At 61.4% G+C, this 112,588-nt stretch carries 106 protein-coding genes and 2 tRNA genes (2 of these 108 cut by a window edge); 62 read left to right on the top strand and 46 right to left on the bottom strand.

The features are described from left to right. Positions 1-34, top strand: partial view of a peptidoglycan-binding protein LysM gene (gene lysM / locus ACIPOO_RS08940; RefSeq protein ID WP_274133245.1) — the final stretch only. Its footprint begins 407 nt before the window's first position; the window shows 34 of its 441 coding nt (coding positions 408-441); its start codon lies beyond the left edge, outside the window; its stop codon occupies positions 32-34. Between the two features lie 94 nt (positions 35-128). On the opposite strand, the gene yrfG is transcribed toward lysM, so the two are convergent. Beyond that, positions 129-791 carry a GMP/IMP nucleotidase gene (yrfG, locus tag ACIPOO_RS08935; protein ID WP_400605980.1) on the bottom strand — a complete coding sequence of 221 codons (663 nt, stop codon included), beginning with the start codon at positions 789-791 and terminating at the stop codon, positions 129-131. A 97-nt stretch (positions 792-888) separates the two neighbouring features. Between yrfG and nudE the strand changes: the two genes are divergently transcribed. Beyond that, a complete protein-coding gene (gene nudE / locus ACIPOO_RS08930; protein ID WP_274133243.1) occupies positions 889-1,455 on the top strand; it encodes an ADP compounds hydrolase NudE in 567 nt (188 codons plus the stop codon). Next, positions 1,452-2,309 carry a 3'(2'),5'-bisphosphate nucleotidase CysQ gene (cysQ, locus tag ACIPOO_RS08925; RefSeq protein WP_400605977.1) on the top strand — a complete coding sequence of 286 codons (858 nt, stop codon included), beginning with the start codon at positions 1,452-1,454 and terminating at the stop codon, positions 2,307-2,309. Before nudE ends, cysQ begins: the two co-directional genes overlap by 4 nt. A gap of 8 nt (positions 2,310-2,317) precedes the next feature. Here the strand turns inward: cysQ and ACIPOO_RS08920 are convergent, their stop codons facing one another. The 8 genes from ACIPOO_RS08920 to rfbB form a co-directional block, all read right to left on the bottom strand. Beyond that, entirely contained in the window at positions 2,318-2,755 is a 438-nt protein-coding gene (locus ACIPOO_RS08920) for a DUF2599 domain-containing protein (protein ID WP_400605974.1), read from the bottom strand. A gap of 108 nt (positions 2,756-2,863) precedes the next feature. Next, positions 2,864-3,328 carry a YiiD C-terminal domain-containing protein gene (locus ACIPOO_RS08915; RefSeq protein ID WP_400605972.1) on the bottom strand — a complete coding sequence of 155 codons (465 nt, stop codon included), beginning with the start codon at positions 3,326-3,328 and terminating at the stop codon, positions 2,864-2,866. Continuing rightward, positions 3,315-4,694, bottom strand: a complete 1,380-nt coding sequence (locus ACIPOO_RS08910; RefSeq protein ID WP_274133239.1) for a sigma-54 dependent transcriptional regulator — start codon at positions 4,692-4,694, stop codon at positions 3,315-3,317. Before ACIPOO_RS08910 ends, ACIPOO_RS08915 begins: the two co-directional genes overlap by 14 nt. Next, positions 4,691-6,502 (bottom strand): ATP-binding protein, encoded by a 1,812-nt coding sequence (locus ACIPOO_RS08905; RefSeq protein ID WP_400605968.1) that lies wholly within the window; start codon positions 6,500-6,502, stop codon positions 4,691-4,693. The genes ACIPOO_RS08910 and ACIPOO_RS08905 overlap by 4 nt, the downstream gene beginning before the upstream one ends. Positions 6,503-6,672: 170 nt before the next feature. Beyond that, complete coding sequence (rfbD, locus tag ACIPOO_RS08900) at positions 6,673-7,554, bottom strand: dTDP-4-dehydrorhamnose reductase (RefSeq protein ID WP_400605965.1); 882 nt, start codon at positions 7,552-7,554, stop codon at positions 6,673-6,675. Then, positions 7,551-8,096 (bottom strand): dTDP-4-dehydrorhamnose 3,5-epimerase, encoded by a 546-nt coding sequence (rfbC, locus tag ACIPOO_RS08895; protein WP_274133236.1) that lies wholly within the window; start codon positions 8,094-8,096, stop codon positions 7,551-7,553. Before rfbC ends, rfbD begins: the two co-directional genes overlap by 4 nt. After that, the gene (gene rfbA, locus ACIPOO_RS08890; protein WP_274133235.1) at positions 8,093-8,968 is read right to left on the bottom strand and encodes a glucose-1-phosphate thymidylyltransferase RfbA; all 876 of its coding nucleotides are present in this window, start codon (positions 8,966-8,968) and stop codon (positions 8,093-8,095) included. The genes rfbC and rfbA overlap by 4 nt, the downstream gene beginning before the upstream one ends. Beyond that, complete coding sequence (gene rfbB / locus ACIPOO_RS08885; protein WP_274133234.1) at positions 8,965-10,044, bottom strand: dTDP-glucose 4,6-dehydratase; 1,080 nt, start codon at positions 10,042-10,044, stop codon at positions 8,965-8,967. The genes rfbA and rfbB overlap by 4 nt, the downstream gene beginning before the upstream one ends. A 279-nt stretch (positions 10,045-10,323) precedes the next feature. Between rfbB and ACIPOO_RS08880 the strand changes: the two genes are divergently transcribed. The 14 genes from ACIPOO_RS08880 (at position 10,324) to madM (ending at position 25,419) form a co-directional block, all read left to right on the top strand. After that, complete coding sequence (locus tag ACIPOO_RS08880) at positions 10,324-13,242, top strand: aminotransferase (protein ID WP_400605961.1); 2,919 nt, start codon at positions 10,324-10,326, stop codon at positions 13,240-13,242. A gap of 284 nt (positions 13,243-13,526) precedes the next feature. Continuing rightward, positions 13,527-14,633, top strand: a complete 1,107-nt coding sequence (aguA, locus tag ACIPOO_RS08875; RefSeq protein WP_274133232.1) for an agmatine deiminase — start codon at positions 13,527-13,529, stop codon at positions 14,631-14,633. A gap of 177 nt (positions 14,634-14,810) precedes the next feature. Next, complete coding sequence (locus ACIPOO_RS08870; RefSeq protein WP_400605959.1) at positions 14,811-15,020, top strand: hypothetical protein; 210 nt, start codon at positions 14,811-14,813, stop codon at positions 15,018-15,020. A gap of 252 nt (positions 15,021-15,272) precedes the next feature. Continuing rightward, positions 15,273-16,559, top strand: coding sequence for an OprD family porin (locus ACIPOO_RS08865; RefSeq protein ID WP_274133230.1), 1,287 nt, complete (start codon positions 15,273-15,275; stop codon positions 16,557-16,559). Between the two features lie 269 nt (positions 16,560-16,828). Next, the gene (locus ACIPOO_RS08860; protein WP_274133229.1) at positions 16,829-17,980 is read left to right on the top strand and encodes a Fic family protein; all 1,152 of its coding nucleotides are present in this window, start codon (positions 16,829-16,831) and stop codon (positions 17,978-17,980) included. A 108-nt stretch (positions 17,981-18,088) separates the two neighbouring features. Next, positions 18,089-19,759, top strand: coding sequence for a malonate decarboxylase subunit alpha (mdcA, locus tag ACIPOO_RS08855; RefSeq protein WP_400605956.1), 1,671 nt, complete (start codon positions 18,089-18,091; stop codon positions 19,757-19,759). After that, positions 19,759-20,646 carry a triphosphoribosyl-dephospho-CoA synthase gene (locus ACIPOO_RS08850; RefSeq protein WP_400605953.1) on the top strand — a complete coding sequence of 296 codons (888 nt, stop codon included), beginning with the start codon at positions 19,759-19,761 and terminating at the stop codon, positions 20,644-20,646. The genes mdcA and ACIPOO_RS08850 overlap by 1 nt, the downstream gene beginning before the upstream one ends. 2 nt (positions 20,647-20,648) lie before the next feature. Further along, on the top strand, positions 20,649-20,948 hold the full coding sequence (locus tag ACIPOO_RS08845; RefSeq protein WP_274133225.1) for a malonate decarboxylase subunit delta: 300 nt from the start codon (positions 20,649-20,651) through the stop codon (positions 20,946-20,948). Next, positions 20,941-21,792, top strand: a complete 852-nt coding sequence (locus tag ACIPOO_RS08840) for a biotin-independent malonate decarboxylase subunit beta (protein ID WP_400605950.1) — start codon at positions 20,941-20,943, stop codon at positions 21,790-21,792. Before ACIPOO_RS08845 ends, ACIPOO_RS08840 begins: the two co-directional genes overlap by 8 nt. Continuing rightward, complete coding sequence (mdcE, locus tag ACIPOO_RS08835) at positions 21,789-22,592, top strand: biotin-independent malonate decarboxylase subunit gamma (RefSeq protein WP_400605948.1); 804 nt, start codon at positions 21,789-21,791, stop codon at positions 22,590-22,592. The genes ACIPOO_RS08840 and mdcE overlap by 4 nt, the downstream gene beginning before the upstream one ends. Continuing rightward, on the top strand, positions 22,592-23,218 hold the full coding sequence (locus tag ACIPOO_RS08830; RefSeq protein WP_400605946.1) for a malonate decarboxylase holo-ACP synthase: 627 nt from the start codon (positions 22,592-22,594) through the stop codon (positions 23,216-23,218). The genes mdcE and ACIPOO_RS08830 overlap by 1 nt, the downstream gene beginning before the upstream one ends. Then, positions 23,215-24,150 carry a malonate decarboxylase subunit epsilon gene (mdcH, locus tag ACIPOO_RS08825; protein ID WP_400605944.1) on the top strand — a complete coding sequence of 312 codons (936 nt, stop codon included), beginning with the start codon at positions 23,215-23,217 and terminating at the stop codon, positions 24,148-24,150. The genes ACIPOO_RS08830 and mdcH overlap by 4 nt, the downstream gene beginning before the upstream one ends. A 65-nt stretch (positions 24,151-24,215) precedes the next feature. Then, positions 24,216-24,653 (top strand): malonate transporter subunit MadL, encoded by a 438-nt coding sequence (gene madL, locus ACIPOO_RS08820; protein ID WP_400605942.1) that lies wholly within the window; start codon positions 24,216-24,218, stop codon positions 24,651-24,653. A 1-nt stretch (position 24,654) separates the two neighbouring features. Beyond that, positions 24,655-25,419 carry a malonate transporter subunit MadM gene (gene madM / locus ACIPOO_RS08815; RefSeq protein WP_400605940.1) on the top strand — a complete coding sequence of 255 codons (765 nt, stop codon included), beginning with the start codon at positions 24,655-24,657 and terminating at the stop codon, positions 25,417-25,419. 119 nt (positions 25,420-25,538) lie between these two features. On the opposite strand, the gene ACIPOO_RS08810 is transcribed toward madM, so the two are convergent. The 8 genes from ACIPOO_RS08810 to ACIPOO_RS08775 form a co-directional block, all read right to left on the bottom strand. Next, a complete protein-coding gene (locus ACIPOO_RS08810; protein WP_274133218.1) occupies positions 25,539-25,847 on the bottom strand; it encodes a DUF6124 family protein in 309 nt (102 codons plus the stop codon). A gap of 1,400 nt (positions 25,848-27,247) precedes the next feature. Next, positions 27,248-28,141: a hypothetical protein gene (locus tag ACIPOO_RS08805; protein WP_400605938.1), complete on the bottom strand. Its 894-nt coding sequence runs from the start codon at positions 28,139-28,141 to the stop codon at positions 27,248-27,250. An 888-nt stretch (positions 28,142-29,029) separates the two neighbouring features. Continuing rightward, positions 29,030-29,105 (bottom strand) — tRNA-Thr (locus tag ACIPOO_RS08800). Positions 29,106-29,401: 296 nt separating this feature from the next. Then, a complete protein-coding gene (locus ACIPOO_RS08795) occupies positions 29,402-30,601 on the bottom strand; it encodes a methyltransferase (protein WP_400605935.1) in 1,200 nt (399 codons plus the stop codon). A 223-nt stretch (positions 30,602-30,824) separates the two neighbouring features. Further along, entirely contained in the window at positions 30,825-31,514 is a 690-nt protein-coding gene (locus ACIPOO_RS08790) for an ABC transporter permease (protein WP_400605933.1), read from the bottom strand. Continuing rightward, complete coding sequence (locus ACIPOO_RS08785) at positions 31,511-32,206, bottom strand: ABC transporter permease (protein WP_400605931.1); 696 nt, start codon at positions 32,204-32,206, stop codon at positions 31,511-31,513. The genes ACIPOO_RS08790 and ACIPOO_RS08785 overlap by 4 nt, the downstream gene beginning before the upstream one ends. A 65-nt stretch (positions 32,207-32,271) precedes the next feature. Beyond that, positions 32,272-33,036 (bottom strand): ABC transporter substrate-binding protein, encoded by a 765-nt coding sequence (locus ACIPOO_RS08780; RefSeq protein WP_274133195.1) that lies wholly within the window; start codon positions 33,034-33,036, stop codon positions 32,272-32,274. 13 nt (positions 33,037-33,049) lie between these two features. Then, the gene (locus ACIPOO_RS08775) at positions 33,050-33,823 is read right to left on the bottom strand and encodes an ABC transporter ATP-binding protein (protein WP_400605929.1); all 774 of its coding nucleotides are present in this window, start codon (positions 33,821-33,823) and stop codon (positions 33,050-33,052) included. 422 nt (positions 33,824-34,245) lie between these two features. On the opposite strand from ACIPOO_RS08775, the gene gabP reads away from it, so the two are divergent. Next, positions 34,246-35,637: a GABA permease gene (gene gabP / locus ACIPOO_RS08770; protein ID WP_400605926.1), complete on the top strand. Its 1,392-nt coding sequence runs from the start codon at positions 34,246-34,248 to the stop codon at positions 35,635-35,637. A 140-nt stretch (positions 35,638-35,777) separates the two neighbouring features. Here gabP and ACIPOO_RS08765 read toward each other — a convergent pair whose 3' ends face one another. The 7 genes from ACIPOO_RS08765 to ACIPOO_RS08735 all read right to left on the bottom strand — a co-directional run bounded on the left by ACIPOO_RS08765 (position 35,778) and on the right by ACIPOO_RS08735 (position 41,878). Further along, the gene (locus tag ACIPOO_RS08765; RefSeq protein WP_400605924.1) at positions 35,778-36,320 is read right to left on the bottom strand and encodes a cytochrome b; all 543 of its coding nucleotides are present in this window, start codon (positions 36,318-36,320) and stop codon (positions 35,778-35,780) included. Positions 36,321-36,406: 86 nt separating this feature from the next. Next, positions 36,407-36,901 carry a hypothetical protein gene (locus tag ACIPOO_RS08760; protein ID WP_400605922.1) on the bottom strand — a complete coding sequence of 165 codons (495 nt, stop codon included), beginning with the start codon at positions 36,899-36,901 and terminating at the stop codon, positions 36,407-36,409. A gap of 280 nt (positions 36,902-37,181) precedes the next feature. Further along, positions 37,182-37,646 (bottom strand): Panacea domain-containing protein, encoded by a 465-nt coding sequence (locus ACIPOO_RS08755; protein WP_400605920.1) that lies wholly within the window; start codon positions 37,644-37,646, stop codon positions 37,182-37,184. Between the two features lie 324 nt (positions 37,647-37,970). Further along, positions 37,971-38,046: transfer RNA gene (locus ACIPOO_RS08750), tRNA-Phe, on the bottom strand. Positions 38,047-38,148: 102 nt separating this feature from the next. Continuing rightward, the gene (locus tag ACIPOO_RS08745) at positions 38,149-38,421 is read right to left on the bottom strand and encodes an oxidative damage protection protein (RefSeq protein WP_166594215.1); all 273 of its coding nucleotides are present in this window, start codon (positions 38,419-38,421) and stop codon (positions 38,149-38,151) included. Next, positions 38,418-39,485 (bottom strand): A/G-specific adenine glycosylase, encoded by a 1,068-nt coding sequence (mutY, locus tag ACIPOO_RS08740; RefSeq protein WP_400605918.1) that lies wholly within the window; start codon positions 39,483-39,485, stop codon positions 38,418-38,420. The genes ACIPOO_RS08745 and mutY overlap by 4 nt, the downstream gene beginning before the upstream one ends. Positions 39,486-39,649: 164 nt before the next feature. After that, positions 39,650-41,878, bottom strand: a complete 2,229-nt coding sequence (locus ACIPOO_RS08735; RefSeq protein ID WP_400605916.1) for an AsmA family protein — start codon at positions 41,876-41,878, stop codon at positions 39,650-39,652. A 480-nt stretch (positions 41,879-42,358) separates the two neighbouring features. Here ACIPOO_RS08735 and ACIPOO_RS08730 point away from each other — a divergent pair, with 480 nt between their 5' ends. The 7 genes from ACIPOO_RS08730 to ACIPOO_RS08700 all read left to right on the top strand — a co-directional run bounded on the left by ACIPOO_RS08730 (position 42,359) and on the right by ACIPOO_RS08700 (position 48,523). Then, entirely contained in the window at positions 42,359-44,020 is a 1,662-nt protein-coding gene (locus ACIPOO_RS08730) for an OFA family MFS transporter (protein ID WP_400605914.1), read from the top strand. A 312-nt stretch (positions 44,021-44,332) separates the two neighbouring features. Beyond that, positions 44,333-44,926, top strand: coding sequence for an imidazoleglycerol-phosphate dehydratase HisB (hisB, locus tag ACIPOO_RS08725; protein WP_081563617.1), 594 nt, complete (start codon positions 44,333-44,335; stop codon positions 44,924-44,926). Next, positions 44,926-45,564: an imidazole glycerol phosphate synthase subunit HisH gene (hisH, locus tag ACIPOO_RS08720; RefSeq protein ID WP_274133184.1), complete on the top strand. Its 639-nt coding sequence runs from the start codon at positions 44,926-44,928 to the stop codon at positions 45,562-45,564. The genes hisB and hisH overlap by 1 nt, the downstream gene beginning before the upstream one ends. Beyond that, positions 45,564-45,821, top strand: coding sequence for a DUF2164 domain-containing protein (locus ACIPOO_RS08715; protein WP_400605911.1), 258 nt, complete (start codon positions 45,564-45,566; stop codon positions 45,819-45,821). Before hisH ends, ACIPOO_RS08715 begins: the two co-directional genes overlap by 1 nt. A gap of 103 nt (positions 45,822-45,924) precedes the next feature. Next, the gene (gene hisA / locus ACIPOO_RS08710; RefSeq protein WP_400605908.1) at positions 45,925-46,662 is read left to right on the top strand and encodes a 1-(5-phosphoribosyl)-5-[(5-phosphoribosylamino)methylideneamino]imidazole-4-carboxamide isomerase; all 738 of its coding nucleotides are present in this window, start codon (positions 45,925-45,927) and stop codon (positions 46,660-46,662) included. Positions 46,663-46,782: 120 nt separating this feature from the next. Next, positions 46,783-47,553 carry an imidazole glycerol phosphate synthase subunit HisF gene (gene hisF, locus ACIPOO_RS08705; protein WP_274133182.1) on the top strand — a complete coding sequence of 257 codons (771 nt, stop codon included), beginning with the start codon at positions 46,783-46,785 and terminating at the stop codon, positions 47,551-47,553. A gap of 214 nt (positions 47,554-47,767) precedes the next feature. Then, the gene (locus ACIPOO_RS08700; protein ID WP_400605905.1) at positions 47,768-48,523 is read left to right on the top strand and encodes a substrate-binding periplasmic protein; all 756 of its coding nucleotides are present in this window, start codon (positions 47,768-47,770) and stop codon (positions 48,521-48,523) included. A 110-nt stretch (positions 48,524-48,633) separates the two neighbouring features. Here ACIPOO_RS08700 and ACIPOO_RS08695 read toward each other — a convergent pair whose 3' ends face one another. The 4 genes from ACIPOO_RS08695 to gpmI all read right to left on the bottom strand — a co-directional run bounded on the left by ACIPOO_RS08695 (position 48,634) and on the right by gpmI (position 53,789). Beyond that, on the bottom strand, positions 48,634-49,431 hold the full coding sequence (locus tag ACIPOO_RS08695; protein WP_274133180.1) for a divergent polysaccharide deacetylase family protein: 798 nt from the start codon (positions 49,429-49,431) through the stop codon (positions 48,634-48,636). Position 49,432: 1 nt separating this feature from the next. After that, positions 49,433-50,770, bottom strand: coding sequence for a S41 family peptidase (locus ACIPOO_RS08690; RefSeq protein WP_274133179.1), 1,338 nt, complete (start codon positions 50,768-50,770; stop codon positions 49,433-49,435). 30 nt (positions 50,771-50,800) lie between these two features. Beyond that, positions 50,801-52,114, bottom strand: coding sequence for a murein hydrolase activator EnvC family protein (locus ACIPOO_RS08685; RefSeq protein WP_400605901.1), 1,314 nt, complete (start codon positions 52,112-52,114; stop codon positions 50,801-50,803). Between the two features lie 139 nt (positions 52,115-52,253). Beyond that, positions 52,254-53,789, bottom strand: a complete 1,536-nt coding sequence (gpmI, locus tag ACIPOO_RS08680; protein WP_400605899.1) for a 2,3-bisphosphoglycerate-independent phosphoglycerate mutase — start codon at positions 53,787-53,789, stop codon at positions 52,254-52,256. Positions 53,790-53,988: 199 nt separating this feature from the next. On the opposite strand from gpmI, the gene ACIPOO_RS08675 reads away from it, so the two are divergent. From ACIPOO_RS08675 to secB, 3 genes are read left to right on the top strand one after another with little or no spacing between them, the layout of a single operon-like run. Next, a complete protein-coding gene (locus tag ACIPOO_RS08675) occupies positions 53,989-54,402 on the top strand; it encodes a rhodanese-like domain-containing protein (protein WP_274133175.1) in 414 nt (137 codons plus the stop codon). Between the two features lies 1 nt (position 54,403). Then, the gene (grxC, locus tag ACIPOO_RS08670; RefSeq protein WP_274133174.1) at positions 54,404-54,658 is read left to right on the top strand and encodes a glutaredoxin 3; all 255 of its coding nucleotides are present in this window, start codon (positions 54,404-54,406) and stop codon (positions 54,656-54,658) included. Positions 54,659-54,697: 39 nt separating this feature from the next. Then, positions 54,698-55,189: a protein-export chaperone SecB gene (secB, locus tag ACIPOO_RS08665; RefSeq protein WP_274133173.1), complete on the top strand. Its 492-nt coding sequence runs from the start codon at positions 54,698-54,700 to the stop codon at positions 55,187-55,189. Positions 55,190-55,471: 282 nt separating this feature from the next. Here the strand turns inward: secB and trmL are convergent, their stop codons facing one another. Further along, positions 55,472-55,927, bottom strand: a complete 456-nt coding sequence (gene trmL / locus ACIPOO_RS08660) for a tRNA (uridine(34)/cytosine(34)/5-carboxymethylaminomethyluridine(34)-2'-O)-methyltransferase TrmL (protein ID WP_274133172.1) — start codon at positions 55,925-55,927, stop codon at positions 55,472-55,474. Between trmL and ACIPOO_RS08655 the strand changes: the two genes are divergently transcribed. Beyond that, positions 55,926-56,366 carry a hypothetical protein gene (locus tag ACIPOO_RS08655; protein ID WP_274133171.1) on the top strand — a complete coding sequence of 147 codons (441 nt, stop codon included), beginning with the start codon at positions 55,926-55,928 and terminating at the stop codon, positions 56,364-56,366. The genes trmL and ACIPOO_RS08655 overlap by 2 nt on opposite strands. Positions 56,367-56,753: 387 nt before the next feature. On the opposite strand, the gene tauD is transcribed toward ACIPOO_RS08655, so the two are convergent. The 4 genes from tauD to tauA form a co-directional block, all read right to left on the bottom strand. Further along, a complete protein-coding gene (tauD, locus tag ACIPOO_RS08650; RefSeq protein ID WP_274133170.1) occupies positions 56,754-57,587 on the bottom strand; it encodes a taurine dioxygenase in 834 nt (277 codons plus the stop codon). Positions 57,588-57,647: 60 nt separating this feature from the next. After that, a complete protein-coding gene (gene tauC / locus ACIPOO_RS08645) occupies positions 57,648-58,493 on the bottom strand; it encodes a taurine ABC transporter permease TauC (RefSeq protein ID WP_274133169.1) in 846 nt (281 codons plus the stop codon). After that, the gene (tauB, locus tag ACIPOO_RS08640) at positions 58,490-59,281 is read right to left on the bottom strand and encodes a taurine ABC transporter ATP-binding subunit (protein WP_400605895.1); all 792 of its coding nucleotides are present in this window, start codon (positions 59,279-59,281) and stop codon (positions 58,490-58,492) included. Before tauB ends, tauC begins: the two co-directional genes overlap by 4 nt. 223 nt (positions 59,282-59,504) lie before the next feature. Then, on the bottom strand, positions 59,505-60,482 hold the full coding sequence (gene tauA / locus ACIPOO_RS08635) for a taurine ABC transporter substrate-binding protein (RefSeq protein WP_274133167.1): 978 nt from the start codon (positions 60,480-60,482) through the stop codon (positions 59,505-59,507). Positions 60,483-61,259: 777 nt separating this feature from the next. On the opposite strand from tauA, the gene ACIPOO_RS08630 reads away from it, so the two are divergent. The 6 genes from ACIPOO_RS08630 (at position 61,260) to ACIPOO_RS08605 (ending at position 66,629) form a co-directional block, all read left to right on the top strand. Continuing rightward, positions 61,260-62,639 carry an OprD family porin gene (locus ACIPOO_RS08630; RefSeq protein WP_274133166.1) on the top strand — a complete coding sequence of 460 codons (1,380 nt, stop codon included), beginning with the start codon at positions 61,260-61,262 and terminating at the stop codon, positions 62,637-62,639. Positions 62,640-62,783: 144 nt separating this feature from the next. Next, complete coding sequence (locus ACIPOO_RS08625; RefSeq protein ID WP_400605891.1) at positions 62,784-63,422, top strand: peroxiredoxin; 639 nt, start codon at positions 62,784-62,786, stop codon at positions 63,420-63,422. A 352-nt stretch (positions 63,423-63,774) separates the two neighbouring features. After that, positions 63,775-64,740 carry a sulfonate ABC transporter substrate-binding protein gene (locus tag ACIPOO_RS08620; protein ID WP_400605889.1) on the top strand — a complete coding sequence of 322 codons (966 nt, stop codon included), beginning with the start codon at positions 63,775-63,777 and terminating at the stop codon, positions 64,738-64,740. 27 nt (positions 64,741-64,767) lie between these two features. Further along, on the top strand, positions 64,768-65,556 hold the full coding sequence (gene ssuC, locus ACIPOO_RS08615) for an aliphatic sulfonate ABC transporter permease SsuC (protein WP_400605887.1): 789 nt from the start codon (positions 64,768-64,770) through the stop codon (positions 65,554-65,556). Continuing rightward, a complete protein-coding gene (gene ssuB / locus ACIPOO_RS08610; protein WP_274133158.1) occupies positions 65,553-66,362 on the top strand; it encodes an aliphatic sulfonates ABC transporter ATP-binding protein in 810 nt (269 codons plus the stop codon). The genes ssuC and ssuB overlap by 4 nt, the downstream gene beginning before the upstream one ends. Before the next feature lie 51 nt (positions 66,363-66,413). Beyond that, the gene (locus tag ACIPOO_RS08605; protein WP_062379390.1) at positions 66,414-66,629 is read left to right on the top strand and encodes a molybdopterin-binding protein; all 216 of its coding nucleotides are present in this window, start codon (positions 66,414-66,416) and stop codon (positions 66,627-66,629) included. Positions 66,630-66,689: 60 nt separating this feature from the next. Here the strand turns inward: ACIPOO_RS08605 and ACIPOO_RS08600 are convergent, their stop codons facing one another. Both ACIPOO_RS08600 and ACIPOO_RS08595 read right to left on the bottom strand, forming a co-directional pair. Then, a complete protein-coding gene (locus ACIPOO_RS08600) occupies positions 66,690-67,328 on the bottom strand; it encodes a TetR/AcrR family transcriptional regulator (RefSeq protein WP_400605885.1) in 639 nt (212 codons plus the stop codon). Between the two features lie 231 nt (positions 67,329-67,559). Then, positions 67,560-68,936, bottom strand: a complete 1,377-nt coding sequence (locus ACIPOO_RS08595) for a glutamine synthetase family protein (protein ID WP_400605883.1) — start codon at positions 68,934-68,936, stop codon at positions 67,560-67,562. A gap of 277 nt (positions 68,937-69,213) precedes the next feature. On the opposite strand from ACIPOO_RS08595, the gene ACIPOO_RS08590 reads away from it, so the two are divergent. From ACIPOO_RS08590 to ACIPOO_RS08555, 8 genes are all read left to right on the top strand, one after another. Further along, entirely contained in the window at positions 69,214-70,008 is a 795-nt protein-coding gene (locus ACIPOO_RS08590) for a gamma-glutamyl-gamma-aminobutyrate hydrolase family protein (RefSeq protein ID WP_400605881.1), read from the top strand. A gap of 42 nt (positions 70,009-70,050) precedes the next feature. Further along, positions 70,051-71,409, top strand: coding sequence for a glutamine synthetase family protein (locus ACIPOO_RS08585; RefSeq protein ID WP_274133150.1), 1,359 nt, complete (start codon positions 70,051-70,053; stop codon positions 71,407-71,409). Positions 71,410-71,481: 72 nt separating this feature from the next. Beyond that, complete coding sequence (locus ACIPOO_RS08580; RefSeq protein ID WP_400605879.1) at positions 71,482-72,846, top strand: aspartate aminotransferase family protein; 1,365 nt, start codon at positions 71,482-71,484, stop codon at positions 72,844-72,846. Positions 72,847-73,098: 252 nt separating this feature from the next. Next, positions 73,099-74,196: a polyamine ABC transporter substrate-binding protein gene (locus tag ACIPOO_RS08575; protein WP_274133148.1), complete on the top strand. Its 1,098-nt coding sequence runs from the start codon at positions 73,099-73,101 to the stop codon at positions 74,194-74,196. Between the two features lie 278 nt (positions 74,197-74,474). Beyond that, complete coding sequence (locus ACIPOO_RS08570) at positions 74,475-75,569, top strand: polyamine ABC transporter substrate-binding protein (protein WP_400605876.1); 1,095 nt, start codon at positions 74,475-74,477, stop codon at positions 75,567-75,569. Between the two features lie 54 nt (positions 75,570-75,623). Beyond that, positions 75,624-76,766 (top strand): polyamine ABC transporter ATP-binding protein, encoded by a 1,143-nt coding sequence (gene potA / locus ACIPOO_RS08565; RefSeq protein ID WP_400605874.1) that lies wholly within the window; start codon positions 75,624-75,626, stop codon positions 76,764-76,766. Continuing rightward, positions 76,763-77,683, top strand: a complete 921-nt coding sequence (locus ACIPOO_RS08560; protein ID WP_400605872.1) for an ABC transporter permease subunit — start codon at positions 76,763-76,765, stop codon at positions 77,681-77,683. The genes potA and ACIPOO_RS08560 overlap by 4 nt, the downstream gene beginning before the upstream one ends. Continuing rightward, positions 77,680-78,570 carry an ABC transporter permease subunit gene (locus ACIPOO_RS08555; RefSeq protein ID WP_274133144.1) on the top strand — a complete coding sequence of 297 codons (891 nt, stop codon included), beginning with the start codon at positions 77,680-77,682 and terminating at the stop codon, positions 78,568-78,570. Before ACIPOO_RS08560 ends, ACIPOO_RS08555 begins: the two co-directional genes overlap by 4 nt. A 279-nt stretch (positions 78,571-78,849) precedes the next feature. Here the strand turns inward: ACIPOO_RS08555 and ACIPOO_RS08550 are convergent, their stop codons facing one another. Beyond that, complete coding sequence (locus ACIPOO_RS08550) at positions 78,850-81,249, bottom strand: penicillin acylase family protein (protein ID WP_400605870.1); 2,400 nt, start codon at positions 81,247-81,249, stop codon at positions 78,850-78,852. A 236-nt stretch (positions 81,250-81,485) separates the two neighbouring features. Between ACIPOO_RS08550 and ACIPOO_RS08545 the strand changes: the two genes are divergently transcribed. Beyond that, positions 81,486-82,400, top strand: coding sequence for a ParB/Srx family N-terminal domain-containing protein (locus ACIPOO_RS08545; RefSeq protein ID WP_400605868.1), 915 nt, complete (start codon positions 81,486-81,488; stop codon positions 82,398-82,400). Positions 82,401-82,491: 91 nt separating this feature from the next. Here the strand turns inward: ACIPOO_RS08545 and ACIPOO_RS08540 are convergent, their stop codons facing one another. Continuing rightward, positions 82,492-83,082, bottom strand: coding sequence for a DUF6436 domain-containing protein (locus ACIPOO_RS08540; protein WP_400605866.1), 591 nt, complete (start codon positions 83,080-83,082; stop codon positions 82,492-82,494). 106 nt (positions 83,083-83,188) lie between these two features. Here ACIPOO_RS08540 and ACIPOO_RS08535 point away from each other — a divergent pair, with 106 nt between their 5' ends. Next, complete coding sequence (locus ACIPOO_RS08535; RefSeq protein WP_400605864.1) at positions 83,189-84,130, top strand: alpha/beta hydrolase; 942 nt, start codon at positions 83,189-83,191, stop codon at positions 84,128-84,130. A 129-nt stretch (positions 84,131-84,259) separates the two neighbouring features. On the opposite strand, the gene ACIPOO_RS08530 is transcribed toward ACIPOO_RS08535, so the two are convergent. Then, positions 84,260-85,000 (bottom strand): DUF2059 domain-containing protein, encoded by a 741-nt coding sequence (locus ACIPOO_RS08530; RefSeq protein WP_274133139.1) that lies wholly within the window; start codon positions 84,998-85,000, stop codon positions 84,260-84,262. A gap of 195 nt (positions 85,001-85,195) precedes the next feature. Here ACIPOO_RS08530 and ACIPOO_RS08525 point away from each other — a divergent pair, with 195 nt between their 5' ends. After that, positions 85,196-85,834, top strand: coding sequence for a 2OG-Fe(II) oxygenase (locus ACIPOO_RS08525; protein WP_400606357.1), 639 nt, complete (start codon positions 85,196-85,198; stop codon positions 85,832-85,834). A 186-nt stretch (positions 85,835-86,020) separates the two neighbouring features. Beyond that, positions 86,021-86,401 (top strand): DUF4399 domain-containing protein, encoded by a 381-nt coding sequence (locus ACIPOO_RS08520; protein WP_400606355.1) that lies wholly within the window; start codon positions 86,021-86,023, stop codon positions 86,399-86,401. A gap of 165 nt (positions 86,402-86,566) precedes the next feature. On the opposite strand, the gene serA is transcribed toward ACIPOO_RS08520, so the two are convergent. After that, a complete protein-coding gene (gene serA, locus ACIPOO_RS08515; RefSeq protein ID WP_400605861.1) occupies positions 86,567-87,796 on the bottom strand; it encodes a phosphoglycerate dehydrogenase in 1,230 nt (409 codons plus the stop codon). Between the two features lie 199 nt (positions 87,797-87,995). Between serA and ACIPOO_RS08510 the strand changes: the two genes are divergently transcribed. The 4 genes from ACIPOO_RS08510 (at position 87,996) to ACIPOO_RS08495 (ending at position 92,306) form a co-directional block, all read left to right on the top strand. Further along, the gene (locus ACIPOO_RS08510) at positions 87,996-89,390 is read left to right on the top strand and encodes an FAD-binding oxidoreductase (protein ID WP_400606353.1); all 1,395 of its coding nucleotides are present in this window, start codon (positions 87,996-87,998) and stop codon (positions 89,388-89,390) included. 36 nt (positions 89,391-89,426) lie between these two features. Beyond that, complete coding sequence (locus ACIPOO_RS08505; RefSeq protein ID WP_274133136.1) at positions 89,427-90,092, top strand: fumarylacetoacetate hydrolase family protein; 666 nt, start codon at positions 89,427-89,429, stop codon at positions 90,090-90,092. Between the two features lie 177 nt (positions 90,093-90,269). Beyond that, positions 90,270-91,193 (top strand): SdiA-regulated domain-containing protein, encoded by a 924-nt coding sequence (locus ACIPOO_RS08500; protein WP_400605858.1) that lies wholly within the window; start codon positions 90,270-90,272, stop codon positions 91,191-91,193. Positions 91,194-91,394: 201 nt separating this feature from the next. Continuing rightward, the gene (locus tag ACIPOO_RS08495; protein ID WP_400605855.1) at positions 91,395-92,306 is read left to right on the top strand and encodes an SdiA-regulated domain-containing protein; all 912 of its coding nucleotides are present in this window, start codon (positions 91,395-91,397) and stop codon (positions 92,304-92,306) included. Positions 92,307-92,453: 147 nt separating this feature from the next. On the opposite strand, the gene rpiA is transcribed toward ACIPOO_RS08495, so the two are convergent. Continuing rightward, positions 92,454-93,125, bottom strand: a complete 672-nt coding sequence (gene rpiA / locus ACIPOO_RS08490; RefSeq protein ID WP_400605853.1) for a ribose-5-phosphate isomerase RpiA — start codon at positions 93,123-93,125, stop codon at positions 92,454-92,456. 245 nt (positions 93,126-93,370) lie between these two features. Between rpiA and ilvA the strand changes: the two genes are divergently transcribed. The 3 genes from ilvA (at position 93,371) to ACIPOO_RS08475 (ending at position 95,993) form a co-directional block, all read left to right on the top strand. After that, positions 93,371-94,885 carry a threonine ammonia-lyase, biosynthetic gene (gene ilvA, locus ACIPOO_RS08485; protein WP_400606350.1) on the top strand — a complete coding sequence of 505 codons (1,515 nt, stop codon included), beginning with the start codon at positions 93,371-93,373 and terminating at the stop codon, positions 94,883-94,885. A 176-nt stretch (positions 94,886-95,061) separates the two neighbouring features. Next, positions 95,062-95,490 carry a DUF2269 family protein gene (locus tag ACIPOO_RS08480; protein ID WP_400605850.1) on the top strand — a complete coding sequence of 143 codons (429 nt, stop codon included), beginning with the start codon at positions 95,062-95,064 and terminating at the stop codon, positions 95,488-95,490. A 35-nt stretch (positions 95,491-95,525) separates the two neighbouring features. Next, the gene (locus ACIPOO_RS08475) at positions 95,526-95,993 is read left to right on the top strand and encodes a DUF2269 family protein (protein ID WP_400605847.1); all 468 of its coding nucleotides are present in this window, start codon (positions 95,526-95,528) and stop codon (positions 95,991-95,993) included. Positions 95,994-96,102: 109 nt separating this feature from the next. Here the strand turns inward: ACIPOO_RS08475 and ACIPOO_RS08470 are convergent, their stop codons facing one another. After that, positions 96,103-96,759: an HAD family hydrolase gene (locus ACIPOO_RS08470; RefSeq protein ID WP_400605844.1), complete on the bottom strand. Its 657-nt coding sequence runs from the start codon at positions 96,757-96,759 to the stop codon at positions 96,103-96,105. A 164-nt stretch (positions 96,760-96,923) separates the two neighbouring features. On the opposite strand from ACIPOO_RS08470, the gene ACIPOO_RS08465 reads away from it, so the two are divergent. Next, positions 96,924-97,403: an RNA pyrophosphohydrolase gene (locus tag ACIPOO_RS08465; RefSeq protein ID WP_062379340.1), complete on the top strand. Its 480-nt coding sequence runs from the start codon at positions 96,924-96,926 to the stop codon at positions 97,401-97,403. A gap of 21 nt (positions 97,404-97,424) precedes the next feature. Continuing rightward, on the top strand, positions 97,425-99,704 hold the full coding sequence (ptsP, locus tag ACIPOO_RS08460; RefSeq protein ID WP_400605842.1) for a phosphoenolpyruvate--protein phosphotransferase: 2,280 nt from the start codon (positions 97,425-97,427) through the stop codon (positions 99,702-99,704). Between the two features lie 201 nt (positions 99,705-99,905). On the opposite strand, the gene ACIPOO_RS08455 is transcribed toward ptsP, so the two are convergent. Beyond that, on the bottom strand, positions 99,906-100,652 hold the full coding sequence (locus ACIPOO_RS08455) for an NRDE family protein (protein ID WP_400605840.1): 747 nt from the start codon (positions 100,650-100,652) through the stop codon (positions 99,906-99,908). A gap of 114 nt (positions 100,653-100,766) precedes the next feature. Between ACIPOO_RS08455 and ACIPOO_RS08450 the strand changes: the two genes are divergently transcribed. The 5 genes from ACIPOO_RS08450 to ACIPOO_RS08430 all read left to right on the top strand — a co-directional run bounded on the left by ACIPOO_RS08450 (position 100,767) and on the right by ACIPOO_RS08430 (position 106,518). After that, the gene (locus ACIPOO_RS08450) at positions 100,767-101,549 is read left to right on the top strand and encodes a sulfite exporter TauE/SafE family protein (RefSeq protein WP_400605837.1); all 783 of its coding nucleotides are present in this window, start codon (positions 100,767-100,769) and stop codon (positions 101,547-101,549) included. A 38-nt stretch (positions 101,550-101,587) separates the two neighbouring features. After that, entirely contained in the window at positions 101,588-102,400 is an 813-nt protein-coding gene (lgt, locus tag ACIPOO_RS08445) for a prolipoprotein diacylglyceryl transferase (RefSeq protein WP_400605834.1), read from the top strand. 58 nt (positions 102,401-102,458) lie between these two features. Beyond that, positions 102,459-103,292 carry a thymidylate synthase gene (locus tag ACIPOO_RS08440; protein WP_400605832.1) on the top strand — a complete coding sequence of 278 codons (834 nt, stop codon included), beginning with the start codon at positions 102,459-102,461 and terminating at the stop codon, positions 103,290-103,292. Positions 103,293-103,653: 361 nt separating this feature from the next. Further along, entirely contained in the window at positions 103,654-104,811 is a 1,158-nt protein-coding gene (gene cfa / locus ACIPOO_RS08435) for a cyclopropane fatty acyl phospholipid synthase (RefSeq protein WP_274134991.1), read from the top strand. Positions 104,812-105,069: 258 nt separating this feature from the next. Then, complete coding sequence (locus tag ACIPOO_RS08430) at positions 105,070-106,518, top strand: catalase (RefSeq protein WP_400605829.1); 1,449 nt, start codon at positions 105,070-105,072, stop codon at positions 106,516-106,518. A 180-nt stretch (positions 106,519-106,698) separates the two neighbouring features. Here ACIPOO_RS08430 and cadR read toward each other — a convergent pair whose 3' ends face one another. Beyond that, on the bottom strand, positions 106,699-107,157 hold the full coding sequence (cadR, locus tag ACIPOO_RS08425) for a Cd(II)/Pb(II)-responsive transcriptional regulator (protein WP_274134989.1): 459 nt from the start codon (positions 107,155-107,157) through the stop codon (positions 106,699-106,701). An 84-nt stretch (positions 107,158-107,241) separates the two neighbouring features. Between cadR and ACIPOO_RS08420 the strand changes: the two genes are divergently transcribed. Further along, on the top strand, positions 107,242-109,527 hold the full coding sequence (locus ACIPOO_RS08420; RefSeq protein WP_400605826.1) for a heavy metal translocating P-type ATPase: 2,286 nt from the start codon (positions 107,242-107,244) through the stop codon (positions 109,525-109,527). 111 nt (positions 109,528-109,638) lie between these two features. On the opposite strand, the gene hutG is transcribed toward ACIPOO_RS08420, so the two are convergent. The 3 genes from hutG to ACIPOO_RS08405 all read right to left on the bottom strand — a co-directional run. Then, on the bottom strand, positions 109,639-110,442 hold the full coding sequence (gene hutG / locus ACIPOO_RS08415; protein WP_400605824.1) for an N-formylglutamate deformylase: 804 nt from the start codon (positions 110,440-110,442) through the stop codon (positions 109,639-109,641). 13 nt (positions 110,443-110,455) lie between these two features. Then, positions 110,456-111,661, bottom strand: a complete 1,206-nt coding sequence (hutI, locus tag ACIPOO_RS08410; protein ID WP_400605821.1) for an imidazolonepropionase — start codon at positions 111,659-111,661, stop codon at positions 110,456-110,458. Positions 111,662-111,776: 115 nt separating this feature from the next. After that, on the bottom strand, positions 111,777-112,588 hold the 3' portion of the coding sequence (locus ACIPOO_RS08405; protein ID WP_400605819.1) for an amino acid permease. The gene runs 580 nt beyond the window's last position; 812 of the gene's 1,392 nt are visible here — the last part of the coding sequence; its start codon lies off the right edge, out of view — the gene reads right to left on this strand; the stop codon is at positions 111,777-111,779.

The raw sequence follows: 112,588 nt of genomic DNA, 5'->3' as shown, positions 1-112,588 counted from the left end.
TTATCCGGGGCAGGTTTTGCGGATTCCTGAGTAGATATTTTATCGACCGTGCCGACGTCATCGCGGGCAAGCGCGCTCCTACATTGATCGCGGTCCCATGTAGGAGCGCGCTTACCCGCGACGGCGTTTCACAACCCCCGCATCAACTCCCGGTAATCCTCCACCGCCGCAAACTCCTCCGTGTCCTTGGGCCCCTTGCGGCTGTCTGGCTCGCGCACCGCGAGCAGGTGCCGGATGCCATAACGCCCGGCGCTACGCAGGATCGGCAAGGTATCGTCGATGAACAGGCTGCGCGCCGGATCGAAGCCGATGTCAGCGTGCAGCGCGTCCCAGAACTGCGGGTTTTCCTTGGGAAAGCCGTAGTCGTGGGAGCTGATCAAGCGTTCGAAGTAGGGCGCCAGTTGCAGGCGCTCCATTTTCAGTGACAGCGAATCACGGTGGGCATTGGTAATCATGATTACGCGCTTGCCGGCCTTCTGGATCGCGGCCAGAAAGGTCTCCGCGTCCGGGCGCAGGGCGATCAGGTGCGCGACTTCGACCTTCAGGTCCTTGACCGACAGCTTCAGCTCGGCACTCCAGAAGTCGGTGCAGTACCAGTTGAGGGTCCCCGCATTCTTTTCGAACAGCGGCACCAGTTCCAGCATGGCCATGCTCAGGCTGATTCCGTGCAGATCGGCGTAGCGCTGGGGCAGGTATTCCAGCCAGAAGTGATTGTCGAAATGCAGGTCCAGCAAGGTCCCGTCCATATCCAGCAGGACGGTGTCGATATCGGGCCAGGGCAAGGAAGGCATTGGGGTACCTCGGTAATGAATGAATCACGCAGCCTTTGCGACACAGACATTCGCAAAAGCCGCTGTATAGTACCCCGTCTACACCAAGGAGCCCGCCATGCGCCAGAAACCCACCGTACTCGCTCGCGAAATCGTCGCCAGCAGCCGCCTGTTCCGCGTCGAGGAAGTGCAACTGCGTTTCTCCAACGGCGTCGAGCGCGTTTACGAGCGTCTGGTCGGGCGTGGCAACGGATACGGCGCAGTGATGATTGTGGCGATGCTCGATGCCGAACATGCGGTGCTGGTCGAGGAATACTGCGGCGGCACCGACGAGTACGAGCTGTCCTTGCCCAAGGGGCTGGTGGAGCCTGGCGAAGACGTGCTGGCAGCCGCCAACCGCGAACTCAAGGAAGAAGCCGGCTATGGCGCGCGGCAACTGGAACACCTCACCGAACTGTCGCTGTCGCCCGGCTACATGAGCCAGAAGATTCAGGTGGTGCTGGCCACCGATCTGTATGAAGAGCGCCTGCTGGGCGACGAGCCCGAGCCCATGCGTGTGGACAAGATCAACCTGCGCGAGCTGGCGAGCCTCGCTCAGCACCCGCAATTTTCCGAAGGCCGGGCGCTCGCGGCGCTGTACCTGGCCCGTGACCTGCTGACCCAGCGTGGAGCCTTCCAGCCATGACCGATGCCTTCGCCCAACTGCCCCATCCGCTGCTGGCGCCTGTCGTCGAGCTGTGTCGCCGCGCTGGCGAAGTCATCCTGCCGTTCTGGCGCTCGGGTGTGGAAGTGACGGCCAAGCCCGATGACTCACCCGTGACGGCGGCGGACCTGGCGGCCCATGAACTGCTGGTGGCGGGCTTGAAAGCGCTCGATCCGAGCATCCATATCCTTTCCGAAGAAGACGCCAATATCCCCTTGAGCGAGCGCAGCCAGTGGCAGCGCTGGTGGCTGGTCGATCCGCTGGACGGCACCAAGGAATTCATTTCCGGCAGCGAGGAGTTCACCGTCAACGTCGCGCTGATCGAGAACGGGCGCGTGGTGTTCGGCGTCGTTTCGATGCCCACCAACAACCGGTGCTACTTCGGTGGCGCCGGGCTGGGGGCGTGGCGCAGCGAAGATGCTGCGCACCTTGAGCCGATCTCTGTGCGCACCCGGCCTGGTGTTGGGGAGTCGTTCACGGTGGTCGCCAGTCGTCGCCATTCCAGCCCGGCGCAGGAAAAACTGTTGGCAGGTCTGTCAGCGGCGGTGGGCGAGCTTGCGCTGGCCAACATCGGCAGCTCGCTCAAGTTCTGCCTGCTGGCCGAAGGGTCAGCCGATTGTTATCCGCGCCTGGCACCCACCTCGCAGTGGGACACCGCAGCGGCGCAGGGCGTGCTGGAAGGCGCGGGCGGCGTGGTGCTGGATCTGGCGGGCGAGACGTTCGATTATCCGGCCCGTGAGTCCCTGCTCAACGGGTATTTCCTGGCGCTTCCGGCGCAGGCGCCTTGGCGCGATGCGTTGATCCGGCTCGCCAGTGCCGACGCAGGCGATCATTGATTGGCCGGTCAAGGATTGCAGTCGCGTCTCACGGTTTCCTCATAGCCGACGTCGGGCCGCCCTGGTTCGACGTTCCATTCCTCTTTTGTCGTCAATTTGTCCAGGTGGCAAATGATCTGATCGCGCATGCCGCGCGTATCATTGCCTTCCAGCCAATGGACATTGCCTGACTGGTCCCTGATGACCGCGTCGATGACCAGCCCTGTCGATGTTAGCTGGCCCCGCAAGCTTCGGGTGCAAGGGGTTGGAACCAGGCTCAGTGACCAGAGCTTGGGGCCTGCGTCGAATCGCCAGTTCGCCGACAGGAAATACCTGTCACAGGCAGGGGTAACGAAGTCGAAGCGTGGAGTTGCCGCAGCGTTGGCCTGTGACTGGTCATCGCTGGTGGCATTGGCGCTGACGAAAACAAGTGCTGAACAACACAGAATGGCTTTCCCGATCCCCATGGCGCAGACCTCTTCCCTGACAAATCCGACTCCAACTCCCGAATTCAAGGTTAATTGCAGGTCCCAGCGACATTAGATTGTGTCGCGATAGGGGTTATCGCGATTCGCTCACCTGTGCAGCACGTACTGCCCGACGAACTCCACCGCCGGCTCATCCGAACCCTCGGCAACGATCCGCGTCTTGAGCGCCAGCCGGGCCATGCCGCGCCGTTGGTACATCTTCAGGAATTTGTCCCAGCTGGCGTCATCGGGGGCGTCGCAGATGGCGACACCGTCGCGCTTGACCGGCAGCGGGTACTGAATCTGCCCGTCCTGAATCACGATGTGTCCGTCGTCGATCCCGGCTTCCTTGAGCCGCAGGTACAGCCAGCCCCAGCCCGCCAGCACCGCGCCGCAGTAAAGGCTTCCGCCGAACAGCGTGCTCTTGTGATTGATGTTCTGCGCCAGTGGCAAATGCAGACGCAGTTGGTGATCTTGCCAACTGATGACCTCCACGCCCATGTCGCGGGTCAGGGGAATGTCCTGATGGAGCACGCTCTGGAGCAATTGAGCGAGCGGATCATTCGTTGTCATCGGAGCCTCCGCCGCTGAAGTTCAGGCCGTGCTTGCGCAGCTTGTCGTGCAGGGTCTTGCGCGGCACGCCCAGGGCTTCGGCCAGACTGCGGACCGAGCTGTGGGGGCGGGCCAGTTCGGCGGCGATCAGGGCGCGTTCGAAACCTTCGACCTGCTCGCTCAGGCCGCCGCTCGACGACGGCAGCGCGGTAGCGGATGCACCTTCGAGTTCCAGCTCAAGGCCCAGGGCGAAGCGTTCGGCGGCGTTCTGCAGTTCGCGCACGTTGCCCGGCCAGTTGTGGCGCAGCAGCATCGAGCGGTGACCCGGTTGCAGTTCATGGCGCGGCATGCCGTGACGCAGGCTGGCGGCGTCGGCGAAGTGCTGGAACAGCACCAGCGGATCCTCGCCCCGTTCGCGCAGGGGCGGGATGCGCAGCGGCGCGACGTTGAGCCGGTAATACAAGTCGGCGCGGAAACGGCCCTGATCGGCCGCATGGCGCAGGTCTTCCTTGGTGGCGGCGATGACGCGGATGTCCAGCGGGATCTGCTGGTTGCCACCCAGGCGCTCGACCACGCGCTCCTGCAACAGACGCAACAGCTTGACCTGCACATCCATGCTCATGCTCTCGATCTCGTCGAGAAACAGCGTGCCGCCGTTGGCGAACTCGAACTTTCCGATGCGCCGCTTCTGCGCACCGGTGAACGCGCCGGGCTCGTGGCCGAACAATTCGCTCTCCACCACCGATTCCGCCAGGGCGCCTGCGTTGATCGCCACGAACGGCCCGGCGCGGCGGCTGGACAAGTCATGCAGGGCGCGGGCGACGACTTCCTTGCCGGCGCCGGTTTCACCCAGAATCAACACGTCGGCCTTGGTTGCCGCCAGGGCGCCGATCTGGTCGCGAAGACGTTGCATCGGTGCCGAAAGGCCCACCAGACGTGTGCTCAGTTGCTGGCGATCGCTCAGTTCCAGACGCAGGCTGCGGTTGTCCAGCACCAGTCGGCGCAACGCCAAGGCACGGCGCACGCTGTCGAGCAGGGCGTCGCTGGCGAAGGGTTTTTCCAGGAAGTCATAAGCACCGGCGCGCATCGCCTGCACGGCCAGCGGGACGTCACCGTGGCCGGTGATCAGCAGCACCGGAAGCTCCGGATCCTGAGCGTGCAACTGGTTGAGCAGTTCGAGCCCGTCGATGCCCGGCATGCGGATATCGCTGACGATGACCCCAGGCCAGTCGCGCTCGATGCGCCCCTGCAAACCCTTGGCGTCGCTCAGCGGCAGGATTTTCAAGCCAGCCAGGTCCAGCGTCTGGCTCAGGGCCTGGCGCAGGTGCGGGTCGTCGTCGATCAGCACGACCTGTATCCGGCTGTCGATGGCGGTGTCCGTGGTCATGCAGATAGATCCTCCGGCGGTTGAAGACTGACGCCCGATGCAGCCGTACGCATGCGCAGCGTCAACAGCGCGCCGCCTTCGGGGTGGTTGGCGAACAGCAACTCACCGCCCAGGGCGCGCATCAGCGTATCGCAGATCGCAAGGCCCAGGCCCAGCCCCTGGGTGCTGGTCTTGGTGGTGAAAAAAGGTTCGCGAGCGTGCTCCAGCGCTTCTCTGGAAAAGCCCGGCCCGTTGTCGCGAATGTACAGGTTGACGCCCTCGGCGCTGTGTTCGGCACTGATCCACAGTTTGCGCGGCGGACCTTTTTCGGTCAGCGCGTCCAGCGCATTGGCCAGCAGGTTGCCCAGCACCTGGCGCAGGCGCGTCTCGCCGGCCTGCACCCACAGGGTCGCATCGGGCAGGTCGCGGATCAGCTCGACGTCCATCGCCCGGCGACGTTTGGCGAGCAGCGACAGTGCATCGTCCAGCGCCGGCTGCAGGGCCACGCTTTCTGGCGCATGACGGTCGCGGCGGGCGAAGGCGCGCAGGTGGGCGATGATCGAGGCCATTCGCCCGGTGAGTTCGCTGATGAGCTTGAGGTTGCCACGGGCGTCGTCGGTGCGTTGATGATCGAGCAGCACCTCGGCGTTTTCCGCGTAACTGCGAATGGCCGCCAGTGGCTGGTTGAGTTCATGGCTGATGCTGGCCGACATGGTGCCCAGCGCCGAGAGCTTGCCGGCCTGCACCAGTTCATCCTGGGCGCGAAACAACTCCTGTTGCGCATGTTCGCGCTCCAGCACTTCCTGACGCAGGCGCCGATTGAGGCCTTCCAGGTCGGCGGTGCGTTCGGTCACCCGCACTTCCAGTTCGCGACGCGCCTTGCCTTCGATGTTGATGCGGTCCAGATAGTGGCGACGGCGCTGCATCATGATGCCCAGCAGCAACATCAGCACCAGCAACGTGCCGCCACCGATGGTCACCACCGTGCGTACCGGGCGTGATACCAGCACCTTGGGCGCGAGAATGTTCACGCTCCAGCCGGTTTCGTCGATCTGCTGGGTTTGCGTCAGCCAGCCATCCTCGTCCAGTTGCAACGGCCGGGGATCGCGGGTCGGGTAGGGCTGGATGGCGACGATGGCCTGCTTTTCTTCTTCGCTCAGGGGCCGGGTCGCGCGGAAGCGCCAGTTGGGGTTGGAGGTCAGGATCACCACGCCGTTGTGGTCGGTAACCAACAGTTGTTCCGGCGTCTTGCCCCAGAGTGTTTCGGTCAGGTCCAGATCGACCTTGACCACCAGCACGCCGATCACGGTATCGCCATCGCGCACGGCGGCGGCGAAGAAGTAACCGCGTTTGGCCGACGTGGTGCCCAGCCCGAAGAAGCGCCCCAGCTTGCCGGCCATGGCATTGCTGAAGTAGGGGCGGAACGCGAAGTTGCGGCCCACGAAGCTGTCGCGCTTGTCCCAGTTGGAGGCGGCCAGGGTGTCGCCATTGGGGGCCATCAGGTAGATGACCTCCGCGCCGGTCTGGCTGGCGGTGTTCATCAAGAGCTGATTTGCACGGGCCTGGGTCGCGGCGTCCTGCGGATTGGCGAGCATGGCGCGCAGGCCCGGCAGGTCACCGAGAATCTGCGGCAACACTTCGTAGCGATGCAGGGTGCCGAGCAGGTTGGCGACGTACAGATCCAGGGTCTGGCGATTCTGGCTCAGCAGTTCGTTGCGGTAGTAATGCTCGGCCAGACGCTCCAGCGGCCACAGCAGCGGAGCCAGCAACAGAGCCAGTAACGCCAGGCTGCGCCAGCGCGGGCGGGGCGGGAGAGAGGTGCGAGTCATTGTATGCGTACACTGCTGGTGTATGTGGTGCCTGCACTGATGTCTCGCGGATGAATCCGCTCCCACAGCGAATCGTGTCTTGCCTGTGGGAGCGGATTTATCCGCGAACGAGCGCGCAGCGGTCGCAATAGACTACTCGCGGTGTAGGCTCGATATCACTCGCATTATGCCTACGGCTGCTGTGCTAAGCACTCCAGCATTGCGTCATGCCAGTCGGGCTGGCTGACGCCCCACTCCCGTTGCAGCCGGGTGCAGTCCAGGCGCGAGTTGAGCGGGCGCACTGCCGGGGTCGGGTAGGCGCTGGAAGGAATGGGCTCAAGGGTCGCGCAGGGCTTGCCGGCCTTTACCAGTTGCTGGCCGATGGCCTGGGCAAAGCCGAACCAGGACGTTTCGCCACTGTTGGTCAGGTGATAGACACCCCAGGCGCCCGGCTTGCCATCGCGCCAGCGCTCGACCAGTTCGCGGGTGCTGTGGGCGATGGTGCCGGCCCAGGTCGGCGCGCCAATCTGGTCGGCGACGACGGTCAGCTTCTCGCGCTCCTGCAGCAACCGTTGCATGGTCAGCAGGAAGTTGCGCCCGGTCAGGGAATACACCCAACTGGTGCGCAGAATCAGGTACTGACCGCCTGCCTGTTCGACGGCCTGTTCGCCCGCCAGCTTGCTGAGGCCGTAGACGCCCAGTGGGTTGGGTACGTCGGACTCGGTCCAGGCACCGTCCTTGCTGCCATCGAACACGTAATCGGTGGAGTAGTGAATGAACGGAATGCCCAACGCGGCCGCTTCTTCGGCAAGCACGCCGGGTGAAGTGGCGTTGATCGCGAAGGCCAGTTCAGGCTCGCTCTCGGCCTGATCCACCGCCGTGTGCGCCGCTGCGTTGATGATCAGGTCCGGCTTGATGTCGCGCACCAGCGCACGAATCGATTCGGGCTGGCTCAGGTCCAGACGCTCACGCCCCGGCACGATCAGTTCGCCCAGGTCCTTGAGGCTGTGTTGCAACGCCTGGGACACCTGGCCGTGTTGCCCTACGATCAGGATTCGCAGGGCATGGCTCATGGGAACAGATCCGCGTCGGTCAGGCGCTTGCCCACCTGGTCCTTGGCTGACAGCTTGGGTGCGTCAGTCAGTTGCCAGTCGATGGCAAGGTCCGGATCGTCCCAGCGAATGCAGCGCTCGGCCGACGGGGTGTAGTAATCGGTGGTCTTGTAGAGAAATTCGGCATGCTCGCTCAGGACCACGAAGCCGTGGGCGAATCCTGGCGGAATCCACACCTGCCGGGCGTTCTGCGCCGACAGCTCAAGGGCGACCCACTTGCCGAAGTTCGGCGAGCTGCGCCGGATATCGACCGCGATATCCAGCACGCTGCCTGCCGTCACCCGGACCAGCTTGCCCTGCGCGTGCTCGATCTGATAATGCAGCCCGCGCAGGACGTTTTTTTGCGAGCGCGAATGGTTGTCTTGCACGAAATGGGCGCTGACGCCCGTTGCCTCGGCAAACGCCGCGGCATTGAAGCTTTCGTAGAAGAATCCACGCTCGTCACCGAACACCTTGGGTTCGATGATGAGGACATCTGGCAACTCACTCGCGATGACGTTCACTGACTTTCCCCTGCGATTTTGAACAGGTACTGGCCGTAGCCGGTTTTACCGAAATAATCCGCCCGCTTGAGCAGGTGGGCCCGGTCGATCCAGCCGTTCTGGTAGGCGATCTCTTCCAGGCACGCAACCTTGAGGCCCTGGCGATGCTCGACCACTTGCACGTATTGCGAGGCGTCGAGCAGGCTGTCGTGGGTGCCGGTGTCGAGCCAGGCGAAACCACGGCCAAAGCGCTCGACGCGCAAATTACCGCGCTTGAGGTAGGCGTTGTTGACGTCGGTGATTTCCAGTTCGCCACGAGGGGACGGTTTGACGTCCTTGGCGATCTGGATCACGTCGTTGTCGTAGAAATACAGGCCCGTCACTGCGTAGCTGGACTTGGGCGCCTTGGGCTTCTCTTCGATGGACAGCGCATGGCCTTGCTCGTCGAAGTCGATCACGCCGAAGCGCTCCGGGTCCTTGACCCAGTAGCCGAACACCGTGGCACCGGACTTGTGCTCCGCAGCACGCTTGAGCTGGTCGCTGAAGTGCTGGCCGTGGAAGATGTTGTCGCCCAGGATCAGGCAGACCGAATCGTCGCCGATGAACTCTTCGCCGATCAGGAACGCCTGGGCCAGGCCATCTGGCTTGGGCTGTTCGGCATAATGGAAATGCACGCCGAACTGGCTGCCGTCACCGAGCAGGGCGCGGTATTGCGGCAAGTCCTGCGGGGTGGAGATGACGAGGATCTCCTGGATGCCGGCCAGCATCAGGACCGAGATCGGGTAGTAGATCATCGGTTTGTCGTAGATCGGCAGCAACTGCTTGGAAACCCCGAGCGTGATGGGGTGCAGGCGCGTGCCGGAGCCACCGGCCAGTACGATTCCTTTGGTCATGCGATCAGATCCTTTACGTGAGTGCCGAGGCGTTCGCCCTGATAGCTGCCGTCCTGAACGTTGCGGCACCATTCCAGATTGTCCAGGTACCACTGCACGGTCTTGCGCAGGCCCGACTCGAAGGTTTCTTCGGGGGTCCAGCCAAGCTCGCGCTCGATCTTGCTGGCGTCGATGGCGTAACGCATATCGTGGCCGGGGCGGTCGGTGACGTAGGTAATCAGGTCGGCGTAGTTGGCCACCCCCTTGCGCTGTTCCGGGGCGAGCTCTTCGAGCAGGGCGCAGATACCGCGCACCACGTCGATGTTCTTCTGCTCGTTGTGCCCGCCAATGTTGTAGGTTTCGCCGACCTTGCCTTCGGTCACGACCTTGAACAATGCACGCGCATGGTCCTCGACGAACAGCCAGTCACGCACTTGCAACCCGTTGCCATACACCGGCAGCGGTTTGCCGGCCAAGGCGTTGAGGATCACCAGCGGAATGAGTTTTTCCGGGAAGTGGAACGGCCCGTAGTTGTTCGAGCAGTTGGTGACCACCACCGGCAGGCCGTAAGTGCGCTGCCAGGCGCGAACCAGATGGTCCGAAGCCGCCTTGCTGGCCGAGTAGGGCGAGCTGGGCGCATAGGGCGTGGTTTCGGTGAACAGGTCGTCCACGCCGTGCAGGTCGCCGTACACCTCATCGGTGGAGATGTGGTGGAAACGGAAAGCCGCGCGCTCGGCATCCCCAAGGCCCTGCCAATAGGCACGGGTGGCTTCCAGCAGGCTGTAGGTGCCGACGATGTTGGTCTGGATGAACGCCGACGGACCGTCGATGGAACGGTCTACGTGGGATTCAGCCGCCAGGTGCATGATCGCGTCCGGCTTGAAGCGCTCCAGAACGGCGCTCACGGCGGACTGGTCGACGATGTCCAGCTGCACGAACTCGTAACGTGTATTAGTGACGATACTTTGCAGCGATTCGAGGTTGCCTGCGTACGTCAGTTTGTCGAGATTCAGTACTTCATGGTCGGTGTTGTTGATCAAATGGCGGATCAGCGCCGAACCGATAAAACCGGCGCCACCGGTGACAAGTATTCGCATAGCCAAACCTTCTTCCCTGGATGGACGTCAAGATAACGAAGCATAGCTTGTGGTGCTGCGGTGACGCGCGCAAGGCACAATCGGCCCGCAGGCCATGAAATTAATTGATTGCCGAGCGCTGTAAGCGTCATAAAACCGCCGCAAGTGTTTCATCAGTGTAACGGATGCGCTATCTATCGATCGTTTCGGGATTTTCTTTATGACCGTTCGGCCGGGCTTGCCTATATACACGTCTACTGGCGATATTGCTCATCCCTTCCTGCCCAACGGATCCCTGCCATGCCGCTCGCCACTCTGATTCGTCGATCCAGCCTGCCTTGCCCGGACATCAGCACCGATCAGGCAGCCCGATTGCTCTCGACGCATTACGGGCTGACGGGCGCGCTCAAGGAGCTGGGCAGCCATCAGGATCGCAACTTTCGGGTTGATGGCGGTGAAGGCCGGCGCTTCGTATTGAAGATCTGCCATGGCGATTACTCGACCACCGAGCTTGCCGCACAACATGCAGCCCTGCGCCATCTGGCCGATGTGCCAGGCATTCGCGTACCGCAGGTGATCACCGCCCTCGACGGCCAGGACCTGCTGTCGACCGAGGTGGACGGCCACCCGGTGCATGTGCGCCTGCTGGAGTTCATCGAAGGGCAGTCGCTGGCTCACGTCGAGCATCTGAGCCAGCCAGTGGTGGCGGGGCTGGCGCAGTTGTGCGCGCGGGTCGATGTCGCGCTGGCCGACTTCCGGCATCCCGGGCTCGAGCGCATCCTTCAATGGGACCCGCGCCATGCCAGCGCGCTGGTCAGGCACCTGCTGCCGGTCATCGAGGACGCCGACAAGCGAGCCTGCATCGCCCAGGCCGCTGAACAGGCCCATGCCCGCCTGGTGCCGCTGGTTGCGGGGTTGCCGATACAGGCGATCCACATGGACATCACCGAATACAACGTGGTGTGGGAACGTGATGCCCATCATATGTGGCAACTGCAGGGCCTGATCGATTTTGGCGATCTGGTCAGCACCTGGCGCATCGCCGATCTGTCGGTGACCTGTGCCGCGCTGCTGCACCATGCCCAGGGCGATCCGCTCTACATCCTGTCGGCGATCCAGGCGTACCACGCGATAAACCCGTTGCAGCCCCAGGAGTTGCAGGCCCTGTGGCCGCTGATCGTCGCGCGCTCGGCGGTGCTGGTGCTCAGCAGCGAGCAGCAGGCCAGCATCGAGCCGGACAATGCCTATATCCAGGCGAACCTGGCCAGCGAGTGGAACATCTTCGACGTCGCGACCTCCGTGCCGATGGCGCTGATGGAGGCGGCGATTTTCAATGCAGTGGGCCAGTTGGACACTGCTGGCGAGGAGCATTCCTTCGCGCCGCTGTTGCCCGGTTTGAATGGCCAGGCCTTTACCTCTGTGGACCTGGGTGTGCTCAGCGAGCATTTCGAGGCGGGCAACTGGGAGCAGAGCGGGATCGACGAGCAACTGCTCAAGGACGCTGCCCGGGCCCACGGGCTGGCGGCCAGCCGCTACGGTGAATACCGGTTGTCCCGGACGTTGCCTGACAGCGCCCGCGAACCGGACACTTTCGCCCTGCATGTCGAACTGGTCATTCCCTATGGCATTGCAGTGCACGCACCTTTTCACGGGGCCTTGCGGCATACCGCCGATGGCGCGCTGGTGCTGGTCGGCAGCGACATGAACCTGCGCCTGTGGGGCGTGCGTTCGGACTTCGATTCAGGCGTGCAGTTTGCCGCTGGCGATGTGATCGGGCAGGGCGGCGGCTCGCTGATCGTGCAGCTGTGCAGCGAACCGGACGTCAGCCCGCCGTTGTTCACCACGCCTTCCCGGGCAGCGGCATGGCAGGCCTTGTGCCCGTCGCCCAAGGCGCTGCTGGGGTTCGATTGCGACGCCCCCGGCGCAGAAAACGCTGTCGAACTGCTGGCGCGCCGTGATGCCAGCTTCGCCCGTTCGCAGAAGCACTACTATCAGGCGCCGCCGCAGATCGAGCGTGGCTGGCGCAATCATCTGATCGACATGCAGGGCCGGTCCTATCTGGACATGCTCAACAACGTGGCCGTGCTCGGCCATGGTCACCCGCGCATGGTGCAGGTGGCGGCCAGACAATGGTCGCTGCTCAACACCAACTCGCGCTTTCACTACGCGGCCATTGCCGAGTTTTCCGAGCGCCTGCTCAAGCTTGCGCCTGAAGGCATGGACCGGGTGTTTCTGGTCAACAGCGGCACCGAGGCGAATGATCTGGCGATTCGCCTGGCCTGGGCCTACAGCGGCGGGCGCGATGTCCTGAGTGTGCTGGAGGCGTATCACGGCTGGTCGGTGGCCACCGACGCCATCTCGACCTCCATCGCCGATAACCCGCAAGCCCTCAGCACCCGGCCTGACTGGGTGCATCCGGTAGTCGCGCCGAATACGTATCGGGGCGAAGCGAGGGGCGCGGACAGTACGCCGTTCTACCTGCAAAGCGTGGATGCCCATCTGGCGCGCCTGGCCGAACAAGGTCGGCAACTGGCCGGGTTCATCTGCGAGCCGGTGTATGGCAACGCCGGCGGCATCTCCCTGCCGCCGGGCTACTTGCAGCAGGTCTACCAGAAGGTCCGGGACCAGGGCGGGGTGTGTATCGCCGACGAGGTGCAGGTCGGTTATGGCCGCCTGGGGCATTACTTCTGGGGCTTCGAAGAGCAGGGCGTGGTACCGGACATCATTACCATGGCCAAGGGCATGGGCAACGGCCATCCGCTGGGCGCAGTGATTACCCGCCGCGAGATCGCCGAGGCGCTGGAGGCGGAAGGCTATTTCTTCTCCTCGTCAGGCGGCAGCCCCGTGAGTTGCAGGATCGGCATGGCGGTGCTGGACGTCATGGAGGAAGAGAAGCTGTGGGAAAACGCCCAATTGGTTGGCGGCCATTTCAAAGAGCGGCTGCTCGCGCTGATCGATAAACACCCGTTGGTGGGCGCGGCCCATGGCTCGGGCTTCTACCTGGGGCTGGAGCTGGTGCGCAATCGCCAGACCCTGGAGCCTGCCACCGAAGAAACCGCCTACCTGTGCGACCGTCTGCGCGAGCTGGGCATTTTCATGCAGCCCACCGGGGATTACCTGAACATCCTCAAGATCAAGCCACCGATGGTCACCACCCGACGCAGCGTGGATTTCTTCATCGATAACGTTTCGAAGGTGCTGAGCGAGCTTGAGGGATAACCCGGGTTTTCTCGCCCGTAGCAGCACGGCTTGCCGGCGGGGCGTACTTGAGATCGCTCCCGCCGGCAAGCCGTGCTGCTACGGGGGGCATTTAATATCGATTTATATCGGTTTCTGGTCGGGATTATTTGCGGCATCCGTAAAGCCGGGCTTTTGTAACCGATTTTTATCGGCTATAAAGGCGTCCAGATTGTCATGGCGTGTCTGCTATGGTGATTGGCGATCAAACTGAAGCGGGCGTGCTGGTTCATAGCGCAGGCCCTGACGAACTGGAGTCCTGAAACATGACCACACTCAACAGCACCCCGCGCGCCGATGGTTTCTACATGCCCGCCGAATGGGCACCGCAGACCCAGACCTGGATGGTCTGGCCTGAGCGTCCGGACAACTGGCGCCTGGGCGGCAAGCCGGTGCAGTCCGCTCACGTCGCGGTGGCCAAGGCCATTGCCCGTTTCGAGCCTGTGACCGTGGCCGTCTCCGCTGCGCAATACGACAACGCTCGCGCCCGCCTGGACGTGCCGAACATTCGTGTGGTCGAAATCAGCAACGACGACGCCTGGGTGCGTGATACCGGCCCGACCTTCGTCATCAACGACCAGGGCGAAGTGCGTGGCGTGGATTGGGATTTCAACGCCTGGGGCGGTTTCAACGGTGGCCTGTATTCGCCATGGAACCTGGATTCGGCGCTGGCCAGCAAGGTGCTGGAAATCGAACGCTGCCCGCGTTACGTCACCGAAGGCTTCGTGCTGGAAGGCGGCTCGATCCATGTCGATGGCGAAGGCACGCTGATCACTACCGAAGAGTGCCTGCTCAACCGCAATCGCAACCCGCACCTGTCCCGCGAAGAGATCGAAGCGGTGCTGCGCGATCACCTGTCGGTGGACACCGTCATCTGGCTGCCGGATGGCCTGTTCAACGACGAAACCGATGGCCATGTGGATAACTTCTGCTGCTACGTGCGTCCGGGCGAAGTCCTGCTGGCCTGGACCGACGATCCGCAAGACCCCAACTACCCGCGCTGCCAGGCGGCCATGGCCGTGCTGGAAAACGCACGGGACGCCAAGGGGCGCCCGTTCATCGTGCACAAGATGCCGATCCCGGGGCCGCTGTTCGCCACCGAGGAAGAGTGTGCTGGCGTCGATCAGGTGCACGGCAGCCAGGAACGCGACCCGTCGGTGCGTCTGGCCGGCTCCTACGTGAACTTCCTGATCGTCAACGGCGGCATCATCGCCCCGAGCTTCGACGACCCGCTGGACGAAACCGCGCGCCAGATCCTGCAGCGCCTGTTCCCGGAACACGAAGTGGTCATGGTGCCAGGCCGTGAGTTGCTGCTCGGTGGCGGCAATATCCACTGCCTGACCCAGCAACAGCCGGCGCCTCATCGCCCCTGAGTTGGTTCACTTCTTGCTCGCAACGAAGCCTGTCGAACGACGGGCTTTTTTGTGGGTGGCGTTTTCTCGTTTACCCACACAAAAGTGTCCGAAGGTTACTTAAACGGTTACCTGATTCGTTCGTCTGTAACAAAAGTACCGTAGATTTCGCGGCTCAAGACACAAGAGGTTATCCCTATGAACGCAGGTCATGAGTCATCAGTGACTCGAGGTTTGTCTGCGAGCAGTGAAGCACGGCAGATGATGGCGGACTGGTTACGGATAACCCAGGTTCCAAAAACGCAGAGTCAGGCGCAGGAATACCGGACTATGCTGATCCAGCGTTACCCCTACGGGTTGATGAACGACGCGGAAATCGACGCGCTGGTAGGTATTCTCGACAGCTGATGGACACGCCTCTTCGGATGACGAAGAGGCGAACCCGTTTATCAGTTTGGGTTTCATCAAATTGACACCCTTCTATGCCGCGGATAGCATTCGCGCCTCCACCGCCTGTGGCCAAGCGCCATGTACGTGCATCAGTAGTCCACTGCGATGATTTCGTGCGGGCTTTCGGGACTGTCATCGGTCTCGAGAGACGCGATTACCTGTCCGGGTATTGCCACAGCGCGCGATTAATCTGCACACAAGGACAACAAGATGAAACAGCGTATCGGCCTGCTCACCCTGGGCATTCTGGCTGCCACCCACGCGATGGCAGACGGGCAAGCGGACTCCAAGGGCTTTGTCGAAGACAGCAGCCTGAAGGTCAACCTGCGTAACGCCTACATCAACCGTGACTACAAGAACCACGGCGGCCCGGGCGTAGACAACGCCGACCGCGCCGAGTGGGGCCAGGCATTCATGGCCAACTATTCGTCCGGTTTCACCCAGGGCACCGTAGGTGTGGGTGTCGATGCATTCGGCCTGTACGCTGTGCGTCTGGACGGCGGCAAGGGCAAGAGCGGCGCCGGTGGCATCGACTTCTTCAAGCAGGACAGCAGCGGCAACCCTGCCGATGACCTGTCGCGCTTCGGCGGCGCGGTCAAGTTCCGCATCTCCAACACCGAGCTGAAATACGGCGACATGATGCCGGAGCTGCCGGTGCTCAGTTACGACAACGTTCGCCTGCTGCCTGAGAGCTACACCGGTACCCTGATCACTTCCAAAGAGATCAAGGACCTGACCCTGGTCGCCGGCCGCTTCACCGCCCAGACCCGCAAGAGCGCCGAGGGCCGCGACAGTGGCGACCTGAAGAGCATCAACGTCTATGGTGCCAGCTACAAGTTCACCGACGCCTTCAGCGGCGCGTTCTATGCGTCCGACGACGAAGACACGCTCAAGAAGCAGTACCTGAACCTGAACTACGTCTTCGCCTTGCCACAGGATCAGTCCCTGACCCTGGACTTCAACGGCTACAAGACCAAGATGGACAAGGACATCGCTGCCGACGACGCACGCGACAACAAGATCTGGAGCCTGGCCGCTACCTGGGCCACTGGCATCCACTCCTTCACCATCGCGCACCAGCGCAGCACCGGCGAAACCGGCTACAACTACGGCGGCTATCGCAGCAACGGCGGCTACAGCGATGGCGGCAACACCATCTACCTGGCCAACTCCTACTGGTCCGACTTCAACGGCAAGGACGAGCGCTCCTGGCAGCTGGGTTACGGCGTGAACCTGTCCAGCGTCGTCACCCCGGGTCTGAGCTACAAGATCGCCTACGTACGCGGCGACAACATCGACGACGGCAGCGACCGTGGCCGTGGCGAAGAGCGCGAGTGGTTCAGCCAGCTGACCTACGTGGTACAGAGCGGCCCGGCCAAAGACCTGTCGGTGCGCCTGCGCAACTCCATCCTGCGCGTGTCGAACAACGCCGACCAGTACAACCGCCAGGGTAACGAAACCCGCATCTTCATCGACTACCCGATCAACGTTTTCTGATGTTGAACGGCTGTTAAGCTGAAGTTGTGCAAACGCCCCGGTCGAGAGATCGGGGCGTTTTTGTTTGGGGGTAGGGTTTGGTGCAGTTGGGGGCTGCGCGACCTTTTTCTTGTGCTGGCGCGAAGGGGCGCACGAAGCTCTGATGAATACATATGCACCACCACACAGGCGCATCTCTACTGGACTATGAGCCGAATAAATCGCATATTCGGCTCATAGTGTGAGCCGAATAAAGCCCCTATTCGGCTCATTTCTTCACGAGGCCCGCTGTGAATCAACCGCTCGAATGGATCTGGCAACACCGCAATTGGCCATCCTTCCACTGGGATGTCGAGCCGCTCGCGCCTTTATTGCGGGCGTGTACCCAGGCGCAGGGCCGTTTGTTGGGAATGATCGGCGCCTCGGGCGGCGATGCCACCGTGCATACCGAGCTCGATGCACTTCTGCAGAACGTCATTACCTCATCGGCCATCGAAGGTGAGCAACTGAATGTCGGCTCCGTCCGCTCCTCGCTGGCGAAAAGGCTGGGCCTCGCCGCTGATGACGGTGTAACTCCGCGCAGCGAAGGGCTGGCCGAGTTGATGCTCGATGCCACTCAGCAGTTTCAGGCGCCATTGACCTTCGAGCGGCTGATGTACTGGCACCGCCTGTTGTTTCCGGAAACCGAATCGTTGCTGGCCAAGCGGGTTCAGGTCGGGATGCTACGGGGCAACGAGCCCATGCAGGTGGTCTCGGGGCGGCTGGACCGGCCAGTGGTGCATTTCGAGGCGCCACCCCGGGAAGGGCTGGAAAAACAGCTTTATGACTTCTTCTCCTGGTTCAACGCCAGCGCCGTCGACGTGACGCTGGACCCTTTGCTTCGGGCGGGCATCGCGCATTTCTGGTTCGTCACGCTGCACCCGTTCGACGACGGCAATGGCCGCCTGACCCGCGCGATCACCGATCTGGCGCTGGCCCAGGGCGAAAGCCAGGCCATTCGCTTCTACGCGATGTCAGCCAGCATCCTCAGTAACCGTCAGGGTTACTACCAGATACTCGAAAATACCCAGCGCGGCGGCCTTGATCTGACGCCCTGGCTTGCGTGGTTTCTGCAGATCCTGCTGCGCACGCTGGAGCAGGCCATGCAGCGCATGGACCGGGTGCTCGCCAAGGCGCGGTTCTGGCAGGCCCACCGTGATGATGGCCTGTCTGCCGAGCAGATCAAGGTGCTCAACCGTCTGCTCAATGGCGATCTGCTGTCCGAAAAACCCGGCGCGGGATTCGAGGGCGGGATAAGTGCGGCTCAGTATCAGGCGGTGGCGAAGGTCAGTAAGGCCACGGCGACCCGGCATCTGTCCGATCTGCTGGAGAAGGGCTGTCTGGAGAGGCTTCCCGGAGGAGGGCGCAGCACACGCTACCAGATCGATTGGGGAGCGGCGTGAAGGGGCAACCATTACTCTGATAGTAACGATTGAACCCCAAGCTTGATTGATACCCCGCCCCCAGACCTTCTAATGTGACCCACGACAGCGAACCCCCGTGGAGTCAGCATGACTACAACAACACTTGACCCGCGCTGGTCGCGTCGTCGCAGCGAGAAGCAGCGGCGGCTCGAGCAAGTGCGTTCCCTCGCCGATGGCGTGGTACTGCCCACCGACAAGATCGTCGCGGCCCTGGAGGCGTTGATTGCGCCTGGTGATCGCGTGGTGCTTGAAGGCAACAACCAGAAACAGGCGGATTTCCTCTCCCGTTCGCTGGTCAAGGCCGATCCCGGCAAACTCCATGACCTGCACATGATCATGCCCAGCGTCGGCCGCGCCGAGCACCTGGACCTGTTCGAACGCGGCATCGCCCGCAAGCTCGATTTCTCTTTCGCCGGTACGCAAAGCCTGCGCATCAGCCAGTTGCTGGAAGACGGCCTGCTGGAAATCGGCGCGATTCACACCTACATCGAGCTGTATTCGCGGCTGCTGGTGGACCTGATTCCCAACGTCGTGCTGTCAGCCGGCTTCAAGGCTGACCGCGCCGGTAATATCTATACCGGCGCCAGCACCGAAGACACCCCCGCACTCATCGAACCTGCGGCCTTCAGCGACGGCATCGTCATCGTCCAGGTCAATGAACTGGTGGACGATGTCAGCGACCTCCCACGCGTAGACATCCCGGCGTCCTGGGTCGACTTCGTGGTGGTCGCCGACAAACCTTTCTACATCGAACCGCTGTTCACCCGCGACCCGCGCCACATCAAGCCGGTCCATGTGCTGATGGCGATGATGGCGATCCGCGGCATCTACGAGAAACACAACGTCCAGTCGCTGAACCACGGCATCGGCTTCAACACCGCCGCCATTGAGCTGATCCTGCCGACCTACGGCGAATCCCTCGGGCTCAAGGGCAAGATCTGCCGCAACTGGACCCTTAACCCGCACCCGACCCTCATCCCCGCCATCGAAAGCGGCTGGGTGGAAAGCGTGCATTGCTTCGGCACCGAACTGGGCATGGAGAACTACATCGCGGCGCGGCCCGACGTGTTCTTCACCGGGCGCGATGGCTCGATGCGCTCCAACCGCATGATGTGCCAGTTGGCCGGTCAGTACGCCGTGGACCTGTTCATCGGCGCCACGCTGCAAGTGGACGGCGACGGCCATTCGTCCACCGTCACCCGCGGGCGCCTGGCCGGTTTCGGCGGCGCGCCAAACATGGGTCACGATCCTCGCGGCCGCCGTCACAGCACGCCGGCTTGGCTCGACATGCGCCAGCAAAACCCGGACACCGACGCGTACCTGGAACGCGGCAAAAAGCTCGTGGTGCAGATGGTCGAAACCTTTCAGGAAGGCGGCAAGCCCACCTTCGTTGAGACCCTGGACGCCATCGACGTGGCGAAGAAAAGCGGCATGCCGCTGGCGCCGATCATGGTCTACGGCGACGACGTCACCCACCTGCTGACCGAAGAAGGCATCGCCTACCTCTACAAGGCGCGCAGCCTGGAAGAGCGCCAGGCCATGATCGCCGCCGTCGCCGGCGTGACCGCCATTGGCCTGCGCCACAACCCCAAAGACACCGCCCGCATGCGCCGCGACGGGCTGATCGCGCTGCCCGAAGATTTAGGCATTCGCCGCACCGACGCCAGCCGTGAATTGCTGGCCGCCAAGAGCATCGCCGAACTGGTGGAATGGTCCGGTGGCTTGTACAACCCGCCTGCCAAATTCAGGAGCTGGTGATGCGCGCACTCAATCTGGCTTTCAATGAAACGCCTCGGGCCCTGCCCCTGGCTGAACGGCTGGCGGACCTTGCCGTGGACGCGCTGATCGACGAGGCCGACCTCTCGCCCAAGCCCGCGCTGGTGGACCGTCGCAGCAGCGGCGCGCACAAGGACCTGCACCTGGGCCTGATGCACGCTTCGGCCCTGTCCCTGTGGCCTGCGTTCAAGGAAATGGCCGAGGTCGCCATCGACATCGGCGAAATCAACCAGCCACTGCGTGAAGCGATTGGCCGCATCGGTCGTGAAGGCGAAGCGGCGATGATGCGCACCACCGGCGGCGTGAACACCCATCGCGGCGCGATCTGGGCCCTTGGGCTGCTGGTGACGGCTGCTGCGCTGGACCCTGCGGACCTGTCGGCTGCCGGGCTCGGCCTACGCGCCGCCTGCCTGGCGCTGATCGAAGATCGTCAGCAGCCGGCCAGCAACAGCCATGGCGCGCAAGTCGCTCGCCAATACGGCGCGATGGGCGCCAAAGAGCAGGCGCAGATGGGCTTTCCCGCCGCCACCCAACAGGCTCTGCCGCAACTGCTGCGCAGCCGCAAGGCCGGCCACGGCGAACAGAACGCTCGGCTCGACGCGCTGTTGGCGATCATGACCACGCTGTCGGACACCTGCGTGCTGTACCGCGCAGGCGAACAAGGCCTGCACGCCATGCAAAGCGGCGCGCAGCGTGTGCTGAGTGCCGGTGGCAGCGCGACCCTCAGTGGCCGCCGCGCCCTGCACGAGCTGGATCAGCAACTGCTGGGCCTCAACGCATCTCCCGGTGGCGCGGCCGACCTGCTCGCCGCCACCCTGTTCATCGATTGCCTGGAGCCTGCGCTCGGCAATGACGCGAGGACTGTCTGACCATGGAAACCCTGTCATTTGAATTCCCCGCCGGCCAGCCTCCACTGGGCCGCGCACTGGTGGGCTGTGTCGGCTCGGGCGATCTGGAAGTGATGCTCGAACCCGGCCTGCCCGGCAAACTGACGATCAACGTCGTGACCTCGGTCAACGGCAGTTCGGCGCGCTGGCAGCACCTGTTCGAACGCATGTTCAGCGAGCAGACGCCGCCCGCCCTGAGCATCGACATTCATGATTTCGGCGCCACCCCCGGCGTGGTCCGGCTGCGGCTGGAACAGGGCTTCGAGGAGATCGGCCATGACTGACAGCGCACGCTTGCTGCAGCAGCACAGCTTCATCGAACTCGGCGCCCGGCAACGCGCCAAGGCACTGCTGGACGAAGGCACCTTTCGCGAACTGATCGATCCATTTGCGCGGATGACCTCTCCGTGGTTGCCGAAACAGGGCGTCGTGCCCCAGGCCGATGACGGTGTAGTCGTCGCCAAAGGTGCTATCGGCGGTCAGCCAGTGGTGGTGTGCGCCATCGAAGGCGCCTTTCAGGGCGGCAGCATGGGCGAAGTCGGCGGGGCGAAAATGGCCGGCGCGCTGGAGCTTGCCGCCGAAGACAACCGCAAGGGCATTCCGACCGCCGCCGTACTGCTGCTGGAAACCGGTGGCGTGCGTTTGCAGGAGGCCAACCTGGGCCTGGCCGCCATCGCTGAAATCCACGCGGCTATCGTCGATCTGCGCCGTTATCAGCCGGTGATCGGCGTGGTGGCGGGCAGCGTCGGTTGCTTTGGCGGCATGTCGATTGCGGCCGGGTTGTGCAGCTACCTGGTGGTCACCCAGGAAGCACGTCTGGGCCTCAACGGCCCGCAGGTGATCGAGCAGGAAGCGGGCATCGAAGAGTACGACTCCCGCGACCGGCCCTTCATCTGGAGCATCACCGGCGGCGAACAGCGCTTCGCCAGCGGACTGGTGGACGCCTACGTGCCCGACGACATCAAGGCCATCGCCCGGCAAGTGGAAGACCTGCTGAGCAAAGGCAAACCCGAGCAGGAGCGCAGCGGCCAGTACGCGCAGTTCCTCAAGCGCCTGGCGCAGGTGGACACCGCCACCCAGATCGACCCCGCCGCCGTGCGCAGCCTGTACCAAGGAGAACAGCCATGAGCTCGTATTCCACACGCGGTTTGAACTGGTTCAACGCCCTGGCCGCAGGCGCTGCCCAAGTGCCCGGCCTACCGGTTTCGGTGAAGGCGGCTGATGGCAAGCTGGGCGATCAGAACGTGCGCTTTCTCGCCGTCGTCGCCGACCCGGCCAACCGCTTCCCCCGTGCGCAAAACGGCGAAGTTGGCCTGCTGGAAGGCTGGGGCCTGGCGCAAGCCGTGGACAGCGCCATCGAACAGGATCGAAACAACGCCGAAAAACGCCCGCTGATCGCCATCATCGACGTACCCAGCCAGGCCTATGGCCGCCGCGAAGAAGCGCTGGGCATTCACCAGGCATTGGCCGGTGCGGTGGACGCTTACACCCGCGCTCGTCTGGCCGGGCATCCGGTGATCGGTCTGCTGGTCGGCAAGGCCATGTCCGGCGCCTTTCTCGCCCACGGCTACCAGGCCAACCGCCTGATCGCCCTGCGCGACCCCGGGGTGATGGTTCATGCGATGGGCAAGGCTTCGGCGGCGCGGGTGACACTGCGCAGCGTCGAAGAACTGGAAAAACTCGCCGCCACCATCCCGCCCATGGCCTACGACATCGACAGCTACGGCGGCCTCGGCCTGCTTTGGGAAACCCTCTCGGTTGACCAGATCGAACAGCCTGCCGACGCGGACCTGGCGCGTGTTCAAGATTGCCTGCTCGCTGCCATCAAAGACGTACGTGGCAGCACCACCGACCTCAGCTCACGCCTCGGCGCGCCGAATCGTTCGGCGTCGTCCAAAGTGCGTGAACTGCTGCGGGCGCAGTGGTAATGAACGCCTTCGCGCCGGTGCAGCCCCACGATCTGTTGTGGGGCCTGCCCGTGGCCGCCTTGCCTGCCGATGCGCCAGCATGGGTGGCCGAAGTGATTGGTCTGGGCCACCCGGTGGTGGTCCGACGGGCACAAGTCGCGGACGACTGCGTGGCGGTGGGCGTGCGTGGACGTACGCGCGATCAGCGTTTTGCCCTGGTAATGAAACGCGCCGACATCTGCCGGTGCGTGCAGCCCGAGCAATTGATTGATGGCGCGACGGACAGTGAGTGGCCCGCGCTTGAAGCCCTTCGCCAGATTCATCCAGCCATGCAAAAGCTCGGCTTGCCATGGGGCGTGGCCGGCAGTGCCGGTTTCGAACTGGCGACCGGCATCCCGGTGCTGCATCAGGCCAGCGACCTGGACCTGATCCTGCGCACCCCGCAGTTCTTCAGCCGCCAACAGGCCGCCGAACTCGTTACAGCACTGGACGGCGCCATCTGCCGCATCGACCTGCAACTGCAAACCCCGTTCGGCGCCGTGGCCCTGCGCGAGTGGGCGGGAGCGGCGCGGCAGGTGCTGCTCAAGGCCGACGACGGCGCACGGCTGGTCAGTAATCCGTGGCAACTTCAGGAGCGCGCAGCATGAGCAGCTTCTGGGTGTTTCCAGGGCAAGGCGCGCAGCAAGCGGGCATGTTGCATGCGCTGCCGAACGACCCCTTGATCGCCCAATGCCTGCGCGAAGCGAGCGATGCGCTCAACGAAGACGTCCTGACCCTCGACACCCAAGAGGCGCTGCAATCGACCCGCGCCGTGCAACTCTGCCTGTTGATCGCCGGTGTCGCCTGTTCGCGCCTGCTCATGGCCCAAGGCAACACCCCAGACTACGTCGCGGGCCTGTCCATCGGCGCTTATCCCGCCGCCGTCATCGCCGGTGCGCTGAGCTTCGCTGATGCCGTGCGGCTGGTGGCCCTGCGTGGCGAATTGATGCAAGAGGCTTATCCACAGGGTTACGGTATGACCGCGCTGATCGGCCTGGACCAGACCACCGTCGAACAGCTGATCGCCCAGATCCACAGCGCCGCCACCCCGGTGTACTTGGCCAACATCAACGCCGACAACCAGTTCGTCATCGCGGGCAGCGATCAGGCCATGGCCAGCGTCGCCGCACTGGCCCATGAGCAGGGCGCCGCAGCCGCCAAACGTCTGGCCGTCAGCGTGCCGTCCCACTGCGAGTTGCTCGACACGCCTGCGCAAAAACTCGCCGAGGCGTTCGCCCAAGTCAACCTGGCCGCGCCAACCCTGCGCTACCTCAGCGGCAGCACCGCACGGCCTATCTTCAACGCCGACAAACTACGCGACGACCTGGCCTTCAACATGAGCCGCGTCATCGACTGGCGCAGCACCGTGCAAACCGCCTACGAGCGCGGTGTGCGCCTGCAGATTGAAATGCCGCCTGGCACCGTCCTCACGGGGCTGGCGCGCAGAGTCTTCGAACAAGGATCCGCAGTCGCCTTCCAGGGTGCCCGGCTGGATACGCTGAGCGCACTGTCGCGAGAGGAGGGCACCGGCCACCCATAAACCGACTGCTGCTTTCGAAGGAACAAAAACAACAACTTCGACGATGCAATTTGAGGGCAATAACAATGATTATTTACGGTGTCGCGTTACTGGCTATCTGCACCCTTGCGGGGGTGATTCTCGGTGATCTGCTCGGCGTGCTGCTGGGCGTCAAATCCAACGTCGGCGGCGTCGGGATCGCCATGATCCTGCTGATCTGCGCCCGCCTGTTCATGCAAAAACGCGGCGGCATGAGCGAAGGCTGCGAAATGGGCGTCGGCTTCTGGGGCGCCATGTACATCCCGGTGGTGGTCGCCATGGCCGCCCAGCAAAACGTCGTGACCGCGCTCAAGGGCGGCCCGATTGCCGTCATCGCCGCCATCGGTTCCGTGGTGCTCTGCGGCCTGACCATCGCCATCATCAGCCGCACCAACAAGGGCGAACCGCTGCCCAAAGAGCAAGACGAAACCGCGCCCCACGCCAGCGTGATCGCCGCCACGCCAACCCCAGCAGGAGGCCGCTGATATGTGGGATCTCATCCAGAAAGACCTCATCAGCCAAGGCCTGGTCACCGCATTCGCCGTCGTCGGCGTGGTGATGTGGATCTCCGTGGTGCTCTCCAAACGCCTGACCTTCGGCCGCATCCACGGCTCGGCGATCGCCATCGTCATCGGCCTGGTACTGGCCTGGGTCGGCGGCGTCATGACCGGCGGTCAGAAAGGCCTCGCGGACATCGCCCTGTTCTCCGGCATTGGCCTGATGGGCGGCGCCATGCTGCGCGATTTCGCCATCGTCGCCACTGCCTTTGAAGTGCAGGCCACCGAAGCGAAAAAGGCCGGCCTGATCGGCGCCTTCTCCCTGTTCCTCGGCACCGTCCTGCCCTTCATCGTCGGCTCCTGCGTGGCCTACGCCTTCGGCTACCGCGACGCCGTCAGCATCACCACCATCGGCGCAGGCGCCGTCACCTACATCGTCGGCCCCGTCACCGGCGCCGCCCTGGGCGCCAGCTCCGACGTCATGGCCCTGTCCATCGCCACCGGCCTCATCAAAGCCATCCTCGTCATGGTCGGCACCCCCATGGCCGCCCGCTGGATGGGCCTGGACAACCCACGCTCCGCCATGGTCTTCGGCGGCCTGGCCGGCACCGTCAGCGGCGTCACCGCAGGCCTCGCCGCCACCGACCGCCGCCTAGTGCCCTACGGCGCACTCACCGCCACCTTCCACACAGGCCTGGGCTGCCTGCTCGGGCCATCGCTGCTGTACTTCATCGTGCGAGGCATCATGGGCTGATCCCCAACCCAGAGAACACCGCTCCCCGTAGGAGCGCGCTTGCCCGCGATTGCGGCCCACCACCCGCCGCAATCGCCCAGTCTTATCTTATTCTCAAGCGCGCCCCTCGCCGTTCATCTTCAACCCGACTTCTTATCCACACCCCGCACCTCACCCAACCCCGCAATAGAAGCCTCAACCAACGCCTTAGCCGCCTCGATCTGATGCACCACCGCCCGCGCCAAAGGCCGAAACTCAGGCGTAGAGTTATCCGCGGATTCATAAGCCGTCGCGGCGGCGCAGTTGAGGTATTCGGAAACCAGCACTAATGCATCCTCGACCAGGATGCCGGATTGCACGTTGAAGAGACTTCGACTGCCAAAGTTGACGCCGAAGGGGAGAGATTTGGTGACTGGGGTTTCGGGAGGGTGGGGTGTTGATCTGATCATTGTCCTTTCCTTGGTGAGATGAGCCAGCACCCCCTGCTGTCAATCAAAAGGGTGGCGGCTGTTCGCGGGTTGACAGACCAGTCACCGAGGAAACCTGGCGCACACGAATGTGCCCCACGTACAGCCGCCATAGAACAACATGCAGACGCGAAATCCGCATGCCATGTGGCGAGTGCTACTTTCTCAGTGAAATCGGCCTGTCAAAACCGGTCGCCGATTAGCGACGGAAAGGAGCCTATGCCTTGATCCAGAGCACTGCAACGCGCCGGAGAGCATATCCAGAATTTTCAGAAGCGTCCTACAGGATCTGGTTTGTTTTGTGGGGGGATGTGTCTGTTATTGCTCTTTTAAGGGCGAATAAAGCTCTCGTGGTCGCAGTGAATAAGCGTGCTGTGTCGCTGAGGTGAAACCTCCGTATGTATCCAGACGGTGCAAACCGTATCTACGGTTACCGCCGTCATCAATCTATGACTGATAACGGAAGCTAATATTCAGAATCGGCCTACAAACTGAGCACGTCTTCGGAAGAAGACAGCGCTTGTATCGCCTTGGCCCGAGACCTACCATCTAGCCGTTCCCGAAAGGGGCTTGCGAGACTCTATGGATCCTGGTTCGCCAGCAATCGTAGAGCCGAATAGGTGTAGGGCAATGAGAAACTGACCTGTTTCCGAACGAGGCGCCTAAAGGCGCCTTTTGTCTTTCTAGGCAAGCCGTTCGCACAGGCGGTTCTTGCACCAACTATTGCATTTGTACTGAGTCGTGATACGTCGCTGTGCCATCTGCCGGTTCCCAAACTCCAATCTTTGCGTCGCATTTTCCAACAGATCGTTGGAAGTTTTTTCACTAGCAAACTGCATGTCGAATTCTGAAAATTGGCTTAGCTTCGGCGAGACGCTCAATCAGAAAACTCATGCGATATGGATGGCTAATGTGATTTCTACCACTTTGGGGCATCAATCTTGCGTCGTGGCAGAGCACTGATTGACGGCGCCGTACGCTTTGTTGGCATCATTCGGCTCCGAGAATGGAACAGCTTGGAAAGGTGGTGATTTTGAAATTGTCAGCCGATTGCGTGAGAAAGGGTTTATCGATTAGCCGGTGACCAAGCATAAACTGGTATGGCTGACGTCTGAGGGGATGGAGCGAGGGAGTGAAAGTTGATTATCGGCTGCTTTCGGGAATTATCGGCTGAGGTATTGCTGCGTCGTCTCGCCCCGGCAGGTGGAAGACTCTACACACCGTAGCGCAAACACCCCTCAGGGTTACGCCCTTGTTTAAGGCGCAGAAAAACGAAAGGGCCGTGCTTCTGCGAGCCTTTTGATTTAGAACGATGGCACTAGATTCAGAGTTTTTAGGTGGTTTTGGTTCTAGGTGCTCCATGCTGTGAAAACATGGACAGTTTATATGGCCTCTATTCTCTGTGAGGGGATAGCGTTCAAAATCCAACACTCTTGATGAACATACAGTAACGATGCACTCATTGAATAATTTTTGTGTGCTGCCTGAAGCGCTAAATCATTCGATGGGGTCTGATTTGCATCGAAAGCTTGCTTGGCGGCGACAAATTTAGCTTGAAGATCTGATGAACTGATCAGTGCATTGGTTTTCATATTTTTGTTGGCGCCGTTGGAACAGACTCCGGCAAATTTGTAAGAGTCCATAATGGTAAATTTCCCATCCCCATCTATATCTACAGGCGACGACAACCACTTGAATGCGAACAGTAAAAATATATTTGCATGCCAAGACACTGGGCCGGATAAAAACGTTTCGGTCGTATGGAGGCTGAGGCTCTCATGAAGGTTTGTGGCGCCGATAAATACAATTTCGGGATCTGCCTCGCCGTCATCTTTTTTCTTGCTGCCAGCTCCAATGTAGTTGAATACCCCAGCGTAGCATTGTCCGAGGTATACTATGGCATGCTTCAAGTTAGGTGAAGATTTTAGACAGTTCAGAAGGGCGTGAGGGGTCACTGGCGACGCTGCATCTATTCCAAGTGGACCGCCATGGCCAGTCACAAACATTACAATGTTTTCATGCTTATTAGCGACTTGATCCACGAAAAAATCTTTAGATTCTTTAAGGTTGAACTGAGATGCTGTTCCGCTTTTAAGAAAATTTTCGATTGATGCGCGGTCGGGTCCATCAATATAGATTTCGATGTCGGAGATGCGAACGCCTGCCTTTTCTAAGCAAAGGATGCCAAAAGCAAGATCTGTAATATGACGGGTTTCCGCTTCATGTGCTGCGGATAAAAACAAGACCCATTTAGTGTTGCCGCCTATCAAACTCATTGATTGAAAAATCCTTTTAGCATCTGATGATTAGAATAGGCGGGTGTTACTGAGTGAAATGGGTCTATGAATGTCAGAAAAATAAAAAATCTCATCTATTTCGATTTTTTTTGACGACGGCTCTACTTGATGAAGTAGTCTGCCTCTGTCATCCAGTTTGTATATTGTTGAGTCGGTTTTAAGGTAGAAAGATGCCTTGCTGGAGGTTGAATCTTCTGACTTAAATAGTAACCACTCTCCCATGTTGACACATTCTTTAACAGAATCGTCAATGTCTGGGAGACTGCTAGACAATATATCATGAAGTTTCATTTCAGCCCTCGCCTGATTTTATAGAAGCATTTCGCAAAAATGCCTATGTAATGTCGCCGTATGCTAGTACACGCATGCATTTTTTGCACCCGGGTGAAACAATTTTTCGTCCTGGTAGCTCGGAATTTCTCCCATCCTCAGAGGCCAAGCTTGAGACCCGCAGCGCCACACTATCTCTCAGGTCGAGCTACATCGATTTAATAGACATAAGCTGCGGTCACAATCTGCAGCCCATGCGACGAATGGCAGCCGGAGAGGAATATTCACCTTCGCTGCGTCGACTCAAGTCAAAGCTTTGAGTCTGGCAAGGCAAGGCCTAGGGGGCAGCGCGGGTTTCGCATAGGCAAGCTTCGCAGGTTTGGGCGCCGTCCTGGCCATGGTCAAACTCCGGGCAAAAAAACTCGCCTTTTGCACGCCTGCTAGTAGCAGGACCCTACCCGTTGGGTAGGACGTGTGGCGAGTGTGTTGCGCTCGGGTTAATGAGGGTTGCTGGAACCGTCAACCAAAAATGCTGGGTGGTTACCTAAGAATAAACAAAAAAGGCCCACCTTTCGGTGAGCCTCTCTCGCTGAATCATGGTGCCGGCACCAGGAGTCGAACCCGGGACCTACTGATTACAAGTCAGTTGCTCTACCAACTGAGCTATACCGGCGTGTGGGCGCTGATTATAGGGATTTGAGCTGTCGAGTAAAGCCTTAATTTCGCTTTTTTTAGGCGGGCTTATGACGGATCGCGATTACCGTTATTCACAACTGATCCATCGGGTGGGGGACGGGCGGTTGATTTGTGGAAGCGTTCTCATTTGTTCGCAAGCTACTGTTTTTGCGCAAATTTAACAGTTGTTTAAAAAATGACCGATTTGTTAAAACGTTTGCGAGGCAGGGTTTGTCTGCGTTGGCGGGAATTCCATCAACAGAGTTATCCACAGGCTAGGGTGTGGTTTGTGACTCAGTTTCGTTCCGCCAGGATGAGCAGATTTCGTGGTGTGAGCAGGCTGTCGCAGAAGGTGCCGATGCGGACTGTGTAGTCACGTTGTTGCAGGTAGAGGGCGCGGTCGAGGATGAGCCATAGCTCCAGCGGGCGGCGGAAGAGGTTGCGTAGTAGTTCGAGGTTGCGCACCTGGGCCAGGCGTTGCCAGCCGGCGGCTTCGAGGGCGGGCCAGTCTTGGGGGCCGGGTGGGGGCAGGTGTTTGAGGTCGGCGAGGTCTGTGCAGTAGTCGGCGAAGGGTTTGTCGAGCCAGACGCTGGGCAGCGATGGGGTGGGCAGGTAGTCGTCGATGCCGCGCAGTTGGCGTTGCAGTATGTCGAACCCCAGGCGGCGGGCCATGGAGGTGTCGCGCTGGCGGCGTACGCGGGCGCCGGCGGTGACGGTTTCGCTGAGGGGCAGGGCGAGGTCGTCGAGGCTTAGGTGCAGTTCGGACGCCTGGCCGTTTGCGGACAGTGGCTGGTAGTGGTCGCTGGCGATGCGGTTGTAGCAGCAGGGGGCGATGGCCATGTGTTGGCAGTGGGCATCGCTGGCCAGTTGCATGAGGCGCACGTGGAGGTCGCCGCAGGCGTGGAGGGCGACGGGGGTGTGCTGTGCGGTCAGGCGGGTGACGGCCTCCTGGGCCATGACGTCCTGGTGCAGGTGTTGGGCGTTGATGCCGAGTTTGTCGCTGAGCTTGCGGCCGGCGTCGACCAGGTGCGGGTCGTATTCGAGGCAGGTCAGGGCCTGGCCGTCGTGGGCGAGGCGGCGGCCGAGGTGGCCTTTGCCGGAGCACCAGTCGAGCCAGTGGGTTGGGCTGTGGTGGAAGGTGAGGCGGCTGGCGAAGGCTTCGATCTGTTGCCACTTGCGGCCGGGGACGTCGACGCTCATGCGCGGGGAGACGTGGGTCAGCGCGGCGTGGGGCAGTGGGTCGATCTGGCTCAGGGTTCTGGATTGCTGTGCGAGCCGGGCGAAGGGCTCGGGGGCGTCGAGGTCTTCGGGGTGGTTGTGGGCGGCTTCGGCTTGTTCGAGGGTGCGGTTGCGCAGCCAGGTGGATAGGTCGGGGTGGAGTGTTTCCCACGGCAGTTGGCGATGGGTGAACGGGCGTGGACGCCACAGGTGCTGGTGCGCGAGCAGGAAGGCGTCGAGCGCTTGGAAGCGGGGGAGCAGGTCTGTGGGGTGCATGGCCGGGGGCGGTGGTGTTGGGTGTAGGGGGAGTTTAAGGGAGTTGGTGTGTCAGGTGGTGATGGGGTGGTTGGTTTGCTGCCGCTTTGCGGCAGGTCGCGGGCAAGCGCGCTCCTACAGGGTTGCGGTGACATGCATCTGTAGCAGCATGGCTTGCCAGCGGGGGCGGTCTGGAGGGCGCTCCCGCCGGCAAGCCGTGCTGCTACGGATTGTTGCTCACCTTTTAGCGGCCTTGCAGTGCGTTCACCCGCAACTTGCGTTCCAGCAGTTTGAAGGCTTGCACCAGCACGAAGGAGATCGTGAGGTAGATCAGGCCGGCCAGGAAGAAGCTTTGCTCGGGCATGTAGGTGCGGGCGTTGATGGTGCGGGCCATGCCGGTGATGTCGAGCAGGGTGACGGTGCTGGCCAGGGCGCTGGCCTTGAGCATCAGGATGACTTCGTTGCTGTACGCCGGCAGGCCGATGCGGGCGGCGCGGGGCAGGATGATGTATGTCATTGCCTTTGCTCGGGACATACCCAGCGCGCGGGCCGCTTCGACTTCACCCACCGGCACGGCCTGGATGGCGCCGCGCAGGATTTCTGCGATGTAGGCGGTGGTGTGCAGGGTCATGGTCAATGCCGCGCAGAAGAACGGGTCGCGCAGGTAGGGCCACAGCGGGCCCTGGGTGACGACGTCGAACTGCGCCAGCCCGTAGTACACCAGGAACAGCTGCACCAGCAGCGGTGTGCCGCGAAAGAAGAAGATGTAGGCGTACGGCAGCGCGCGCACGTAGTTGTTACGGGATGCGCGGGCGATGCCCATGGGGATCGCCAGGATCAGCCCGGCAACCACGGCGATGGCCACCAGCTCCAGTGTCAGGGTTGCACCTTGCAGCAGCTTGGGCATCCATTTGAGGGTGAATTCCCAAGTCATGATGCGCTCCTCGCAAACCCTGTCGATGCGCGACGCTCCAGCCATGCCAGGCCGACCATCGACAGTGCGGTCATGGTGAGGTACATCAAGGCCGCGACCATATAGAAGGTGAATGGCTCTTTGGTGCCGGTCACGGCGATCTGCGCGTGGCGCATGACTTCTTCAAGCCCGATCACGGACACCAGCGCAGTGTCTTTCATCAGGATCATGAACAGGTTGCCCAGCCCCGGCAGCGCGATGCGCCACATCTGCGGCATCACCAGCTTGATGAAGATGCGCGAGCGCGACAGTCCCAGTGCCAGCCCGGCTTCGCGATGGCCCTTGGGAATCGACAGCATGGCGCCGCGAAACACTTCGGTGGCATAGGCGCCGAAGCACAGGCCCAGGGCGATGACACCTGCGGCAAACGCGCTGAGCGACAGATTGGGAATGCCGAAAATGTGGCCGATGGCACGCATGGCGTTGACGGTGCCGAAGTAGATCAGCAACACCCAAAGCAGCTCGGGAATGCCGCGTACCAGGGTCGAGTAGCTGCCACCGAGCCATTGCAGGGCGCGATTGGACGAGGTTTTCGCCAGCGCGCCGAGCAGGCCGAGAACGAGACCCAGGCACAGGGCGGACAGCGCAAGTTGAATGGTCATCAGCATGCCAGCCGCCAGGGCCGGGCCGAATCCGTGGAGATCGAGGTTCATAACGCTTCTTGGCAGGAGAACCCGCGCCGCGGCTAACTCAGGAGCCGCGGCGCAGGTCGGGCGAATCAGAGGATGCTGAACGGGAAGTACTTGTCGTTGATCTTCTTGTAGGTGCCGTCTTCGATAATTTCCTTCAGCGCAGTGTTCAGGCGCTCGCGCAGTGGGTCGTCCTTGCGCACGGCGATGCCGATCTTGTCGTCGCCGAACATGGGCTCGCCCTTGAATTCATAGTTCTTGCCGGCGTCGCTCTTCAGCCACTCGTAGCTTGCGTATTTGTCACCCAGCAGGGCGTCGAGGCGGCCCGAGGACAGGTCCAGGAAGGCGTTTTCCTGGGAGTCGTAGAGCTTGACGGTCACGTCGTCGCCCCAGTTGTCTTCCAGCCAGGTGCCCGACAGGGTCGCGCGCTGGGCACCGATGGTCTTGCCCTTGAGGGCTTCCTTGATGGCGTCGTTGTTGGCGCCCAGGTTGGTCGACTTCGGTGCGATGAACTGCAGCTTGTTGGAGTAGTACGGGTTGGTGAAGTCCACCGCCTGCTTGCGCTCCTCGGTGATCGACATCGAGGAGATCAGGAAGTCGAACTTCTGCGCGTTCAGGGCCGGGATGATGCCGTCCCAGTCGGAAGTGACGACTTCGCAGGTGACTTTCATCTTGGCGCACAGGGCGTTGCCGATCTCGACGTCGAAGCCCACGACCTGGCCGCTGGCGTCCTTGTTGTTGAATGGCGGGTAGGCGCCTTCGATGCCCATTTTCAGGGTTTCTGCTGCAAAGGCATTGCCAGCCACGGCCAGGGTGGCGACGGCGGCCAGCAGGAAGTGTTTCAGGGTCTGCATCGATGTTGCTCCGTTAGCGATTGCTGGACATGAATTGTTTGCAGCGCGCCGATTGCGGGTCGTCGAAGACCTGTTGCGGCGATCCTTGTTCTTCTACCAGCCCTTGGTGCAGGAAGACCACTTCGCTGGACACCTGCCGGGCAAAATTCATTTCGTGGGTCACCATCAGCATGGTACGGCCTTCTTCGGCCAGGCCACGGATCACGTTGAGCACTTCCTGCACCATCTCCGGGTCGAGCGCGGAGGTTGGCTCGTCGAAGAGAATAACCTTGGGCTGCATCGCCAGGGTGCGGGCAATTGCTGCGCGCTGTTGCTGGCCGCCCGAGAGCTGGTTCGGGTAGGCGTGGCGCTTGTCGGCGATGCCGACCTTGGCCAGCAGCGCCTCGGCGGTTTCGATGGCTTCTGCCTTGCTCTGACCGAGCACCCGGCGTGGCGCCTCGATGATGTTGTCGAGCACGGTCATGTGCGGCCACAGGTTGAAATTCTGGAAGACGAAGCCGATCTCGCTGCGCAGGCGATTGATCTGACGGTTGTCCGCGGCGATCAGTTCACCCTTGCGCGTGGCTTTGAGTTTCAAGGATTCGCCCGCGATGAGGATTTCACCTTTGTGCGGGTTTTCCAGCAGGTTGATGCAGCGCAGCAGCGTGGATTTGCCGGAGCCGGATGAGCCCAGAATCGAAATCACGTCGCCATCGCGCGCGCTCAGCGAAATGCCCTTGAGCACTTCCAGTTCGCCGTAGCGCTTGTGCAGATCGCGGATTTCCAGGGCGGGCGTGGCCTCAGCCATTAAGGGACCTCATGTGTTCGATGTACTTGCCGCGCACGACAAACGGGCTCGCCCTGCGCAAAAAGGGCGCGATGTTGCCAGCTTTACCCGCCGTGGGAAAGGGTATTTCGGCCAACGGCACTATCAGCGGACGAATCTGTGCGCCGAATTGGTGCTTTCTGTCGGTTGATGTGTATTTTCGGTGCGGTCGTTCGTCTTTATCGTGTTGCGCTCGGTAACATTTCCTACAGAAATGGCGAAATGCTAGTTCGTTCAGATACTTACCAAATGCCTCTGAAACGCGCATATCCGGGGGCGACGTCGCTGACGAAATATTTTGGCGTAATTCTTGCGTAAAAAATAAATAACAGGGCTGTTGTGATCTTTTTACGAACGATCACGGCCGGTCCTGATCCGTATAAAAATTCTTAAAGGTTGCTTCCATGAGCAGTACCCCAAACTCTTCGAACCTCGATCAGGGGCTCAAATCGCGGCACATCACCATGCTGTCCATTGCGGGTGTGATCGGTGCCGGTCTTTTCGTGGGTTCCGGCCATGCCATCGCGGAAGCGGGCCCGGCTGTTCTGCTGGCTTATGCCGCCGCCGGTACGCTGGTGGTGCTGGTAATGCGCATGCTGGCCGAGATGGCGATTGCATCGCCTGACACCGGCTCGTTCTCGACGTACGCCGACCGTGCCATCGGTCACTGGGCCGGTTTCACTATCGGCTGGCTGTACTGGTGGTTCTGGGTGCTGGTGATCCCGCTGGAGGCCAACGCCGCTGCGACCATCCTGCATGCGTGGTTCCCGAACGTGGCGATCTGGGTCTTCACCCTGGTGATTACCCTGCTGCTGACCGCAACCAACCTGTTCAGCGTGAAGAACTACGGCGAGTTCGAGTTCTGGTTTGCGCTGATCAAGGTATTGGCGATCATCGGCTTCGTGATTCTGGGCGTTGCAGCGGTGTTCGGCCTGCTGCCAAACAGCCAGGTCAGCGGCGTGAGCCACCTGTTCGACACCAACGGTTTCCTGCCTAACGGCATGGGCGCAGTGCTGGCAGCGATGCTGACCACCATGTTCTCGTTCATGGGCACCGAGATCGTGACCATCGCGGCGGCCGAATCGAAGAACCCGAGCGAGCAAATCACCAAGGCCACCAACTCGGTGATCTGGCGGATCTGCCTGTTCTACCTGGTCTCGATCTTCCTGGTCGTCGCGCTGGTGCCTTGGAATGACAGCCGTCTGGCTCAGGTCGGTTCCTACCAGACCGTGCTCGACCTGATGGGTATTCCGAACGCCAAGCTGATCGTCGACATCGTGGTGCTGGTCGCGGTCACCAGTTGCCTGAACTCGGCGCTGTACACCGCTTCGCGCATGCTGTTCTCCCTGGGCAAGCGCGGCGATGCACCTGCTGTTTCCCAGCGCACCAGCAAGGCCGGTACCCCGTACTGGGCGGTCATGCTGTCCACCGCAGCGGCCTTCGCTGCCGTGTTTGCCAACTACGTCGCCCCGGCTGCCGTGTTCGACTTCCTGCTGGCCAGCTCCGGCGCCATCGCTCTGCTGGTGTACCTGGTGATTGCCGTCTCGCAACTGCGCATGCGCCGCAAACGTGAGGCCGAAGGCCAGACCATCGCCTTCCGCATGTGGCTGTTCCCGGTTCTGACCTGGGCGGTGATCGTGTTCATCGTTGGCGTGCTGACCATCATGCTGTTCCAGGACGCCCACCGCATGGAAATCATCGCCACGGGCCTGCTGAGTATCATGGTCGTGGCTGCCGGCCTGATCGTGTCGAGCCGCCGCAAGGCCGTGAAGGCCGGGAAGGTTGTGCTGAATTGATGGGTGATTGAGCCCGCGGCATTTCGCGGGCTCGAACCACCTCTGTAGGAGCGCGCTTGCCCGCGACGGCGGTGTTTCAGATATGGATTTAGCGTCTGACGCAACCCGGTCGCGGGCAAGCGCGCTCCTACAGTTTGATGTCAGCGTCCGGTCATGCGTCCCAGCACCGACCGCCCCCGCACCTGGTGCATCACTACTGCCGCCAGATGCAGCGCCACCAACCCCGCCAGAATCGCGCACAGCACGTGATGCAGTTCATGTAGCTGCATGAGCGCGATCTTCGAGTGAATCAGCTGAGGCAGCGGCACAAGCGCCAGCAGCGTGACCGGATGGCTCATCATCAGCACGCCCGTGATCAATACACCTGAAACCGCAGCGTAAATCGCCTTGTGGGCCGCTGAAGCGAGGCGTTCCTGTGCCGTGCTGTTCGTGTGCGAAGGCCGTGCCTTGATGGCCAGCCACAGGCGCCAGGCGAAGAAGGGGATGAACAGGCTGGTGATCTGCGGATTGAACGACTCGACCCATTGACGAAACGGATCGTTGGGGTCCAGCAGCACCACGCCAAAGCCACTGAAAGTGGCCCAGAGGATGATGGCGGCGGACAGCCAGTGCAGCGCGATTCGGGGTTTGGAGTAGCGGCTCGCTTCATCCGGTCGGGATGAAGGGGAGTGGGGATGTGTCAAAACGGTAGCCTTAGTGAGAAGGAATTGCATTCTCGTAGTGGCGCAAAGCTACCGTCTTGATACGGGTCATGTAAATCAAAAATCGGTTAGAAGCGACGGTTCGTGTCCCGCGCGTTCTTCTTCTCAAGGATCTGCGAGGCCTCGCCATAGGCTTTCTGGAAGGCATCGCTGCCAATCCATTCCACGGCTGTGTCTTCGTCTTCGTCGTGGAAGATACCGCGATAGGTAATCAGCAGCCCCATCATGAAATCGGTGGCCGGCTCCTCGTCTTCCTCGGCGATGACCAGTTCCAGCACCGGGTATTGCAGGAACACCACGCACATCGCCAGCAGACTGACCGCCTCGCCTTTTTTCATCGCCTCGAACAGGTCTTCGAAGTCGGCGGGGTCGAAGCCGTTCTCTTCGATGTCCTTGAAGTCGAAGGTCGAGAGGTCAATGGCCACGTCATCGAACGGCTCATCGACAAAGGCGTGATTGAGCACCGGATGGACCGTGCTCGGCTTGCCCTTGCCCGAACGGTTTTGCTTGGCCTTGGCTTTGGCCCGCTGGGCGCGCTTTTGCTGTTTGTCTGGGGAGGCCATGACGGCAGTTCCTTGTCTGGTGCAGCCATTTTCATGGCCCGGGGTTATCGGGCGCATATTGTATTCACTTTCTTCCCGGATAGAGACAGTGATCGGGATCCAGCCAGACTACAAAGAATACGTGATCGACAAAAAAGCCATGGATGCGTCCGTGGAGATTGGCGCTCACGGCAAACTGGAAGGGGGTGCTGCTGCGCAATTGTTCGTTCAGGTGGGCAGGGATGCCGGCGCGAATCGGGGAGTCCGACTTGGGTAGGCGTCCTGCCCTCATCACTGCTCCTTAGTGTTCGGTGCGCGACATCTCTGTGTAGAAGGCGCAGGTCAGAGCCTTGTCGATAGGTGCAGTGCAGCTGGCATCAAGGGGGAGATTGCCTCTTGCAGTCTTCCAGGGCGCTTCCTGATGAGTCAGTTGCTCCAGCTCGTATGCGGAAAACCCGCCGAACACCTGGTAGACATCGTTCAGAAAGGCTTGCACCTGCGCCGGGAGGTCCGGTTTTTCGGCGTCACAGGGTATAGGGTTCCACTTGTGCACGCTGAACCGGACATAGGTTTCCCGGTGGACCGGGCCATGCACCCATGCCTCGAAAGGTGCGCCTATGAGCTCTTCGCCCTCATGCATGACCATGTGCCACGCGTCTGCGTAGAACATCAGCTTCTGCAGTTTCAAGGGGGTCAGCAGATCGCCATGCTCTTTGGCAAACCACAAAAGGTAGTCTGCGACTCCATTTGCTGTGCTGGCAGCCATGAATAGCTTCCTTGGTTGGGATGGCTCGACGTTAGGTTCTGCTTGCATCTGATGTCAATTGATCCTGGTTCGGATTTGAAGGCCCGAGAGCCGGGTCGCATGGCTGGACTATAGGCCAGATGGCGGCGGGCAGGATCGTTTCGCGGGGTGGGCTGAGAAATTCAGACAGGTCTGAAGGCAGGGGTGGAAGTGGTTACCGCTCCAGCCCAAAGCTTCCTACAAAATTCAGTCCAGAGGGCCAGCTCCGGCATCGGCGGATTCAATTGCCGAATCGTGCCCAATAAAAAACCCCTGAATCTTTCGATGCAGGGGTTTTTCGGTATTTGGTGCCCAGAGACGGAATCGAACCGCCGACACGGGGATTTTCAATCCCCTGCTCTACCGACTGAGCTATCTGGGCAACGGGGCGCATTAAACGTGTTTTTCAGGAGGTCGTCAAGAAAGTTTTTGAAAAAAAATCGAATTATTTCCTTCGCTTACGTTTGACGCCTTCTGGACGGGGTCATTCGGACGGTGGAACGTAGCCTTCGGCCTTGGCGTATTCCTCGCCGGAGAGGTATTTGTCCATCTCGGTCTGGAGGAACTTGCGGTCTTCGGCGTTCATCATGTTCAGGCGACGCTCGTTGATGAGCAGGGTCTGGTGTTTCTGCCAGTCGGCCCAGGCTTTCTGCGAGACGTGGTTGTAGATGTCTTCGCCCTTGGCGCCCGGATAGGGTGGGCGCTCAAGGCCAGGCAGTTCTTCTTTGTACTTGCGGCACATTACGGTGCGGGTCATGGCGACTCTCCTGCATTCAATACGTCGGCTGCGTTTTGCAGCAGCTTCTTCACCGGGGCGGCCAGCCCCAGGCGCGGCGGGGTGGCGAGGTTATACCAGAGCCAGTCGTCCTCGGCCACGTGATGGGCGGTCTGCTGCACGCGCACCAGCCAAGGCTCGATGGTCAACTGGAAGTGGCTGAAGGTGTGCACCAGCCCCGGCAGCGGCTGATGGCCAGCGACGTCCAGTGCGTGCTGGTCGGCCAGGTGCTGCACGTCGCCGAAGTTGTCCAGCTCCGGCAGGCTCCAGAGACCGCCCCACAGGCCCGTGGAGGGGCGACGGTAAAGCAGGATCTCGCCGTCGCGGTTGGCGAACATCGGCATCAGGGTGCGCTTCTGCGGCACGGCCTTGCGCGGCTTGGGCACCGGGTAGCGGGTTTCCTGGCCGAGCATGTGCGCTTCGCAGCCGCGCTCCAGCGGGCACAGCAGGCAGCTGGGTTTGCTGCGGGTGCAGAGGGTGGCGCCCAGGTCCATCATCGCTTGAGTGTAGTGATTGACCCGGCTGTGGGGCGTGAACCGCTCGGCGGTCGCCCACATCTGTTTCGCAACCTTGGGCTCGCCCGGGTAGCCTTCCTGGGCCGTGAAGCGCGCCAGAACGCGTTTGACGTTGCCATCCAGGATCGGCGCGCGCAGGCCCATGCTGATGCTGGCGATCGCGCCTGCGGTGGACAGGCCGATGCCGGGCAATTCGGTGAGCTTTTCGACGTCACGGGGGAATTCGCCGCCGTGCTCGGCCATGACGATTTTCGCGGCCTTTTGCAGGTTGCGGGCGCGGGTGTAGTAGCCCAGACCGGTCCACAGGTGCAGCACTTCGTCTTCCGGCGCCTCGGCCAGCGCCTTGACGGTGGGCAGGGCGTCCATGAAGCGGTCGAAATAACCCAGCACGGTGCTGACCTGGGTCTGTTGCAGCATGATTTCCGACACCCAGACGCGGTAGGGGGTGATGTCGTGTTGCCAGGGTAGGTCGTGGCGGCCGTGACGGTCGTACCAGTCAAGGACGGCTGTGGAGAACTGCTCGGGTTGCATCGTGGTTCCGGTGTTCAGGAGTTTGAGCCGAATGAAAGCAAGGTAGGAGCGCGCTTGCCCGCGACCGCGGTGCGTCGATGACCACAAATGTCACAGACACACCGCCGTCGCGGGCAAGCGCGCTCCTACAAGCGTTCAGCGATTGTCCCTTAGATGGGGGCTGATTACCGCTTGAACAATCCCTTGAGCGCATCCTTGAGCTCGGGACTGACCTTGTCCCCGAGTTTTTCGTCGATCTTGTCGCCAATCCGGTCGCCGGCCATTTTCGCGGCGACCTTGCCCAGGCCTTCGTTGTCCAGGCGGCAGGCCTTGGCGCCCAGTTCGAGCGGGCCGCGGCACAGGACCGGCCATTCGATGCCGACGAAGCGCGGGTTCACCTCGCAGGCCGGATCCGGCATGTCGCTCTTGTCGCCTTCGATGATGACGCCGATGCGGTAGTTCATGCCCATCACGCGCAGGTCGATGTCGCCATCGCCGTTGACGGTCAGGCCCGGGGTGCGGACTTTCAGGTCCGGGTTGCTCGCCACGCCGTTGCGGAACACCAGGTTACCGTTCAACTGCTGGAACGGCGTGTCCTTGCCCCGCGGCTCGCCGCTCAAGGTCTTGCGGTTGAGCGTGGAGATGCCACGGCACAGCTGCTGTTCGAGGTTGGCATTGACCAGCACGCCGTCGTTCAGGGCGAAGCTGGCGGTGCCGTTGAGGCTTTCGACCAGTGCTTTCTGGCTGTTGCCCTTGGCGGTGACGTTGCTGTTGAGGTTCAACAGGCCGCGCAGGGGCGGGGTGGTGCCCTGGCTCTGGATGAAGTGCTCCACCGGCACCTTGGCGATGCGCGTCTGCACGGCCGCCAGCGGCACATCCGGGCGCACGTCGAGGTTGCCTTTGACTTCGAAATTGCCGTTGTAGAGATCGCCGCGCAGGCTGTCCACCGTGACCACGCCATCGAGCGCGGTGGTCTTGAGCACGGCGTTCTGGATCGGCAGTTTTTCGATAGTCAGCTTGCCGAAGTTCAGGTCGGCGTCCACATCCAGCTTGCGCAGGCGCTCGATCGGCAGCAGCCGCGCGTCGCTCCAGGCTTGCTGGGTCGGCTCGTTGGGCAGCGGCGTGGTGCCGGATGCGGCCAGTGCCTGGGCTTCGCCGCTCTGGACTTCGGACTTGCGCGCAGCGCCGGCAGCTTTCGACTGCTCGCTTTGCGGCGGACGATAGCGGTCGGCGTTGAAAGTGTCGGCCTTGAGTTGCAGGCGCAGCGACTGTTTGGCGAAGTCTTCCACCGCGACGTGGCCGGTGAAGGTGCTGTCATCGACCTTCAGCGTCAGGTCATCCAGCGACACACTGTTCTGGCTGGCGGCCAGTCGGGTGACCATTTCCAGTTTGGTCAGGCTGCCGTCACCCAGCGCTGGCGCGGGTTGGCCGACGCTGTCGAGGAAATCGCGCAGGTTGAACTGGGCGATGGACAGGCCGCCGCTCAGTTGCGGGGCCTTGTCCAGGTCACGCACGTGCAGCTCGCCGATGGCGCGCAACTGGTTGGCCGAGAGCTTCAGGTTGGTCCATTCCGCAACGTTGGCCGACATGTCCGCCAGCAACTGGCCCTGGGCCGAGAACGTCAGGGTCTTGCCCTGCAGCGGATCGCCCGCCGCTTCGCCGGAGAGACGCATGTCATCGAACTGGTAGCGCTTGAGCGCACGGTCGAAGCGCAGCTTGCCGGTCAATTCGGTCTTGGTGCGAACCACTGGCTGGTTGGTGCTGAGGAATGCGGTCAGCTTGACCGGGATGTCAGTGGCGTTATGCACAGGCCCGGTGCTCAGTTGAATGCTTTCGGCGGTGAATTGCCGGGCTTTCTGCATGTCATTGAAATGGACCCGGGCGTTGTTCACGGTCAGGCTGTCGATGTCCAGTTTGAGCGGCTGCCAGGTTCGTTCCGGCTTGGCGGTATCGGCCGTGCTCTCGGGCGCCGGGGCGGGTGCAGGCTGGGCCGGATCGACCGGTTTGGGCGGGACCTTGCCGATGTCTTCCCAGTTGCCGTGGCCGTTTTCGTCACGGGTCAGGGTCAGGTTCAGGCCTTCGACCCGCACGTCACTCATCTGCACTTCCTTGCGCAGCAAGGGCAGCACGCGCACCGAGAGGCCGAGCATCGTAAGGTCGGCGAACGGTTTGGTCGGCTCGTTCAGTGTGGCGATGCTGGCGTCGTGCAGCTCAAGGCCCAGCCAGGGGAACAGGCTCCAGCCGATGTCGCCGTTGAGGGTCAGCTCGACGTGCGCGCGGTCGCGGGCCAGTTTACGAATCTCGTCTTTGTAGTCGTTGGGATCAAACAGATGGGTCAAGGCGAAGCCGAGAGCCACTATGATCAGCAACAGCCCGAGAATGAATAGTCCCAGGATTTTGCCGAACGCTTTCATGGGCGAGTCCTTGTAATCGTGTCGTTCAAAATTTAGCCCGCGAGTATAGCGTTCTCACGCAGGCGCCGGGCCTTGATCGGCCTTGCGCGGTTGCAGGGGAATGTACGCAGAAAATCCGACAGCGGGGAAGTGCACTGATTCCGGCGCACTATGCTGTGGGTAGCAGCATGGCTTGCCGGCGGGTGGCGTCCCCCAGAGCGCTCCCGCCGGCAAGCCGTGCTGCTACGTGCCGGGGATTGCACCCAATTGTAGAGGGCGGTCGGCTTGAGCGATGACGAACGGCATAAAAAAGGTAGTGGCTAATTGATTTATGTCACCTGTGCGGTGGTAATCTCTCGCCCGTCGCAGCGCCCGCTGCGTCGAATTGTCACGTAATGAGGCTTTCTGCCGATAAAACTCCCGATGCTTGCGGCGTCAAGAGGGGTGGTAGATGCATTGCCGGAGTTCTTGCGTGGCACAACTAAAAATGGGGGCAAAACAATGAGTTCAAATGCTGCTCTGGGTGCATCCAACGCCCAGCCTGCGTTCTTGTCCAAAGAACGTATCATTGCCAAAAGCGGCTTCAACCGCTGGATGGTTCCGCCGGCTGCGCTGGCAATTCACCTGTGTATCGGCATGGCCTACGGCTTCTCGGTGTTCTGGTTGCCGCTGTCCAAGGCAATCGGCATCAAGACCGCTGTCGCCTGCGCGCCGGACATGGGCTTCTTCGAGCAGATCTTCTCGTCCAGCTGCGACTGGCCGATCTCGATGCTCGGCTGGATCTACACCCTGTTCTTCATCTTCCTGGGCTGCTCGGCAGCGATCTGGGGTGGCTGGCTGGAACACGCAGGCCCGCGCAAGGCCGGTGTCGTCTCGGCGCTGTGCTGGTGTGGCGGTCTGCTGATCTCGGCGCTGGGTGTCTATACCCACCAGATCTGGCTGATGTGGATCGGTTCGGGCGTGATCGGCGGTATCGGTCTGGGCCTGGGCTACATTTCGCCGGTCTCGACCCTGATCAAGTGGTTCCCGGATAAACGCGGGATGGCCACCGGTATGGCGATCATGGGCTTCGGCGGCGGCGCGATGGTGGGTGCTCCACTGGCGACCGCGCTGATGAGCCACTTCGCAACGCCTGAAAGCGTCGGCGTATGGCAGAGCTTCGTCGCCATGGCTGCGATCTACTTCGTCTTCATGATCGGCGGCGCCCTGCTGTACCGCGTTCCACCGACCGGCTGGAAGCCTGAAGGCTGGACCGCTCCGGCGAAGAAAGCCAACAACTCCATGGTCACCAGCCGTCACGTGCACGTGAGCGTGGCCTGGAAGACTCCGCAGTTCCGTCTGGTATGGCTGGTACTGTGCCTGAACGTTTCGGCGGGTATCGGCATCCTCGGCATGGCTTCGCCACTGTTGCAGGAAGTGTTCGGCGGCAAGCTGCTGGGCACCGATCAGGCTTTCGGTCAACTGGACGCCTCGCAACTGGCGGCCATCGCGGCCATCGCTGCGGGCTTCACCGGTCTGTTGAGCCTGTTCAACATCGGCGGTCGTTTCTTCTGGGCGTCGTTCTCCGACTACATCGGCCGCAAGACCACCTACTTCGTGTTCTTCGCCCTGGGCTTCCTGCTCTACGCCTCGGTACCGACCCTGAGCCACATCGGCAGCGTCGCGCTGTTCGTGGCGGCGTTCTGTGTGGTGCTGTCGATGTACGGCGGTGGTTTCGCAACCGTTCCGGCTTACCTGGCTGACCTGTTCGGTACGCAGATGGTTGGCGCGATCCATGGTCGCCTGCTGACTGCCTGGGCAGCCGCTGGCGTGCTGGGTCCGGTGCTGGTGAACTACCTGCGTGAGTATCAGTTGAGCCACGGCGTGGCCCGTGCCGATGCCTACGACATCACGTTGTACATCCTGGCTGGCCTGCTGGTGCTGGGTTTCATCTGCAACATGCTGGTGCGTCCGGTGGCGGACAAGTACTTCATGAGCGAAGAGCAATTGAAGGCTGAACAGGCCATCGGCCACGACGCAGGCGCTGACCACACCACTTCGCTGGAATGGAAAGCCGACCCGAGCACCAAGCCGCTGGCCGTTCTGGCCTGGCTGGCAGTGGGCATCCCGCTGGCATGGGGCGTGTGGATCACTCTGCAGAAGACTGCGGTGTTGTTCCACTAAGCCGGTGGTTTCGGCTTGCTTGCGGTAGCGGTTGCAAGATCGCTCCCGCCGGCAAGCCGTGCTGCTACGGGGTGGCTAACCCCTGACCTGTAGGAGCGCGCTTGCCCGCGACGGCGATGTCCCTGTGGCATCTGTGTTGACTGACACGCCGCCGTCGCGGGCAAGCGCGCTCCTACAGTCGTTTGTACAGACATGTATATCTTCGTAACTCGCTGATTCTCTCCGTCGCCCATAACACGCTTCGTGTTTCTGTTTCCCCTCCACACGCCTATAATGTCCGCCTTTTCGCCCAATGATTTTGCGGAGCTGGTGATGGCCGAACGTAAGGCGTTCGTCGAGCGCGACACCCTGGAGACCCAGGTCAAAGCCTCGATCAACCTGGATGGCACCGGAAAGGCCCGATTCAATATCGGTGTGCCTTTTCTTGAACACATGCTCGACCAGATCGCCCGTCACGGGTTGATCGACATCGAACTCGATTGCAAAGGCGACCTTGAAATCGACGACCACCACACCGTGGAAGACGTCGGTATCACGCTGGGCCAGGCCTTCAGCAAGGCCATCGGCGACAAGAAAGGCATCCGTCGCTACGGCCACGCCTATGTGCCGCTCGATGAAGCGCTGTCGCGCGTGGTCATCGACTTCTCTGGCCGTCCGGGCCTGCAGATGCACGTGCCATACACCCGCGCCACCGTGGGCGGTTTCGACGTGGACCTGTTCCAGGAGTTCTTCCAGGGCTTCGTCAACCACGCCAACGTCACTCTGCACATCGACAACCTGCGCGGTCACAACACCCACCACCAGATCGAAACCGTGTTCAAGGCGTTCGGTCGCGCGCTGCGCATGGCCGTCGAACTCGACGATCGCATGGCCGGGCAAATGCCTTCGACCAAGGGCGTGCTGTAATGCAGACGGTTGCAGTTATCGACTACGGCATGGGTAACCTGCACTCGGTGGCCAAGGCCCTTGAGCACGTGGGCGCTGGCCGTGTGCTGATCACCAGCGACGCCGACGTGATCCGTGAAGCCGACCGCATCGTGTTTCCAGGTGTGGGCGCGATCCGCGACTGCATGGCTGAGATCCGCCGTCTGGGCTTCGATGACCTGGTGCGCGAAGTCAGCCAGGACCGTCCGTTTCTGGGCATCTGCGTCGGCATGCAGGCGCTGATGGACCGCAGCGAAGAGAACGATGGCGTCGATTGCATCGGCCTGTTCCCGGGCCAGGTGCGTTTCTTCGGCAAGGATCTGCACGAAGACGGCCAGCACCTGAAAGTCCCGCACATGGGCTGGAACGAAGTGACACAGGCAGTGGATCACCCGCTGTGGCACGGCATTCCTGACAAGGCGCGGTTCTATTTCGTACATAGCTACTACATCGAATCGCCGAACCCGCGCCAGATCGTCGGACGTGGCCACTACGGTCGCGACTTCGCCGCCGCACTGGCCGACGGCTCGCGCTTTGCGGTGCAGTTCCACCCCGAGAAGAGCCATACCCATGGCCTGCAATTGCTGCAGAACTTCGCCGCGTGGGACGGTCGCTGGTAATGAGCAAGAAGAACAAGCGGCCGATCCTGACCCTCACTCCCGAGCAGGAGAGCGAGGCGTGCCACAAGATCAAGCGGTTCATGGAGGATCGCTTCGAGCTGGACCTGGGTTCGTTCGAAGCGGCCGAAATCCTTGAATTGTTCACCCGCGAAATTGCCCCGCACTATTACAACCGAGCGATCTTCGATGTTCAGGCGCACTTGAAAGAGCGGTTCGAAAGCATCGAAAGCGACGTTTGGGCGCTCGAGAAAAATTAAAGGCAGCGACAAGCTTCAAGCTTAAAGCTGCAAGACTGATTTACGCGTGCCTGCTTGCAGCTTACGGCTTGCAGCTTGCAGCTCTTTTGACAAAGGAAAAAGCATGCTGATTATCCCCGCTATCGACCTTAAAGACGGTGCCTGCGTGCGCCTGCGCCAGGGCCGCATGGAAGATTCCACGGTGTTCTCCGATGACCCTGTCAGCATGGCTGCCAAGTGGGTCGACGGTGGCTGCCGCCGTCTGCATCTGGTCGATCTGAACGGCGCGTTCGAAGGTCAGCCGGTCAACGGCGAGGTGGTCACGGCCATCGCCAGGCGTTATCCGAACCTGCCGATCCAGATCGGCGGCGGCATTCGTTCGCTGGAAACCATCGAGCACTACGTCAAGGCGGGCGTGAGCTACGTCATCATCGGCACCAAGGCGGTCAAGGAACCTGAGTTCGTCGCCGAAGCCTGCCGCGCATTCCCGGGCAAGGTCATCGTCGGCCTGGACGCCAAGGACGGTTTCGTTGCCACCGACGGCTGGGCTGAAGTCAGCTCGGTTCAGGTGATCGATCTGGCCAAGCGTTTCGAAGCCGACGGCGTCTCGGCCATCGTCTACACCGACATCGCCAAAGACGGCATGATGCAAGGCTGCAACGTGCCGTTCACCGCAGCCTTGGCAGCGGCGACCAGGATCCCGGTGATCGCTTCGGGCGGCATCCACAACCTGGGTGACATCAAGGCGCTGCTGGACGCCAAGGCACCGGGCATCATCGGCGCGATCACCGGCCGTGCGATCTACGAAGGCACGCTGGACGTCGCCGAAGCGCAGGCGTTCTGCGACCAGTACGCGGTCTGATTTGTAGGAGCGCGCTTGCCCGCGATGGCGGTGTGTCAGTCCCGGATGTGCGACTGATGTTCCGTGGTCGCGGGCAAGCGCGCTCCTACAGGTGTTCCAAATTTCAGAGGTTGACCCCCAATGGCCCTCGCCAAACGTATTATTCCCTGCCTGGACGTCGACAACGGTCGCGTGGTCAAGGGTGTGAAGTTCGAGAATATCCGCGATGCCGGTGATCCGGTCGAGATCGCCCGTCGTTACGATGAGCAGGGTGCCGACGAGATTACCTTTCTCGACATCACCGCCAGCGTCGATGGCCGCGACACCACGCTGCACACCGTCGAGCGCATGGCCAGCCAGGTGTTCATCCCGCTGACCGTGGGTGGCGGCGTGCGTACCGTGCAGGACATCCGCAACCTGCTCAACGCCGGTGCCGACAAGGTCTCGATCAACACCGCTGCCGTGTTCAACCCCGAGTTCGTGGGTGAGGCGGCGGCGCGTTTCGGTTCGCAGTGCATCGTCGTGGCCATCGACGCCAAGAAGGTGTCTGGCCCTGGCGAAACCCCGCGCTGGGAAATCTTCACCCATGGCGGGCGCAAGCCGACCGGTCTGGATGCGGTGGAGTGGGCCAAGAAGATGGAAGGCCTGGGCGCTGGCGAGATCCTGCTGACCAGCATGGACCAGGACGGCATGAAGAACGGCTTCGACCTGGGCGTGACCCGTGCAATCAGCGACGCGCTGGGCATCCCGGTAATCGCTTCGGGTGGCGTGGGCAACCTGCAGCATCTGGCTGACGGCGTCATCGAAGGCCACGCCAGCGCTGTGCTGGCTGCGAGCATTTTCCACTTCGGCGAGTACACCGTTCCCGAGGCCAAGGCGTTCATGGCCAAGCAAGGCATCGTGGTTCGCTGATACTGAGCTGAAACACAAAACCTGTGGGAGCGAGCTTGCTCGCGAAGGCGATGGTATGAGCAATGACTATGTGTCGTTCATGCCGACCTCTTCGCGAGCAAGCTCGCTCCCACAGGTTTAGTTGGTTCTGAAAGCGACCCCACCGACGCCCGACTGGACATTGCACCGTCTTGGCGGCACTCTCTTGCCGTCGTCAGGGTGGGGTGCCAGGGATATGTTCAAAGGTGTTGTTCTTGCGCTGATCAGCGTTGTCGCATTGCTCTCGGGCACCGTCAGGGCCCAGGACACGGCGCCCTATTCGATGGTGCTGCTGACCGAGAGTTTCCCGCCTTACAACATGGCCAACGACGGCAGGAATTTCGCCCAGGAAAACAACATCCAGGGCATCGCTGTCGAGATCGTCCGCGAGACGTTCAAGCGCGCCGGCATTGCCTACAACATGACACTGCGTTTTCCCTGGGAGCGAATCTACAAGCTCGCCCTGGAAAAGCCCGGCTATGGCGTGTTCGTTATGGCGCGAGTGGCCGAGCGCGAGAAGCTGTTCAAGTGGGTCGGCCCCATCGGCCCGGATGACTGGATCATGCTGGCGCGCGCCGACAGTCCGATTCAGCTCGAGTCCCTGGAGCAGGCCCGCAAATACCGGATTGGCGCGTACAAGGGCGATGTCATCGCCGAGGAACTGGGGCGCCAGGGCATGAAGCCGCTCACCGTGCTCAGTGACAAGGACAACGCCAGAAGGCTCGTGGAAGGGCAGATCGACCTGTGGGCCACGGGTGATCCTGCCGGGCGTTATCTGGCGCGCCAGGAAGGCGTGACGGGGCTCAAGACCGTGTTGCGCTTCAACAGCGCGGAGTTGTTCCTGGCGCTGAACAAGGACACGCCCGACGAGGTGGTGCACAAGCTGCAGACCGCGCTGGATGAGCTGCGCAAGGAAGGGGCAGTGGACACGATTCTCGGGAAGTATCTCTAAACCACGCTTTGTAGGAGCGCGCTTGCCCGCGACCGCGGTGGGGCAATGCACGTAGATGTTGCAGACCCACCGAGGTCGCGGGCAAGCGCGCTCCTACCGTGGCTCTCGGTTTACCGATACACCCCATCCTTCCCATGCCCGGCCATCGCCTGATTGCCGCGGATGCTAATCATGTGGCGCAGTTCGATCCATTCGATGCCTTGGGCCTTGAGCTTGGGCAGCTCACGTTCCAGCACCTCCATGGTCACCGGATACGGATGGCCGATCATCACCGCTGAACCTTGCTTGTGGGCCAGTCGGATCGCGGTCTGCAACTGGCCGCTGATGGCTTCGGCGGTGCGTTCGTCGTCGAGGAACACATCCCTTGAAAGACTCGCCAGGCCGATTTTTTGCGCCTCTGCCGCGGCAACGGTCTTGGCGCTGGTGCGGCTGTCGACGAAGAACAGGTGACGGCGTTGCAGCTCGCCCACCAGCCAGGCCATCGCCACCGGCTCTGCGGTCATGCGGCTGCCTTCGTGGTTGTTGATGCCTGCCGCATACGGCACTTTCAGCAGCGCCGCGTTGAGGCGCGACTCAAGCTCGGTCAGCGGCAGGTCCGGACGCCAGGCGTAGGGCCCGGTGGCGGGGTCCATCGGCATGTGCAGCATGACCGTCCGGCCAGCCTTGTGGGCCTGGCGGGCGAAGTCGGTGGCGTGCGGGGTGTCGGGCATGATCGCCAGCGTCACGGGGCCGGGCAGGGCCAGCACGCGGCTGTCCTTTTCCGGGCTCTGCCCCAGGTCGTCGATGATCAGGCTCAAATAGGCCCGCGCAGGCTTCTTATCGTCGGTGGAAGATTGGCCAGGTGCCGCATGGGCAGCACCTGTCAGCACAGCGAGGGCCCAGACGAGCCCGGTCAACCAGAAGCGCATATCAATTGCCGCGTGTCACACTCAATCCCTTGAGCAGGCTCAGGGCCTGGTTCAACTGGTAGTCATCGTCCTGGGGACGCGCCTTGCCAGCCTTGGATTTGGTGGTCGGTTTGTCCGCCCCGCCGTTGCCGTTGCCCAGGTGGCCGAGCAGGTCGGCTTCCTTGTAGTTCTCGCCATCGGCTTCGGTGGTGAGCTTGCCACGTTTGACTTCGATGTCCGGGATGATGCCCTGGGCCTGGATCGAGCGGCCGTTCGGCGTGAAGTACAGCGCCGTGGTGATCTTCAAGGCGCGGTCGTTGGCCAGTGGCAGCACGGTCTGCACCGAGCCCTTGCCGAACGAATCGGTGCCCATCAGGATGCCGCGTTTCTGGTCCTGCAGGGCGCCGGCAACGATCTCAGACGCCGAGGCACTGCCGCCGTTGATCAGCACCACCAGTGGCGCGCCTTCGCTGGCGTCGGCAGGGTCTGCCGAGAAGCGCAGTTCGGAATTGGCGATACGGCCCTTGGTGTAGACGATCAGGCCCTTGGTCAGGAAATGGTCGGCGACTTCGACCGCCGCCTGCAGCACGCCGCCCGGGTTGTTACGCAAGTCCAGGATCAGGCCGTTCATCTTCTTGCCGTTGTCCTTGCGCAGCTTGGCCAGCGCCTTGCCCACTTCCTCGCCGGTTTTCACCTGGAACTGGGTGATGCGGATGTAGCCGTAGCCAGGCTCGAGCATCTGCGACTTCACGCTCTTGACCTGAATGGTCGCGCGGGCCAGCGTCACGTCGAACGGGTTGCCGCCGTCGCGCACCAGCGTCAGGGTGATTTTCTCGCCGATCTTGCCGCGCATCTTGTCGACCGCTTCCTGCATGGTCTGACCCTGGGTCGGCGCGCCGTTGATCTTGACGATCAGGTCGCCCGCCTCGATGCCGGCCTTGGACGCCGGGGTGTCATCGATCGGCGAGACCACCTTGATGAAGCCGTCCTCGACGCCCACTTCGATGCCCAGGCCGCCGAATTCGCCGCTGGTGCTTTCCTGCAGCTCCTGGAAGTCTTCCGGGCCCAGGTAGGCGGAGTGCGGGTCAAGGTTGCTCAGCATGCCCTTGATGGCGTTTTCCAGCAGGGTCTTGTCATCCACCGGCTCGACGTACGCGGCCTTGATCCGGTCCATCACCTCGGCGAAGGTGCGCAGCTCGTCGAGCGGCAGCGGCGCCTTGAGGTTCGCGGCGTTGGCAGGCGCGGATGCAGCAGCGGCAGGCGTCGCAGCGGGGGCGGCACCGGCGGCCATGGCCTGCGGAGCACCGATAACCACGGCGATGGTCAGGGCCAGCGAGGTGAGGCGGGACGAAAACGGCATCTCTTACGAACTCCTGAGTGAGGCGTCGACTTATCCTTGAGTGCGACACCATTGGGCCGGATCACTTGGGCGACCCTGCTGACGAATAGCGAAATACAGCGCCGGAGTGTCCTGACCGCCACCACTGTTGCCCACAGTGGCGATCGCTTCCCCGGCTTTTACAACGTCCCCAGCTTCCTTCAACAGACTCTGGTTGTGACCGTACAGACTCAAATAGCCGTTGCCGTGGTCGAGAATGACCAGAAGCCCGGCCCCGCGCAACCAGTCGGCGAAGACCACGCGACCACCATGCACAGCGTGTACCTGGCTGCCGGCAGAGGCGCTGATCATCACGCCATCCCACTTGGTCCGCTCGTCATCGCCGCGGGTTTCCCCGAAGCGCGCCAACAATCGACCATCGACAGGCCAGGGAAGTTTTCCCTTTGCCGCTTCAAATGCGCCACCAAATGACTGACCGGCGCTGGAAACCAGTGCGCCGGGGGCCCTTGTCGGCTTGCGCGGCGCTTCATCGCTGTCATCCTTGCCACGGCTTTTGGCCAGCGCTTCCTGTTGCTCACGCTGGCGCTTCTCGGCTTCCTGCTGGGCCAGGAGCGCTTTCTGACGCGCCTCTTCGGCTTCGCGGGCCTGACGGGCCAGGGTTTCTTCGATGGTCTTGAGGACTTTAGTCAGGTCTGCCTGATCCTGCTGGCGGGCCTGCAGTTTCTGATCGCGGGCCTTGTAGTCCTGGTTCAGCTTGGCCAGCGCGACCTGGCGCTCCTGGCGCACGGTGTCGAGCTGGGCTTTCTGGTCATCCAGCGTGCTCTTCTGCACCAGCAGCTGGGCCTGTTGCAGGTCGATGTCTTTTTCGACTTCGGCCAACTGGCGCAGGGTTTCGTTGAAGGTGCGCAATTGCGCAAGACGTGCCTGGCTCAGGTAATCGTAATAGGTGAGCGTGCGGGCGAATTTTTCGGGGTTCTGCTGGTTGAGCAGCAGTTTGAGGTATTCCTGGCGGCCATTCTGGTAGGCGGCGCGGGCCTGTATCGCAATCAGTCGTTGTTGTTCAACGCGTGCGCTCTGGAGTTTTTTTTTCTCCTGATCGAGCCTTTGCAGCTCGCTTTCACTCTTTTTTAGTTCCTTTTGCAGGGCCTCCACCTGCTTTTCCAGCTTGCCCATCTCGGTTTCAGTGGACCGCAGATCCTTCTGGACCCCGGATTTTTCTTCCTGCAACTGGCCCAGGGCCTTTTTCAGCTCGGTGATGTCCTGACGCGTGGCATCGAGCTGTTTCTGGGTTTGTGCGCGCTCATCGTCGGCGAAGGCCGGATTGAGCAGACAAATCAAGGCAAGGGCGATCAGGGCGCGGAGCATGGGGTTGGGCGATACCAGGAGTGAAGACGGGCTTAGTATGCCCGCCGATGGCGGCAAAAAAAACGCTCCGGGAGCGCGGCTTTCAGACATTTCATACAAAAACCGGCCTGTACGCGATGACAGGCCGGTGATTTGCGTCTTACTTGGCGACCAGAATCGAGGTGCCGGTCATTTCTTTCGGAATGTCCAGGCCCATCAGGGTCAGCATGGTCGGTGCAACGTCAGCCAGAACACCGCCTTCGCGCACTTTGAGGTCACGCTTGCCGACGTAGACAAACGGCACCGGCTCAGTGGTGTGCGCGGTGTGCGCCTGGCCGGTGGTGTCGTCGGTCATCTGCTCGACGTTGCCGTGGTCGGCGGTGATCAGCGCTTCGCCGCCGACCTTCTCCAGGGCTTCGGTGATGCGGCCAACGCACACATCCAGGCATTCAACGGCCTTCACCGCTGCTTCCATGATCCCGCTGTGGCCAACCATGTCGCCGTTGGCGTAGTTGACGACGATCACGTCATAACGCTGGTTTTCGATGGCGTCGACGATCTTGTCGGTGACTTCCGGCGCGCTCATTTCTGGCTGCAGGTCGTAGGTCGCGACTTTCGGCGATGGGATCAGGATGCGCTCTTCGCCTTCGAACGGCTCTTCACGGCCACCGGAGAAGAAGAAGGTCACGTGGGCGTATTTTTCGGTTTCGGCGATGCGCAGTTGGGTCTTGCCGTTTTTCGCCAGGTACTCGCCCAGCACGTTCTCCAGGCTGCCAGCGGCGAAGGCGGACGGGGCAGGGATGTTGGCGGCGTACTGGGTCAGCATGACGTAGCCGGCCAGTTTTGGCTGGCGGGCGCGGGCGAAGTCCTTGAAATCGTCTTCGACGAACACGCGGGTCAGTTCACGGGCACGGTCGGCGCGGAAGTTCATGAACACTACGGCGTCGCCGTCTTCGACCTTCACCTGGTCGCCGATGCTGGTGGCCTTGACGAATTCGTCGTTCTCGCCACGCTCGTAGGCAGCGTCCAGCGCGGCCTTGGCGGTGGCGGCCTGGAATTCGGACTTGCCGTCAACGATCAGGTTGTAGGCGGACTCGACGCGATCCCAGCGGTTGTCGCGGTCCATGGCGAAGTAACGGCCAATGATGGTTGCAGTACGACCCTTGCCCAGACGCTTGTAGGCCGTTTCCATGGTTTCGAGGTACTGGTGCGCGCTGCGAGGCGGCGTGTCGCGGCCGTCGAGGAAGGCGTGCAGGTAGATCTTGTCGGCGCCACGCTTGACGGCCAGCTCGACCATGGCCACCAAGTGGTCTTCATGGCTGTGAACGCCACCATCGGACAGCAGGCCCATGATGTGCACGGCCTTGCCCGCACCCACGGCCTTGTCCACGGCAGCACAGATGGTCGGGTTCTCGAAGAACTCGCCGTCGCGGATCGCCTTGGTCACGCGGGTGAAGTCCTGATACACCACGCGGCCGGCACCCAGGTTCATGTGGCCGACTTCAGAGTTGCCCATCTGGCCGTCAGGCAAGCCGACGTCCATCCCGGAACCGGAGATCAGGCCGTTGGGCATGGTCTTGTACAGACGGTCGAACACCGGCATTTTCGCGGCGTAGACAGCGTTGCCTTCGTGGCTGTCGCTGTGACCGAAGCCGTCCAGGATGATCAGAACCAGAGGTTTAGGCGTGGTAGTCATGAATCCCACTCTTGGCTAAAAGGTGAAGGAGAAGAAAAGATCGACATTCTAGGGGCTGTTGCCGTCCCAGTGCGAGTGGCCGTGTTGAAAGGACAGCAGACCCGCCAGCGGGTTCAAATACCGCGACCGCCGTACGGGCTTTGGCCCACCTTGGGGGCTGTGTATACTGGCCGGCATTTTAACGCCCTGGAACCTAATGATGGTCGAGCACCTGATTGCATTTGCAACTAACCACTATCTGATCTCTGGCGCTTTCGTCATCCTGCTGGCACTGCTGATCGCCACCGAGCTGAGCAAGGGCGGCAAGAGCCTCTCCACTGGCGAGCTGACCGCGTTGGTCAACCGCGACGAAGCCGTAGTCATCGACGTGCGCGCCAAGAAGGAATACGCCACCGGCCACATCGTCGGTTCGCTGAACTTCCCGCAAGACAAGGTCATGACCCGTACCGCCGAGCTTGAGAAGTACAAGGCCAAGACGCTGATTATCGTCGATGCTGCCGGCCAGCACGCCGGTCATGTGGCGCGCGAGCTGCTCAAGGCCGGTTTCAAGGCTGCCAAGTTGTCGGGCGGCGTTTCGTCGTGGCGCGGCGACAACCTGCCGCTGGTGAAGTGACATGGCCAACGTCGTCGTCTACTCCAGCGATTATTGCCCTTACTGCTCGCGCGCCAAGTCGCTGCTGGCGAGCAAGAAAGTCGACTTCGAAGAGATCAAGGTCGACGGCAAGCCTCAGGTTCGTGCAGAAATGATCAAAAAGGCCGGACGCACGTCGGTGCCGCAGATCTGGATCGGTTCGGTCCATGTCGGCGGCTGCGACGACCTGTTCGCCCTGGAACGCGCTGGCAAGCTCGACGCCTTGTTGAGCGCCTGATTTCGAAACCTACAAGACCTTAAAAGAGAAGGATCTGAAATGACCGACGAAACCAACAACGGCGCCACTTCCAACGAAGAAGCTCCACAGTTTTCCCTGCAGCGCATCTACGTGCGTGACCTGTCCTTCGAAGCGCCGAAAAGCCCGGCGATCTTCCGTCAGGAGTGGACTCCAAGCGTCAGCCTGGACCTGAACACCCGTCAGAAGCAGCTCGAAGGTGATTTCTTCGAAGTGGTACTGACCCTGTCGGTTGAAGTGAAGAACGGCGAAGAAATCGCCTTCATCGCTGAAGTCCAGCAAGCCGGTATCTTCCTGATCAAGGGTCTGGACGCGGCTTCCATGAGCCACACCCTGGGCGCGTTCTGCCCGAACATCCTGTTCCCGTACGCTCGCGAGACTATCGACAGCCTGGTCGTCCGTGGTTCGTTCCCCGCGCTGATGCTGGCCCCGGTCAACTTCGACGCCCTGTACGCGCAAGAGCTGCAGCGCATGCAGGAAGCTGGCGAGACTCCGGCGCCGACTGTTCAGTAAGCGTTGCTTGATGTAATAAAAAAGCGCCTGTGATGGGCGCTTTTTTTGCCTTGGGATTCTTACTTTGATGCCCTTCGGGCCTGGTCGCGGGCAAGCGCGCTCCTACATTTGTTGCAACGTGCCATGGCCTGATAGACCGCGTTGGTAGTCTTGGTGCCAGACCGCAGACCGCTTGAAGGCTTGCAACACGGTCTCTCGGATGCGGCACGTTGCAAAAAATGTAGGAGCGCGCTTGCCCGCGATAGCGCCCGCAGGGCATCCATGTAGCGATCTCACGCCTGACTATTTAAAACCAAGCTGCCGCCAACCCTCATAAACCGCCACAGCCACCGTGTTGGACAGGTTCAAACTACGGCACCCTTCACGCATCGGCAGGCGCAGGCGTTGCTCGCTTGAGAGCGGATCGAGCACTTCAGGCGGCAGGCCGCGGCTTTCCGGGCCGAACAGGAAGGCGTCGCCTTCGGCGAAGGCCACATCGTGAAAAGGCTTTGAACCCTTTGTGGTAAAAGCGAACAGACGCGGGTGGCCGATGCTTTCCAGGCAGCTGGCAAGGTCGGCGTGGCGGTGCAGGGTGGCGTATTCGTGGTAATCCAGGCCCGCGCGGCGCAGGCGCTTGTCATCGAGTTCGAAGCCCAGTGGCTCGATCAAATGCAGGCTGCAGCCGCTGTTGGCGCAGAGCCTGATGATATTGCCGGTATTCGGCGGAATTTCTGGTTGAAAAAGGATCACGTGAAACATGCACGGCTCCGAACAAAAGGACGGGATGCATTCTACCCCCATCGATGACCCGAGACCGAAGCTGTGGCGGCGGTTTTTGGGGTCTATCGCGATATTCGGCGTCATGGTGGGGCTGATGGTCGGTCGGCTGACCACCCCGGACCCCATTGCGCTGCAGCAGATCGAAGCACTGCCCGATGGCGTCGCGGTGTGGTTCAACCGTGAGCCGCAGTTGCATGGCGAGATGATCGATGGCGCGGTTGCGCTGCTGTTCAACGCCCAGGGCCAGGCGCAGCAAGGCGCGCTCAAGCTCAACGGCAAGGATGTGCGCTGGCGTGTGCGTAAAAGTGATAAGGGATTGTTGCTGAACCTGCTGGCGGCCCGTCCGTTGCGCGGTGAGTGGCACGGCGCAACCCAGGACGGGCGCTGGAGACTCCAGGTGAGTCTCCGGGAGGAATAAAAGAGGGGATTCCCCGGCCTGCCTGTACCAAGGTCCCCAAAACTGGTGATGCTTAACCTATTGCAGCGTGCGTGCCAGTTTTGAGAAATCGTGACGAGGAATGTCGAAAATTATTCGCGAGGCCTTGAAACAGGGGCATTTGGGCCAGGTTTTCCGGGACTGGCCGCTTTCTGGTGTTCGAACCGGGGTTCGGATCTGGCTATTTGTTGATCGGTTTTGCACGCTATTCGCGCATTTCTGGGGCTTTGGGGGCCAAAGTGATGCACGGCGTCGCATGTACCCCGTAGCAGCACGGCTTGCCGGCGGGAGCGGTGGATCAGGCGACTTCTTCGTCACAGACACACCGCTCCCGCCGGCAAGCCGTGCTGCTACGGTGGTGTGGTGCCTCTAGAACGGCACATCCCCCAGAATCGTTGCGCGGTGCATCACCCGCCGCTGCGGCCGGTAGTCGTCCACGGCGTAATGCTGGGTGACGCGGTTGTCCCACATCGCCACGTCGTTTTCCTGCCAGCGCCAGCGGATGGTGAACTCCGGCCGTGTGGCGTGGGCGAACAGCAATTTCAGAATCGCCTCGCTTTCTGCCGGTTCCAGCTCGTTGATCCGGGTGGTGAAACCGTCGTTGACGAACAGCGCCTTGCGCCCGCTCACCGGGTGGGTGCGAATCACCGGGTGCGACAGCGGCGGGTTCTTGCGTCGGGTTTCCTCCCAGCGCGCCAGGTCCTCGGCGGTGCTGCCAAAGCGCTCCAGCGGGAAGGAGCGGGTGAAGTCATGAGTCGCGGTCAAGCCGTCGAGCAGGTTTTGCAGGGGGCTCGACAGCGCCTCGAACGCGGCGATGCCGCTGGCCCACAAGGTGTCGCCGCCGAACGCAGGCAACTGCTTGGCACTCAACACCGCGCCCATCGCCGGGGTCGGCAGGAAGGTCACGTCGGTGTGCCAGATGGCGTTGTCGCGCACGTCAGTCAGGGCGGTGTCGAGCACCATCACTTCCGGCTGCTCGGCCACGTTGGGGTAGATCGGGTGAACGTGCAGGTCGCCGAAGTTGGCGGCAAAGCGCGCCTGCTGGCGGGGCGTGACCGGCTGATCGCGAAAGAACAGCACCTGATAGGTCAGCAGTGCCTGCTCGATGGCGTTTCGCTGTTCGGCGGTCAAGTCCCGGCTGAGGTCCACGCCGCTGATTTGCGCGCCCAATGCAGCGCTGATCGGGGTGATATGAAGGCTCATGATGATCTCTTGGTTCGGCGCCGATGTGCCGGCGTGGTCAGTGTTGTACGGGGCGTCAGGTCAGTGGTTCTGCCCGTGCCAGGGCACCAGCTTGCGTTGCAGGGCGCGCAGGCCCATCTCCAGGGCAAAGGCGATCAGTGCGATGACCAGGATCCCCAGCACCACCACATCGGTGACCAGGAACTGCGCCGCTGACTGCACCATGAAGCCCAGGCCGCTGGTGGCGGCGATCAGCTCGGCGGCCACCAGTGTCGACCAGCCCACGCCCAGGCCAATGCGCACGCCGGTCAGGATGTCGGGCAGGGCGCTGGGCAGGATCACGTGGCGAATCAATTGCCAGCGAGTGGCGCCCAACGATTGCGCGGCGCGAAGCTTGGCGCTGTCGACCGTGCGCACGCCTGTCGCGGTGGCGATGGCAATCGGCGCGAAGATCGCCAGATAAATCAGCAGCACCTTGGAGAATTCGCCGATACCGCACCAGATCACGATCAGCGGCAGGTAGGCCAGTGGCGGAATCGGGCGATAAAACTCGATCAGCGGATCGAAGATGCCGCGGGCGATGCGGTTGTGGCCGATGGCGATGCCCACCGGAATTGCCGTCAGCACCGCAGCGCCCAAGGCCAGGCCAATGCGTTGCAGGCTGGCGCCCAGATGCTGCCACAGGGTGGAATCCATGTAGCCTTTGGTCATCAACAGCCAGGCCTTTTCCAGCACGGCCGAGGGCGGCGGCAGAAACAGCGGCTCGACCCATTCGAAAGCGGTCACCAGCCACCAACTGCCCAGCAGGACAAGCAGCGTCAACACGCTGATGGCGCGAGTACTCAGGTTCAGGCGCTTTGACGCAACCTTGGCCGAGGTGGGCGTGGCGAGGGTTTCGCCCGCCTGGGTGGACTGAAACTGGCTCATGCGCGTTGCTCCACGGTGGCCTGGCGTTGTGAAAACACCCGAGCCAGCACGTGCTCGCGGGTTTCGATGAATTTCGGATCGGACTTGATCGCCCGCGCCGACTCACCTGCGCCATAGCGCTGGCCGAAATTCAGTTTCAGGTGCTCGACGATCTGGCCCGGATTGGGCGCCAGCAGGATGAGGTCGGTGGCGAGGAAAACCGCTTCCTCGATATCGTGAGTAATCAGGAACACAGGCTTGGCGCTGCGTTGCCAGACTTGCAGCAGCAACTCCTGCATCTGTTCCCGGGTGAAGGCGTCCAGCGCGCCAAAAGGCTCGTCCATCAGCAGCACCCGGGGATCGGCGGCCAGTGCACGGGCCAGGCCGACGCGCTGCTTTTGCCCGCCTGACAGTTGCCAGACGCGGCGCTTCTCGAAGCCCGCCAGGTCAACCAGTGCCAGCATTTCCCGCGCCTTGGCTTCGCGCTGTGCTCGCGGCACGCCTGCCAGCTCAAGGCCGAAGGCCACGTTGGCCAGCACGTCTTGCCAGGGCAGCAGGGCGTCGTCCTGAAACACCACGCCGCGCTCGGCACTCGGGCCTTTGACCGGAACGCCATCCAGAGTGATGCGCCCGGCACTGGGCTCGACGAAACCTGCGATCAGATTCAACAGCGAAGTCTTGCCGCTGCCCGAAGGACCCAGCGCGACCAGCAACTGCTGCGGGCCCAGGCTCAACGAAATATCCGACAGCACGGGGCTGGCCGCGCCGGGATACTGTGCGCTGATGCGCGCAAGGTTCAACAAGGCCATGGCAATGACTCCGGTTGGTTGATAGGCGGATTTCGGGTGTTCCCCGAATAGGTGTTCGGCTCGATTCCTGTAGGAGCGCGCTTGCCCGCGACGGCGATCTCAAGGACGCCCCCGCCGGCAAGCCGTGCTGCTACGGAATTCGGGTGTTCCCCGAATAAATGTTCGCCGCAATTCCCGTAGCAGCCGGGCTTGCCCGCGGGAACGATCTTGAGGACGCCCCCTGCTACTGGGTAACGAACCTGGCGCTGACGTACGGGGTGTAGTCCGCCAGTACCGCATCGACCTTGCCCTGCTCCTTGAGGAAGGCGGCGGTCTTGCCGATGGCTTCGGTGGTCGGCGCGCCCAGTTCCTTCACTTGATCGCCGGCCAGCGGGTAGACGTTGCCCTGCAGCAGGCCCGGGATGTCGGCGGCCTTGGCGCCGGAGAGGGTCACCAGCTTGTCGACGTTCTTGCCGTTGGCGAGCCAGGCGGCGGGATCCTTGCGGTAGTCGGCGTAGGCGTCGAGGGTGGTCTTGGCGAAGGCTTTGACCAAGTCAGGATGCTTGTCGGCGAAGTCCTTGCGCACGATCCAGGCATCGAAGGTCGGTGCGCCGAGTTTGGCCAGTTCGCCGGACGTAATCAGCACCTTGCCGGTTTCCTTGGCCACGCCCAGTGCCGGGTCCCAGACGTAGGTGGCGTCGATGTCGCCGCGCTGCCAGGCCGCTGCGATGGCAGGCGGCGCAAGGTTGAGGATGGTTACCTTGGACGGGTCGATGTTCCAGTGTTTCAACGCCGCCAGCAGGCTGTAGTGGCCGGTGGACACGAAAGGCACGGCGATCTTCTTGCCGATCAGATCCTGCGGGCTGTTGATCCCTGAGCCATTGCGCGCCACCAGCGCTTCGGCGGCGCCAATCTGGGTGGCGATCAGGAACGTCTCGACCGGCAGCTTGCGGGTGGCTGCGGCCGTCAGCGGGCTGGAGCCCAGGTAGCCGATCTGCACGTCGCCCGAAGCGATGGCGGTGATGACATCCGCGCCGTTGTCGAATTTGCGCCAGGCGATCTTCGAGCCGGTGGCTTTTTCATAAGCGCCGTCTGCCTGCGCGACTTTCGCCGGATCCACGGTGGTCTGGTAGGCGACGGTGAAGTCGGCCGCCTGGGCAATCAAGGCAGAGCCTGCCAGCGACAGGGCTGCGAGCAGACGAAGGGGGTTGGGCAGTTTCATGGTGGGGCTCCGAATCAAGGCAGACCGTGGCTGATGATGCGGAGCGTAAATGATCTAAGAAATGCAAAATAAATAACTTTTTTGCATGAGCTTAGAGATGAAAGGATGGTCGCGCAGGGCGCCTATGCGGGGCGGTGCAGAAAATTACGACAGTAAGATGACCATTCATTGATCTGTCACATTTTCTAAATAAGATCTGCGCGCTTGCCCGAGGCGGGAGGGATCACGCCCACGCCATCCTGGATTTGAGTGGCGAATCAGCGTAGCCGGTTTTTGCCAGTTAACTGATGAGTTAATTCCACTTTCATCCAAAAAAGAGACGGACAGCAGGGTGACAACTGTAACAATCGGGTCTACCCATTTCTCAATTTCTTATTTTTCAGATAGTTACGTATTCGCTTCTCATCCTGTTTCACAGCGAGACAGTGACTGAGCAGTCTGGTTCCGGTCGTACGATGTGCCGAAACCAATCGATCTGACGAACGGTTTAGAAATATTTTTTGGGAATTAGGTAAAGACGCCGATACACTCCGCAACGGACGGCTGAAACGGCTTGTGACATATAACTGTTTAGCATAAAAACAGACTCACAAAGTCTTTTTAGGTTTAAAGGATTTCCCTTACCTTGCAGCCAGCTGTTAGAGCGGTCTAGTCAATTAGTCTGAGGTCCATTGACTCACCGAGTCGGGTCCAGCGCTAATCGCGCATCCGCGGTCTTGAGCCAGTTGGCCATGACCAACGAACTACAAAAATTAGATTCAAGAGGAGCGAAACACAATGAAGAAGTCCACCCTGGCCTTGGCCGTATCTTTTGGTGTGATGGCCACTCAGGCTGGAGCAGCTGGTTTCCTGGAAGACAGCAAGGCAACCCTCAGTTCCCGTACCATGTATTTCGAAAACGACCTGCGTGAAGGCGTTCGTGCACAAGATCAGCGCGAAACCGCCGAAGGTCTGCTGTTCAACTTCATCTCCGGCTACACCCCGGGCACCGTCGGCTTCGGTCTGGACGTACAAGGCATGTACGGTATCCACCTGGGCGGCGGCATTGACCACCACACCAACACCACCGCGAACACCTTCTTCCCGACTGACACCGACGGTTCGTCCGTTGACAGCTGGTCGCGTCTGGGTGGCAACGTGAAAGCCAAGATCTCCAAGACCGAGCTGAAACTGGGTAACGCCCTGCAGCCGAACCTGCCGATCCTGGTTGCGAACGACGGTCGTCTGCTGCCACAAACCTTCGAAGGCGGCACCATCACTTCCAAGGAACTGGATGGCTGGACCTTCAACGCCGGTAAGCTGACCCACGCTGCTGGCCGTGCTTCGAGCAACTATGGCGGCCTGGCCGTTGCAGGCGGCACCGAAGACTCCAACAGCTTCACCTACGCCGGTGCTGACTGGAAAGTCACCAAAGACCTGACCCTGCAGGCTTACCACTCGCAGCTGGAAGACTACTACAAGCAGACTTTCCTGGGTCTGGTACACGTCTTCCCGATCGCTGACGACCAGTCGTTCAAGACTGACCTGCGCTACTTCGACAGCCGTTCCGACGGCAAGAACGGCGACGCTGGCTACCGCTTCAACAACAACGGTGGTTATGCCAAGAACGCTGGCGAAGTCGACAACAAAACCTGGTCGGCGATGTTCACTTACCAGTTGGGCGGCCATGCTCTGATGGTTGGTCACCAGGACGTGGGTGACGACGGCGGCTTCGTCTGGATGAACAACGGCAACATCACCAAAGACGGCACCGCAGCAACTCACGGTGAAGGCCTGGGTGGTTCGAGCTTCTACCTGTTCACCGACTCCATGATCGGTCAGTTCGCCCGTGCTGGTGAAACCACCAACTTCGGTCAGTACTCCTACGACTTCGCTCGTGTGGGTGTCCCTGGCCTGAAGGCTGCGATTGCCTACCTCAAAGGTACCAACATCAAGGCAACCAGCGGTGCCAACGTGGGTGACAGCTCCGAGTGGGAACGCGACATGCGTATCGACTACGTGTTCCAGGACGGTCCTCTGAAAGGCTTCGGCGCTACCCTGCGTCGTGCCAACTACCGTTCGAACTTCGACAACCACGGTACTGCTGCTCAGAACACCCGCATCTCCGATGCTGACCAGACTCGTCTGATCTTCAACTACACCTACGCTTTCAAATAAGCGTTGGTCAGTTGAAAGAAACCCCGCTTCGGCGGGGTTTTTTTATGCCCGAAAGATTTGACGCCATGGTTTTTCGGTCTTTTATTTTCAAAGGCCGCACAGGCACAGTAACCCGATAACTCACAGCCAAAGGAGCACGCTTGTATGGGACTGAAACTCGGCGACATCGCCCCGGACTTCGAACAGGATTCCAGCGAAGGGCGGATCAAATTCCACGAGTGGCTGGGCGGCAATTGGGCGGTGCTGTTTTCGCACCCCGCCGATTTCACGCCGGTCTGCACCACCGAGCTGGGCTTTACCGCCAAACTCAAGGATGAATTCGAAAAGCGCAATGTGAAGGCCATTGCCCTGTCAGTTGACCCGGTCGACTCCCACATCAAGTGGATCGACGACATCAACACCACCCAGAACACCATCGTCAATTTCCCGATCCTGGCCGACGCCGACCGCAAGGTCTCCGAGCTGTACGACCTGATCCACCCCAACGCCAGCGAAACCCTGACCGTGCGCTCGTTGTTCGTGATCGACCCGAACAAGAAAGTGCGCCTGACCATCACCTACCCGGCCAGCACCGGCCGCAACTTCCACGAGATTCTGCGGGTGATCGATTCGCTGCAGTTGACCGACAACTACAAGGTCGCCACGCCTGCGAACTGGAAGGACGGTGAAGACGTCGTGATCGTGCCTTCGATCAAGGACGAGGCCGAGATCAAGGAACGCTTCCCCAAGGGCTACAAGGCCGTTACGCCGTACCTGCGCCTGACCCCGCAGCCCAACCGCTGATCCATCCGTTTCAACCACGACATTCGGGCCGATTTATCGGCCCTTTTTTTGTCCGTAATTTCCAGGCCACCTCGCTCCGTAGCAGCACGGCTTGCCGGCGGGGGCGGCGTGTCAGGCGGATTATTCGTCACTGACACGCCGCCCCCGCCGGCAAGCCGTGCTGCTACGGTGACTTCGTATATTCAATCCAGTACTAACCAAATGAATAAATATGATTTTAAAGAATAAAAAGCCCCTGTTAAGGTCTCTCCGTCCCGGCCAGTGCGCCGGCAATGAATCCCCATGACGCCTTACTCGTCCGCCATCGGCCAAGCAGGTGCAACCATAAATTGCTACAGCAAAGGAGCGTGCCATGAGCACAGTTATTTTGCGTCGAGGCCTGGTCGCTCTGTTTGCTGCGGCGGTGTCCTTCGGTGTTCTCACTCAAGCCCAGGCCGATACCCTGCGCATCGGTTACCAGAAGTACGGCACGCTGGTGCTGCTCAAGGCCAAGGGGTCGCTTGAGAAGAAGCTCGCAGACCAGGGCGTGCAAGTGCAATGGACCGAATTTCCCGGCGGCCCGCAGCTGCTTGAAGGCCTGAACGTGGGCTCCATCGATTTCGGCGTGACCGGCGAAACCCCGCCCGTGTTTGCCCAGGCCGCTGGCGCCGATCTGCTCTATGTGGCTTCCGAGCCGCCAGCGCCGACCAGCGAAGCGATTCTGGTGCCCAAGGATTCGCCCATTACCTCGGTCAAGGACCTCAAGGGCAAGAAAGTCGCCCTCAACAAAGGCTCCAACGTCCACTACCTGCTGGTGCGTGCGCTGGAAGAGGCCGGCCTCAAATACAGCGACATCCAGACCGTATTCCTGCCGCCCGCCGATGCCCGCGCCGCCTTCGAGCGTGGCAGCGTCGATGCCTGGGTGATCTGGGACCCGTACCAGGCCGCCGCCGAACAACAGCTGCAGGCCAAGACCCTGCGTGACGGCAAAGGTATCGTCGACAACAACCAGTTCTACCTGGCGACCAAACCCTACGCGCAACAGCATCCGAAAGTGATCCAGACGCTGATCGAAGAAGTGCGCGCCGTGGGCGAGTGGTCCAAGGCCAACCCGGATGAAGTCACCAGACAGGTTGCGCCGCTGCTGGGCCTGCCGGAAGACATCACCAGGACCTCGGTCAAGCGCCAGGGCTACGGGGCGCTGTTCATCACCCCTGAAACCATCGCCGCGCAACAGAAGATCGCCGACACCTTCTACCAACTGAAGTTGATCCCCAAACCGCTCAGCATCGCCGATGTGATCTGGACGCCACCCGCTGCTGTCGCGAAAGCGCAGTAAGCCCTGGCATTAAGAGGAGACAACTCCATGAGCGTGGAAAAAATCACTCACCGACTGGCGCCCTGGCTGCTCCCCGTCCTGTTGCTGGCCATCTGGCAACTGGCGGTGAGCGCCGGCTGGCTGTCAACGCGCATCCTGCCGGCGCCCAGCGCGGTGATTGAAGCTGGCGTGACCCTGGTGCGCAGCGGCGAGATCTGGACCCACCTGGCGATCAGCGGCTGGCGTGCAGCGATCGGCTTTGCCATCGGTGGCAGCATCGGCCTGACCCTGGGGTTCATCACCGGCCTGTCCAGATGGGGCGAGCGCCTGCTGGACAGCTCGGTGCAGATGATCCGCAACGTGCCGCACCTGGCGCTGATTCCGCTGGTGATCCTGTGGTTCGGCATCGACGAGAGCGCGAAGATTTTCCTGGTGGCCCTCGGCACCCTGTTCCCGATCTACCTGAACACTTACCACGGCATTCGCAACATTGATCCGGCCCTGGTGGAAATGTCCCGCAGCTACGGGCTGTCCGGTTTCTCGCTGTTCCGGCACGTGATCCTGCCGGGGGCGATGCCTTCGATTCTGGTCGGCGTACGCTTTGCCCTGGGCTTCATGTGGCTGACGCTGATCGTCGCCGAAACCATCTCCGCAAGCTCGGGTATCGGTTATCTGGCGATGAACGCCCGCGAATTTCTGCAGACCGACGTGGTGGTACTGGCCATCGTTCTGTACGCCGTCCTCGGCAAACTGGCAGACCTCGCGGCGCGTGGTCTGGAGCGGGTCTGCCTGCGTTGGCACCCGGCGTATCAAGTGGCTAAGGGTGGTGCACGATGAGCAATCTTCAACAACCGGCAAACCTGCTGCGCGGCATTCCGCTGCAGGTCCGCAAGCTGAAGAAGACCTTCGGCTCGCGGGAAGTCCTCAAGGACATCGACCTGCACATTCCGGCCGGCCAGTTCGTGGCCGTGGTGGGCCGCAGCGGATGCGGCAAAAGTACCCTGTTGCGCTTGCTCGCAGGGCTGGACAAGCCTTCGGCGGGGCAACTGCTGGCTGGCACGGCGTCGCTGGCCGATGCGCGGGAAGACACCCGCCTGATGTTTCAGGAAGCACGCCTGCTGCCGTGGAAAAAGATCATCGACAACGTAGGCCTGGGCCTCAGTGGCGACTGGCGCGGCAAGGCCCTGGAGGCGCTGGACGCCGTGGGCCTGGCCGAGCGCGCCGAGGAGTGGCCCGCTGCGCTGTCCGGTGGGCAGAAGCAGCGTGTGGCGCTGGCCCGGGCGTTGATCCACCAGCCGCGCCTGTTGCTGCTGGACGAGCCCCTCGGGGCGCTGGACGCCCTGACCCGTATCGAGATGCAGCAACTGATCGAACGCCTGTGGCAGAAGCATGGCTTCACCGTGCTGCTGGTGACCCACGATGTCAGCGAAGCGGTGGCCATCGCCGACCGCGTGCTGCTGATCGAGGAGGGCCGCATTGGCCTGGACTTGCAGGTCGATCTGGCGCGCCCCAGGGCTCGCGGCTCCCATCGCCTGGCCACGCTGGAAACCGAAGTATTGAACCGCGTGCTGGCGCTTCCCGGCAGCCCGCCCGAACCCGAACCGACTTCACCCCTGCCCACGCAACTGCGCTGGGCCAATTGAATCCCGGCGCAATACTGCGCCCGGAACCGATCTCACAAAGGAAGCCATACCATGACAATCAAAGCCATCAACGTACGTAACCAGTTCAAAGGCACCATCAAGGAAATCGTCACCGGCGACGTACTGTCCGAAATCGACGTGCAGACTGCATCGGGCATCGTCACTTCCGTCATCACCACGCGTTCCGTGAAGGAGCTTGAACTGGTGGTGGGCAGCGAAGTGATCGCCTTCGTGAAATCCACCGAGGTGTCGATCGCCAAGTTGTGATCGGTGCGTTGTGAACAACCCCGAAGGGTGCGAGCCCTTCGGGGTTTTTTCGTCTGGACCCTACAGGTGCTGGGTTTTTTTTGGCAAGAACGGCGGCAGATACAGCCCCAGATACGCATCGAACACCCGCTGGCCTTCCTCGGCCATGCGCGGGGTGATGGTGTTGTGCAGTTGCACCGAGCGGGCGTAGACGCGGTCTGCCAGTTCCAGCGCAAGGGCGAAGATCTCGACGTCGTCGGGCAGCGCCGGCAATTGGAAATGCCTGGCGAACAGCTCATGCATCAGGTTGCCCAGTTCTACGTCGTGCTGGCGGTCGGCCTGGGTGACTTCGGTCAGGCCGTGTTGGGCGAGGATCAACTGGCGGGCGGCGGCGTCGATGCTGTAGATGTGCAGCATGCGCGTCTCGACCAGGCGCGAAAGGTCATGCCAGGTGCCGAGCCGGTCGTGATCGATCGGCTGCTGAAGGCTCTCCCGAAAGGCTGCGTGAACGTCTGCGGTCAGGGCCTCCAGCAGCGCCGGGACGCTGGCGAAGAAGTGATAGACCGATGACGGCGGTATCTCCGCGCGTTCGGCCACGCTGTAGATCGACAGGCTCGCCACGCCATCGGACGCCAGCAGGGTGCGTGCAGCATCGAGGATCGAATCGATCCGCGCCTGACTGCGTGCACGGGGTTTGCGGGGTGTGGCGGGGCGGGTCATTGCTTGCTCTCTTGATCGGGGCCGCAGGCATTGTACGCGAGGTCGCCCGGCAGCATGCAGCCCCTGTAGGAGCGCGCTTGCCCGCGATGGCGGTGGATCAGGCGACATTGATGTGACAGGCCCACCGCCATCGCGGGCAAGCGCGCTCCTACACCGACAAGCTCGGCGTCTAAAATAAAAAACGCCCCCAACCGCTGGGATTGGGGGCGTTCTTTTTATTTCACACAACCGTCACACGGTATGCAGGTACCAGTTGTACTCAAGGTCGGAGATGGAATGTTCGAACTCTTCCAGCTCACTTTCCTTGCACGCGACGAAGATATCGATGTACTTCGGATCGATGTATTTCGCCATGACCTCGCTGTCGTCCAGCTCGCGCAGGGCATCGCGCAGGTTGTTCGGCAGGCTCTGCTCATGCTGCTCGTACGAGTTGCCTTCTACCGGCGCGGTCGGCTCGACCTTGTTGGTCAGGCCGTGGTGGATACCGGCCAGAACCGACGCCATCAGCAGGTACGGGTTGGCATCGGCGCCCGCGACGCGGTGTTCGATACGCACGGCATCGGCGGTACCGGTAGGCACGCGAACCGCGACCGTACGGTTGTCCAGCCCCCAGGTCGGCGAGTTGGGCACGTAGAACTGGGCACCGAACCGGCGATACGAGTTGACGTTCGGGCAAAGGAACGCCATCTGCGCCGGCAGGGTCTCGAGCACACCGCCGATCGCATGACGTAATGCGGCGTTCTGCTCGGGATCCTCGCTGGTGAAGATGTTTTTGCCATCGCGATCCAGGATCGAGATGTGAACGTGCAGTCCGTTGCCCGCCTGGCCTGGGTAAGGCTTGGCCATGAAGGTGGTATCCATTTCATGGTCGTAGGCGATGTTCTTGATCAGTCGCTTGAGCAGTACCGCGTAGTCGCAGGCTTTCAGCGCGTCGGCGGTGTGGTGCAGGTTCACTTCGAACTGCGCCGGGGCACTTTCCTTGACGATGGCGTCGGCAGGAATGCCTTGCTCCTTGGCACCTTCCAGAATGTCCTGGAGGCAGTCGACGTATTCGTCCAGGTCGTCGATCAGGTAGACCTGTGTCGAGTGCGGACGTTTGCCGGAGATCGGCGAGCGTGGCGGCTGTGGACGACCGTTCACGTTCTCCTGGTCGATCAGGTAGAACTCGAGCTCGAACGCCGCGCAGATGGTCAGGCCCAGTTCGTCGAACTTGGTCACCACCTGGCGCAGCACTTCACGTGGATCGGCGAAGAACGGCTCGCCTTCCAGCTCGTGCATGGTCATCAAAAGTTGTGCGGTAGGACGCTTCTGCCAAGGCTCGTTGCAGAGAGTGTCGGGGATTGGATAACAGATTCGGTCAGCGTCACCGATGTCCAGGCCAAGACCGGTGCTTTCCACCGTCGAGCCGTTGATATCCAGTGCGAAAAGAGAAGCTGGGAGGTTGATGCCTTTTTCGTAAACCTTATGAAGGCTGGTGCGTTCAATGCGCTTGCCGCGCACCACGCCATTCATATCTGCAATCAGAAGGTCAACGTATAGAACCTCAGGATGTTCCTTAAGGAACGCGTTCGCTTCGTTGAGCTGAACGGCACGCGGGGGTACCGACATGATGCAACACCTTTGTTGTTGAAAATATCAATCATCGAGCATTACGGGGTTCAGTCAATCCGAAAGCCCGATTGAAGTCAAGAGAGCCCTGTTTTGCCCTAAAACGGCGCCTCAAGGCCATTTTTGCCGCACTTTAGGGCAGAAAAAGGACGCTGGAGGTCTTGGGAACTGCGATCTTGAGCGGGGCGTGTTTTATTTTTTACGGGGCTGTTGTGTAAAAAAATGAACAAGGCTAAGCTCGTTTGCAACCCATAACAGCAATAATACCGGGGGTCACATGTCTCGCCTTCCGCTGATCGGCGTCACCGCCTGCACTCAGCAAATCGGCTCGCATGCCTATCACATCAGTGGCGACAAATACGTCCGCGCAGTTGCCGTCGCTGCCAAGGGCCTGCCGCTGATTCTGCCGTCTCTGGCAGAGCTGCTCGATCCTGCCGACATACTCGCGGCGGTCGATGGCCTGCTCTTCACCGGTTCTCCATCCAACGTCGAACCCTATCACTATAGTGGTCCTGCCAGCGCGCCGGGGACTGCTCATGATCCTGCACGCGACCACACCACCTTACCCCTTATTCGTGCCGCTGTGGCCGCCGGCGTGCCTGTGTTGGGCATTTGCCGCGGTTTTCAGGAGATGAATGTGGCGTTTGGTGGCAGTCTTCACCAGAAGGTTCACGAGACTGGAACGTTCATGGATCATCGTGAACCGGACAACGAACCCGTTGAAATTCAATATGCTCCGAGCCATCCGATGCACATCGAGCCCGGTGGCGTGTTGGCGGGTCTGGGGCTGGGTGAAGAAATTCGTGTCAATTCAATTCATGGACAGGGCATCGAGCGTCTTGCACCTGGTCTGCGAGTCGAGGCGAAAGCTCCGGATGGCTTGATCGAAGCGATCTCCGTTCCTGCGGGCGCGGCTTTTGCTTCATCTGACGTGTTTGCACTGGGCGTTCAATGGCACCCGGAGTGGCAGGTCACGCAGAACCCGGACTATCTTTCAATCCTGCAGGCATTTGGCGATGCCTGTCGAAAGCGTGCGATACAACGCGACGCGCAAGCGTCAAAGAACGCCTGATCGCCATGACGACGACCAGGAACTGAAACCCCTGAGGTATTTATGAGTACCAACCTCGACCAGCTCACCGATTGGTTGAAAGAACACAGGATTACCGAAGTCGAGTGCCTGATCGCCGACCTTACCGGTATCACTCGCGGCAAGATCGCTCCGACCAACAAGTTCATTGCCGAAAAGGGCATGCGCTTGCCGGAGAGCGTATTGCTGCAGACCGTGACCGGCGATTACGTCGAAGACGACATCTACTACGAGTTGCTGGACGCCGCAGACATCGACATGTTCTGCCGTCCTGACCAGAACGCGGTGTATCTGGTGCCCTGGGCCATCGAGCCTACCGCGCAGGTGATTCACGACACCTACGACAAGCAAGGCAACCCTATCGAGCTGTCGCCGCGCAACGTATTGAAGAAAGTGCTGCAACTCTATGCAGACCGTGGCTGGAAGCCGATCGTGGCGCCGGAGATGGAGTTCTACCTGACCAAGCGCAGCGAAGACCCAGACTACCCGCTGCAGCCACCGGTTGGCCGTTCGGGCCGCCCGGAAACCGGTCGCCAGTCGTTCTCCATCGAGGCGGCCAACGAATTCGACCCGCTGTTCGAAGATGTCTACGACTGGTGCGAATTGCAGCACCTGGACCTGGACACGCTGATTCACGAAGACGGCACCGCGCAGATGGAAATCAACTTCCGTCACGGCGACGCGCTTTCGCTGGCCGACCAGATCCTGGTGTTCAAGCGCACCATGCGTGAAGCCGCGCTCAAGCACGACGTGGCCGCCACCTTCATGGCCAAGCCCATGACCGGCGAGCCTGGCAGTGCGATGCACCTGCACCAGAGCATCGTCGACATGGAGACCGGCAAGAACATCTTCTCCAATGAAGACGGGACCATGAGCCAGCTGTTCCTGCACCACATCGGTGGCTTGCAGAAACTGATCCCCGAGCTGTTGCCGCTGTTCGCGCCGAACGTCAACTCGTTCCGCCGCTTCCTGCCCGATACCTCGGCGCCGGTGAACGTGGAGTGGGGCGAGGAAAACCGCACGGTCGGCTTGCGTGTACCGGATGCTGGCCCGCAGAACCGCCGTGTGGAAAACCGCCTGCCGGGCGCCGATGCCAACCCGTACCTGGCCATCGCCGCGAGCCTGTTGTGCGGCTATATCGGCATGGTCGAGGGTTTGAATCCGAGCGCGCCAGTCGTGGGCCGCGGTTATGAGCGCCGCAACCTGCGCCTGCCGCTGACCATTGAGGACGCGCTGGAGCGGATGGAAAACAGCAAGACCGTCGAGAAATACCTGGGCAAGACGTTTGTCACCGGCTACGTCGCGGTCAAGCGCGCCGAGCACGAAAACTTCAAGCGTGTGATCAGTTCGTGGGAGCGGGAATTCCTGCTCTTCGCCGTCTGAAGATCACAGGCGCCGCCCGGCCTTCGCGGGCCAGCGGCGCCGACACGCGATACACAGCTAATGGAGTGGTTCATGAGTTCCAACAACCCGCAGACCCGCGAATGGCAAGCCCTCAGCAGCGACCATCACCTGGCGCCATTCAGCGACTTCAAACAGCTTAAAGAGAAAGGCCCGCGCATCATCACCAACGCCAAGGGCGTTTATCTCTGGGACAGCGAAGGCAACAAGATCCTCGACGGCATGGCCGGCCTGTGGTGCGTGGCCGTGGGTTATGGCCGCGACGAACTGGCGGACGCCGCCAGCAAGCAGATGCGCGAGCTGCCTTATTACAACCTGTTCTTCCAGACTGCCCACCCACCTGCATTGCAGTTGGCCAAGGCGATTGCCGACATCGCCCCAGAAGGCATGAACCACGTGTTCTTCACCGGTTCCGGCTCCGAAGGCAACGACACCGTGCTGCGCATGGTTCGTCACTACTGGGCGGTGAAGGGCAAGCCTTCGAAGAAAACCATCATCAGCCGCATGAACGGCTACCACGGCTCCACCGTGGCGGGCGCGAGCCTGGGTGGCATGACGTACATGCATGAGCAGGGCGATCTGCCGATTCCCGGCATCGTTCATATCCCGCAGCCTTACTGGTTCGGTGAAGGCGGCGACATGACCCCGGATGAGTTCGGCGTCTGGGCTGCCGAGCAACTGGAAAAGAAAATTCTCGAAGTCGGCGAAGACAACGTCGGTGCATTCATCGCCGAGCCGATCCAGGGTGCAGGCGGCGTGATCGTACCGCCAGCCACCTACTGGCCGAAGATCAAGGAGATCCTGGCCAGGTACGACATCCTGTTCGTGGCCGACGAGGTGATCTGTGGTTTTGGCCGCACCGGTGAGTGGTTCGGTAGCGATTTCTTCGACCTCAAGCCTGATCTGATGACCATCGCCAAGGGCCTGACCTCCGGCTACATCCCCATGGGCGGCGTCATCGTGCGCGATGAAGTGGTCAAGGTGCTGAACGAGGGCGGTGACTTCAACCACGGCTTCACCTACTCGGGCCACCCGGTGGCGGCGGCGGTGGGTCTGGAAAACATCCGCATCCTGCGTGACGAGAAGATCGTGGAGCGGGTCAAGTCGGAAACGGCACCATACTTGCAGAAGCGTTTGCGCGAGTTGAACGATCATCCGCTGGTGGGTGAGGTGCGTGGCGTCGGTTTGCTCGGGGCCATCGAGCTGGTCAAGGACAAGGCAACTCGCAAGCGTTACGAGGGTCTTGGTGTAGGCATGATCTGCCGCAACTTCTGCTTCAATAACGGGCTGATCATGCGGGCAGTGGGCGACACCATGATTATCTCGCCACCGCTGGTCATCAGCTTTGCCGAGATCGATGAGCTGGTGGAAAAGGCACGCAAATGCCTGGACCTGACCCTTGAGGCACTTCAGAAGTGAAGTCCGAAACGGTCCACGTGTAGGAGCGCGCTTGCCCGCGACGGCGTGGGGTCATTCAACGTTTTGGGTGGCTGACACACTGCGGTCGCGGGCAAGCGCGCTCCTACAAAGGTTCGATGTGTTGGCGTGCAGATGAAATCTTTGAAAGTTATGCAACATGGCGGGCAGGTGCGCTTGTAAGGCCGCCCAGGAAATTGCCAGACTAACGGTTGTTTTAGTCGCCGCTAACATAAAAACACTGGAGCTGTACGAATGAAGAAATTTGGCAAAACCCTCCTCGCGTTGTCCATGATGGGCGCAGTGGCTGCGGCCGCTCACGCCGATGACAAAGTTCTGCACGTCTATAACTGGTCCGACTACATCGCACCGAACACCATTGCCGATTTCGAAAAAGAATCCGGCATCAAAGTGGTGTACGACGTCTTCGACAGCAACGAGACTCTGGAAGCCAAATTGCTGGCTGGCAAGTCGGGCTACGACATCGTTGTGCCATCCAACAACTTCCTGGCCAAGCAGATCAAGGCCGGTGTTTACCAGGAGCTGGACAAGTCCAAGCTGCCCAACTACAAAAACCTGGACCCTGCACTGTTGAAAGCCGTGTCCGTCAGCGACCCTGACAACAAGCACGCCTTCCCGTACATGTGGGGTTCGATCGGTATCGGCTACAACGCCGAGAAGGTCAAGGCTGCACTGGGCGCCGACGCCCCGGTCAACTCGTGGGACCTGCTGTTCAAGCCTGAAAACGCCGCCAAGCTGAAAGCCTGCGGCGTGAGCTTCCTGGATTCGCCGACCGAAATGCTGCCAGTGGCGCTGCATTACCTGGGCCTGCCAACCGACAGCCAGAAGAAAGAAGACATCGAGAAAGCTGAAGCGCTGTTCAAGAAGATTCGTCCTTCGGTCACCTACTTCCACTCCTCCAAGTACATCTCGGACCTGGCCAACGGCAACATCTGCGTAGCCGTGGGTTACTCGGGTGACGTGTATCAGGCCAAGGCCCGTGCTGAAGAAGCCGGTGGCAAGATCAAGGTCAGCTACAACATTCCGAAAGAAGGTGCGGGTAGCTTCTACGACATGGTCGCCATTCCAAAAGACGCAGAAAACGTCGACGGCGCCTACAAGTTCATGAACTTCCTGCTGCAACCGAAGGTGATGGCTGAAATCACCAACGCCGTTCACTTCCCGAACGGTAACAAGGCTGCGACCGAGTTCGTTGACAAGGAAATCACTTCCGACCCGGGTGTGTATCCACCTGCCGATGTCCTGGCCAAGTTGTACGCCATCGCCGACCTGCCGGCAGCGACTCAACGCCTGATGACCCGCAGCTGGACCAACATCAAGTCGGGCAAGTAAGCCTGATCGCATGTGCCGCTTAATCGCGGCACATGCGCCAACTGTAGGAGCGCGCTTGGTCTGGGCCGCATCCGGACGATTGCGGTGTATCAGACGCCAAAGATGTTGAATGAACCGACGCCGTCGCGGGCAAGCGCGCTCCTACAGGCGGGTGTAAGAAAAAATTCTTTTTGCGACAAGGGTTTATCGAAGGTAAGTTGCGCGCCGGATTTGTTTCAGGCGGCCACGGCTGCCCTCGGCACGGGCAACAGGCCCAACTACTGAAAAGGACTGCAAACGTGTCTATTTCTTTATTTTCCAAAGGCTTGCTGCTCGGAGCCGGCCTGACGCTCGCCGTCGGTGCTTACGCGGAATCCACTGTCCGCATTTATAACTGGTCCGATTACATCGGCACCACGACCCTGGCGGACTTCGAGTCCACCACCGGGATCAAGACCAAGTACGACGTCTTCGACTCCAACGAAACCCTGGAAGGCAAGCTGCTGGCCGGTCACACCGGTTATGACGTGGTGGTGCCCTCCAACCACTTCCTTGGCAAACAGATCAAGGCCGGTGCGTTCCAGAAGCTCGACAAATCGCAACTCCCCAATTATTCCAACCTCGACCCCGAACTGATGAAGCGCCTGGAGAAGAACGATCCGGGTAACCAGTACGCCGTGCCGTATCTGTGGGGCACCAACGGCATTGGTTACAACGTCGACAAGATCAAGGAAGTGCTGGGCGTCGACACCATCGATTCGTGGGCGGTGCTGTTCGAACCCGAGAACATCAAGAAGCTGCAGAAGTGCGGTGTGGCGTTCCTCGATTCGGCAGACGAAATGATGCCCGCAGTCCTGAACTACATGGGCCTGAACCCCAATAGCACCGACGAGAAAGACTACAAGAAAGTTGAAGACAAGTTGCTCAAGGTCCGTCCTTACGTGACCTACTTCAACTCCTCCAAATACATCACGGACCTTGCCAACGGCGACATCTGCATCGCGGCCGGCTTCTCCGGCGACGTGTTCCAGGCCAAGGCTCGCGCCGAAGAGGCGGGCAAGGGCGTGAACATCGCCTATTCGATTCCCAAAGAGGGCGGCAACCTGTGGTTCGACATGCTGGCGATCCCGGCCGATGCCCCGGATGTCAAAGCCGCTCACGCCTTCATCAACTACATCCTCAAGCCTGACGTGATCGCCAAGGTCAGCGACCAGGTGGGATACGCCAACCCGAACCCGGCTTCGGGCGAACTGATGGATCAGGAAATCCGCAACGACGAGGCGGTGTACCCACCGGCCGACGTGCAGAAGCGGCTGTACGTCAACTCCGAGTTGCCACCGAAAATTCAGCGCGTCATGACGCGCAGCTGGACCAAGATCAAATCCGGTAAATAAGACCAGGCGCCCGGCCGTAGTGGCCGGGTGCAAAAACAGTTGGGAGTTTCACCCATGGCAGTTGCCTCCGGCGCCTACAAAAAAGCCCTTGAGGGTGGTCAGCAACCTAAACAGGTGCTGGTCAAAATCGATCGGGTCACCAAAAAGTTCGACGAGACGGTTGCTGTGGACGATGTGTCTCTGCAGATCAACAAAGGCGAGATCTTCGCCCTGCTTGGCGGTTCTGGTTCGGGCAAGTCCACGTTGCTGCGCATGCTGGCCGGTTTCGAACGGCCTACCGACGGGCGCATTTTCCTCGATGGCGTCGACATCACCGACATGCCGCCGTACGAACGTCCGATCAACATGATGTTCCAGTCCTACGCGCTGTTTCCACACATGACCGTGGCGCAGAACATCGCCTTCGGCCTGCAGCAGGACAAACTGCCCAAGGCCGAGATCGACGCCCGCGTGGCCGAGATGCTCAAGCTGGTGCAGATGACCCAGTACGCCAAGCGCAAGCCGCACCAGCTTTCCGGTGGTCAACGTCAGCGTGTGGCACTGGCCCGCTCACTGGCCAAGAAGCCGAAACTGCTGCTGCTCGATGAGCCCATGGGCGCACTGGACAAGAAACTGCGCTCGCAGATGCAACTGGAGCTGGTGGAGATCATCGAGCGCGTCGGCGTGACCTGCGTCATGGTGACCCACGACCAGGAAGAGGCCATGACCATGGCCCAGCGCATCGCGATCATGCACCTTGGCTGGATCGCCCAGATCGGCAGCCCGGTGGACATCTACGAGACCCCGACCAGCCGCCTGGTCTGCGAATTCATCGGTAACGTCAACCTCTTCGACGGCGAAGTCATCGAGGACATGGAAGGCCACGCACTGATCCGCAGCCCCGAGCTTGAACGCAATATCTTCGTGGGCCACGGCATCAGCACCTCGGTGGAAGACAAGCAGATCACCTACGCGATTCGTCCGGAGAAACTGCTCATCACCACCGAGCAGCCGACCTACGAATACAACTGGTCGCGCGGCAAGGTCCATGACATCGCTTACCTGGGCGGTCACTCGGTGTTCTACGTGCAACTGGCCTGCGGCAAGCTGGTCCAGTCCTTCGTGGCCAACGCCGAACGCCGTGGCGCGCGCCCTACCTGGGATGACGAAGTCTACGTGTGGTGGGAAGACGACAGCGGCGTGGTACTGCGCTCATGAAAATCCGAAAACTCAAACGCACCCTGCAACGCATCACGCCCAATGGCCGTCAGGCGGTCATCGGGGTTCCTTTCCTGTGGCTGTTCCTGTTCTTCGCGCTGCCGTTTCTGATCGTTATCAAGATCAGTTTCGCTGAAGCCGACGTCGCGATTCCGCCGTACACCGAGATCTTCTCCTACGCCGAGCAGAAGCTCGACATCGTGCTCAACTTCGCCAACTACGCGTTGCTGACCGGCGATGACCTGTACATCTCGGCGTACCTGGGCTCGTTGAAGATGGCCTTCTTCAGCACCTTGCTGTGCCTGCTGATCGGCTATCCGATGGCCTACGGCATTTCCATTGCCCGTAAGGAAATGCAGACCGTGCTGTTGCTGCTCATCATGATGCCGACCTGGACCGCGATCCTGATCCGCGTCTATGCCTGGATGGGCATCCTCAGCAACAACGGTCTGCTCAACGCCTTCCTGATGTGGCTGGGCGTCATCAGCGAGCCGTTGCAGATCCTCAACACCAACCTCGCGGTCTACATTGGTGTCGTTTATTCCTATTTGCCGTTCATGATCCTGCCGCTGTACGCCAACCTGGTGAAGCACGACCAGAGCCTGCTGGAGGCTGCATCGGACCTGGGTTCGAGCACCTTCAACAGCTTCTGGAAGATCACCGTGCCACTGTCCAAGAACGGCATCATCGCCGGCTGCATGCTGGTGTTCATTCCGGTGGTGGGCGAGTTCGTCATTCCTGAGCTGCTGGGCGGCCCGGAAACCCTGATGATCGGTAAAGTCCTGTGGCAAGAGTTCTTCAACAACCGCGACTGGCCGGTGGCGTCTTCGCTGGCGGTGGTGATGCTGTTGATCCTCATCGTGCCAATCATTCTGTTCAACCGTAGCCAGGCCAAAGAACTGGAGGGCAAAGCATGAGAAGCTTCCGATTCTCGAACCTGATGCTGGTGCTGGGCCTGATCTTCATCTACGCCCCGATGGTCATCCTGGTGATCTACTCGTTCAACGCCTCCAAGCTTGTGACGGTGTGGGGCGGCTGGTCGGTGAAGTGGTACGTGGGCCTTCTGGACAACACCCAGTTGATGAGTGCCGTGATGCGCTCGCTGGAAATCGCCTGCTATACGTCCATCGCCGCAGTGGCCCTGGGCACCATGGCCGCCTTCGTGCTGACCCGCGTGACCCGCTTCAAGGGCCGCACGTTCTTCGGCGGGCTGGTGACGGCGCCGCTGGTGATGCCTGAGGTGATTACCGGTCTGTCGCTGTTGCTGCTGTTCGTGGCGATGGCGCAGATGATCGGCTGGCCGCAGGAGCGTGGCATCGTCACCATCTGGATCGCCCACACGACGTTCTGTGCGGCGTATGTGGCGGTGGTGGTGTCGGCTCGCCTGCGTGAGCTGGACATGTCCATCGAAGAGGCTGCGATGGATCTGGGGGCGCGTCCGTGGAAGGTGTTCTTCCTGATCACCATCCCGATGATCGCACCGTCGCTGGCGGCGGGCGGCATGATGTCGTTCGCCCTGTCGCTGGACGACCTGGTATTGGCGAGCTTCGTGTCCGGCCCGGGTTCGACGACCCTGCCGATGGAAGTGTTCTCGGCGGTGCGCCTGGGCGTGAAACCCGAGATCAACGCCATTGCCAGTCTGATCTTGCTGGCGGTGTCGATCGCGACCTTCCTGGTGTGGTTCTTCACCCGCCGCGCTGAAAACGCCCGCAAGCGTGCGATTCAGCAGGCGATTGAAGAAGCAGCGGCTGATGGCTGGAAACAGCCGGACGTACGCCGCGCGCCGGCGCCGGAAGCGGCTTGATCTGAAGTCAGGTTGGCCACCATCGCGTGGCCAACCCTGTAGGAGCGCGCTTGCCCGCGACTGCGGAGTGCCTGCCAGATCAATGTTGGCTGACACTCCGCCGTCGCGGGCAAGCGCGCTCCTACAGGGATGGTGGTGTGTCAGATGCTTGGATGTTGGCTGACACTCCGCCGTCGCGGGCAAGCGCGCTCCTACGGGGATGGTGGTGGGTCAGGTGCCTGGATGTTGGGCTGACATTCCGCCGTCGCGGGCAAGCGCGCTCCTACAGGGGTTGTGGTGTTATCGGGGCGGCACCAACCTCAACACCTCCCTGCTATTCCCTGCCACATCCCCCTCACTGAACCGTTCTGGTCTGTACTGTCCGGTGACGTAGGCCTGTGCCTGATCGGCGTAGTGCTTGTCGAACAGCACGCCGCTCTGGCCCACCGGGTTGATGCCCAGCGCATGGGCGGGGTCGGCGAAGTCGATCAGGCGGCGGGTCGAGGGGCCGTAGGTCACTGGCCACGGCGCCGTGGTGATGCTCGCTGAGAGGTTGTTCGGCACTTCATGGGTGCCGGGGGCGGCGAAGGGGCCGACGTTGAACAGCATGTCCAGCGGCGGCTGGCGGCCCAGCGGGTGTTCGTGGGTCAGGGTGTGCGCCTTGCCCCAAGTCCATTCCTCGGGATTGAGGCCGTACAGGGATTTGAGATGGGAAACCGCCGCGTGCCAGGCAACCTTGACCGTGTGGTCGCGGCTCTCCGGTTCATTGGAGTTGCGATTGTTCCACCACGGCGAGTGTTCGTCGGCGGCAAGCCTGGGCAGCGCCATGTCGATGACACGTGTTGAAATCAGCGTCGAGAACAATGCGTCGCCCAGTTCGTCGCGGAAGGTCTGGTCGCAGAGGTTGAACAGGAACTGGTTGAACAGCGTGGCACCGACCGAATCCACCGGATAGTCGCCCTTCCAGGTAGCCAGGCGTTCGAGCAGGTCATGCTCTTCGGGGTCGCTGACCACACGACGCAGCACCGGCAGCAGAGGCTTGAGGATCTGCTCGGCGTAGTCGGTCCGGGTGCCCAGTTGCAGCGTCTGGCTGTTGTCCAGATTCCACTTCACGCTGTTGTCGCTCAGTTGCCTGTCCAGCTGACGGCCGCGCTCGGCCAGGTTGTAGTAGCCGGGAATCTCGATCCCGAGGGGCGATACCGGCTGGAAGTTGGCCGAAACGATGTACCCGCGCGCCGGGTTTTCTTCCTGCGGGTTGGCGCTGAAGGGGTAGAAACCGTCCTTGTCGGCCTGATCGCTACTGCCGTCGAGGATGAACGCCGGGTTCACGCCCTCTGGCCGCTTGGGCAGTTGTGCGGCGGCCCACCAGCCGATGTCCCCGTGGGCGTTGGCGTAGACCACGTTCAGGCCCGGAGAATGAATCTTCTCGGCGGCGCTGCGCATCTTGTCTAGGGTGTCGGCGCGGTTGGCCTCATAGAAACCCTGCAGGATCGGGTTCTCGGATTCCAGGAATGACCACCACATGGCGACCGGCGTGTCGGCGTGCTCCTGAATGCCGCTGGCGGTCAGCACGTCATTGACGATCGGGCCGTGGGGCGACTGGCGCAGGGTGAAGCTGATCGGCGACTGGCCCTTGACCTTGATCTGATCGATGCGCGAGGTCATGTCGGCCCAGGCGCCGTGGTACATGACCTGATTGGGGTTGTCGGGGTTGACCTTCTCGGCGATCAGATCGACGTCGTCGTTCTGGAACATGGTCAGGCTCCAGCCGAAATCCATGTTGTGGCCCAGCAGGGCGAAGGGGTTGAGCGCCTGGAAATGGCCGTACAACTCGAAGCCCGGGGCCGACAGCTGCGCCTCGTACCAGACCGCCGGCACCGAGAAGCGGATATGCGGATCGCCGGCCAGCAGGGGTTTGCCGCTCTGGGTGCGGCTGCCCGACACTGCCCAGGCGTTGCTGCCTTCGAACTGTGGCAGGCCTGCGTCTTCGAGGGCCTGCTGGCTGAGCAGGGCCAGGTCACCCAGGCCTTTCCAGTCCTTGCTGGTCAGCGCCGGCGAGGGGTGCAGGGCGCCCTCGGGTTGCCAGTCCAGATCCAGGGTTTTCAGGTAGTCCGCGCCCAGTTGATCGCGTACGTAGGTGAGCAGGGGCTCGGTACGAAAGGCGGCGGCGAAGCTGTAGGCCAGGTAGCCGCCGATGCTCAGGGTGTCTTCTGCCGTGAACGGGCGCTTTTCGATGCCCAGCACGTCGAACTCGATGGGGCGAGGGTGAGTCGCCTGGAACTGGTTAACGCCGTCCAGATAGGCTTGTAGCGCCTTCCAGGCAGGTGTGTTCTTGTCCTGGCGGGCGACGTAGGCGTCAGCGTGCTCGCGGATGCGCAGGCTGCGGAACAGTTTGTCGGTGTTGACCAGTTTGGGCCCCAGCACCTCGGCCAGCTCACCACGGGCCAGGCGGCGCAGGATTTCCATCTGGAACAGCCGGTCCTGAGCGTGGACATAGCCCAGAGTGCGGTAGAGGTCGTCCTGATTCTCGGCCTTGATGTGGGGCACGCCGCGCTCGTCGTAACGCACGGTGACCGGCGCCTGAAGCTTTGGCAGGGCGATCTCGCCATCGCGTACCGGTTGCTTGCCGTGGATGTACCAGGCGCCGCCACCTGCAATCAGGACGACCACAAAGGCAATGACGGAAAGGCTGCGTTTCATGCAGAGGCTCGAAAGATCGTTGGGAAGGCGAAAGGCTACAGATTTGTCGCGGGGCTGTGTAGCAGCACTGTGCGCCACAGCCTGTAGGAGCGCGCTTGCCCGCGATGGCATGGTGTCAGTCGACGTATGGGTTTCAGACAGGCCGCAATCGCGGGCAAGCGCGCTCCTACAGGTGTCGGGTTGTGTCAGGTGCTTATTGCATTAAGCTCAGCCCACGCCCTCAAGAGTCTTGAACCATGCGGATTTCCTCCCTCGCCCTGACGCTCCTGCTGGCCCTGTCCTGCACCCAGGCCCTTGCCTTCACCGCGCCCAAGCCTGGCGACATCGTCGAGGTCAGCCTCGAGCAGGTCCATCCGACCCAGGCGGTCATCGGTTTCGATCAGGTGTATTACAAGCTCGAACGCTTCGCCAAGGATCGTCAGAAGCTCTTTGACGAAATCTGCGAGAGCAACGGTCAGGATGAGGCCTGGCGCATCGGCGAGGCTGCCGATCCGCTCAAGCCCGAGAGCTTCGCCTGCAAGGACGAGCCCAATGCCCATCCCCAGGACATGAAGACCGTGGTGGTCGGCCCCGGCGGGCAGTTCTACCTCACCGACGGGCACCACACCTTCAGCGCATTGTGGGAGCAACCCGGCGCCGGGCCGCAGATGAAAATGAAGGTGCGCATCACCGACGATTTCAGCGACAGCGCCGACCTGCCGACCTTCTGGAAGCGCATGCAGCAGGCGCACAAGGTCTGGCTCAAGGATGGCAACGGCCAGTCGCTGGCGCCCGATCAGTTGCCTGCCCATGTGGGGTTGAAGTCGATGCAGAACGACATCCTGCGCAGCATCGTCTACTTCGTGCGCGGCGCGGCGTACGACAAACCCAAGGCGGGGGATGTGTCGCCGGAGTTTCTCGAATTCTATTGGGCCGACTGGCTGCGAGGGCGGCTGGTGCTGGCTGACTTCAATCTGAGCGAGCGCAGCGGCTACCACCGTGCGCTGGAGGCGGCGAGCGACCTGATGGTGGAGCCGCCGGTGAGCAAATCAATCGGCGGCGGCATGAGCGCGAAGCAGTTGGGGGGATTCAAGTCGGTCAAGCACAAGGCGCTGAGCAAGACGGCCAGTGAGAAGCTGCCCTACGTGATCGATTACAAAGACACCCATTGAGTCGCCCGTAGCAGCACGGCTTGCCGGCGGGGGCGGTGTGTCAGTCAACTCATCTGTGTCAGACCTACCGCCCCGCCGGCAAGCCGTGCTGCTACGGGGTTTCGGGGGCCCAGGGGCAGTAGCAGCCCACCGCCATGGTGTGCGTCGCACTGACCGGTCTGTCCTGCAGCAGCGCCTGAAGGATCGGCTCGATGAAGCTGTTCTTCGAGTTGCACACCAGCCCTTCGCTGTAGGGTCCGAAGTAGGCGAGCCGGCCCAGGCGGTCCCAGATGGCCACCGCCGGGCTTGCGCTGATGCGTTCGGCGCCGGGCAGGCTGTTCAAGGGTTTGATCGCATCCAGAGTCGCCGGCAATTGGCCCTGGCTGCCGGGTTTGCGCACCGCGTAGAAATCAACGCCACCGGCCCCCGAGAACTGCGCCACCAGGTCGCTCAGATGCTGCTGGTTGCCGACATTGCACGGGCAGGCCGGGTCCCAGAAATGCACGACGCGAATGCGGCCCGGCCCCGCCAGTTCAAGCGGCAGGCTCAGGACATCGCCTGCAAACAATGCCGTCTGGTCACTGAACGCTCGCACATATCGGCCCTCAAACCACCCATAGGCCCACCACAGGGCTGCGGCACAGATGCAGGCGGCCAGCGCGATGAAAACGGTGCGACGTCGGGTGCGTGAGTGAGCAGTCATGGGGTGGCTTCGATTTGGGTGCCGTAGCTTGCCACGCCTTGGCGGACAGATGAAACTCGCAGCTACGATCACTCCTTGACCTCCATCTGCCTGATCTGGAATACCGATGTCCAACACGTTCGACCCCGACCGCCTGCGTGCCGGCCTCAAGCCCCTGGTGGAGAACCTCGCGCTCTCCGATGACGGGCAGGCCTACCAGCGGTTCTACAGCATGGCCGGGTTGGGCAGCGAAGGGCGGGTGAGCAGCCGGCTGGGGCGTTTCGAAGTCGGCGGATACGAAATCGTCACCCAATTGTGGACGCCTGAAAAGCCGGTCGCGACGCTGGTGCTGGTGCATGGCTTCTACGACCACATGGGCCTGTATCGCCATGTGATCGAGTGGGCGCTGGAGTTGGGCTATGCCGTGATCTCCTGCGACCTGCCGGGCCATGGCCTGTCCAGCGGAACGCGGGCGAGCATTACTGATTTCGCCGAATATCAGGTGGTGCTCGAGCGGTTGTTCGTCGAGGCCAGGGCACTGGAGTTGCCCCAGCCCTGGCACCTGTGCGGGCAGAGCACCGGTGGCGCGATTGTCATCGATCACTTGCTCAATCATGGCGAGCAGAGCCCGATTCAAGGGCAGTCGATTCTGCTGGCGCCGCTGGTGCGGCCACGGGGCTGGACCTGGTCGAAGGTCAGCTATTACCTGCTGCGGGCGTTCGTCAAAGGCATCGACCGGCGCTTCAGCGAGAACACCAATGTGCCGACCTTCATGCCGTTCCTCATAGCGGACCCCTTGCAGCCCAGACGTCTACCCACGGCCTGGGTCGGCGCGCTGGCCAAATGGATCGAACGCATCGAAAGCGCCCCGCGCAGCCCCCGCAGCCCGCTGATCGTCCAGGGCGAGTCGGACATGACCGTGGACTGGAACCACAACCTGGCGGTGCTCAAGGACAAGTTCGACCATCCGCAGATCTTCATGCTCCATGAAGCACGGCATCATCTGGCCAATGAATTGCCGGAGTTGCGGCTGCAGTTTTTCAGGTTCTTGACCCAGCGGATGGGGTGAGCCCCGCTCCGAGCAGGCTTGTAGGAGCGCGCTTGCCCGCGACGGCGGTGTGTCAGCGCCTCCAATGCCACAGTCCCACCGCCGTCGCGGGCAAGCGCGCTCCTACAGGAATTAGGGTGTCAGGAGCGGTTACTTTACCGGCTGCCCAACCGCCAAGCCCGCGCGAATCGCGGCCAGTGCGGCCTGGTAGTAGGCCTTGCCTTCGGCGGATTCGGCAAAGGTTGCGAACTCGTCCAGCTCGGCGTCGGAGAGATCCCGATACACATACAACAGCGTGTTGCTCATGTCATTGGCGATCTGGCCCATCAGGCGTTGGCGCTGGCCGTCGAGCATGGCCTGGGTGGTACCGCCGCCCATCAGTCCCGGAATCATCGAACTCAGGCTGTCAGCAGCCACGCCCGCAATCGCCAGGCTCACTTCGGCGCCTGCCTCCTTGGCCGGCAGGGCATTGGCCAGGTGGCCGATGATCAGCAGACGGTTGTCGTCAGCCTGCATGTGGGGCAGGCCCTGGGCGTTCTTTGCCAGTTGATCGGGGCGGGTGGCGGTCAGCTCGGCGTTGACGATCTTGCGTCCCAGCGGCGACTGGAAGAACTGCAGCGCCGGGTTGGGATCGGCCAGCGTCTGGCGCAGTTTCTGCTCGGCGCGCTGATCCATGGCCTGAGGGGCGAAGCGCTGGTTGCTGTTGCTGACGAGGGCGTCGAATACAGCAGGCGGCAGGCTGTTCTTGTAGCGCTGCTGGGCGGCCTTGAGGGCGTCGTTGAAGTGCGCGCGTTGATCCGGCCAACCAGCGATCTTGTAAAGCTGGTCATGGACGTCTGCCCAGACAGGCATGGTGCAGAACATCAACAGCAGGAAAAACAGACGGCGCATTAGTGACTCCTGTCGGCAAGCCGCTATTCTCGACGGCGCGGCGGGGATTTGTCGAGTTAACAGTTGCCAGACCCCAAGAAAACCGATGGGTTCGACGATCCTGCGTTTAAAGCGCCTGCCTGTTTATACACTGCGAAAAATATTCCTCGTCCAGCGGACCGCAGGAGCTGTTGGATTGCCCGGCGTATGGATACTATGCGCGGCATGTCCCTATCCCCTGATGATCCACTGCTGTTACGCATCGTCGACGACCTGGCCGAACGTGGCTGGTCGCAGCAGAACCTCTTTCTCACACCGGACCTGACCCGCGAGCTGGCCCTTGAATGCCGCACGCGCGCGGTTCAGGGCGAGCTGGCGCCTGCTGCCGTGGGACGCGGCGCGACGCAGGAAGTGCGCGAGGGGATACGCGGCGATCATATCCAGTGGATCGAGCCGGGGCAGGCCGCGTCCTGCGACCGCTATCTGGAACTCATGGACAGCCTGCGCCAGGCGCTCAATCGCGGGTTGTTCCTTGGCCTGGAAGAGTTTGAGTGCCACTTCGCGCTCTATCCGCCGGGGGCGTTCTACCGCAAGCATGTCGACCGTTTCCGGGACGATGACAAGCGCATGGTTTCGGCGGTGATCTACCTCAATGACGCCTGGCAGCCCGAGCATGGCGGGCAGTTGCGCATGTTCCCGAAAAACGCGCCCGAGTTCGACGTGCCGCCGCTGGGTGGCTGCCTGGTGGTGTTCATGTCCGGTGACATGCCCCACGAGGTGCTGCCTGCCTGTCACGAGCGCTTGTCGCTGACCGGCTGGTTCCGTCGGCGCGGCAATGAGCCGTTCGAGCTGTAAAAGATGAAATCTTCGACATAAATTCACTCTCCCGGCTGTCGCCGTGCCAGATCGGGCTAAGGTGAAGTCGTGAACCGGACGGGCTGGATCAAGGTCCGATTGTCGGCATCGATAAAAACGGGAGAGATCATGAAGACGCTATTTGCAAGAACTGCCTTGGCCGGCCTGCTGCTGGGCTCTGCATTCATGGTGCAGGCCGCCGATGTGCCGCGCACTGCATCGCCCGCTGGGGCCGAGGTGTACATCATCTCGCCCAAGGATGGCGCCACGGTCAATGGCACGTTCAAGGTGCAGTTCGGGCTCAAGGGCATGGGCGTTGCGCCGGCTGGCGTGGATGTGCCGGATACCGGGCACCATCACCTGCTGATCGACGTGAAGGATCAGCCGGACATGAACGCACCGCTGCCCACCACCGACAGCATTCGCCATTTCGGCAAGGGCCAGACCGAAACCGAACTGACCCTCACCCCTGGCCAGCACACCTTGCAGCTGCTGGTGGGCGACAAGAGCCACATCCCGCTGAACCCGCCGGTGGAGTCGCAGAAGATCACCATTACCGTTAAGTAACGCACATGATTTGAATTCGACGCCTGACCCGTAGCAGCATGGCTTGCCAGCGGGAGCGATCTTGAAGACGCCCCCGCCGGCAAGCCGTGCTGCTACGGGATCGGTGTTGGCAGGCACAAAAAAAAGGAGACCCGAAGGTCTCCTTTTTCATTTGCTGCACAAGGCTTAGAACAACACGCGGCTGCGGATGGTGCCTTTGATGTGCTGCAGTTTCTCTTGCGCCAGGTCCGAGTACTCGGCGTCGACGTCGATGACCACGTAACCGACTTTCTCGTTGGTCTGCAGGAACTGACCGGAGATGTTGATGCCGTTTTCCGCGAACACCTTGTTGATTTCCATCAGCACGCCCGGGATGTTTTCGTGGATGTGCAGCAGGCGGTGCTTGCCAGGGTGAGCCGGCAGGGCCACTTCAGGGAAGTTGACCGAAGACACCGAAGTACCGTTGTCGCTGTACTTGACCAGCTTCTCGGCCACTTCCAGACCGATGTTGGCCTGGGCTTCGGCGGTGGAGCCGCCGATGTGCGGGGTCAGGATCACGTTGTCCAGGCCACGCAGCGGGCTTTCGAAGATGTCGTCGTTGGAGCGCGGCTCGACCGGGAACACGTCGATGGCGGCGCCGATCAGGTGCTGGTCCTTGATCGCGCCGGCCAGGGCGTCCAGATCAACCACAGTGCCGCGAGCGGCGTTGATCAGGATCGCGCCTTTCTTCATGGCGCGGATTTCTTTCTCGCCGATCATCATCTGGGTGGACGGCAGTTCAGGCACGTGCAGGGACACGATGTCAGCCAGGCCCAGCAGCTCGGTCATGCTGGTGACCTGAGTGGCGTTGCCCAGTGGCAGCTTGGTCAGCGGGTCGAAGAAGAACACCTGCATGCCCAGGCTCTCGGCCAGGACCGACAGCTGCGTACCGATCGAGCCGTAGCCGATGATGCCCAGTTTCTTGCCACGGATCTCGAAGGAGTTGGCCGCGCTCTTGATCCAGCCACCGCGATGGCAGGAAGCGTTTTTCTCGGGAATGCCGCGCAGCAGCAGGATGGCCTCGGCCAGCACCAGTTCGGCAACGGAGCGGGTGTTGGAGTACGGCGCGTTGAATACGGCGATACCACGCTCGCGGGCAGCGTCCAGGTCAACCTGGTTGGTGCCGATGCAGAAGCAGCCAACGGCGACCAGTTTCTTGGCGCAGTCGAACATTTCTTCGGTCAGTTGGGTGCGAGAGCGAATGCCGATGAAGTGAGCGTCGGCGATCTTTTCCTTGAGCTCGGCTTCCGGCAGAGACTTGGTGTGGTACTCGATGCTGGTGTAACCGGCGGCCTTGAGGACGTCGACGGCGGATTGGTGGACGCCTTCGAGAAGAAGGAACTTGATCTTGCTCTTGTCGAGGGAAGTCTTGCTCATCTGCGTAAACCTGTGTCCCGGAGAAATTGGCAGGAAATGGACAGCGCAAGCTGCCTCGCGGCGCAATGGCGCCACCGAGAGTCGGCCTCAGGCACGTCTCTGCGGGGGCGGTATGCTAGCATATGTGCCCCGCTAAATACCCGTTCCTGCGACGTGAAGCGTTCTCAGGATAATCATGAATAATCCGAGAGTTCTGCTGATGACCGACGTTGCCGCGATGGAAGAACTGAAGGGTCTGGTCGAGCCTGGCAAGGTGCTGACCGACCCGCAATCCCTCGAAGCCTGGGGCAAGGACTGGACCCGGCAATTTGCCCCGGCGCCCAGTGCAATCGTGTTCCCCAAGACGGTCGAGCAAGTCCAGGCCATCGTGCGCTGGGCCAATGCGCACAAGGTCGCGCTGGTGCCCTCGGGTGGCCGGACCGGGCTTTCGGCAGCGGCGGTGGCGACCAACGGCGAGGTCGTGGTTTCCTTCGACTACATGAATCAGATTCTCGAACTCAACGCCACCGACCGCACCGTGCGCTGCCAGCCGGGCGTCATCACCAAGCAGCTGCAAAACTTCGCCGAGGAGAACGGGCTGTATTACCCGGTGGACTTCGCTTCGTCAGGTTCCAGCCAGATTGGCGGCAACATCGGCACCAATGCCGGCGGAATCAAGGTCATTCGCTACGGCATGACCCGCAACTGGGTCGCGGGGCTGAAAGTCGTCACCGGCAAGGGCGACATCCTTGAGCTGAACAAGGACCTGACCAAGAACGCCACTGGCTACGACATGCGCCAGTTGTTCATCGGCGCCGAAGGCACCCTGGGGTTTGTGGTCGAGGCCACGATGCGCCTGGACCGCGAGCCGAAGAACCTGACCTGCATGGTACTCGGCACCCCTGACTTCGATTCGATCATGCCGGTGCTGCACGCCTTCCACGGCAAGCTGGATCTGACAGCCTTTGAGTTCTTTTCCGACAAGGGCCTGGCCCGAATCATGGCCCGTGGCGACGTGCCCGAGCCTTTCGCCACCAAAACTCCGTTCTATGCGCTGCTGGAGTTCGAAGCCGTCAACGAGGACGTCTCCAACCAGGCGCTGGAAATCTTCGAGCATTGCGTGGAGCAGGGCTGGGTGATCGATGGAGTGATGAGCCAGAGCAAGCAGCAGTTGCAGAACCTGTGGAAGCTGCGCGAATACCTGTCCGAAACCATTTCCCACTGGACGCCCTACAAGAACGACATTTCCGTGACCGTCTCGAAAGTGCCGGCCTTCCTCAAGGAAATCGACGCTATCGTCAGCGAGCATTACCCGGATTTCGAAGTGGTCTGGTACGGCCACATCGGCGACGGCAATCTGCACCTGAACATCCTCAAGCCCGAGAACCTGGACAAGGCCGAGTTCTTCGCCACCTGTTCGAAGGTCAATAAGTGGGTGTTCGAGATTGTCGAGAAGTACAACGGCTCGATTTCCGCCGAGCATGGCGTGGGGCTGGTCAAGCGCGACTACCTTGAATACAGCCGCTCGCCGCTGGAAATCGACTATATGAAGGCCCTCAAAGCTGTCTTCGATCCTAACGGCATCATGAACCCGGGCAAGATCTTTGCGGTGTAAGCTGCACCCGCTGCCAAACGCACTCAGGAGCGCTCAATGAGCTACCAGCACAAATACATCGACGGGACCAAGGTCCATTTCCCCCTGGGCAAGGTGGTCTGCATCGGCCGCAACTACGCCGAACACGCCAAGGAGCTGGACAATCCGGTGCCGACCGAGCCTTTGCTGTTCATCAAGCCGGGCAGTTGCGTGGTGGAAATCGAAGGTGGTTTCAGCATTCCAGAGGACCGGGGATCGGTGCATTACGAGGCTGAAATCGTTGTACTGATCGGCAAGTCCCTGAGCAAGAACCCGAGCCGCGAAGAAGTGCTGGATGCCATTTCCGGCTTCGCTCCGGGCCTGGACCTGACCTTGCGCGACGTGCAGTCCAAGCTCAAGGAGAAGGGCCTGCCGTGGGAAATCGCCAAGTCGTTCGACGGCGCGGCGGTGATTGCGCCGTTCGTGTCGGCCGATGCCTACCCGGACCTGACCGACATCGCGATTCGCCTGACCGTCAACGGCGAAGTGCGCCAGGACGGCAACAGCAGCCAGATGCTCAACCCCATCGTGCCGATGATCCAGCACATGGCGTCGCAGTTCTCGCTGCAGGCGGGCGACCTCATCATGACCGGCACGCCGGCGGGCGTAGGGCCGTTCAACGTGGGCGACCAGATCGTGCTCGAACTGCCGGGGCAAAGCCGTTTCGAAAGCGACGTGCGCTGATCGTCGCCGTTTCACTGAAAGGCCGCCTGTGAGAGATTGCAGGCGGCTTTTTTGTTTTCAGTAAGTGGATGTAACGAGAGCGTCCGGATTGCCGTTTTTTTCACACTCGATCCGGATAATTCCTCGCCGACCGCAGCGCACAGACGCTGTGCCAATGGATTTTTCAGGATCGTCTCGATGACCGTTAACACCCCGCCGCAGAGCAACCCCAAAAGCAGGCTGCATTTCAGTTGGTCCTGGCTGTTGATCGCCCTGGTGGTGATTCTCGTGGGCCTGTCGTATGCCTGGCATTGGGATGATCGCGGGCTGCTGTGGTTGCGTGAGCAAACGGCGTCGGCTGCCGAGCGCCAGGCGAGCATCTGGCTGCCGGATTACCGGGTGGTGATCGACGGCAAACCGCTGGCCGGACTGGAAAAGGACGAGGCTTCGGACCTGTCCTATGACCCGTCCACCAAGACCCTGTACTCGGTGATGGGCAAGAACGCCTTCCTCGCGGAGCTGAGCGTGACGGGTGACGTGCTGCGCAAGATCCCGCTGGTGGGCTGGAGCAACCCCGAGGGCGTGGCGGTGCTGGGCAATGGCCTGCTGGCCATCGTCGATGAGCGTCAGCACCTGATGACCATGGTCACCGTGACGCCCGAGACCAAGAGCCTGAACATCGCCGATTTCCCCAAGTATGACCTGGGCCCGTCGGTTGACCAGAACAAGGCCTTCGAAGGCGTGGCCTGGGATGCGCGCAACCAGCAGATCCTGCTGGGCGAGGAGCGTCCGCCGGCACTGTTCAGCTGGAAATCCGACGGCAGCGCCGTGTTGAAAGGCGACAAGCAGAAGCTGCCTGACACCGGCAACCTCATCATGCGCAACCTCTCGGCGCTGCATGTCGATCAGAAGACTGGGCACCTCCTGGCGCTGTCGGCGGAGTCGCATCTGCTGCTGGAGCTGGACGAGAAGGGCAACAAGGTCAGCTTCATGAGCCTGATCCGCGGCCTCAACGGCCTGGACCACACCATCCCCCGCGCCGAGGGCGTGACGATGGACGAGGAAGGCACCCTTTATATGGTCAGCGAGCCGAACCTGTTCTATTCGTTCAAGAAGAAGTGAGCTTTCCCCCCAATCCGGCCCGCCGCCGTCTTGTAGGAGCGCGCTTGCCCGCGATAGCGGTGTGTCTTTGCAACATACGTGACTGACACACCGCCCTCGCGGGCAAGCGCGCTCCTACAGAACTGTTGGGTGCTGGGTTTTAAGTCTGGTTTCAGACTAGGGTGATATTAATGCGCCCCCTTCTGAAACCGAGCTCCGTACATGCGTCGCCCGTCCCCTTTCAAAACGGTGCTGCTCACCTTGCTGGCCGTCCTTGCGCTGGCGTTGTCGTTCATCGTCGTGCGCGAATACCGCGTGGTCGAGCGGGTGTGGTTCAACTGGCATGTGTTCTGGCAGGCCAGTGATGCACAGGCGATGGGGCTTGATGACTATGAAGTGGTGATCGAAGCCCGAACCATCGAAGGCCTGGAAGACAACGTCTCGGCCCTGAGCTTCGACCCCGATCGCAACACCCTGTTTACCGTGACCAACAAAGACCCCGAGTTGGTCGAGCTGAACCTGGAGGGCCGTATTCTTCGGCGCATCCCCCTGACCGGGTTTGGCGATGCGGAAGCTGTGGAGTACATCAGCCCCGGCATTTATGTGATCAGCGATGAGCACAGCCAGCGGCTGATCAAGGTGCAAGTGGATGACGACACGCGGTTTCTCGATGCCGCCGACGCCGAGCAACTGACCCTGGGTATCAATGCTGGGGGCAACAGTGGTTTTGAGGGGCTTGCCTACGACAACAAGGGCAAGCGCCTGTTTGTCGCCAAGGAGCGCAAGCCGGTACAGATCCTTGAAGTGCGCGGCTTCCCGAATCCCGATGACAGCACCCCGAGTACCCTTGAAGTGACGTCGAGCAAACAGCGTGATGCCGGGTTGTTCGTGCGTGATCTTTCCAGCTTGCAGTTCGATGAAATCAGCGGCCACTTGCTGGCGCTGTCCGATGAGTCGCGGCAGATCCTGGAACTGGACACCTCGGGTCGGCCGGTGGGCAATGTGTCGTTGAGCAAAGGCAGCATGGGGCTGGCCAGGGGCGTGCCGCAGGCGGAGGGTATTGCGATGGGGGCAGACGGGACGTTGTATGTGGTCAGCGAGCCGAACCTGTTCTATTCGTTCAAGAAGCATTGAGGCCAATTCGCTGCAACCCTTGGCTCACCGCAATTTCTGACGCACCGCAAACCTGTAGGAGCGCGCTTGCCCGCGATTGCGGTGTGTCTGTGCCGAATACGTGACTGACACACCGCCGTCGCGGGCAAGCGCGCTCCTACGGGGCGATTAACGAGTAAGGGTTTTCACGCCTTCTTGCGTACCCAGCAGCAACAGGTCCGCCGAGCGTGCGGCGAACAGGCCGTTGGTGACCACACCGACGATGGCGTTGATCTGCGCTTCCAGCGCGACCGGGTCGGTGATGTTCATGTTGTGCACGTCGAGGATGATGTTGCCGTTGTCGGTGATCACGCCCTCACGGTAGACCGGGTCGCCGCCCAGCTTCACCAACTGGCGTGCAACGTGGCTGCGGGCCATCGGGATGACTTCCACTGGCAGCGGGAACGCACCCAATACCGGCACCAGCTTGCTGCCGTCGGCGATGCAGATGAAGGTCTTGGCCACGGCCGCAACGATCTTCTCGCGGGTCAAGGCCGCGCCGCCGCCCTTGATCAGGTTCAGGTGCTCGTCGCTCTCGTCGGCGCCGTCGATGTAGAACTCCAGGTCGCTGACAGTGTTCAGCTCGTACACAGGAATACCGTGGCCCTTGAGGCGTGCAGCGGTGGCTTCGGAGCTGGCGACCGCGCCGTCGAACGCACCCTTGTGCTGAGCCAGGGCGTCGATGAAGCAGTTGGCGGTGGAGCCGGTGCCGACGCCCACGATGCTTTTGTCGTCGAGTTTGGGAAGGATGAAATCGACGGCGGCCTGGGCAACGGCCTGTTTCAGTTGATCCTGGGTCATGCGGGGGCTCCAGTGGTAAAGAGCCTGTAGGAGCGCGCTTGCCCGCGACAGCGTCGTGTCAGCCGACACATTCATGTCAGGTAAAACGCATCGCGGGCAAGCGCGCTCCTACAGGGTAGCGATCTGTTGGGGGCGGGCATTATAGCGACATGCCGTGGTTAAAGCCTGACTCTTGGTGTGGTCGTCGGTCGGGGCGCGGGGTAGACTTCTTGGCCTTGCCCCTTTTCGCCAGTGATGCCCTCCCGATGCTCGAACAGTACGTCAAGAAAATCCTCACCTCCCGCGTTTACGACGTCGCCGTGGAAACCCCGTTGCAGGGCGCCCGCCAGTTGTCAGAGCGGCTCGGCAACCAGGTGTTGCTCAAGCGTGAAGACCTGCAACCGGTGTTCTCCTTCAAGATTCGCGGCGCCTACAACAAGCTGGCGCAGTTGAGCGCGGAGGAACTGTCACGTGGCGTGGTCACGGCCTCGGCGGGCAATCATGCGCAAGGCCTGGCGCTGGCAGCGAAGAAGCTGGGGATCAAGGCCACTATCGTCATGCCCAAGACCACCCCGGAGATCAAGGTCGAAGGCGTGCGCTCTCGTGGCGGAAAAGTGGTGCTGCACGGGGACTCTTTCCCTGAAGCCCTGGCGCATTCTCTGAAGCTGGTCGAGGAAAAGGGCTACGTCTATATCCACCCTTATGATGATCCGGACACCATCGCCGGCCAAGGCACGGTGGCCATGGAAATCCTGCGTCAGCACCCGGGCAAACTGGACGCGATCTTCGTGCCGGTGGGCGGCGGCGGGCTGATTGCGGGCATCGCGGCCTACGTGAAGTACCTGCGCCCGGAGATCAAGGTGATCGGCGTAGAGCCGGACGACTCCAACTGCCTGCAACAGGCCATGGCCTACGGCGAGCGCGTGGTGCTGCAGCAGGTCGGGCTGTTTGCCGATGGCGTGGCGGTGGCGCAGATCGGCCAGCACACCTTCGACATCTGCAAGGATTACGTCGATGAAGTGATTACCGTAAGCACCGACGAAATCTGCGCGGCGATCAAGGACATCTACGACGATACCCGCTCGATCACCGAGCCTGCCGGCGCCTTGGGCGCAGCCGGGATCAAGAAATACGTCGAGCAATACGGCGTCACCGGGCAGACCCTGGTGGCCATCGAATCCGGCGCCAACGTCAACTTCGACCGCCTGCGTCACGTCGCCGAACGCGCCGAACTGGGCGAAGGCCGCGAAGCGATCATTGCCGTGACCATCCCCGAGCAGCCTGGCAGTTTCAAGGCCTTCTGCGAGGCCGTGGGCAAGCGCCAGATCACCGAATTCAACTACCGCTACCACACCGACCGCGAGGCGCACATCTTCGTCGGCGTGCAGACCCACCCCGAGAACGACCCGCGCAAGGCGCTGATCGCCAGCCTCACCGAGCAGGGCTTCCCGGTGCTGGACCTGACCGACAACGAACTGGCCAAGCTGCATTTGCGGCACATGGTGGGCGGGCATTCGGAGCGGGTCAGCGATGAAGTGGTGCTGCGCTTCGAATTCCCGGAGCGGCCGGGAGCACTGTTCAACTTCCTGAATAAGCTGGGCGGGAAGTGGAATATCTCGATGTTCCACTACCGCAACCACGGCGCGGCGGATGGCCGGGTTGTCGCAGGCTTGGTAGTGCCGGAGGAAGAGCGGCACCTGGTGCCCAAGGCGCTGGAGGAGATCGGGTATCCGTATTGGGATGAGACGAATAACCCGGCGTACAAGCTGTTCCTCGGCTGACTCGACGCAACCCTGTAGGAGCGCGCTTGCCCGCGACGGCGGTGTCTCTGTCGCATCAATGTTGTCTGACACGCCGCGGTCGCGGGCAAGCGCGCTCCTACAGGGCGAGAACCACGCCTCGCCGGCAAGCCGGACTGCTACGCTAAAAATGCTGCTCAACTAAGGACGCATACGCCATGGAACACTTCGCTGCACTGAAAATCCTGCACATGGCCAGCACCGCGCTGCTGTTCATCTGTGCGCTGGCGCTGATCGTCTGGATCGTTCGTGGGCGCAAGGCTGGTGATCTGACCGTGCAGAACCGGGCCATGCAGCGGCCCTGGGTGTTCGTCTGGCTGTTGATGGGCCTGTGCCTGCTGACCCTGCCGATCAGCGGCTGGTGGCTGGTGCACTACGCGGGCTGGTCGCTGGGGCAGATGTGGCTGCTGGCGGCCAGCATTCTGTATACCCTCGGCGCGCTGAGCTGGGCCTGGCTTGCGGTGCGGGTCAATCGACTGCGCAAGCCGGTGATTGTCGGCAATCCGAAATTCACTCTGGGGCTGGCTGTCTTCAGCGTCGTCTGTTTCGTCGCCATCGCCGGGCTCATGGGCGCCAAGCCGGTCTAACCTTTTTTGCGCAATTTTCGGACTCTACCGCCTCGATGAGTGCTTACCTGCTGCTCAAAACCCTGCACATCCTGTCATCCACGATTCTGTTCGGCCTCGGCGCAGGCTCTGCCTATTACGCCCTGCGGGCCTGGCGCACGGGCAAGGTCGAGGTCATCGCGGTGACCTTCAGGCATCTAGTCTTCGCTGACTGGGCCTTCACCACCACCACCGCGATTTTCCAGCCATTGAGTGGCCTGGGGCTGGTGTTGCTCGCGGGCTGGCCGCCCCATCAGAGCTGGCTGATGTGGAGTTTCGGGCTGTATGTGCTGGCGGGAATCTGCTGGCTGCCGGTGGTGTGGCTGCAGATCAGGGTGCGCAACATGGCGGATCGGGCGCTGGAGGAGGGTACGGCGATGCCGATGAAGGCGACTGTTTATATGCGCTGGTGGTTTGGCCTGGCGTGGCCTGCGTTCTTTTCCTTTACGGCCATCTTCTATCTGATGGTGGCCAAGCCTGTGTGAGAGGTCGGCGGGCGATCATTGTCGTCTGGCCCATTGCCGTCGCGGGCAAGCGCGCTCCTACAGAGAAATGCGATCAGCTGTAGGAGCGCGCTTGCCCGCGAAGACGTAATCAATCGCGCAACGAAATCACCGGCCAGCCGCGGCGGGTCGCCTCAGCGCGCAGCTTCTCGTCAGGGTCCACCGCCACCGGGTTGGCGACTTGCTCCAGCAGCGGCAGGTCGTTCATCGAGTCGCTGTAGAAATAACTGTCGTCCAGATTGAAGCCGTTTTCCTCGATCCAGCGGTTCAGGCGCGTCACCTTGCCCTCACGGAAGCACGGCACATCGGTGGTACGACCGGTGTAGCGGCCATCGACCACTTCGCACTCGGTGGCCAGCAGGGTGTCGATCCCCAGGCGGGCAACCACGGGCGCGGTAACGAAACGGTTGGTCGCGGTGATGACCACCAGCTTGTCGCCTGCATCGCGGTGCTTGGCAATCAGGGCCATGGCCTTGGGCAGAATCAGCGGCTCGATGCAGTCACGCATGAAATCGTCATGCCATTCGTCGAGTTGTGCCATCTCGGTGCGGCCCAGAATCTCGAGGCTGAAATTCAGGTAGTCGGTCAGGTTCAGGGTGCCGGCCAGGTAGTCCTGGTAGAAGGCATCGTTGCGCGCTTTGTAGGCGGCCCCGTCGAGGATGCCGCGTTCGCACAGGTAGTCACCCCAGGCGTGATCGCTGTCACCGCCCAAAAGGGTGTTGTCGAGGTCGAATAAAGCCAGGCGCATGGGTTACTCGCTGAAATGACTGGAAAAAGAGCACAAGAATACGAGGTTTTTTCGAGAGACTGCATCTATTAATGCGGTTGTCGCGATAAGCTGTCGCCGCCTCGTTGCTGCCTTCACGATCTTTGTGGAACAATGCGGCGACATGCGTTTGCGAGGTTGTAGCCGTGATCGACCCCGATGGTTTCCGCCCTAATGTCGGGATAATTCTGACAAATGATGCTGGCCAGGTTTTATGGGCTCGCCGTATCAACCAAGATGCCTGGCAGTTTCCGCAAGGGGGGATCAACCCTCAGGAGACGCCGGAGGACGCGCTCTACCGCGAATTGAACGAAGAAGTCGGGCTGGAACGGCACGATGTTGAAATTCTTGCCTGCACCCGGGGCTGGCTGCGCTATCGTCTGCCGCAGCGTCTGGTGCGTACCCACAGCCAGCCGCTGTGCATCGGCCAGAAGCAGAAATGGTTTCTCCTGCGCCTGATCTCCAACGAGCAGCGGGTGCGGATGGATTTGACCGGTAAACCGGAGTTCGATGGCTGGCGCTGGGTCAGCTATTGGTACCCGTTGGGCCAGGTGGTGACATTCAAGCGCGAAGTGTATCGCCGCGCACTCAAAGAGCTTGCCCCGCGCCTGTTGGCGCGCGACTGACACGGAGTTCGACCCCGAGCCATGCTCAATACGCTGCGCAAGATCGTCCAGGAAGTTAACTCCGCCAAGGATCTCAAGGCGGCGTTGGGGATTATTGTGTTACGCGTCAAAGAGGCCATGAGCAGCCAGGTCTGCTCGGTCTATTTGCTCGATCCCGAAACCAATCGTTTCGTGTTGATGGCCACCGAGGGCTTGAACAAGCGCTCCATCGGCAAGGTCAGCATGGCGCCCAATGAAGGTCTGGTCGGCCTGGTCGGTACGCGCGAAGAGCCGCTGAACCTGGAAAACGCCGCCGATCACCCTCGTTATCGCTACTTTGCCGAAACCGGCGAAGAACGTTTTGCCTCATTCCTCGGCGCGCCGATCATTCACCATCGGCGCGTAGTCGGCGTTCTGGTCATCCAGCAAAAGGAGCGTCGTCAGTTCGACGAGGGCGAAGAAGCCTTCCTGGTCACCATGAGCGCGCAATTGGCCGGGGTTATCGCCCACGCTGAAGCCACAGGTTCCATTCGCGGCCTGGGGCGTCAGGGCAAGGGTATCCAGGAAGCCAAGTTCGTCGGCGTGGCCGGTTCGCCCGGTGCGGCGGTGGGTACGGCGGTGGTCATGCTGCCCCCGGCCGACCTTGAAGTGGTGCCGGACAAGACCGTCACCGACATCGATGCCGAACTGAAACTCTTCAAGAACGCTCTCGAAGGCGTTCGTAGCGATATGCGTACGCTTTCGGCGAAGTTGGCCACTCAATTGCGCCCGGAAGAGCGTGCGCTGTTCGACGTTTACCTGATGATGCTCGACGATGCCTCGCTGGGCAGCGAAGTCACCAACGTCATCAAGACCGGGCAATGGGCACAGGGCGCGCTGCGTTCGGTGGTCAACGAGCACGTCAGCCGCTTTGAATTGATGGACGACGATTACCTGCGCGAGCGCGCGTCGGACGTCAAGGACCTGGGCCGTCGCCTGCTGGCCTATCTGCAGGAAGAGCGCCAGCAGGCGCTGGTCTACCCCGACAACACCATTCTGGTCAGCGAAGAACTGACGCCGGCCATGCTCGGCGAGGTTCCGGAAGGCAAGCTGGTCGGCCTGGTGTCGGTACTGGGTTCGGGCAACTCCCACGTCGCGATCCTGGCCCGGGCCATGGGCATTCCGACCGTCATGGGTGCGGTGGATCTGCCGTATTCCAAGGTCGATGGCATCGATCTGATCGTCGACGGCTACCATGGCGAGGTCTACACCAACCCCAGCGAAGTCCTACGCAAGCAGTATTCGGTGGTGGTCGAGGAAGAACGCCAACTCTCCCAAGGCCTGGACGCCCTGCGCGAACTGCCTTGCGTGACGCTGGACGGGCACCGCATGCCGCTGTGGGTCAACACCGGGCTGTTGGCCGACGTGGCCCGCGCGCAGCAGCGTGGCGCCGAGGGCGTGGGGCTGTATCGCACCGAAGTGCCGTTCATGATCAACCAGCGCTTCCCGAGCGAGAAGGAACAGCTGGCGATCTATCGCGAACAACTGGCCGCCTTCCATCCGCTGCCGGTGACCATGCGTACGCTGGACATCGGCGGTGACAAGGCGCTCTCGTACTTCCCGATCAAGGAAGACAACCCGTTCCTGGGCTGGCGCGGCATCCGCGTGACCCTCGATCACCCGGAAATCTTCCTGGTGCAGACCCGCGCGATGCTCAAGGCCAGCGAAGGCCTGAACAACTTGCGCATCCTGCTGCCGATGATCTCCGGCACCCATGAAACCGAAGAAGCCCTGCACCTGATCCACCGTGCCTGGGGTGAAGTGCGTGACGAAGGCACCGATGTGCCGATGCCGCCGGTGGGGGTGATGATCGAAATTCCTGCGGCGGTTTATCAGACCCGCGAGCTGGCGCGTCAGGTGGACTTTCTGTCGGTGGGCTCCAACGACCTGACCCAGTACCTGCTGGCCGTGGACCGCAACAACCCGCGTGTGGCCGACCTGTACGACTACCTGCACCCGGCGGTGCTGCAAGCGCTGCAAAACGTGGTGCGCGACGCCCATGCCGAAGGCAAGCCGGTCAGTATCTGCGGCGAGATGGCCGGTGATCCGGCGGCGGCGGTGCTGTTGATGGCGATGGGCTTCGACAGCCTGTCGATGAACGCCACCAACTTGCCGAAAGTGAAATGGATGCTGCGCCAGATCAACCTGAGCAAGGCCAAGGAGCTGCTGGAGCAGTTGATGAAGAACGACAATCCGCAGGTTATCAGCAGCTCGTTGCAGTTGGCCCTGAGGAATCTTGGCCTGTCGCGGATGATCAATCCTTCGCCAGTCAAAGGCCACTGACCGCGTCACCTTGTAGGAGCGCGCTTGCCCGCGACCGCGGTGTGTCCGTGACGAATGGGTTCGCTGACACACCGCAGTCGCGGGCAAGCGCGCTCCTACAGGGGGAATGCTGATCGTGCCCACGCTCTGCGTCAGCCTGGACGCAGAGCGTCCGGTGCAGCGTAACCACGCGGAGCGTGGGAACGATCATTGGGGGGGGCGTCAGATTTGTAGATCCACCTCGCCCAACCTCCCGCCATAGGGCCCGAAACTGCGCTCCACCATCCTGCGCCCGCCATCGGCCGAGACGATCAGCACGGTGCTCGCCCGTGTTCCGTAGTTAGGGCTGGCGATGAATACGCTGGACAGCAGCTTCTCCGTCGCATGCCCCACGCCGGTATTCGGCAGTTCGGCTTCACTGGCAGGCTCAGGGTCGGCGAGGAAGCTGAACAGCGCTTCCGGCTCCGGCGTATCCAGGTGCCCGGCCAGCGCCGTTCGGGCTTTGACCAGCTTGGGCCAAGGCGTATCGAGCCCGGCATTGGAAACCCCGTACACCCCCGCCTCCAGCCGCCGGGGCACGGGCTGCGCGGCGTTGAGAAAGTGCAGCTCCTGCCGATCGCCCACCAGGAGATTGAACCCGCCATACTCCGCCGCTCTACCTGCGACCTCCCGCAGATAATCCTCAATCGACATCGATCCGCTCAAAAACTGAGCAACCAGCTCCCCTCGTGAGCGCCGTCCCAGCGGCTTGCCCGGATCGCGGATGTTGGTCAGCGCCGCAAACCGGCCCTCGGCACTGACCCCAAGCCAGGTGCCGCCTGCTTCCAGATCCCGCCCGGCATAGACGCCAGGGGCATGTTCCCACTGCGCCAGCGGCAAGGTGGGGCGGGCGTAAAACTCGTCGCGGTTAGCCGCTAGAATCAATGGCTGAGGGTGGGCAGGGCGCCAGGCGAAGACGATCAGGCACATGTGGCCTCCTTTTTTCGGTCACTTTACGCATACCCGCGATTGGCATCCATCGCTCACCGCTAGAGCGCGATGGCCTGCTCCGGTAACATGCCGCTCTGATTTTCGGAGAGTCCCATGGAATTTCTTCTGTATCTGGCTCTGGGCGCGTGCGCCGGGGTGCTGGCCGGACTGTTTGGCGTCGGCGGCGGCATCATCATCGTTCCGGTGCTGGTGTTCAGTTTCACCCTGCAAGGTTTCGACAGTTCGGTCCTGACGCACCTGGCCGTGGGCACCTCGCTTGCGACCATCGTCTTCACCTCGACGCTGTCGGTCCGCGCCCACCATCGCCTGGGCGCGGTGCAGTGGGCGGTCTTTGGGTGGATGACCGTGGGGATCCTGATCGGCGCGGGGCTGGGTTCGCTCACCGCCAGCTACATTGCCGGGCCGAACCTGCAGAAGATCATCGGCGTATTCGCCATTCTGGTCGCCATCCAGATGGCGCTGGACGTCAAACCCAAGGCCAGCCGTGGCGTGCCCGGCAAGGGCGGGCTGACCGCCGCTGGCGTGGTGATTGGCTGGGCCTCGGCGATTTTCGGCATCGGCGGCGGCTCGCTGACCGTGCCGTTTCTGACCTGGCGCAGTCTGACCATGCAGCAGGCCGTGGCGACCTCATCGGCCTGTGGCTTTCCCATCGCGGTGGCCAGTGCGATAAGTTTCATGATTCTTGGGTGGCACGATCCGTTGTTGCCATCGCATAGTCTCGGTTTTGTTTACCTGCCAGCCCTGATTGGCATTGCGGTCACCAGCATGTTTTTCGCCCGTTTCGGCGCGAAGCTGGCCCACAAGCTGTCACCCAGGATGCTGAAACGACTGTTCGCCCTGTTGCTGGTGGTCGTGGGTACCAGTTTTCTGATTTGATTCGTCGCTCTGTGAGCACACCAACCTGAGGAGTCGCAATGCTGCCTTACCCGCAGATTGACCCGGTAGCCGTGGCCATCGGTCCGCTGCAAATTCACTGGTACGGCCTGATGTACCTAGTCGGCATCGGCAGTGCCTGGTTCCTGGCCTCGCGCCGCCTGAACAAGTTCGACCCGACATGGACCAAGGAAAAACTCTCGGACATGATCTTCTGGGTCGCCATGGGCGTGATCGTCGGCGGGCGGCTGGGCTACGTGCTGTTCTATGACCTGCCCAACTACATCGCCAACCCCCTGCTCATTTTCGAGGTATGGAAGGGCGGCATGGCGTTCCACGGCGGGTTCATCGGCGTGATGATCGCGACGTACTGGTTCGGCAAGCGCAACGGCAAGTCGTTCTTCCAGCTGATGGACTTCATCGCGCCGATGGTGCCGATCGGCCTGGGTGCCGGGCGCATCGGCAACTTCATCAATGGCGAGCTGTGGGGCAAGCCGACCGATCTGCCGTGGGCGATGGTCTTCCCGCCGTTCAGCGATCCTGCGCAGTTGCCGCGCCATCCGTCGCAGCTGTATCAGTTCGCGCTGGAAGGTGTGGCACTGTTCGCCATTCTTTACTTCTTCTCGCGCAAGCCGCGCCCGACCATGGCCGTTTCCGGCATGTTCGCGCTGTTCTACGGCATTTTCCGTTTCGTCGTGGAGTTCGTACGTGTACCGGACGCCCAACTGGGTTACCTGGCCTGGGGCTGGGTCACCATGGGCCAGATCCTCAGCCTGCCGATGATCATCGGCGGCCTGGTGCTGATCTGGCTGGCCTACCACCGCGCGCCTGCTGCCAACAAGGCAGCCGTTTGATTTCGAATCGCCGGGCCTGCGCGCCCGGCCGGTTCACCGATACAGAGGGCCTTAGGGCATGAAGCAATACCTTGAGCTGTTACAGGACGTCATCGCCAACGGCACCCGCAAGGGCGACCGCACCGGCACTGGCACCACCGCGGTGTTTGGCCGTCAGATCCGCCACAACCTGGCCGACGGCTTCCCGTTGCTGACCACCAAGAAACTGCACTTCAAGAGCATCGCCAACGAGCTGATCTGGATGCTCAGCGGCAACACCAATACCAAATGGCTCAACGAAAACGGTGTGACCATCTGGGACGAGTGGGCCACCGAAGAGGGCGACCTGGGCCCGGTGTACGGCGCGCAGTGGACCGGCTGGCCGACCAAGGACGGCGGCAAGATCAACCAGATCGACTACATGGTCGACTGCCTGAAGAACAACCCCAACAGCCGCCGCATCCTGTTTCACGGCTGGAACACCGAGTACCTGCCGGACGAGAAGCTCTCGCCCCAGGAAAACGTCAAGGCCGGGCGCCAGGCGCTTGCAGTCTGCCATTTGCTGTATCAGGCGTTCGTCGCTGACGGCAAGCTGTCGATGCAGCTGTACATTCGCAGCTCCGATGTATTCCTGGGCTTGCCGTACAACATCGCTGCCCTGGCGCTGTTGACCCACATGCTGGCGCAGCAGTGCGACCTGATCCCGCACGAGATCATCGTGAGCCTGGGTGACACCCATGCCTATTCGAACCACGAAGAGCAGATCGCCACGCAACTGACCCGCACGCCGAAGGCGCTGCCTCAGTTGAAGATCAACCGCCGCCCGGACAGCATCTACGACTACCGTTTCGAGGATTTCGAAATCGCCGGTTACGACGCCGATCCAAGCATCAAGGCGCCCGTCGCCGTCTGATTTGCATCGCCCGCTGTAGGAGCGCGCTTGCCCGCGAAGGCGGTGTGTCAGTGAATATGTTCGTCACCGACTTACCCTTTCGCGGGCAAGCGCGCTCCTACGTTATTAGGCCCTCCCTAACCCCTCGCTATGTTCGAACCGGTTAAACCCTCAATAGCTGTTTCATATGTAGGGTTAATTGAAGTTCGTATTGTTGCAGTTACGTAATAAGTGTTTTGCACGGTTGTAAATAAAATGAACGCGATAGATATTTTCAATCTATATATTGAGACTATTGAGTTTAATTTCATGGTTTGTTTGACATATAGTCGAGGTCTACCAATAAGTCTTTAGCCTGACACGCGTTTGGAAATAACCATCCATGACCACGACGAACTTCAGCACTGACACCTACTCCGACCACACCTCCGGTCTCTATCGCACCGCTGCACGGATCCTCAATGAAGCCGGTATCCAGATCAACGGATCTGCCCCTTCGGACATCCGCTTCAACGGCCCCGGGGTGATCGAGAGGGCGTTTGCGCAAGGGAATCTGGGGTTGGGTGAGGCCTACATGGACGGCCAGTGGGACAGCGAGCATCTGGATGAATTCTTTCATCGCCTGCTGAAAACCGGCATGACCGATGACGTGAAGCCACTTCGGCTGGTGTTCTACGCGCTCATGGCCAAGTTCATGAACCGGCAGAACATCAAGCGCTCCAAGACCGTGGGCGAGGTGCACTACGACCTGGGCAACGAGTTCTACTCGAAGATGCTCGACTCACGCATGACCTACACCTGCGGCTACTGGGAAAACGCGACCACGCTGGAAGAGGCCCAGGCCGCCAAGCTGGACCTGATCTGCCGCAAACTGCAGCTCAAGCCGGGCATGCGGGTGCTGGACATCGGCTGTGGCTGGGGCAGTTTCATGAGCTATGCCGCCGAGCATTACGGTGTCGAGGCCGTCGGGGTGAGTATCTCCAAAGAGCAGATCGCCTGGGCCAAAGAGCGCTACAAAGGCCTGCCGCTGGAGTTTCGTTTCCAGGACTACCGCGAACTGGATGAACAGTTCGATGCCATCGCCAGTGTGGGTATGTTCGAACACGTGGGTCGCAAGAACCACCGCGAATACATGGAACTGGCCCATCGCTGTTTGAAGCCTGGCGGGTTGTTCCTGTTGCATACCATCGGCAAGAACCAGCGCAACTCTTATCCTGACCCGTGGATCGACAAATATATATTCCCCAACGGCGACCTGCCCTCCATCGGCCAGATGGGCGATGCCATGGACGGGTTGTTTGTGGTTGAGGACTTGCACAACTTCGGTTCGGACTACGACAAGACACTGATGGCCTGGCACGACAACTTCATGAAGGCCTGGCCGCAGTTCGAAGCGCAACTGGGCAACCGTTTCTATCGTATGTGGCGTTATTACCTGTTGTCCTGCGCCGGCGCCTTCCGCGCCCGGGATATCCAGTTGTGGCAGTGGGTGTTGTCCAAAGGCGGCGTGCCGCACGGTTACCATCGCAGCCAGATTTGAGGTGCGTCATCCACTGTAGGAGCGCGCTTGCCCGCGACCGCGGTGTGTCAGCAAAGATATCCGTACCTGACACACCGCAATCGCGGGCAAGCGCGCTCCTACAGGCGTTTATCCGTTCGTCGTTCTTTGCTATCGATCAATCGATTTTCTATTAATCGTCTCTATCAACCCAGTGCGGACTCCCAATGAGCTTCCCGGCCCGCATTTGCTTATCGTTCTCCACATCGAACAAGACACGCGACCTGTGGAGAAACGATCATGAGCAACAAACTGACCACCGCTTTCGGCGCCCCGGTAGCCGATAACCAGAACATCCAGACCGCAGGCCCTCATGGTCCGGCGTTGCTGCAAGACGTCTGGTTCCTGGAAAAACTGGCGCATTTCGACCGTGAAGTGATCCCGGAGCGCCGCATGCACGCCAAAGGCTCGGGCGCGTTCGGCACCTTCACCGTGACCCACGACATCACCCGCTTTACCCGCGCCAAGATCTTCTCGCAGGTCGGTAAGCAGACTGAAATGTTCGCCCGCTTCTCCACCGTGGCCGGTGAGCGCGGCGCAGCCGATGCCGAGCGCGACATTCGCGGCTTCGCCCTGAAGTTCTACACCGAAGAAGGCAACTGGGACCTGGTGGGCAACAACACGCCGGTGTTCTTCCTGCGTGACCCACTGAAATTCCCCGACCTGAACCACGCCGTGAAGCGCGACCCGCGCACCGGCATGCGCAGCGCGGAAAACAACTGGGACTTCTGGACCCAACTGCCCGAGTCGTTCCACCAGGTCACTATTGTGATGAGTGAACGCGGCATTCCGCGCAGCTTCCGCGAGATGCACGGTTTCGGCAGCCACACCTACAGCTTCCTTAACGCGCAACATGAGCGCTTCTGGGTCAAGTTTCACTTTGTGTCCCAGCAAGGCATCGCCAACCTGAGTGACGCCGAGGCGCAAGCGGTGGCCGGTGCGGATCGCGAATCCCACATGCGCGACCTCTACGACAACATCGAGCAGAACAACTTCCCGCGCTGGAAACTGTTCGTGCAGGTCATGCCGGAGAAGGAAGCGGGCTCGTACCACATCAACCCGTTCGACCTGACCAAAGTCTGGCCGAAGGCGGATTACCCGCTGATCGAAGTGGGCTACTTCGAGCTGAACCGCAATGCCGACAACCACTTTGCCGATGTCGAGCAGTCAGCGTTCGCGCCGTCCAACGTGGTGCCCGGTATCAGCTTCTCGCCGGACAAGATGCTGCAAGGCCGCCTGTTCTCCTACGGCGATGCCCAGCGCTACCGCTTGAGCGTCAACTACCACCAGATCCCGGTGAACTCGCCCAAAGCCGCGCTGCACGTGAACAGCTACCACCGCGATGGCCTGATGCGCATCGACGGCAACCGTGGCGGCATGACTTCCTACGAGCCCAACACCAAGGGCGCGTTCCAGGAGCAGCCTGATTTCCGCGAGCCGCCGCTGTCCATCGAAGGCGCGGCGGGGCACTGGAATCATCGTGTGGACGATGATTACTTCTCCCAGGCGGGCAACCTGTTCCGCAACATGAGCCCGAAAGAGCAACAGTCGCTGTTCGACAACACCGCACGCGCCCTGCGCGGCGTGTCGGCGCCGGTGATCGCGCTGCACATCAAGCACTGTGGCCTGGCGGACCCGGCATACGGCGCGGGCGTGACCGAGGCGGTGGAGCGTATTCACCACGGTTGATCTCACGCTGAAACAAAAGGCCCCCACTCTGACGACAGGGTGGGGGCTTTGTTATTCCTGACGCCGCACCCCTGTAGGAGCGCGCTTGCCCGCGACTGCGGTGTGTCAGATACGGATAGGTTCGCTGACACACCGCAGTCGCGGGCAAGCGCGCTCCTACAGGGATGTGGTGCCGGCCAGTCAATGGCCGTGGCTACGTCCCACGTGGGAATGCTCGACTTCCGGCGTAACCACGCTGCCGCTGACTTCCAGCCGATCCAGAATCCCGCAATGATCCGGTGCCCCTTCGCTGCAACGTTGGCGCAGGTCGACCAGTTGCGCCTGCAAGGCTTGCAGGCTGACGATGCGGGCGCTGACGTGCTGGATGTGCTCGTCGATCAGCGAGTTGACGCTCTGGCACTGATCCTGGGGGCTGTCACGCAAGGTCAGCAGGCTGCGGATTTCGTCGAGGGTCATGTCCAGGCTGCGGCAGTTGCGGATGAAGGTCAGCCGCTCGACATGCTCCTGGGTGTAAAGCCGGTAGTTGCCCTCGCTGCGCGCAGGCTCGGACAACAGGCCCTCGCGCTCGTAATAGCGGATGGTTTCCACGGCACAGTCAGTGAGTTTTGCCAGTTCGCCAATCTTGAAAGACGCTTTCATGAGGACCCATCCCGTTTTGTGGCTTGACCCTATAGTGGCTACAGGGTGTTCACTTGGCAACAAGCACACTTAGAGACTCGACTTATGAGTGACTCTGTACACAAGCATTCGCCAAACGATCACGCAGGTCATGACCATCACGGCCACGGCCATGCCTCCCATGACGCTGCGCCGGGCAAGTTCACCCCGGTGGGCAAGCACGAGCATCATGCCCATTCCTGCTGCTCCCATGACAGCGCGCCAGCCAGTGTCACTGTCGGCACGGCCACTGAAGACGGGCGCCTGAGCCAGTTCCGCATCGAAGCCATGGACTGCCCCACCGAACAGACGCTCATCCAGAACAAGCTGGGCAAGATGGCGGGCATCCAGAAGCTGGAATTCAACCTGATCAACCGCGTGCTGGGCGTGTGGCACGAGCTGCCTTCTGCCGAGCCGATTCGCGAGGCCATCGGCACGCTGGGCATGCAGGCGGACCTGATCGAAGCGGGCGGCGATAGCGACAAAGCCGTTGCGCCTGCGGCGAAGAAAGCCTGGTGGCCGTTGGCGCTGTCCGGCGTCGCTGCGGTGGCGGCGGAGGTCATTCATTTCACCAATGCCGCGCCCAACTGGGTGGTAGCGCTGGTTGCCCTGGTGGCGATTGTCAGCTGCGGCCTGACCACCTACAAAAAGGGCTGGATCGCCCTGAAGAACTTCAACCTCAACATCAACGCGCTGATGAGCATCGCGGTGACTGGCGCCGTGCTGATCGGGCAGTGGCCGGAAGCGGCGATGGTGATGTTTCTGTTTACCGTGGCCGAGTTGATCGAGGCCCGCTCCCTGGACCGTGCTCGCAACGCGATCAGCGGCTTGATGCAACTGACTCCGCAGATGGTCACCGTGCAGCAGGACGGCCAGTGGGTCGAAGCCGAGGCCAAACAGATCGTGCTGGGCAGCGTGGTGCGGGTCAAGCCGGGCGAACGTATCGGGCTGGACGGCGAAGTGGTGGCCGGGCATTCGACCATCGACCAGGCGCCCATCACCGGCGAAAGCCTGCCGGTGGAGAAGAACATCGGTGACAAGGTGTTCGCCGGGACTATCAATCAGGCTGGCTCCCTGGAATACCGGGTGACCGCAGCGGCGAATGACTCGACCCTGGCGCGGATCATCCATGCCGTCGAAGCGGCGCAAGGTGCGCGCGCGCCGACCCAGCGCTTCGTCGACAGCTTCTCGAAGGTCTACACCCCGGCGGTGTTCGTTCTGGCCCTGGCGGTGGCGGTCATCCCGCCGCTGTTCATGGGCGCAGCGTGGTTCGACTGGATCTATCGCGCGCTGGTGTTGCTGGTGGTGGCGTGCCCTTGTGCGCTGGTTATTTCCACGCCGGTGAGCATCGTCAGCGGCCTGGCTGCGGCGGCGCGCAAGGGGATTCTGGTCAAGGGCGGCGTCTATCTGGAGATGGGCCACAAGCTCGATTACCTGGCGCTGGACAAGACCGGCACCATCACCCACGGCAAGCCGGTGCAGACCGATTACGTGCTGCTCGATGAGGCGTTTGGCGAGCGGGCCTTGGCCATCTCTGCAAGCCTCGCAGGGCGTTCCGATCACCCGGTTTCCCAGGCCATAGCCAAGGCGTTCGGGCCGGATGGGCATTTGCCGGTGGAAGCGTTCGAGGCGCTGGGCGGTCGGGGTGTGAGGGGCGAGATCGAAGGGCGCCTGTATCACCTGGGCAACCATCGGCTGGTGCACGAGGCCGGGCTGTGCTCGCCGGCACTTGAAGCGCGCCTTGAGGCGCTGGAAGCCCAGGGCAAGACGGTGGTGCTGCTGTTCGATACGAGCGGTGCGCTGGCGTTGTTCGCCGTGGCCGATACGGTCAAGGAAACCAGCCGGGATGCCATCGCGCAATTGCATGCACTGGGGGTGAAAACCCTGATGCTGACCGGCGACAACCCGCACACGGCCAGGGCGATTGCCGCTCAGGTGGGCATTGATCAGGCGAAGGGCGATCTGCTGCCTACCGACAAGCTGCAGGCCATCGAAGCGTTGTATGCGCAGAAGCATCGCGTGGGCATGGTCGGCGACGGCATCAACGACGCCCCGGCGCTGGCCCGGGCCGAGATCGGCTTCGCCATGGCGGCAGCGGGAACGGACACCGCCATCGAGACGGCTGACGTGGCGTTGATGGACGACGACTTGCGCAAGATCCCGGCGTTCATTCGCCTGTCTCGGGATACCGCCGCGGTGCTCAAGCAGAACATCGCCTTGGCGCTGGTGATCAAGGCGATCTTTCTGGTGGTGACCTTTGCAGGGATGGCGACCATGTGGATGGCGGTATTCGCCGACATGGGCGTGAGTTTACTGGTCGTGTTCAACGGGTTGCGGTTGCTTCGCAAATAGACGCCACAACTCTGTAGGAGCGCGCTTGCCCGCGACCGCAGTGTGTCAGTACACACATTCGTACCTGACACACCGCAGTCGCGGGCAAGCGCGCTCCCACGAGAACCTTGCTTACTTGCCGTAAGTCTCGCGGCCCCAATCGATCATCTGCTGCAACAACTGCTTCAACACCACCCGCGTCGGGTCGGCCAGGTCCGGGCGGTAGTGGAAGGGTACGAACTCGTCCATATAGTTGCTCTGCGCCAGTTCCAGCTGCACGGCGTGGATGTGCTCGGCCGGGTTGCCGTAGTGGCGCGTGATGTGGCCGCCCTTGAACCTGCCGTTGAGCACATGGCTGTAGTCCTTGGCGGCGGCGCAGGTGGCTTCCAGGCGTTTGGCCAGGGCTTCATCGCAGCTCGCGCCGTTGAAGGTGCCCAGGTTGAAGTCCGGCAGGCGGCCATCGAACAAGTGCGGAATGTGCCCGCGAATCGAGTGGGCGTCGAACAGCAGCGCGTAGCCGAACTCGTCGCGCAGGCGCTCCAGCTCATTGCGCAGGGTGTCGTGGTACGGCGTCCAGATTTTCGCGAGATAAGTCGCGCGCTCTTCCTTGCTCGGCTCCTGGCCTTGCTTGAACAGCGGATCGCCTTCGAACAGCGTCGAGGGGAACAGCCCGGTGGTTGCACCTGCGTACAGCGGCTTGTCGTCGGAGGGGCGATTGAGGTCGATGACGAAGCGCGAGTATTCGGCGGCCAGTACGCTAGCACCCAGGTCGTGGGCGAAGTCGTACAGGCGCGGGATGTGCCAGTCGGTGTCCGGCAGGCTGACCGCCTCGTCCACCAGGCCGTCGCGCACCACCGGCGTCAGGTTCAGCCCCGGATGCGGCATGCTGATGAGCAGCGGTACACGACCGCGAGTGAAACTCAGAACCTTATCCATTTTTTCCTCCTGACTAGAAACGACTTTCAACGCCGTGACGTACGACGCGCTTGTCCAGATCCCCGCCCAGCCAATAGGCCAGGTCCGCCGGGCGTTCGATGTTCCAGGCCACGAAGTCGGCGACCTTGCCCACTTCCAGCGAGCCATGGGTGTCGGCCATGCCCAGCGCCTGGGCGGCATGGATCGTGGCGCCTGCCAGGGTTTCCTCGGGCGTCATGCGGAACAGGGTGCAGGCCATGTTCAGCATCAGGCGCAGGGACAGCCCCGGCGAGGTGCCCGGGTTGAGGTCGGTGGCGATGGCGATCTTCACGCCGTGCTTGCGCAGGGCATCCATCGGCGGCAACTGGGTTTCGCGCAGGAAGTAAAAGGCCCCCGGAAGCAGCACCGCGACGGTGCCCGAGGCGGCCATGGCGATGGCGTCTTCCTCGGTCATGAATTCCAGATGGTCGGCCGACAGCGCCTGATAGCGCGCCGCCAGGCTCGAGCCGTGCAGCGACGACAGTTGCTCGGCGTGCAGCTTGACCGGCAATCCCAGCTCGCCTGCGGTGATGAACACCTGCTCGACCTGCGCGGGGGAAAACGCCAGGTATTCGCAGAAGGCATCGACAGCGTCCACCAGATCTTCGGCTGCCAGCGCCGGCAGCATCTCGCTGCAGATGTGCGAGATGTAGGCGTCGGACTGATCCTTGTATTCCGGCGGCAGGGCGTGGGCGGCCAGGCAGGTGCTGCGCACGGTGACCGGGAGTTTCTCGCCCAGTTGCCGGGCGACGCGCAGCATCTTGCGCTCGTTGGCCAGGTCCAGGCCGTAGCCGGACTTGATCTCGACCGTGGTTACGCCATCTTTCATCAGATGGAGCAGACGGCGCTCGGCGCTGGCGTACAACTGTTCTTCGCTGGCTGCGCGGGTGGCGCGCACGGTGCTGGCGATACCGCCACCGGCGGCTGCGATTTCGGCGTAGCTCACGCCTTGCAGGCGCTGCTCGAATTCACCGCTGCGGTTGCCGCCGAACACGGTGTGGGTGTGGCAGTCGATCAGGCCGGGGGTGACCCAGGCACCGGCCAGGTCCACCGATTGCACCTCGCCTTGCTCTGGCAACTCAGCACGCGGGCCGATCCAGGCGATATGCGCGCCGTCGGTGACGATGGCCGCGTCCTCGATGATCGAGTAAGAGCCGTTCGCCATGCTTGCTGCGTGACAGTTGTGCCAGAGCGTTTTCATCAGTGCCTCCACAAAACAGTTGTAATGCACCGTAGCAGCGCGGCTTGCCGGCGGGAGCGGCGTGTCAGGCAATTTATCGTCGGCTGACACACCGCCCCGCCGGCAAGCCGTGCTGCTACGGGGCTGTGTTTATGACCCGATTCTGTCCGGGCTTGACCCACACCCGGTATGCAACCACCAGCAACACGATCCACACCGCGCCGACCACCAGGGCCGCCTGCGTGTCCGGGAAGTAACCCAGCACGGCGAACACGAACACCATGAACGCGGTGGCGGCGATGGGCGCGGCGGGCCAGAACGGGACCGGGAATTTCAGTTGTGCGACTTCGTCCTTGCTCATCGAGCGGCGCATGGCGATCTGCGTCACCAGAATCATCAGCCACACCCAGACGGTGGCGAAGGTGGCGATGGACGCGATCAGCAGGAACACGTTTTCCGGAATCAGGTAGTTCAGCACCACGCCGACCAGCAGCGCGCCGCCCATCACCAGCACGGTCATCCACGGCACGCCTGCGCCGGAAAGCTGCGCGAAACCCTTGGGCGCCTGGCCTTGTCGCGCCAGGCCGTACATCATGCGGCCGGCGCCGAAGATGTCGCTGTTGATTGCCGAAACGGCTGCCGAGATCACCACGATATTGAGGATGATCGCCGCAGACGGAATCCCCAGTTTTTCGAAAATCTGCACGAATGGGCTGCCCTGGCTGCCGATTTCCTGCCACGGGTACAGCGACATCAATACGAACAGCGTCAGCACGTAGAACAGCAGGATGCGCAGCGGCACCGCGTTGATGGCGCGGGGAATCACGCGCTCGGGGTCGCGCGCTTCGCCTGCGGCCACGCCGATGATTTCAATGCCGCCGAAGGCGAACATCACCACGGCCAGCGCCGCGACCAGGCCACTGACGCCGTTGGGCATGAAGCCGCCCT

The sequence above is a fragment of the Pseudomonas sp. NPDC090201 genome (assembly GCF_044746825.1).
In the GTDB taxonomy this organism is placed as follows: domain Bacteria; phylum Pseudomonadota; class Gammaproteobacteria; order Pseudomonadales; family Pseudomonadaceae; genus Aquipseudomonas; species Aquipseudomonas putida_AD.
This window is presented reverse-complemented; position numbering and strand designations above follow the sequence as displayed.

Coding starts and splice junctions, on each gene's coding strand:
- yrfG (WP_400605980.1), bottom strand. CDS start 791: ATGCCTTCCTTGCCCTGGCCCGATATCGACACCGTCCTGCTGGATATG.
- nudE (WP_274133243.1), top strand. CDS start 889: ATGCGCCAGAAACCCACCGTACTCGCTCGCGAAATCGTCGCCAGCAGC.
- cysQ (WP_400605977.1), top strand. CDS start 1,452: ATGACCGATGCCTTCGCCCAACTGCCCCATCCGCTGCTGGCGCCTGTC.
- ACIPOO_RS08920 (WP_400605974.1), bottom strand. CDS start 2,755: ATGGGGATCGGGAAAGCCATTCTGTGTTGTTCAGCACTTGTTTTCGTC.
- ACIPOO_RS08915 (WP_400605972.1), bottom strand. CDS start 3,328: ATGACAACGAATGATCCGCTCGCTCAATTGCTCCAGAGCGTGCTCCAT.
- ACIPOO_RS08910 (WP_274133239.1), bottom strand. CDS start 4,694: ATGACCACGGACACCGCCATCGACAGCCGGATACAGGTCGTGCTGATC.
- ACIPOO_RS08905 (WP_400605968.1), bottom strand. CDS start 6,502: ATGACTCGCACCTCTCTCCCGCCCCGCCCGCGCTGGCGCAGCCTGGCG.
- rfbD (WP_400605965.1), bottom strand. CDS start 7,554: ATGAGCCATGCCCTGCGAATCCTGATCGTAGGGCAACACGGCCAGGTG.
- rfbA (WP_274133235.1), bottom strand. CDS start 8,968: ATGACCAAAGGAATCGTACTGGCCGGTGGCTCCGGCACGCGCCTGCAC.
- rfbB (WP_274133234.1), bottom strand. CDS start 10,044: ATGCGAATACTTGTCACCGGTGGCGCCGGTTTTATCGGTTCGGCGCTG.
- ACIPOO_RS08880 (WP_400605961.1), top strand. CDS start 10,324: ATGCCGCTCGCCACTCTGATTCGTCGATCCAGCCTGCCTTGCCCGGAC.
- aguA (WP_274133232.1), top strand. CDS start 13,527: ATGACCACACTCAACAGCACCCCGCGCGCCGATGGTTTCTACATGCCC.
- ACIPOO_RS08870 (WP_400605959.1), top strand. CDS start 14,811: ATGAACGCAGGTCATGAGTCATCAGTGACTCGAGGTTTGTCTGCGAGC.
- ACIPOO_RS08865 (WP_274133230.1), top strand. CDS start 15,273: ATGAAACAGCGTATCGGCCTGCTCACCCTGGGCATTCTGGCTGCCACC.
- mdcA (WP_400605956.1), top strand. CDS start 18,089: ATGACTACAACAACACTTGACCCGCGCTGGTCGCGTCGTCGCAGCGAG.
- ACIPOO_RS08850 (WP_400605953.1), top strand. CDS start 19,759: ATGCGCGCACTCAATCTGGCTTTCAATGAAACGCCTCGGGCCCTGCCC.
- ACIPOO_RS08845 (WP_274133225.1), top strand. CDS start 20,649: ATGGAAACCCTGTCATTTGAATTCCCCGCCGGCCAGCCTCCACTGGGC.
- ACIPOO_RS08840 (WP_400605950.1), top strand. CDS start 20,941: ATGACTGACAGCGCACGCTTGCTGCAGCAGCACAGCTTCATCGAACTC.
- mdcE (WP_400605948.1), top strand. CDS start 21,789: ATGAGCTCGTATTCCACACGCGGTTTGAACTGGTTCAACGCCCTGGCC.
- ACIPOO_RS08830 (WP_400605946.1), top strand. CDS start 22,592: ATGAACGCCTTCGCGCCGGTGCAGCCCCACGATCTGTTGTGGGGCCTG.
- mdcH (WP_400605944.1), top strand. CDS start 23,215: ATGAGCAGCTTCTGGGTGTTTCCAGGGCAAGGCGCGCAGCAAGCGGGC.
- madL (WP_400605942.1), top strand. CDS start 24,216: ATGATTATTTACGGTGTCGCGTTACTGGCTATCTGCACCCTTGCGGGG.
- madM (WP_400605940.1), top strand. CDS start 24,655: ATGTGGGATCTCATCCAGAAAGACCTCATCAGCCAAGGCCTGGTCACC.
- ACIPOO_RS08810 (WP_274133218.1), bottom strand. CDS start 25,847: ATGATCAGATCAACACCCCACCCTCCCGAAACCCCAGTCACCAAATCT.
- ACIPOO_RS08805 (WP_400605938.1), bottom strand. CDS start 28,141: ATGAGTTTGATAGGCGGCAACACTAAATGGGTCTTGTTTTTATCCGCA.
- ACIPOO_RS08795 (WP_400605935.1), bottom strand. CDS start 30,601: ATGCACCCCACAGACCTGCTCCCCCGCTTCCAAGCGCTCGACGCCTTC.
- ACIPOO_RS08790 (WP_400605933.1), bottom strand. CDS start 31,514: ATGACTTGGGAATTCACCCTCAAATGGATGCCCAAGCTGCTGCAAGGT.
- ACIPOO_RS08785 (WP_400605931.1), bottom strand. CDS start 32,206: ATGAACCTCGATCTCCACGGATTCGGCCCGGCCCTGGCGGCTGGCATG.
- ACIPOO_RS08780 (WP_274133195.1), bottom strand. CDS start 33,036: ATGCAGACCCTGAAACACTTCCTGCTGGCCGCCGTCGCCACCCTGGCC.
- ACIPOO_RS08775 (WP_400605929.1), bottom strand. CDS start 33,823: ATGGCTGAGGCCACGCCCGCCCTGGAAATCCGCGATCTGCACAAGCGC.
- gabP (WP_400605926.1), top strand. CDS start 34,246: ATGAGCAGTACCCCAAACTCTTCGAACCTCGATCAGGGGCTCAAATCG.
- ACIPOO_RS08760 (WP_400605922.1), bottom strand. CDS start 36,901: ATGGCCTCCCCAGACAAACAGCAAAAGCGCGCCCAGCGGGCCAAAGCC.
- ACIPOO_RS08755 (WP_400605920.1), bottom strand. CDS start 37,646: ATGGCTGCCAGCACAGCAAATGGAGTCGCAGACTACCTTTTGTGGTTT.
- ACIPOO_RS08745 (WP_166594215.1), bottom strand. CDS start 38,421: ATGACCCGCACCGTAATGTGCCGCAAGTACAAAGAAGAACTGCCTGGC.
- mutY (WP_400605918.1), bottom strand. CDS start 39,485: ATGCAACCCGAGCAGTTCTCCACAGCCGTCCTTGACTGGTACGACCGT.
- ACIPOO_RS08735 (WP_400605916.1), bottom strand. CDS start 41,878: ATGAAAGCGTTCGGCAAAATCCTGGGACTATTCATTCTCGGGCTGTTG.
- ACIPOO_RS08730 (WP_400605914.1), top strand. CDS start 42,359: ATGAGTTCAAATGCTGCTCTGGGTGCATCCAACGCCCAGCCTGCGTTC.
- hisB (WP_081563617.1), top strand. CDS start 44,333: ATGGCCGAACGTAAGGCGTTCGTCGAGCGCGACACCCTGGAGACCCAG.
- hisH (WP_274133184.1), top strand. CDS start 44,926: ATGCAGACGGTTGCAGTTATCGACTACGGCATGGGTAACCTGCACTCG.
- ACIPOO_RS08715 (WP_400605911.1), top strand. CDS start 45,564: ATGAGCAAGAAGAACAAGCGGCCGATCCTGACCCTCACTCCCGAGCAG.
- hisA (WP_400605908.1), top strand. CDS start 45,925: ATGCTGATTATCCCCGCTATCGACCTTAAAGACGGTGCCTGCGTGCGC.
- hisF (WP_274133182.1), top strand. CDS start 46,783: ATGGCCCTCGCCAAACGTATTATTCCCTGCCTGGACGTCGACAACGGT.
- ACIPOO_RS08700 (WP_400605905.1), top strand. CDS start 47,768: ATGTTCAAAGGTGTTGTTCTTGCGCTGATCAGCGTTGTCGCATTGCTC.
- ACIPOO_RS08695 (WP_274133180.1), bottom strand. CDS start 49,431: ATGCGCTTCTGGTTGACCGGGCTCGTCTGGGCCCTCGCTGTGCTGACA.
- ACIPOO_RS08690 (WP_274133179.1), bottom strand. CDS start 50,770: ATGCCGTTTTCGTCCCGCCTCACCTCGCTGGCCCTGACCATCGCCGTG.
- ACIPOO_RS08685 (WP_400605901.1), bottom strand. CDS start 52,114: ATGCTCCGCGCCCTGATCGCCCTTGCCTTGATTTGTCTGCTCAATCCG.
- gpmI (WP_400605899.1), bottom strand. CDS start 53,789: ATGACTACCACGCCTAAACCTCTGGTTCTGATCATCCTGGACGGCTTC.
- ACIPOO_RS08675 (WP_274133175.1), top strand. CDS start 53,989: ATGGTCGAGCACCTGATTGCATTTGCAACTAACCACTATCTGATCTCT.
- grxC (WP_274133174.1), top strand. CDS start 54,404: ATGGCCAACGTCGTCGTCTACTCCAGCGATTATTGCCCTTACTGCTCG.
- secB (WP_274133173.1), top strand. CDS start 54,698: ATGACCGACGAAACCAACAACGGCGCCACTTCCAACGAAGAAGCTCCA.
- ACIPOO_RS08655 (WP_274133171.1), top strand. CDS start 55,926: ATGCACGGCTCCGAACAAAAGGACGGGATGCATTCTACCCCCATCGAT.
- trmL (WP_274133172.1), bottom strand. CDS start 55,927: ATGTTTCACGTGATCCTTTTTCAACCAGAAATTCCGCCGAATACCGGC.
- tauD (WP_274133170.1), bottom strand. CDS start 57,587: ATGAGCCTTCATATCACCCCGATCAGCGCTGCATTGGGCGCGCAAATC.
- tauC (WP_274133169.1), bottom strand. CDS start 58,493: ATGAGCCAGTTTCAGTCCACCCAGGCGGGCGAAACCCTCGCCACGCCC.
- tauB (WP_400605895.1), bottom strand. CDS start 59,281: ATGGCCTTGTTGAACCTTGCGCGCATCAGCGCACAGTATCCCGGCGCG.
- tauA (WP_274133167.1), bottom strand. CDS start 60,482: ATGAAACTGCCCAACCCCCTTCGTCTGCTCGCAGCCCTGTCGCTGGCA.
- ACIPOO_RS08630 (WP_274133166.1), top strand. CDS start 61,260: ATGAAGAAGTCCACCCTGGCCTTGGCCGTATCTTTTGGTGTGATGGCC.
- ACIPOO_RS08625 (WP_400605891.1), top strand. CDS start 62,784: ATGGGACTGAAACTCGGCGACATCGCCCCGGACTTCGAACAGGATTCC.
- ACIPOO_RS08620 (WP_400605889.1), top strand. CDS start 63,775: ATGAGCACAGTTATTTTGCGTCGAGGCCTGGTCGCTCTGTTTGCTGCG.
- ssuC (WP_400605887.1), top strand. CDS start 64,768: ATGAGCGTGGAAAAAATCACTCACCGACTGGCGCCCTGGCTGCTCCCC.
- ssuB (WP_274133158.1), top strand. CDS start 65,553: ATGAGCAATCTTCAACAACCGGCAAACCTGCTGCGCGGCATTCCGCTG.
- ACIPOO_RS08605 (WP_062379390.1), top strand. CDS start 66,414: ATGACAATCAAAGCCATCAACGTACGTAACCAGTTCAAAGGCACCATC.
- ACIPOO_RS08600 (WP_400605885.1), bottom strand. CDS start 67,328: ATGACCCGCCCCGCCACACCCCGCAAACCCCGTGCACGCAGTCAGGCG.
- ACIPOO_RS08595 (WP_400605883.1), bottom strand. CDS start 68,936: ATGTCGGTACCCCCGCGTGCCGTTCAGCTCAACGAAGCGAACGCGTTC.
- ACIPOO_RS08590 (WP_400605881.1), top strand. CDS start 69,214: ATGTCTCGCCTTCCGCTGATCGGCGTCACCGCCTGCACTCAGCAAATC.
- ACIPOO_RS08585 (WP_274133150.1), top strand. CDS start 70,051: ATGAGTACCAACCTCGACCAGCTCACCGATTGGTTGAAAGAACACAGG.
- ACIPOO_RS08580 (WP_400605879.1), top strand. CDS start 71,482: ATGAGTTCCAACAACCCGCAGACCCGCGAATGGCAAGCCCTCAGCAGC.
- ACIPOO_RS08575 (WP_274133148.1), top strand. CDS start 73,099: ATGAAGAAATTTGGCAAAACCCTCCTCGCGTTGTCCATGATGGGCGCA.
- potA (WP_400605874.1), top strand. CDS start 75,624: ATGGCAGTTGCCTCCGGCGCCTACAAAAAAGCCCTTGAGGGTGGTCAG.
- ACIPOO_RS08560 (WP_400605872.1), top strand. CDS start 76,763: ATGAAAATCCGAAAACTCAAACGCACCCTGCAACGCATCACGCCCAAT.
- ACIPOO_RS08555 (WP_274133144.1), top strand. CDS start 77,680: ATGAGAAGCTTCCGATTCTCGAACCTGATGCTGGTGCTGGGCCTGATC.
- ACIPOO_RS08550 (WP_400605870.1), bottom strand. CDS start 81,249: ATGAAACGCAGCCTTTCCGTCATTGCCTTTGTGGTCGTCCTGATTGCA.
- ACIPOO_RS08545 (WP_400605868.1), top strand. CDS start 81,486: ATGCGGATTTCCTCCCTCGCCCTGACGCTCCTGCTGGCCCTGTCCTGC.
- ACIPOO_RS08540 (WP_400605866.1), bottom strand. CDS start 83,082: ATGACTGCTCACTCACGCACCCGACGTCGCACCGTTTTCATCGCGCTG.
- ACIPOO_RS08535 (WP_400605864.1), top strand. CDS start 83,189: ATGTCCAACACGTTCGACCCCGACCGCCTGCGTGCCGGCCTCAAGCCC.
- ACIPOO_RS08530 (WP_274133139.1), bottom strand. CDS start 85,000: ATGCGCCGTCTGTTTTTCCTGCTGTTGATGTTCTGCACCATGCCTGTC.
- ACIPOO_RS08525 (WP_400606357.1), top strand. CDS start 85,196: ATGCGCGGCATGTCCCTATCCCCTGATGATCCACTGCTGTTACGCATC.
- ACIPOO_RS08520 (WP_400606355.1), top strand. CDS start 86,021: ATGGTGCAGGCCGCCGATGTGCCGCGCACTGCATCGCCCGCTGGGGCC.
- serA (WP_400605861.1), bottom strand. CDS start 87,796: ATGAGCAAGACTTCCCTCGACAAGAGCAAGATCAAGTTCCTTCTTCTC.
- ACIPOO_RS08510 (WP_400606353.1), top strand. CDS start 87,996: ATGACCGACGTTGCCGCGATGGAAGAACTGAAGGGTCTGGTCGAGCCT.
- ACIPOO_RS08505 (WP_274133136.1), top strand. CDS start 89,427: ATGAGCTACCAGCACAAATACATCGACGGGACCAAGGTCCATTTCCCC.
- ACIPOO_RS08500 (WP_400605858.1), top strand. CDS start 90,270: ATGACCGTTAACACCCCGCCGCAGAGCAACCCCAAAAGCAGGCTGCAT.
- ACIPOO_RS08495 (WP_400605855.1), top strand. CDS start 91,395: ATGCGTCGCCCGTCCCCTTTCAAAACGGTGCTGCTCACCTTGCTGGCC.
- rpiA (WP_400605853.1), bottom strand. CDS start 93,125: ATGACCCAGGATCAACTGAAACAGGCCGTTGCCCAGGCCGCCGTCGAT.
- ilvA (WP_400606350.1), top strand. CDS start 93,371: ATGCTCGAACAGTACGTCAAGAAAATCCTCACCTCCCGCGTTTACGAC.
- ACIPOO_RS08480 (WP_400605850.1), top strand. CDS start 95,062: ATGGAACACTTCGCTGCACTGAAAATCCTGCACATGGCCAGCACCGCG.
- ACIPOO_RS08475 (WP_400605847.1), top strand. CDS start 95,526: ATGAGTGCTTACCTGCTGCTCAAAACCCTGCACATCCTGTCATCCACG.
- ACIPOO_RS08470 (WP_400605844.1), bottom strand. CDS start 96,759: ATGCGCCTGGCTTTATTCGACCTCGACAACACCCTTTTGGGCGGTGAC.
- ptsP (WP_400605842.1), top strand. CDS start 97,425: ATGCTCAATACGCTGCGCAAGATCGTCCAGGAAGTTAACTCCGCCAAG.
- ACIPOO_RS08455 (WP_400605840.1), bottom strand. CDS start 100,652: ATGTGCCTGATCGTCTTCGCCTGGCGCCCTGCCCACCCTCAGCCATTG.
- ACIPOO_RS08450 (WP_400605837.1), top strand. CDS start 100,767: ATGGAATTTCTTCTGTATCTGGCTCTGGGCGCGTGCGCCGGGGTGCTG.
- lgt (WP_400605834.1), top strand. CDS start 101,588: ATGCTGCCTTACCCGCAGATTGACCCGGTAGCCGTGGCCATCGGTCCG.
- ACIPOO_RS08440 (WP_400605832.1), top strand. CDS start 102,459: ATGAAGCAATACCTTGAGCTGTTACAGGACGTCATCGCCAACGGCACC.
- cfa (WP_274134991.1), top strand. CDS start 103,654: ATGACCACGACGAACTTCAGCACTGACACCTACTCCGACCACACCTCC.
- ACIPOO_RS08430 (WP_400605829.1), top strand. CDS start 105,070: ATGAGCAACAAACTGACCACCGCTTTCGGCGCCCCGGTAGCCGATAAC.
- cadR (WP_274134989.1), bottom strand. CDS start 107,157: ATGAAAGCGTCTTTCAAGATTGGCGAACTGGCAAAACTCACTGACTGT.
- ACIPOO_RS08420 (WP_400605826.1), top strand. CDS start 107,242: ATGAGTGACTCTGTACACAAGCATTCGCCAAACGATCACGCAGGTCAT.
- hutG (WP_400605824.1), bottom strand. CDS start 110,442: ATGGATAAGGTTCTGAGTTTCACTCGCGGTCGTGTACCGCTGCTCATC.
- hutI (WP_400605821.1), bottom strand. CDS start 111,661: ATGAAAACGCTCTGGCACAACTGTCACGCAGCAAGCATGGCGAACGGC.